This window comes from Aeromicrobium terrae, from assembly GCF_008039565.1.
Lineage (GTDB): Bacteria > Actinomycetota > Actinomycetes > Propionibacteriales > Nocardioidaceae > Aeromicrobium > Aeromicrobium terrae.
Genome location: NZ_VDUX01000006.1, coordinates 55,936 through 169,024, shown reverse-complemented (window position 1 = coordinate 169,024; position 113,089 = coordinate 55,936). Strand labels below are relative to the sequence as shown.

Sequence of the window (113,089 nt, the reverse complement as noted above, 5' to 3'; positions counted from 1 at the left end):
TCGGCGAACGTCTCGCCCGGCATCGTGCCGAAGCGGCCCTCGGCGACGAGCAGGTCGGGCACGGTGCTCGGCCAGTCGCCGGCCTGGACGCGTCCGACGGAGATCGGCCACGGCCGGTCCTCGAACGGGGCGGGCGGGTTCGCGTTGCGCCGGGCGTCGAGGTCGCGCAGCGCCATGCGCACGTGCTCGTAGAGGTCGACGGCGCTGATGCCGTAGCCGGCCATCGACCCGTGGGTGGCCTTGCCGCGCACCTCGAGCCGGAACGTCAGGGAGCCGGCGTTCGCGGAGACGATCTGGCCGGCGGTCGGCTCGGCGATCAGACACGCCTCGCCGGTGTGACCGCGCTTGAGCGTGCCGAACGTCCCGAGCCCGCCGTCCTCCTCGCCGATGACGGTGTGCACGGCGAACGGGCGCTCGAGCTGGTGACCCACCGCGCGCACGGCGGCCAGTATCGCCACGACCCCGCCCTTCATGTCGCAGACGCCGCGCCCGTACCAGCGGCCGCCGGACTCGTGCAGGTACCAGGGGTCGTGGCCGGTCCACCACTCGTGCTCGCCGGGCGGCACGACGTCGACGTGCCCGTTGAGGATCAGTCGCGGTGTGCCGTCTCCGGAGGTGCCGACGCAGCCCCACGCCTCCTCGCGCTCCACCTCTTCCCCGGGGTAGTCGGGGTCGGCGCGGAGCGCGTCGAGGTCGAACGGCCACAGGTCGACGTCGAGGCCGAGACCCTGCATGGTCGCAGCGCACCAGCGCTGCACGGCGGACTCCGCCTCGCTGCCGCCCACGCTGGCGTAGCTGACGATCTGCGCGAGGTCACGCCGCACGAGGTCGACGTCGATCGGGATGCCCACGCGGCCAGGATGCCAGCCGAGAAGGTCGCGCGGAACCAACCACTAGGATCGTCTCCTCATGCTCGACGACCTCCTGGCCCAGCCGGCGTTCGCACTCATCCGGGTGCGCGACGCCGACACGGTCACGCTCGTCGGCGGCCCGCGCACGGACGTCGAGTCCCTCGCGGACATCCCGCTTGTCAGCGGCACGGAGCAGCGGTGGGACCACCTCGTCCTCGTGCCGTACGCGCAGGTGCGCGAGCGGGGCTTCGAGGCACACCAGGACGGCACGCCGCTGAGCGTGATCGCGGCCGACGTGCAGCGCGAGGTGCCGCTGGCCGACCTGCTCGCCGAGCTCCCGGACGTCCCGATCGACCTCGTCGACCGCGGCGGCTTCGAGACGTCCGACGACGACTACGCCGAGATGGTGCGCCACGTCATCGACGAGGAGATCGGCTGCGGCGAGGGCGCGAATCTCGTCATCGGGCGGCACTACCGCGCGCAGGTCGCCGACTGGGGCCACGAGCGCGCGCTGTCCGTATTCCGCCGCCTGCTCGAGCGCGAGCGCGGCGCGTTCTGGACGTTCTGCATCTTCACCGGCGACCGCTACCTGATCGGCGCGAGCCCGGAGCGGCACGTCAGTGTCGAGGCCGGCCAGGTCCGCATGAACCCGATCAGCGGCACGTTCCGCATGCGCGGCCTCGACACCCACGTCGACCGCAAGCGCGCGCTGCTGGAGTTCCTCGCCGACGAGAAGGAGATCTACGAGCTCTTCATGGTCGTCGACGAGGAGCTCAAGATGATGTGCGACATCTGCCACGAGGGCGGCATGGTGCTCGGGCCGTACCTCAAGCCGATGAGCCACCTCGTGCACACCGAGTACCTGCTCGCCGGCCGCACGCACCGCGACGTCCGCGAGGTGCTGCGCGACTCGATGTTCGCCGCCACTGTCACTGGCAGCCCGGTGGAGAACGCCTGCCGGCTCATCAAGCAGTACGAGCCGCACGGCCGCGGCTACTACGCGTCGGTGGCCGCCCTCGTCGGCCGCGACGCCGACGGGATGCCGATGGCCGACGCGCCCATCCTCATCCGCACCGCCGACGTCGACCTCAACGGCAACGTGAAGGTCACCGCCGGCGCCACGCTCGTCCGCGACTCCGACCCCGCCTACGAGACCAAGGAGACCTGGGCCAAGGCGTCGGGCATCCTCAGCGCGTTCGGGCTCGTCGAGCAGGCGCCGCCGACTGAAGAGGCCGACGTCGACGCGTTCACCCGCGAGGACGACGTACTCATCGCCCTCGGCTCGCGCAACCAGCGGCTCAGCCAGTTCTGGCTCTCCGACCAGTCCGGCACGCCGCCGGTGCCGTCGCTCGTCGGCAAGCGGGTCGTCGTGCTCGACGGCGAGGACGACTTCGTCAACATGCTCGGCCACGTGTTCGGCGTGCTCGGCATGAGCACCGACTTCGTCCGCCACGATGCGTACAGCGACGGCGCCCTCGACGGCTATGACCTCGTCGTGGTCGGCCCCGGCCCGGGCGACCCGCGCGAGCTCGACGACCCCAAGATCCGCGTCGTCGACGGCGTCGTCGCCGAGCTGCTGGACGAGCAGCGCCCGTTCCTCGCCGTCTGCCTCGGCCACCAGGTGCTCAGCGGCCGTCTCGGGCTCGACCTCGCGTTCAAGGACATCGTCTTCCAGGGCACGCAGAGCCGGCTGCCCGTGCTGGGCCGTGAGGAGACCGTCGGGTTCTACAACACGTTCGTCGCCCGGGTGCCTGAGTCCGGCCTGCCGGACGGCCTCACCGTCGAGACCGACCCGAACGGCGACATCCACCTGCTCGCCGGCCCGCACTATCGCGGCGTGCAGTTCCACGCCGAGTCCATCCTGACCCAGAACGGCTACGCGATCCTGCGCGACCTGGTCACCGAGCTGATCGGCTGATGAAGACCCTCGGTCTCGTCGGCGGCATGAGCTGGGTGAGCACGGCCGAGTACTACCGCCTCGCCAACGAGCGGGTGGCCGAGCGCCTGGGCGGGCTGCACTCCGCTCCGATCCTCATGGAGTCCGTCGACTTCGCCGAGATCGAGGAGCTCAAGCGTGCCGACCGCTGGGACGAGGTCGGGGCCCGGCTCGCCGGCGCCGCCGTCCGCCTGGAGATCGCCGGCGCCGAGGTGCTGGTCCTCTGCACCAACACGATGCACCACGTCGCGGACGCCATCGAGGCGGTGACGACCGTGCCGTTCGTGCACCTCGCCGACACGACGGCCTACGCCGTCCGCGCCGCCGGGCTGCAGCGCGTCGGGCTGCTCGGCACGCTGTTCACGATGGAGCAGGCGTTCTACCGCGACCGGGTGGCGTCGCACGGCCTCGACGTGCTCGTGCCCGACGCCGACGACCGCGCCAAGGTCAGCGACATCATCTACGACGAGCTGTGCCACGACGTCGTCACCGACCCCTCGAAGGCCTATTACCTCGACGTGGTCGACCGCCTCGTCGCCGCGGGCGCCGAGGGCATCATCCTCGGCTGCACGGAGATCGAGCTGCTGATCGGCGCGGACGACCTGGACGTCCCGGCCTTCCCCACCACGCGACTGCACGTCGAGGCCGCCGTCGACCTCGCGCTCGGCTAGGTCCTGAGGTCGTCCCAGTTGAGCGACCGCAGCACCTCGAGCATCTCGCTGCGGCTGTCGGCACCGAGCCGGCGCCGGATGCGGGCCACGTGGTGCTCGACGGTCTTGGGCGAGATGAACAGCTTCTCGCCGATGTCGCGGTAGGACATGCCGTTGGCGACCAGCTGGGCGACCTCCGCCTCGCGGTCGGTCAGGTGCGGACGGAGTCCCGCCTCGTCCTCGGACGATCCGCGGGAGAACGTGGGTCGCTGCAGCGAGCGGGCCAGCTGCATGAGCGTGAGCATGTCGTCGCGGTCGGACGAGCGCGCGGCCGCCTGGGCGGCGAGGCGCGTGGCGTCCCAGGTGAGTCCGTGCCGGTCGAGGGCGGCAGCCGACGCCTGGACGTCCGCCGCCTGGAACCGCTCCTGCAACATCTCCAGCCAGACCTTCCCCGCTCCGGCGAGGATGCCGGCGAACGGACTGGTCCGGGCCGCGACGACCAGGGCCTGCGAGTGCGGCACCAGGCTCGCGGGCTCCTCGGCGAGGATCGCCGCCTGCACGCCGCACCAGTGGTACATCGCCGACCACAGCGGCGGCTGGCCGAGCGCGTCGAGCAGCCGGTCGGCCTCGTCGAGGTGGGCGCGCAGCCGGGGGGCGTCGCGGAGCCGGGCGGCGGCCACCCACAGCTCGCCGAGCGCCAGCAGGGAGTACAGGTCGATGCTGTGGCCGGTGATGGACTCCTGCGCCGCGACCCACGCCTGCGCGAGCGCCGGGACGTCGGACTCGCGCCGGGCCAGACCGACGGTGAGGGCCTGGACGAGGAGGATGTCGCGCATCTCCGGCTGGCCGGCCGCGGTCACGGCCTCGAGCCGCTCGCGCGCCGCCACGGTGTCGCCGCGGAGCATCGACGTCCAGGCCAGCAGCAGCTGATGACGCGCGCGGTACGACGGGCCGCACAGGTCGGCCTCCACCGCGGCGGTCAGGACGGCCTCGGCCGTGGAGAGCTCGCCGCAGTTGATGGCGACGAGGGCCGCGAGGGCGGCCGGGGACTCGGGGACGATGACGTCGCGGCTCGCCGTGCGCAGGGTGGTGGCCGACTGGACGAGCGTCGGGAGGGCGGCCTGGCCGGCGCCGTCGAGCGACTGCTCGAGCCCGCGGGCCACCAGGGCGAGGCTGCGGCCGACCGTCGTGGGCAGCGCGTGTCCGGCGACGTCGAGCATGCCGCGGGCGGCGTCGCGATCACCGGCGCCGAGGTGCGCCCAGGCACCGAACGCGGCGTCCATGCCGAGGGCGTCCGGGCCGAGGTAGTCGTAGAGCATCCGGGTGTGCTCGAGCGCGCCGCGATGGGCGTGGGACACGGCGGCGGCGCGCACGGCCATCGGCAGGTCCGCGCCACTCGGGTCGGAGAGGACCACGTCGCTGGTGCGCAGCGCCAGGTCGAAGTCGCCGGTGGCGGCCGCGACGTGCGCGCGGAGGGCGGCGATCTCGGTCGGGCTCGCACCGGCGCGCTGCGCCAGCTCGAAGGGCTCGTCGTCCCAGCCCTCGTCGCTCAGGACGGACTCCTGGGCCGCCGACAGCAACACGTCGACGAGGCGACGATCCCGGCAGCCGGACGCGACGAGACCGCGAGCCGTGGCGATCGACAGGCCGCCGGGGATCTGCGCGTCCAGGACCGCGTCGTGCAGCGACGCCAGCTCGGCGCGGGACGCGGTCCCGAGGACGGTGTCGCGGTGGGCCGGGTCAAGGCGGTCCTCCTCGAGGTCGACGATCCCGCGCTCGGCCGCCGCGCGGAGGTGGTCGCTGACGGCCGTGGGGTGCGCGTCGACCACGGCGGCCACGGTGTCGACGTCGGTGGTGCCGGTCACGGCCGCCGCGAGCAGGACCCGTTCGAGCTCGGGCTCGACGTCGTCGGGTCGCAGGTCAGGTCGGACGGTCATGCCGAGTCACGCCCTACTGCAGGAACAGGGCCGAGATCGTGCGTCGGCGCTTGGTCGGGGTCGCCGCCGGTGCCCCCTGGTCCGGGGCGTCGGCGTCCGACGTGGCGGTGGGCTTGGGCTCGGGCTCGACGGCGTCGCTGCGCCGCTTGCCCTGGGGTCGGACCACGGAGCTCGGGCGGACGGTGCCGTTGCTCGACGACCCGTTCTGGCCGGCCGGCGGCTCGTCGTCGTCGTTGCGACGCCGGGACCGGGGCTTCTTCTCCGGCTCGGGCTCGACGTCCTCGACGTCGCCGGCCTTCGCCGCCCGCTTGAGCGCCTTGCGCTCCTCGGCCTCGAGTCGGGCGGCCTCGCGCAGCATCGCCTTCTGCTCGGCGGCCTCGGCCTTGGCGGCGGCCTTCGCGGCGTCGCGCTCGGCCTTCTCGATCCGAGCGGCCTCGCGCATGGCCTGCTTGCGCTCGGCGGCCTCGGCCTTCGCGGCGGCCTTCGCCTCGCGGCGCTCGGCGGAGTCGGCGTCGGACAGCTCGCGCTCGGCGGCCTTGCGCTGTGCGGCCTCCTCGGCGCGGGCCTGCTTGGCGGCGCGGCGCTCGGCCTTCTCGATCGCGGCGGCCTCGCGCTCGGCCGCACGCTGCGCGGCCACCTCGGCCTTGTCGGCGTCCTCGAGGGCCTTGCGCTCCTCCGCCTCGATCTGGGCTGCCTCGCGCTCGATCTCCTTGCGCTGCGCGGCCTCGAGCTTCGCCGCGCGCTTGGCCTCCTTGCGCGCTTCCTTCTCGGCCCGGACGGCCTCGCGGGCGGCCTGCTTGCGCTCGGCGGCCTCGGCCTTGGCGGCGGCCTTGGCCTCCTGCTCCTGGCGCTTGCGGTCGTCGACCTCGGAGGTGTCCTCCTCCTGGGCGGCGGCCGCGTCGATCTCGGCGGCGACGCGCTCGAGACGCTTGCGCTCGGCGGCCTCGGCCTTCGTGGCGGCCTGGGCCTCGCGCTCGAGGCGCTTGCGCTCGGCGGCCTCGGCCTTGGTGGCGGCCTTCGCCTCGCGGGCCTGCTCGGCGGCACGGCGAGCGGTCTCGCGCTCGGCCTCCTCGCGAGCGTCGTCGTCCGACTGCTCGACGGCCTCGACCGGCGCGGCCTCGACCTGGACGTCCTCCTGCTCGGCCTGCTCCGCCTGGGCGGCGCGCTCGGCGGCCTTGCGGGCCTCGGCTTCCGCCTTGGCGGCGGCCCTGGCCTCGTCGCGCTGGGCCTTCTCGAGACGGGCGGCTTCGCGTTCGGCGTTCTTGCGGGCCTCGGCTTCTGCCTTGGCGGCGGCCTTGGCCTCGTCGCGCTGGGCCTTCTCGAGGCGGGCGGCTTCGCGTTCGGCGTTCTTGCGGGCCTCGGCTTCTCCCTTGGCAGCCTGACGCTCGTCGGCCTCGATCCGCGCGATCTCGCGCTCGATCTCCTTGGCCTCCGCCTTCTTGCGCGCGGCCTCGAGCTTCGCCTCCTTGCGGTGCTGGGACTCCAGCCGTGCCGCTTCGCGCTGGGCCGCCTTGCGCTCGGCCGCCTCGGCCTTGACCTGGCGCTTGGCAGCCTGGCGCTCCTCCGCCTCCCGCATCGCCGCCTCGCGCTTGGCCTGCTTGCGCTCGGCCGCGGCCGACCGCGCGGCGTGCTTGGCCTGCCGGCGCTCCTCCTCGGCGAGCCGGGCCGCCTCACGCTCGGCCTCCTTGCGCTCGGCCTCGGCGCGAGCGGCGTCCTCCTGGGCCTGCCACCGCTCGGCGGCGGCACGCTCCTCGGCCTCCCGCTCGGCTTCGCGCTGGAGCGCGGCAGCGAGCCTGGCCTGCTCGGCGGCCTCCTTCTCGGCGGCCCTGCGCTCCGCCTCGGCCTGCTCGGCGGCGAGGCGAGCCTGCCGCTCGGCCTCGGCCTGCTCGGCGGCCTCCTTCTCGGCGGCGCGGCGCTCGGCCAGGACGCTCTCGGCCTGGGTCCGGATGTGGGCCCGGTGCTCGGCCTCGGCCTGCTCGGCGGCGACGCGCGCGGCCTCGGCCTCGGCGGCCTCCTGCTCGGCGCGCTCGGCGGCCTCCTGCTCGGCGGCTGCGCGCTCGGCCGCCTCGCGCTCGGCGGCGAGACGCGCCTCCTCCGCGTCGGCGGCCTCCTGCTCGGCGGCGACGCGAGCCCTCTCGGCCTCTGCGGCCTCACGCTCGGCGGCTCGGCGCTCGGCGCGTCGCTGACGCCAGCCGGGGCGCGACGGCTCGTCGGCCGGGGGCTCGGACGGCGGACCGGAGTCCACGGGGGCCTGGATCACGGGCTCGGCGATGCGCGGTGCCTGACGGGTGGCGGCCGTTCCCTGGACGGCCTCGGCGTGCACCGGTGCCTCGACCGACACGGACTCCGCGCCGACGACCTCGCCGCCGGGCGCCTCCACCGACCGGCGCCGGTCGGCACGCCGCGTGGCGACGATCCGCGGCAGCACGGCGCTCGCGCTGAGCCGGGCGCCGCGCGCCACCGTCAGCGTCGGGTCCGGCTCGATGAGGACGGTGAGCCCGAGCTCGGCGGAGATGCGCTGCGCCACGATCGGGGTGCTCGCGAGACCGCCGATGGCGAGCACGGTGGTCGGGCTCATCCGGCTCGACTCGATGGTCGACTTCAGCATGGTGACGACGCGATGGGCCCACGGCTCGGCGATCTCGTCGAACTCGGCCCGCACGAGCCGGAGCCGGGCGTCGACGCCGGGGAGGTCGGGCTCGACCGTCATCGCGGAGTGCCGCGAGAGGTTCTCGCGGAGGCGCCGGCACTCGACGAGGAACTCGCGGACGGCGGCGACGACCGCGGGGTCGTCGTGGTCGAGCTCGAAGCCGTAGTCCCGGACGCTCGTCAGCAGGTGATGCATCACGAGGGCGTCGAGCTCGTCGCCACCGTCGTTGGAGAGGACACCCGCCGTGCCCGAGACCTCGGGGGCGGGGGTACGGCACTGGACGACCACGGCGGCGCTCGACGTGCTGGCTCCGAGGTCGAGGACGGCGGTGACGTCGTCGATCGGCAGGTCCGTCGCCCGGGCGCGGCGCACCGCGGCATGGGCGTCGGTGATGACGGCGACGTGGCGGCCGGCGATCTCGCGGATGGCGTCGCGGGTGACCGACGCGGCGCGAGCCGTCCACCAGGCAGGGACGGCGACGGCGACTCCGCGGCCGCCCTGGGCGACGGAGACCTCGCCGGCGAGCTCCATGAGGTCGGCCACGGCCGAGGCGTAGATCTCGTGGGCCAGCCGGTGCTGGATCGTGCCGTGCTCGTCGCGGTAGACGAGGGGCACCGGATCACCGACCCGCGGGATCGCCTGGGCGATCAGGCGGCGGCGCAGGGCATCGGTCGGCGGGGTCGCAGTGCGACCCTCTCCGTCGGACACCGAGTCGCCGTGGGCGCCGATGTCGAAGCCGATCCCCATCGTGCTGGGTTCCTCCCCCTTGTCGTGGTCCAGCTCAGGTGAGACTTGGGGGAGCCTAACTCCGCAGATCAGGGCACCGCAGGAAAATCCCCTAATCTCCGATCCCCCATGAATAGGGGATTCCCCGAGCCCGAGTCCCTGTCGTCATGGGCGGGAAGTTAGGGATCGCACCCCGATGCACGGGGGGTGGTCCGATTCCTACGGTGCTGTCAGCTGGCACATCAGTCAGCGAACGACGCAGGAGAAATCATGGACACCACCACATTGCTCAATTTTATTCTCGGGCTCCTGGGTGACGGCGCGAAGGCGGCCGCCTTCTCGGAGGATCCGGAAGGCGCGCTCGCTGCCGCTGGTCTTGGGGGCATCTCGTGTGCGGATGTCGACGCACTCGTTCCGGTCGTGGCGGACTACATCCCCGTCTCGCACAGCTTCGGGCACCACAGCCACCCCGGTCACTTCATCAAGGAGCTCGTCAGCGTGTTCCAGACGGGCGACGTCAACAACATCGCCCAGAACATCTGGACCGATGGCGGGGACCTGAACCAGGCTTTCGCCGATCACGGCGGCAACGCCATCATCGGTGACGACAACCAGGTCGCCGGCCGCGACGCCATCCACGGCGAGGACGAGGCCGTCATCGGTGGCGGCGACGTCACGGTGGCGCGCGACGACGCGATCATCGCGGGCGGCAACGCAGCGGACGACGACGCGATCGTCGCCGGCGGCAACGCTGCCGAGGACGACGCGATCGCCGCGGGCGGCAACGCTGCCGAGGACGACGCTCAGGCAGCCGGTGGCGACGCCACCGAGGACGACGCCCAGCACTCCGGCGGCGACGCTGCCGAGGACGGCGCCCAGATCGGCGACAACACCGACGATCACTCCGACGACGACGGCATCGACGCCGAGGGTGGCGCGCTCGTGGGCAACACGGACGACCACTCCGACGACGACGGCATCGACAACGAGGGTCAGGCCGGTGTCGGCAACTCGTACGAGGACAACGACACGGACTCGCACGACGACAACCGCCAGAACAACAGCACCAACGACTCCGGCAACGTCGTCCTGACGGACTCGGCCAACGACAACTCCACGCACATGGACATGTCGCAGGACAACGACACCACGACCGTCGACTCGCACGACGACAACGACGGCTACGACATGGAGGGTGGTTCCGGCCCGGCCGGCAACTCCTGGTCCGACGACGACACCGACTCGCACGACAACACGTCGATCGTCTCCACGGACACGCACACGGAGGACAACGACGGGTACGACCTCGAGGGTGGCGCCGGTGGAGCCAGCAACACCAACAGCAGCTCCACGACGGACTCGCACGACACCACCACCGTGGACGATCACTCCACCGTTGACAGCCACGACGTCGATCAGACGATCGTGACCGACAACGCGGTGATCATCCCGTAACAAGACGTGAGCAGCTCGGGCTGCCTCACCACCCAGCGCGTCCCCCAGATTCACGAAAGTGGGTCTGGGGGACGAGTTGTCATGTCACCATGGCGACGAAAGACTCCCACGAGGAAACGACGTTGCTGCATGACCGCCACACCCCTGAGCGTTCCTGAGCGCGCTGACCTGCTGCGACTCCTGGCCGACGCCGCTGCCGCGGCGTCGACCACGGATCGCGACGACCTGGTGGACAGCCTGAAGCAGCTGTCCCAGCGCGTCGAGGACCCGACCATCCGCGTCGTCGTCGTCGGCCAGTTCAAGCAGGGCAAGAGCGCCCTGGTCAACGCCATGGTCGACCAGTCCGTGTGCCCGATCGACGACGTGATCGGCACCGCCGTGCCCACCGTCGTGCAGTACGGCGAGACGCCGTCCGCGGTGATGTGGTCCGAGGTCGACGGCGTCGAGGGACTTCAGTCGCGGAGCATCCCGATCGACTCGCTGCGCCAGCACGTCACCGAGGCCGCGGAGAGCCAGGACGGCGTGCGCCCCGTGCGCGTGGACGTCTACCTCCCCAACCAGCTCCTGGCCCAGGGCATCTCGTTCATCGACACCCCGGGTGTCGGCGGCGTCACGAAGGCGCACGTCGCGAGCACGTTGTCGATGATCCCGGTGGCCGACGCGGTGTTCATGCTGTCGGACGCGAGCCAGGAGTACACGCAGCCCGAGCTCGCCTTCCTCAAGCAGGCGATGACCCTGTGCCCGACCGTCTCCTGCGTGCTCAGCAAGACCGACCTGCACGTCCAGTGGCGGACGATCGCCGAGGCCAACCGGGAGCACCTCGCCGCCGCCGGCCTGGACCTGCCGCTGATGCCCGCGTCCGCCGCCTCGCACCTGCGGGCCGTCGCCACGAACGACGCCGCGCTCGACCGCGAGTCCGGCATCCCGCAGCTGAAGGCCGACCTCACCGGCGACCTGCTCGACCGGGTGCTCACCGAGACCGGCCAGGCCGTCGGCCGCCAGGTGATCAGCGTCGTCGACCACCTGCGGCTGCCGATCGACTCCGAGCTGGCCACGCTCCGCGACCCCGGACGCAGCGGCGCCGTCGTGAAGTCGCTGAAGGAGTCGCAGGCCGCGGCCCAGGCGCTGAGCCAGAAGTCCGCCAAGTGGCAGCAGACCCTCAGCGACGGGTCGAACGACTGGATCTCCGACATGGAGTACGACCTGCGCGATCGCCTGCGCCGGGTCGGCCGCGAGTGCGAGATGCTCATCGACGACTGCGACCCGTCCGAGGTGTGGGAGGAGATCGGCGCCTGGCTGGCCGACTCCATCGCCCAGGCCGTCGCGGACAACTTCGTCTGGTCGCACCAGCGCGCGGAGTGGCTGGCGGCCCGCGTCGCCGACCACTTCAGCGTCGAGGGTGCCGTCGAGCTGCCGTCGCTGCGCTTCTCCGACACCGAGGGAGTGCTCAACCCGATCGCCGGCCTGGAGGCGCTGCCGTCGGGGCACATGTCGCTCCCGCAGAAGGTCATCCTCGGGATGCGGAACTCCTACGGCGGCATCCTGATGTTCGGCCTGCTCACCAGCCTGTCCGGCATGCCGCTGGTCAACCCGTTCTCCATCGGCGCCGGCATGCTCGTCGGCGGCTTCTCCTACCGGCAGGACGCCGCGGCCCGGCTCGAGCGTCGTCGCTCGATGGCCAAGGTCGCCGTCAGGCGGCTCATCGACGAGGCGATGTTCCAGGTCGGCAAGGAGCAGCGCGACCGCTTCCGCGAGGTCAAGAAGACGCTCCGCGACCACTTCGCCGACATGGCCGAGCACATGAAGCGCTCGCTGCAGGAGGCCATCGACTCGGCCAAGGCCGGCGCGAAGAGCAAGACGGAGGGCGGTCGCACCGACCGCATCTCCACCCTGCAGGCGCGGGAGGCCACGCTCGCCGAGCTGGCCGAGCGCGCGAGAAGGCTCCTGCCCCCGGGGGCGGCCAACGAGTCGGCGGTTCCCGCCGGCGACAGTGAGGCGGTCGTGGCATGAACGACATCCGAGAGAGCGCGGCGATGACGACCGCGCGAGACCTGCTGGACCTGGCGATCCGCGCCTACCGGCGCGAGCCGGAGATCCTGGAGACGCTCCAGGCGCACCGCGTCCGGCTCGACGAGCCGCTGCGCGTGGCGCTCGTCGGCTCGGTCAAGGCCGGCAAGTCGACGCTGCTCAACGCGCTGCTGGGTGAGCACCTCGCGCCCACGGACGCACGCGAGTGCACCCGCGTCGTCACCTGGTACCGGCACGGGTCCACCCCGCAGGTCGTCGCGAAGCCGGTGAACGGCTCGCCGGAGAACCTGCCGGTGCACCGCCAGCACGGCCGGCTCGAGCTCGACCTCGGCGACGCCACGGCGGACAGCCTCGAGCGCATCGACGTCACCTGGCCGGCCGACCCGCTGGCCGAGCTGATCCTCGTCGACACCCCCGGCACGGTCTCCATCTCCGAAAGCATCTCGAGCCGCACCCAGAAGTTCCTCGCGCCGCCGGACGGGGTCTCGGAGGCGGACGCGGTCATCTACATGCTCCGCTCCCTGCACCTCAGCGACGTCGAGTTCCTCCACGACGTGAAGAACCACCACGGTCGCGCCGACGGCTCGGCCCCACGCTCCATCGCCGTCCTCTCGCGGGCGGACGAGCTGGGCGGTGGTCGCCTCGACGCCATGGTGTCGGTCAACGCCGCGGCGGCCAAGCTCCGCACCGACCCCGCGCTCGACGGCGTCTGCGAGGCGCTGGTCCCCGTGGCCGGCCTGCTCGCCCTGGCCAGCACGACGCTCCGCCAGTCGGAGTTCTCCGCCTTCGTCGCGCTGGAGAAGCTGCCGCGCGACGAGCGCGAGGCGCTGCTGGCGTCGGTCGACCGGTTCATCACCGCCGAGGACGAGAACCTGCCGAGCCCGCGCGTGCGGGCGTCGCTCGTCGAGCGGTTCGGCGTCTACGGCATCCGGCTGGCCATCGCGGTCCTCCGCACGGGCATCAAGGACGCGCCGACGCTGTCCGCCGAGCTGGTCCGTCGCAGCGGCCTGGACGAGCTGCGTCGCGTGATCGACGTGCACTTCCAGCAGCGGCACGCCGAGCTCAAGGCCCACTCGGCCATCTCGGCGGTCTACCGGGTCCTGCAGGACAACCCGCGCGAGCACACGCAGGAGCTGCTCGAGGACGCGGAGGAGTTCCTCGCCAACGCCCACGCGTTCCGCGAGATGCGCCTGATCAGCCACGTGCGGTCGGTGAAGCTGGCCCTGGCGCCGGAGGAGCTCGAGGAGCTCATCCGCCTGACCGGCGGCAACGGCACCTCGCCCAAGCAGCGGCTCGGCCTCGACGAGGACGTCGACGACCTCACCGCGCACCGCGCCGCCTACGACGCGCTGTGGGCGTGGACCGAGCGGGCCGAGCACCCGCTGATCGACCGCGACACCGCCGCGGCCTGCCGCGTCGTGCGGCGCAGCTGCGAGGGCATCCTCGACGAGCTGTCGCAGGCCCACTTCGCGACGGTCTGAGCCACTACTCGGACGGTGAGCCGAACCCGTAGCTCGTCAAGGTGCGGGCGGCGATGGGCGGCTTCGCCTGGAGCCAGCGTTTCGTCGGGTGCACCGCCGCCATCGTGAACGTCAGGACCAGGAACAGCGCTTGAGCGGCGGTCCAGGCGAGGTCGGAGACGCCCCCGTCGCGGAACGCGGACGTCACGATCATCGCGGGCAGGTGGATGACGGTGAGGACCATCAGCATCGTGCGCGCGGACTGCTGGCGTCGCGCCAGGCTCCGTACTGCCGCGATCTCCAGGATCAGCAGCAGCAGGGCGATCAGCCCGACGCCGGCGAGCGCGACGTCGACGGCGTGGCGGATGTCCTCGGCGGAGTAGTCGTCAGCCTTGTCGCTGATGGACTTGCGCAGCGCCGACCGCAGCTCGTCGATCCGGGTGAGCGCCACGGCCGTCGGCACCAGGAACGCGATGGCGCTGGCGAAGATCGTGGCGTGGGCGAACCCGATGGTGCGGGGCGTCTGGAGCTCCTCGCGCTGCGGCAGCCCGCTGGCGAACGTGGGTCGTGCGGGCGCGGGTCGTTCGGCCCTCCCCGCGGTGTCGTCGGGGGCCTGGTCACCGGGCCGCGCGTCGTCGGACACGTTCACATCCTACGATTTGGCGGCTTGCTTGATGGCTCGTTTCAGCTCGTCGTTGCCCGGCATGACGACGTTGCCGTTGTCGCCGAACACCCGCAGGATCTGGTCGTTCACGACGATCGTCGGGGTGTGCTGGACGTCGGCCTCCTTGGCGAGGTTGACGCCCTCGGCGAGCCAGTCCTCGAACTTCTCGTCCTTGACGCACTTCGAGACCTTGGGCGCACCGGCGCGTTTCGCGAGCGCGATGAGCTTGGCGTCGCTGGGCCCGGCGGTGCCCTCCTTGGGCTGGATCTTGTAGAGGGAGTGGTGGAACTTCCGGTACGCGCGGATGCCGGCGGCGTCGGCGACGCAGGCGGCGGCATTGTGTGCGCGCTCGGTGTACCGGTTGGTGCTGGCGCCGACGAGGAACGGCACGGGCTTGTAGACCAGGGTGATCTTGCCCTTCTTGACCTGCTTGTCGAGGAACTTCTGGCTGCGCTTCTCGAAGATGCCGCAGGACGGGCAGAGGAAGTCCTCGTAGAGCTCGATGGTGACCTTGGGCTTCTTGGCCTTCTTGTCACCGGTGGCGACCGCGGGGGTGAGGACGAAGCCGTGGTCCTTGGAGTGCTTCGGGGCGTCGGCGCCGCTGGTGTCGTCGTCCTTCTGGGACTTGAAGTACGCGCCTGCGGAGATGATGGCGACGGCGGCGAGGACGATGACGATCGTCGCGATGATGCGTCCACGAGCGTCCGTCGACTGGTGCTTCTGCATCATCGCGTCCGCGAGCTCGGCGCGCTTCGGGCCGTCGGCCATGGGTTCCCCCTCTCCCGGTGTCGGGCGCGACGTTACCTGGCGAACCGCGTCCGCGTGGCCACACCTCTGAGGTTTTAGGAACTGCAGGTCAGGGCGTTGCGGGGACGGCGGCGCGCGGCTTGTAGCGCGTGACCGCGACGCCGAGGAGGCAGAGGCCGCCGCCGACGAACGCGAGGGCGGCCGGCACCTCGTCGAGGGCCACCCAGGAGATGAGGGTGGCGACCGCGGGGACGAGGTACGTGGTGGATGCGACCTGCCCGGCGCTGAGGCGCTTGAGGGCGTAGGACCAGGTGCTGAAGCCGATGGCCGTGGGGAAGACGCCGAGGTAGACGAGCCAGACGATGTCGCCGGCGGTGGCGTCGCCGAGCTCGTCGATCAGGCTGGGCGCGTAGGGCAGGCAGACGACCATGCCGACGAGGCACGCGATCCACACGGTGGTGGCGGGCGCGACCGTGCCGAGCGCAGGTTTCTGCGCGAGCACGCCGATGGCGTAGGTGACCGCGGCGACGAGGCAGAGCACGACGCCGGTGGTGCTGGCGGTGGCGACGCCGGAGTCGTCGTTGGTGCTGGCGGCGATGAGCGCGACGCCGGCGAACGCGACCGCGATGCCGACGAGCAGTGGCTTCGGGAAGCCTTCCTTCAGCAGGACCCCCGCGAGCAGCGCGATGAGGATGGGCCCGATGTTGACCACGAGCGCGGACGTGCCCGCGTCGAGGTGCTGCTCACCGGCGTTGAGCGCGACGTTGTAGACGCCGAACCAGAAGACGCCGGCGATGAGGAGGAAGTACAGCGGACGCCCGGTGGGCAGCCGCCGCTGCCACGGCCGCGCGATGATGGTGAGCGCCACGAGCCCGACCGCCAGCCGCCCGAGCGACAGCGGCCCCGGCTCGAACGACTCGCCTGCCGCCCGGATGCCCACGAACGCCGACGCCCACAGCAGCACCGTCACCGCCAGGGCAGGCATGGACAGATCGCGCTCGATGACGGGGGTGCTCACGAGTCAACGCTAGGGCTCAGCACTGACACTTCACGAGCGAAAATCGGACAGCGCAGCGCGGGATTCGGACGGTTTCGCGACATGTGACGCCCAGGGCGTTGTCGGACCCGAATGGCGCATCTGGCGTCACGAATCGATCAGCCGGCACCACGCCCGACGGCCAGGGCGGCGAGAATTGCCCTGCCACCGTCGAGCGTGCCTTCCACCGTTCGGGGATCGGCTTCGCCTCGGGGGTCGACCAGGCGCGCTTCGTCGATGAGGCGCGCGTCGCGGCAGCCGTAGTCGTCGATCACGACTCCCGCGCGCACGCGACCGTGCCGGTAGACGATCAGCCAGCGCGGTCCCAGGTCCAAGGTGCAGACGCGATCTCGTTCCGTCGGTCTCAGCTCCTTGAACGCGTCCCGGAGCTTCGGCAGGTCGGCGGCTCGCACGTGCTGGACCTCCCCGACGTGCTTCCACGCGGCGTCGGCGATGTCCTCGACGTCGCGGTCGGGGTCGAGCGAGCTGTACCCGCAGATCCACGCGTCCTCAGGCGCGGGGAGTGACGGCGCCTCGCGCGCGGGGTCGAAGGTCTCGAAGCCCTCTCCCATCTCGTCGCGCGGCAGCTCCTTCGGGCAGGGTGCTTCGCTCGTGTTGATGCTCTGCGTGGGTCGCACGCGCGGAGCGGGGGCCGTCGTCTCCTCCGACGTCGGAGCGTCGTCGCCGGAGGCCGAGACGAGCCACACAGCAACCAGCGCGACCACGGCCGCCACGGCGACCCCGATCGCGATTCGACGCCGCGCTGGACCCACGCTCGACACGGTAGGCGTTCGTCGGCATGAGCGGGCGGATCGGCCAAAGACAAGCGCCCCACCCGCGGCGTACGGGGTGGGGCGCTGAGTCGGGGGCGGTCTAGCTGCCCAGGTCTCCGCCGTCGGAGTCCAGGGTGACCTCGGCGGTCTTCTTCTGGCCGTCACGGGTGTAGGTGATCGTGATCTTCTCGCCGGGCTGGTAGCCGCGGATGGACGCTACGAGGGCGTTCGAGCTGACCACGGGGGAGTCGTTGACGGCGGTGATGATGTCGCCGGTCTTCAGGCCCGCCTTGTCGCCCGCGCTGCCCTTGTTGACCTCCTTGATCTCCGCGCCGACGCCGGTGATGTCGTCGCTGGAGACGGCCGGGGCGACGGTCACGCCGATGCGGGCGTGCTGCACCTTCTCGCCCTTCACCAGGTGCTTCGACACGTTCTTGGCGAGGTCGATCGGGATGGCGAAGCCGAGGCCGATGGAGCCGGCATCGCCGCTCGTGGTCGTACCCGCGCGGATCGCGGAGTTGATGCCGATGACGTTGCCCTCCATGTCCACCAGCGGGCCACCCGAGTTGCCGGGGTTGATGGCCGCGTCGGTCTGCACGGCGGGGAACACGGTCTGGTCGTTGTCGCCGGCGCCGCCGGAGGAGGCGACCGGGCGGTTCAGCGCGCTGATGATGCCGCTGGTCACCGTGCTGTCGAGGCCGTACGGCGAGCCGATGGCGACGACCTCCTGGCCGACCTCCAGGTTGTTCGACGAGCCGAGCGCGGCCGGGGTGAGGCCGCTCTTGCCGTCGGCCTTGATGACGGCGAGGTCGGTGACCGGGTCGCGACCCAGGATCTCGGCCTTCGCGTTGGTGGCGTCGTTGAACGAGACCGTGATCGAGCCACCGTCGGCCGCCGCCTCGACGACGTGGTTGTTGGTGAGGATCTGCCCGTCGCTGCTGATGATGATGCCGGTGCCGGAGCCGGCCTCCTGGCTGCCGCGGACGTTGATCTGCACCACCGACGGCAGCAGCTTCTGCGCGACCTTCTCGACGTCGCCGGTCGGAGCGCTCTTCGAGTCGTTGCCCGTGTTGAGCGAGCTGACCACGGGGCTGTTGTCGTCGCCGTTGATCGCGTCGTACGCGGCCGCGCCACCGACGCCTGCTGCTGCGGCGATCAGTGCCACCGCTGCGACGCCGGCGACCCGACGACGTCCGCGCTGGTCCGGCGACGGGGGCGTGCCGCCGATCGTGCCGCCGTCGTCGCCACCGTGCGAGCCGTCGTCGGGGTTCACGACAGGCTCGGCCACGGGCATGGTGACTGTCGGCTCGGGGCGGTCGGCCTCGCGCGTCGGGATCTGCTCGGTGGGCTCGGTGTCGGAAGGGGCGGCCGGCGGCGCGGCGGCCGGCGGCTGCTCCTCGGAGACGGGAGCCTGCTCCACCGGAGCCGTCACCTCGGTGTCGGCGGGCTCCGGGTCGTCGACCTTCGTCGGCGGGATGTAGGGCTGCGCGGCGAAGGGATCGTTCGAGTCGCTCATAGCTTCAGATTCTCCCTGATGACTGAGAACGCGCTGAGCGGGACGTGTGAGCCCCGAAAGAACTCAGCTCGGTGGGTCGGACGACGGGATGGTCATCGTGAACAGGCTGCCACCATCAGGAGGCGACGCCGCGGTGACCGTCCCGCCGTGCCGCTCGGCGGCGCGACGGACGATCGACAGGCCGAGCCCGGAGCCGGGCAGTGTGCGCGCCTCGCTGGAGCGGTAGAAGCGGTCGAAGACGTGCGGGAGGTCGTCCTCGGCGATGCCGGGGCCCTCGTCGCGCACGGTCAGCTCCCCGTTGGCCAGGCGCACGGTGACGGTGCCGCCTTCCGGGCTCCACTTCACCGCGTTGTCGAGCAGGTTCGTGACGGCACGCTCGAGGAGCGCCGGCTCGCCGAACACCGACCACGACTCGGCGTCGACGTCGATCTCCACACCGGTGGCGCGCGGGCGGACCCGGTCGACGGCGGACATCACCGCGTCGGCCAGGTCGAGCGGCTCGGGATCGCGGACCATGGGCTCGTCGCGGGCGAGCTCGACGAGGTCGCCGACCAGCGTCGTCAGCTCGAGCAGCTGGGCGCGGACGTCGTCCATGATCTCGGTGCGCTCGCCCGGCGACAGGGTGCGCTCGGGGTCCTCGGACGCCTGGCCGAGCAGCTCGATGTTCGTGCGCAGACTGGTGAGCGGCGTGCGCAGCTCGTGCCCCGCATCGGCCACCAGCTGGCGCTGCCGGTGCTGCGACGCGTCGAGCGCCAGGAGCATCTGGTTGAACGACGCGGTGAGGCGGGCCAGCTCGTCGTGGCCGGTGACCTCGATCGGTCGCAGCTCGTTGGTCCGCGCGACGCGCTCGGTGGCTGCGGTGAGGCGGCGCACCGGGCGCAGGCCGTTGGCGGCCACCACCCAGCCGGCGCCGCCGGCGAGCACGACGCCCGCCGCGCTGCACAGCCAGAGCATCAGGCGCAGCCGGTCGAGGGCCTGCTGGATCGACTCCATCGGCTGCGCGAGCACCAGCGCCGTGCCGGCACCTGCCTGCACGGCGACGACGCGGTACAGCTCGCCGTCGATCGTGGTGGAGCGGCGCGACGTCTTCGCCTGCCCGATCGACACCTCGATCTCGTGGTGGTTGAGCGGGAGCGTCGCGGTGTCGCCCTTGCGGTTGAACACCTGGCCGCCGCGCACGACGAAGATCTTGATGCCGACGACGTCGAGCTCCTCCGTGGTCGGCGTGTAGCCGGCGGAGACGGCGGCGTTGGCACGGCGGAGCATCGAGTCGTCGAGCGAGCTCTCGAACTCCGCGCGCACCGTGAAGAAGACGATGGCGCTGACGGCGGACAAGGTGACGGCGACGGCCGCCGTGGTCAGCAGCGCGACACGTAGTGCGAGCGACGCCCGGGCGGTGAGGGGGTGGATCAGCTCGCGGATCGTGCTCATGGGGGAGTCTCGCGCAGCACGTACCCGACGCCGCGGACCGTGTGCAGCAGGCGCTCCTCGCCCTCGGCCTCGAGCTTGCGCCGGACGTAGCCGACGTAGACCTCGAGCGAGTTGGCCGTGGTGGGGAAGTCGAAGCCCCACACCTCCTCGAGGATGAACGAACGCTCCAGCACGCGCTTCGGTCGGCGCATGAACAGCTCGAGCAGCGCGAACTCGGTGCGGGTGAGCGACAGGGCACGGTCGCCTCGGGTGACGTCGCGCGTGACCGGGTCGAGGGTCAGGTCGGAGAACGTGAGCGGGGCCTCGTCGGCCTCCAGCTCGGCCCGCCGCGCGGCGCGACGGTGCAGGGCACGGACGCGGGCCAGCAGCTCGTCCAGCGCGAAGGGCTTGGTGAGGTAGTCGTCGGCACCGGCGTCGAGACCGTCGACGCGGTCGTTGACGGCGTCGCGCGCGGTGAGCACGAGGATGGGGACGTCGTTGCCGGCGCTGCGCAGGGCTCGCGTGGCCTCGAGGCCGTCCAGCCGCGGCATCATCACGTCCATGACGATGACGTCGGGGTCGACCTGGGGCACCCGCACGAGCGCCTCCGCTCCGTCGGACGCGAGCTCGACGCTGTAGCCGTTGAACTCCAGGGAACGGCGCAGCGAGTCACGCACCGCCCGGTCGTCGTCGACCACGAGAATCCGCATGACCCCAGTGTGCCGGGTGCGGCTGAGTCCTCGCTGAGACGCCGGTCGACGTGGGCTCGCCTCCGTCCGAAGGTCGCTAGCGGCGGAGCCGCGGGAGGGAGCTCTGCGACCGAAGCGACGTCACCGTCAACTCCCACGGAAGGTCGCTTCGCTTCGCTCCCGGGCTTCGCCCTAGCGACCGCGGGCTGGCGTCGCGCCCGAAGACCGACGGTCGGGTCCTCGCTCGGCTCGCCTCCGTCCGACGGTCGCTAGCGGCGGAGCCGCGGGAGGGAGCTCTGCGACCGAAGCGACGTCACCGTCAACTCCCACGGAAGGTCGCTTCGCTTCGCTCCCGGGCTTCGCCCTAGCGACCGCGGGCTGCCGTCGCGCCCGCAGACCGACGGTCAGTCCTCGGACGGTCCGTCGAGCAGCGACTGGGCGGCCGCGGTGGCGCGGGCGCCGTACGTGCCGCCGAACAGCACGGCGTGCACGAGCAGCGGGTGCAGCTGGTGCAGGCCGACGCGCTCCTTCCAGCCCTCCGCGAGCGGCGCGGCCTCGTCGTAGGCGTCGAGCACGCGCTGCAGGTGCGGGAGGCCGAACAGCGCGAGCATCGCCAGGTCGGTCTCGCGGTGGCCGCCGTGGGCGGCGGGGTCGATCAGCCAGGCGTCGCCGTCGGTGCCCCACACGACGTTGCCCGACCACAGGTCACCGTGGATGCGGGCGGGCGGCTCGGCCTCGCCGGCGAAGTCGTGGATGCGACGCATCGCGGCCTCGATGGTGTTGGCCTGCTCGATGCTGAGGGCCTTGCGGTCGACGGCTGCCCGCACGTACGGCATCACCCGCCGCGACGCGTAGAACTCCGGCCAGGTAGGCAGCGGCCGGTTGGGCAGCGGTGCGAGACCGATGTAGCCGTCGACGTCGGCACCGAACTGCTCGGCGCCCGCGGCGTGCAGGGCGGCCAGCGACTGGCCGAGCCGCTCGGCCGCGTCGGTGGTGGGCTTCCCCGGCTCGACCCAGGCGACGATGATGCAGTCGTCGGCGACGGCGAGCAGCTCGGCCACGCGAGCGCCCTTGGCCTCGGCGAGCCACTTCAGGCCCTCGGCCTCGCGCGCGAAGAAACCCTCGGGCGGCTGCGGACGGGTCTTGATGATCGCGTTGCGCCCGTCGCTCAGGCGCAGGCGCGTGGAGGTGCAGATGTCGCCGCCGGCCACGGGCGTCGTCGAGATGACGCCGTGGCCGAGGAGCGCCTCGGCCCGCGCCGCGGTGCCCGACATCCGTGCCATGCCTGCGACGTTACCGGGAAAGCTGGGCACGTTGGCGAAGTCCCCGCGCCGCCCGGACGCCCCCGCATCCCGCCTGACATCGTTCTCGGCCCTCGCAAGACAACCCCGGTATGGCTTCGGACCTCGGCCTCGTCAGGCGGGCGCGGATGACGCCCGGATCGACTGCGCGGACTTCACCAACGCACCCCGGGCGCAAACTCCGGAAGTCGTTCGATGATCTCGTCGGCCGTGCGCTCCACCATCTCGAGCACCTCGGCGAAGCCTTCGGGCCCGCCGTACCAGGGATCGGGCACCTCGGCGTCGGGGCTCGGCGCCTCGGGGTCGAACGACCGGAACATGCGCACCTGCTGCTGCGCCTCGACGGTCGGGGCCTGCTCGATCATGTCGGCGTAGTTGCTCTGGTCCATGGCGAGCAGGAGGTCGTTCTCGGCGTACCAGTCGGGCGAGAACGTGCGGGCGACGTGCCGGGTCGCGTCATAGCCGGCGTCGGTGAGGGTGGTGGCGGCGCGCCGGTCCATCGGCTCGCCCCGGTGCCACCCGCCCGTGCCCGACGACGACACGACGACCTGGTCAGTGAGCCCGGCGCGGTCGATGCGGTCCTGGAGGACGACGTGGGCCATGGGGGACCGGCAGATGTTGCCGAGGCAGACGATCCCGATGCGGAACGGCTCGCTCACCGCTTCGCGAACCCCCCGAGGATCGCGTTGACGATCGAGATGACGATCGAGCCCAGCAGCGCCCAGCCGAAGCTCTCGACGTAGAAGGCGACGTCGAGCTCGCCGGTGATCTTGTCCGTCAGCATCAGGAGCAGCGCGTTGATGACGAGCAGTGCGAAGCCGAGCGTCACGATGATGAACGGCAGCGACAGCACCTTGACCACCGGACCGACGAACGAGTCGATGATCGTGAAGACGGCCGCCACCGCGGCGAGCGTGAGGAGCCGGTCGGACGTCGAGTCGGACTCCACGCCGATGCTCATGTGCGAGCCGAGGAGCCACGCGGCGACCGCGAGCGACGCGGCGCTGAGGATCCAGGACGTGATCAGTCGGGGCATGCGCCCAGCCTATGGGCTGGACCCGATCCGTCCTCCGCGCGACGCGGAAGTGCCTGCTCCTACCCGGGCCAAGAGGGGGCACCCTAGTGTTGCTGGGTGTTGACATCACACCCTGGCGGCGCGCCAGCGGTGCGAGTCCGAGCAGATGGAGCGGAGGTGGGCGCATGTCGGCGACGAGGCTCCTGGTACTCGGTGTCGTGCACCTCTCTGGCGGCGCGCACGGCTACCAGGTGCGGTCCGAGCTGCAGGGCTGGCGTGCGGAGATCTGGGCCAAGATCAAGCCCGGCTCGATCTATCACGCGCTGAAGAAGGCGGCCGCTGATGGCCTCCTCACCGAGCACGCCGAGCCGGGCAGCTCCGGCCCGGAACGCGTTCTGTACCGCGTGACAGCTCGGGGACGTGACGAGATGGTCGAGCTGGTCCGCGACGGGCTGCGGCGCACCCATGACCCCACCATGCTGAACGCGTCGATCGCCATGCTGCCCATGCTGACGAGGGCAGATGCCATCGCGCACGTCGACGAGCGGGTCGCGCGCCTGGAAGCGGAGCTCGTGGAGCAGACCACGTGGCGGGAGCACCCGAATCCCGACGTTCCCGAACACGTCCGCGATCAGGCCGAGCTGTGGGCGGGACATGCACGCACCGAGCTGGAGTGGGCGAAGAGCCTGAGCCAACGACTGGCTGAGGGCGCCTACACCATGGCCGATGATCCGGGGTCGTGGCGAACCGTCCACTAATCAACCTTGACTAGATGTTTCTCCTCGCCTACCGTGGACCAAGTAATCAAACTTGACTAGTCAGTCAAGCCCGGACATGGCAGGGAGAGCCGCATGAGCACCATCCTCAAGAACAGCTCGCAGACCGTCGCGCGCACGCCCAGGCGGGCGAGCAGCATCGGGGTCTGGATCCTGCACGTCGTGCTGGCGGCGATCATCGCCGGTGGCGGCATCTCGAAGCTCGCCGGCGACCCGGCGATGGTCGACATGTTCGCCGACATCGGGGCCGGCCAGTGGCTCCGGTACCTGGTCGGAGCGCTGGAGGTCGCGGGAGGGATCGGACTGCTGATCCCGGCTCTGGCGGGCCTGGCCGGTCTCGGGTTGGCGGCATTGCTGACCGGTGCTGTCATCACTGATCTGTTCGTGATCGAGCAGAGCCCTTGGCTGCCGCTCGCCCTTCTCGTCGTGGCGGCCGTGATCGCAAGGGCGCGGTGGTCGCGCACCGAGGCCGTCGTCGGCACACTGCTCAGGCGCTGAGACCAACCTCTCGAACGGAGATGTGAGATGAACGAGATGGCCTTCCGCGTGACATCACACGACGGCACCACCATCGCCTACGACCGGAAGGGAAGCGGCCCGGCTGTCGTCCTGGTGGGCGGCGCACAGGACGACGGAGCCGAGAACGCTTCCTTGGTCCCTGCTCTCGCCGAGCACTTCACGGTCTACAACTATGCCCGTCGGGGACGCGGCGCGAGCGGCTTCACCGAGCCCTACGCCGTGGAGCGGGAGATCGAGGACCTCGATGCGTTGGTCGCGGAGGCCGGCGGTTCGGCGCACCTGTTCGGGGCGTCCTCTGGGGGCGCTCTGGCGCTGGAGGCCGCCGCGGCCGGGTCAGCCATCGACCGGATCGCGGTGTGGGAGGTGCCGTACGCGGTCGGGGACGACCTACGTCCGCGATTCGAGGAGTACGTCGCGGACACGCGACGCGCCTTCGACGCCGGACGAGACGAGGAGGTTCTCGAGCTGTTCATGCGGATGACCGGCGCCTCCGACGACAACATCGCGGCCAGGAAAGCGGCAGGCAAGCAGACGGCGCATTGGGCGGAGTCGGTCGCCCTCGCGCCCACGCTGGTCCATGACAGCCTCTTCCTCAACCGCTACCAGCTGCCGGCCGATCGACTGGCAACGGTGACCCAACCGGTCCTGATCACCACCGGAGGACCGATCACGGTCCCCTACATGGCAGGCCTGCCCTCGGACTTCTTCGACCGCGCAGCCGACGAGCTTGCCGACCTCCTGCCCCACGCCCGACGGGAGACCCTCGAGGGGCCGGATCACGTCGTCGACCCACAGATCCTCGGCCCGCTGTTGCTGCAGTTCTTCAGCGAGCACTGAGGGGCCCGCGGGTGTCGCGGGAAGACCACGCGTCGTGTTCTACTGCGGCGGCGGGAGCGAGGGCTCGGGCTCGACGGCGCGGGCGGTCTGGGCCATGACGATGCCGCCGAGGACGGCCGCCATGCCGAGGAGCTGCACCGGCGTGAGGCTCTCGCGGAACCAGGCCCAGCCGACGGTGGCGGCGACGACCGGCTCGAGCATCGCGACGATGCTCACGACGGTCGCGCTCAACGTCCGCAGGGCGACGAGCAGCAGGAAGAACGGCGTCACCGTGCCGAGCAGGACGACGTAGATCATCGCCACCCACGCGGGCAGCGACGTCTCGGACAGCCGGCCCAGCATCGAGACGTCGTGGCCGAGGGCGTCGGCGGTCCAGGCCGGCTGGACGAGGTTCATCGCGACCGCCGCGACGGCGAACGACCAGAGGATCGTGCGCAGCGGGCCACCGCTCTCGACGGTGTGGCTGTGCTCGCCCATCAGGAAGTAGGCGGCGAAGCAGACAGCGGCGCCGAGGGCCATGGCGACGCCGAGGCCGTCGAGCGTCAGGCCGTCCCAGACCTGGCTCACCACCGCCAGGCCGCCGACCGCCAGTCCGAGCGCGGGCCACATGCGCGGGTGCACGGCCTCGCGCCGCACCACTCGCACCCACAGCACCACGAGCACCGGCCCGAGGTACTCCAGCAGCAGCGCGATGCTCAGCGGCAGCCGGTTGATCGCGACGTTGTACGTCCACTGCACGCCGGCGAACCCGACCAGCCCGAGACCGACGATCAGCAGCAGCTCGCGGCCCCGCGGCACGCGCAGCGCGGCCCGATCGAACAGCAGCGCGATCAGCACGAACGCCGCGAAGGCCGCCGTGATGCGGACCGTCGTGAACGTGTCCGTGGGCGTTCCGGTGCGCAGCGGGATGCGCGACACCCCGGCGTTCAGCCCGAACAGCGTCGCCGCGAGCACCACGAGCGCGTAGGCCAGCCGGTGCTCACGGGTCACGGGCTGATTGTGCACCGTGACGGGGATAGCCTCGCTGCATGCCCATCCCACCGGCCCGGAAGGTTCTCGACGGCATCCCGCCCTACAAGCCCGGGAGGCCCGCCGACAGCGACGACCTCAAGCTGTCGAGCAACGAGAACCCGTACCCGCCGCTCCCCGGCGTCATGAAGCGCGCCACCGAGGCGCTCGAGCGGATCAACCGCTACCCCGACGCCGGCATGACCGACCTGTACGACGCCCTCGGCAAGAAGTTCGACCTCCCGACGGAGCGGTTCGCCGCCGGCACCGGATCGGTCGCCGTGCTGTTCTCGCTGCTGTCGGCGTACTGCGAGGCCGGCGACGAGATCGTCTACGCCTGGCGCTCGTTCGAGGCGTACCCGATCGCCGCCGACATGACCGGCGCCACCTCGGTCCGTGTCCCGCTGCGGCCCGACGCCACGCACGACCTCATCGCGATGGCCGAGGCGGTCACCGAGCGCACCAAGGTCGTCCTCGTCTGCACCCCGAACAACCCCACCGGCCCGGCCGTCACGCAGGAGGTGCTCGAGTCGTTCCTCGACGTCGTGCCCGACCACGTGCTCGTGGTGGTCGACGAGGCGTACGTCGAGTTCGTCCGCAGCGAGGACGCCGCCAGCGGCCTGTCCTGCTTGCTCGACGGTCACGACAACGTCGTCGTCCTCCGCACGTTCTCCAAGGCCTACGGCCTGGCCGGCCTGCGCGTCGGCTACGCGATCGCCGACCCCGACGTCGCGGCGTCGATCCGCAAGGCGACGCCGCCGTTCACCGTCACCGACCTCGCCCAGGCGGCCGCCGTGGCGTCGCTGGAGTCGGAGGACGAGCTGATGGAGCGGGTCGAGTCGATCGTCGGCGAGCGCACCCGCGTGCGGCGCGCGCTCATCTCCCAGGGGTGGGAGGTCCCCGACTCCCAGGCCAACTTCGTCTGGCTGCCGCTGGGCGACGACGCGACCGCGTTCGCCGAGGCCTGCGCCCCTCTCTCGGTGCGTCCGTTCGCCGGCGACGGGGTGCGCGTCAGCATCGGCGATCCGGCGGCGAACGATCGCTTCCTGAAGGCCTCCGCGGCCTTCCGCGCCTGATACCCTTGCGCCAGATGTGACAGCGGTCACGTCCACCCGATTTCGAGTCCACCACCCATGCGGCCCGGCGTCGGGCCAGACTCGACACCGGTGCGGCAACCCCGTCAACCGGCCGAGATGAGGGGATCTCATGACCATTCCGGTGAGCGCATCCGTAGAGTCGGCGCCGGGCGCCGACCTCCCGCTCGTCCAGCTGCTCAGCCCTGAGGGCGAGCGCCTGCAGCACCCGGAGTTCCACTTCGACGGCGACGACGCCGCGATCCGCAGCCTCTACCGCGACCTCGTCATGTCGCGTCGCATCGACAACGAGGCCTTCGCGCTCCAGCGCCACGGTGAGCTCGGCCTCTGGCCGCAGGCCCTCGGCCAGGAGGCCGCCCAGGTCGGCTCCGCCCGCGCGCTCCGCAAGCAGGACTACGCGTTCCCCACGTACCGCGAGCACGGCGTGGCGTACTGCCTCGGCGTCGACCCCGCCCTCGCACTGTTCCGCGGCGTCTCCCTCGGCGGGTGGGTCCCGGCGGAGCACGGCTTCGCGCTCATCAGCATCATCATCGGCGCGCACACCCTGCACGCCACCGGCTACGCGCTCGGATTGTCGCTCGACGGCGTCGTCGGCACGGGCGACCCCGACCGCGACGCCGCCGTCATCGCCTACTTCGGCGACGGCGCGAGCAGCCAAGGCGACGTCAACGAGGCGTTCGACTTCGCGGCCGTCAACCACGCGCCCGTCGTCTTCTTCTGCCAGAACAACCAGTACGCGATCAGCGTGCCGGTGTCCCGCCAGATGACCGTCCCGGTCGCGCAGCGCGCGGCCGGCTTCGGCTTCCGGGGCGTCCGCGTCGACGGCAACGACGTCCTCGCCTGCCAGGCGGTCACCGCGGCGGCGCTCCAGCAGGCTCGCGACGGCGGCGGCCCGATGCTCATCGAGGCGGTCACCTACCGCATGGGTGCGCACACCACGTCCGACGACGCCTCCCGCTACCGCGACGCCGACGAGGTCGAGGAGTGGAAGGCCAAGGACCCGATAGCAAGAGTTGAAGCGTACTTGCGGTCGAACGGCACCATTGATCAGTTTTTCACCGACATCGCGGCCGAGGCCGAGCAGCTGGGCGAGGACATCCGCGCCGCCTGCCACGCCCTGCCCGAGCCCGACCTGGCGGCGCTGTTCGACCAGGTCTACACCGAGCAGACCGACGAGCTGAAGGAGCAGCAGGCGGCCTACGTCGCCTGGCGCAGCCAGTACGAGGGGGTCGAGTCATGAGCGACAAGCTGCCGATCGCGAAGGCCATCAACGCCGGGCTGCGCGCCGCGCTGGAGTCCGACGAGAAGGTGCTCGTCATGGGCGAGGACGTCGGCCCGCTGGGCGGCGTCTTCCGCGTCACCGACGGGCTCCAGAAGGACTTCGGCGAGAGCCGCGTCATGGACACCCCGCTGGCCGAGTCCGGCATCGTCGGCACCGCCATCGGTCTGGCGTTCCGCGGCTACCGGCCGATCGTCGAGATCCAGTTCGACGGCTTCGTCTACCCCGCGTACGACCAGATCGTCAGCCAGGTCGCCAAGCTGCACTTCCGCAGCAGCGGCGCCGTGCGCATGCCCATCGTCATCCGCATCCCCTACGGCGGCGGCATCGGCGCGGTCGAGCACCACTCCGAGAGCCCCGAGGCGCAGTTCGTCATGACCGCCGGCCTCAAGGTCCTCGCCCCGGCCACCGCCAACGACGCCTACTGGATGATCCAGCAGGCCGTGCAGACCGACGACCCGGTCGTCTTCATGGAGCCCAAGCGGCGCTACTGGGAGGCCGGCGAGGTCGACCTCGACTCGGAGCCGATGTCGCCCTGGCAGTCGCTGATCCGCCGCGACGGTTCCGACGCCACGCTCATCACGTACGGCCCGATGGTCACCACCTGCCTCGAGGCGGCGGAGGCCGCCAACGAGGACGGCGTCGACCTCGAGGTCATCGACCTTCGCACGCTGTCGCCGCTCGACCTGGCCCCGGTGCACGAGTCCGTGCGCCGCACCGGTCACGCGATCGTCGTGCACGAGGCGTCGCGCACGCTCGGCCTCGGCGCCGAGGTCGCCGCCCGCGTCACGGAGGAGTGCTTCTACTCCCTCGAGTCGCCGGTGCAGCGCGTCACCGGTTACGACACTCCCTACCCGCCCAGCCGTGTCGAGGACGACTTCCTGCCGGGGATCGACCGCATCCTCGACGCCGTCGACCACGCCCGCGCGTACTAGGAGCTGTTGCATGAGCGAGTTCAGGCTGCCCGACGTCGGTGAGGGACTCACCGAGGCCGAGATCGTCACCTGGCGTGTCGCCGTGGGCGACACCGTCAAGGTCAACGACGTCATCGTCGACATCGAGACCGCCAAGTCCATCGTGGAGCTGCCCAGCCCGTACGCCGGCGTCGTGACGGCGCTGCTCGTCGAGGAGGGCAACACGGTGCCGGTGGGCACGCCGATCATCGCCATCGGCGACCGCGAGGCCGCCGACGCGTTCTCCAGCACGGCCACCGCCGGCTCGATCGTCGAGGGCGAGACCGCCCCCGCGCCGACCGAGAAGGAGCCCGAGCGCCAGGCGGTGCTCGTCGGCTACGGTCCGCGGTCCGGTGCACCCGCACGCCGGCGCAAGGCCAACGTCGCGCCGCGCGACGTCGAGCAGACCTACCCCGCGCCCGCCCGCGCGCTGGCCAAGCCGCCCGTGCGGAAGCTGGCCAAGGACCTCGGCATCGACCTCGCCGAGGTGCCGTGCGACGGACCCGTCGTCACCCGCGCCGACGTCGAGGCCTACGCCGCGAACCGTGACGGCGGCAGCGAGGGGACGTTGAGCTTGTCGAAGCGTCCTTTCGCGCCCCCACCGCAGAGCGGCGGGAGGTACCCCCAGCTCAAGGACCACGATGGCGACGTCCGCATACCGATCAAGGGCGTGCGCAAGTGGACCGCCGACGCGATGGTGGCGTCCGCGTTCACCGCGCCGCACGTCACCGAGTGGATCACCGTCGACGTGAGCCGCACGATGGAGCTCGTCACCCGGCTGAAGGCCGACCGCGCGTTCTCCGACGTCAAGGTGTCGCCGACGCTGGTCGTCGCCAAGGCGGTCTGCCTCGCGATGCGCCGCACCCCGGAGCTGAACTCGCAGTGGGACGGCGACGCGCAGGAGATCGTGCTCAAGGGCTCGGTCAACCTCGGCATCGCCGCGGCCACCGACCGCGGCCTCGTCGTGCCCAACATCCCGGGCGCGCAGGACAAGTCGCTGCACGAGCTCGCCGAGGCACTCGACGAGCTCACCGCCACGGCTCGCGCGGGCAAGACGCAGCCGGCCCAGATGAGCGGCGGCACATTCACCATCACGAACATCGGCGTCTTCGGCGTCGACGCCGGCACGCCGATCATCAACCCGGGTGAGTCTGGGATCCTCAGCGTCGGGGCCATCGAGAAGCGGCCGTGGGTCGGCGACGACGACGAGATCGTCGCGCGCTGGGTCACCACGCTCGCGCTGAGCTTCGACCACCGGGTCGTCGACGGCGAGCAGGGCTCCCGCTTCCTGGCCGACGTCGCTGCGATCCTGCGCGACCCGGCCACCGCTCTCACGTACTGAGCAGCCCCGCGTAGCCGTCGAGCAGCCCGTCCAGGGCCAGCTCGAACATGGCGTCCGGCCGGTCCGCGGCGGCCGCGAACGCCGCGGCCGCCTGCGGGTGGGACTGGGTGATCGGGTCGTCCTCGCCGAGGCTGCCCGGGTCGACCGCGCTGCCGGTGGCGAGCACGGTGGTCCCGCGGACGAGCGACCAGGCCTGCTCGAGCGAGAAGCCGCTGCGCTGGAGGAGGTCGAGCACCGACTCGACGACGTCGAGCATCGAGGGCGTGACGGCGGGCCGGCTCATCACCAGCGGCAGCACGCCCGGGCGCTTCCGCAGCGCCTCCCGCAGCTCGGTGCCGTACGCGCGCAGCACAGGACGCCAGTCCGTGGTCGTGTCGATGGCCGGGACGGCGTCGCCCACCACGACCTCGACGATGCCGTCGAGCAGGGCCTCGCGGTTCGCGACGTAGTGGTACAGCGTCATCGCCTCGACGCCCAGGTCCGCGCCGAGGCGTCGCATCGTCAGGCGGTCCAGACCCTCTCGGTCGACGAGCGCGACGGCTGCGCGCAGCACCCGGTCGCGGCTCAGTCCGGCCCGCTGCACGGCCACGGGGTCTCCTTCGTTTGGCTTTCTTACAGTGTAAGGGTACCGTCTCTTACGTTGTAAGAGAATCGACACGCAAGGAGATCATCATGAATCGAACCCGAGGGTGGTTGCTGGCCGGCGCGCTCACCACCATCGCCCTGACCGTCGCGCCGCTGATCGACATGCAGAACGGCGACTCGATCGCCGCCCACGTCCGCGACGCCTACCCGGGCTGGAGCGCGTCGGACGTCGACGCCGACCGCACCGCCATCGGCGCCTACCTGGTCACCGTCGGCGCCCTCGGCGTCATCGGGTACCTGGTGTCGCTGTGGATCGCCCGCCGGCCCACCATGACGGCTCGCTGGACGACGGCCTCGCTGCTGGGGCTCGGCGTCGTCGTGGCCCTGACGAACCTCTCGATGGGCGGAGAGGCCTACGACCGGATCGTCCCGACGCCCTACGCCGTCGCCTGGCTGGTCCCGGTGCTGATCGGCGCGATGGCGGTGGTCTCGGTCTGGCGCGGCGACACCGCTAGGCGCTGAGACGTTCGCCGGCCTCCACCCGCACGCCCACGGTGTTGCCGGGTGGGGCCAGCGGGCAGCGCCAGCGGTCGTCGTACCGGCACGACGGGTGGTAGGTGAAGTTGAGGTCGAGCACGAGCTCGTCGCCGTCGGTGCCGAGCCACGCGCCCTTCGCGGTGTCCAGCAGGTACCGCCCGGCGCCGTAGCTCTCCTGGCCGGACGTGCCGTCCTTGATCGGCACGAACAGCCCGCCGGCGTACTGGTGCAGCCGCCAGACGTCGAGCGACCCGACGCCCGGGACGTCGAGTGCCCCGATGCGCACCATCGTCACGTTGCCGTCGTCGCCGCCGTCGACAGTACGTTCTGCCGCCCACGGCCCGGCACCCCCGCCGGGGCGGTCGTCGGGATCGGCCGGTCCGATCGGCGCCGAGAGGCGCCATGCCGGGTCGTACGGCCAGTAGGGCAGGCCGGTCTCCCGGAGCGGGTCGCGGGCCGGCAAGGGGGACTGCGGATGCGTGCGGAACAGGTCGTCGCGACCGGCGCGCCACGTCGCGTGGCCGCGCTCCGGGTCGTCGTCCGCGCACACCTCTGCGTAGAGGGCGCTCATCCTGGTCCGCCAGTCGACGAGCGTCACGGGGGAAGGCTGCACGTTCCTAGACTGGGCTGGTGACGACGCCGGAGCAAGCGAGAGGCGCTGTCACGATCTGGCTGGTGGCGCTCGCGGTCTACATGCTCGCGGTGTTCCACCGCTCGTCGCTGGCAGTGGCCGGACTGGCCGCCACCGAGCGGTTCGACATCACGGCCGCCCAGCTGTCGACGTTCGCGGTGCTGCAGCTGCTCGTCTACGCCGGGCTCCAGGTGCCGGTCGGCCTGATCCTCGACCGGTTCGGGTCGCGCCGGGTGATGCTCGTCGGGGTCCTGGTCCTGATCGCCGCGCAGACCGGGTTCGCCCTGGCCGACTCCTACGGCCTGGCCCTCGTGGCCCGCGCGTTCGTCGGCATGGGCGACGCCATGACGTTCGTCTGCGTCCTGCGCCTGGTGAACACCTGGTTCATCTCCCGCCGCATCCCGCTCGTCACGCAGCTGACCGGCGTGCTCGGGCAGCTCGGCGCGATCGCCGCGGCGGCGCCGATGACATGGTCGCTGCGCGAGCTCGGCTGGACCCGTTCGTACCTGATCGCCGCCTCGATCGGCGTCGTGCTGGCCGTCGCCCTCGTCGTGATCATCCGTGACAGCCCCGAGCAGCGCATCGTCTCCGGAGCGCCGCTGTCGCTCGCGACCGTGCGGCGCAGCCTGGCGGACTCGTGGGAGCACCCGGGCACGCGACTCGGCTTCTGGACGCACTTCTCCACGCAGTTCAGCGCAACGACGCTCGCGCTGCTGTGGGGCTACCCGTTCTTCGTGCAGGGCGAGCACCGCTCCGACGCCGAGGCGGGCCTGCTGCTCACGCTGCTGGTCGTCGCCGTCATGGCGGCCGGGCCCGTGCTCGGCTGGCTGATCACCCATCACCCGTGGCACCGCTCGACGCTCGTGATCGGCATCGTGGCGTCGATCGCCGTGGTGTGGACCGTCGTGCTCGTCTGGCCGGGCACGGCACCTTCGTGGCTGCTGGTGCTGCTCGTCCTGGTCGCGGGGGTCGGCGGTCCCGCGTCGATGATCGGGTTCGACTTCGGCCGCAGCTTCAACCCGGCGTCACGTCTCGGCGCCGCCACGGGAATCATCAACCAGGGCGGCTTCCTCGCCAGCCTGGTGCTCGTGCTCGGCATCGGCGTCGTGCTCGACTGGCGCACGCCTGGCGCGAGCACCGACTACTCGCCCGGGGCGTTCCGCTGGGCGATGTCGTGCCAGTACGTGTTCTGGGCGCTGGGCCTGACCCAGCTCGTCCGCTACCGCGTCCGGGCCCGGGCGCGGCTCAAGGCCGACGACCCCGAGGCCTGGGCGCGGATGTCCGGCCTGGGCTGATGCCGACGGGACTCAGGCCGCGTCGGGCTCACGGACGAACATGATGTTCGTCTTGCCGGCGTGCTCGAGCTCGCCGACCGGCTCGAAGCCGCGCTGCTCGTGGAACGCGAGGGACGCGTCGTTGGTCTCGTAGACCTCGAGCGCGACGGGCTTCTCGCCCTCGATCTCGTCGTACAGGCGCGACGCGACGCCGAGGCGGCGGTGCGTGTCGGCCACGACGATGCGGTCGAGGTAGACGTAGTCGTCCAGGCGCTTCTCGAACCACTCGTAGCGGCTCGACTCGTAGGTGGCGCCGGGCGGCAGCGTGATGACGAAGCCGGCGATGTCGCCGTCGTCGTCCACGACCAGGGCCTGGTCGGCCTGCTTCACGAGGAGCGCGAGGCCCTCGCGGTCCAGCGGGCCGACGCCCTCGAGCGCCGTCTGGTTGATGTCGACCACGGTGTCGAGGTCGTCGAACGTGATGTCTCGGACAGTCATGTCTGGGCTCATTGCGTTCGACGTTACGTCAACCTGGCGCCTCGATCGAGCCGAGGGCCCGATGCCATGAGGCATCTCACACTGGTCTCGATACGCCGGGCGGCTTCGCCGCAGCACACTCGACCTGCCGTCGGCGTTCGGCCGCAAGCGGCCTCAGCCGACGTCAAACGTGATCCCCGTCGCCTTCTCCGACGCGGACCACAGCTGAGCAGCCAGATCGGGGTCTCGGGCGATGCGCGTCATGCCCGCCCGCTTCGGTCGGCCGCGGTACCCGCCGGGCCCGTTGGGGCCGAAGTACTCGCCGCCCTCGAGGCCCGGCTCGGTGGCCGCGCGCAGGGCCGGCCACGCGCCGGCGGCCGGCGACTGCCCGATGATCTTGGAGACCTGGAAGACTCCGGTGGCGAACAGCTTGTTGCCCATGGCGAGGCCGGTCTTCTGCAGGTTGGTCGCCGAGTAGCCGGGGTGCGCGGCGACGCTCAGGACGTCGACGCCGGCCGCCTTCACCCGGCGGTCCAGCTCCTTGGCGAAGAGCAGGTTCGCGAGCTTGGTCTCGCCGTAGACCCGCCACTTCCCGTAGCGACGCGACGAGCCCTCGGGCGTGAGCGTGTCGAGGTCGATGCCGCGGGCCCAGGCGTGCGCGAGCGAGCTGATGGTCACGACGCGCGCGGAGCTGGACGTCAGCAGCGGCCAGAGCGTCGCCGTCCAGGCGAAGTGGCCGAGGTGGTTGGTGCCCATCTGCAGCTCGAACCCGTCGGCGGTGGTGGCCTTCGGCGTCGCCATGATGCCGGCGTTGTTGATGAGGATGTCGACGCGGTCGTAGCGCTGACGGACCTCCTCGGCGGCGGCGACGGTGCCGGCGAGCTCGGACAGGTCGAGGTCGACGACGTCGACGACGGCTCCCGGCACCTTGTCCTCGATGTCGGCGACGGTGGCCTTCGCCTTCTCGGCGTTGCGGGCGGTCACGACCAGCTCGGCGCCCTTGCGCGCGAGCTCGAGCGCCGTGTGGTGCCCGAGCCCGAAGCCGGTCACGCCGGTGATGACGGCGCGCTTGCCGGTGAGGTCGGGGATGTCGTCAGTCGTCCAGGTCACGGAGAGAACGGTACCTAGCGAGTCAGCGCCATGCCTCCCAGGACCGCGCGGCCGAGCTCCTCGTCGCCCTCGATCTCGACGTCGACGGCCTCGGGCCCGCGGCGGCCGGCGCCGAGCACGGTGAACGCCTCGGACGTGAGGACCAGCCGGGTGGTGGGATCCGTCGCGACGTCCCCGCTGGCCCGGCCGTCGTCACCCATCACGGCGCCGACCTCGAGCGGCACCCCGCCGGTGAGCGTCCAGACCACCGACGTGCCGGCCAGGGGCTTGACCCGCTTGCCGAGCACGAACGGCATGCCCGCGGCGAACGAGTGCGTGGTGACCTGCGCCCCGCCGGAGTCGAGGCTGCCGGGCCGGTCGACCGCGCGGCGGACGTCCTGCTCGTGCACCCAGAAGTCGATGGAGCGGTTGCTCAGCAGCGTCTGCCACGACCACGGGGCGTCGCCCGGCGTCTTGCCGGGCGTGCCGTCCGGGTCGGGCAGCTCGGTCAGGGCGTCGGACCGGATGCCGACGGCGCGCTCGAGCTCGTCCGCGAGCTCGGCCGGGGTGCGGTCGCGGCGGGCGTCGACGCCCGCCTGTGTGTAGGAGCTCGGCGGGACCGCGTCACCGCGCGGCCAGTCGTCCGCCTCCAGTCCGGCGAGGACCGACTCCAGGTGCGCGAGGTGCGCCACGACGTCGTGCACGGACCATCCGGGGCAGTCCGTGGGACGCACCCAGTCGTCGTCGGACAGTGTCGGGAGCAGGTCGAGGACGTCGCGGGTGGTGCCGCGCCACGCCTCCACGAAGGGCTCAAGCGGATGCATCGTCGGCCTCCTGCAGTCGTCGCCGGCGGTTGATGAACGTCCAGATGCCGAGGCCGATGCCGGCGACCGTGCCCAGGATGGCGATGCCGTTGCCGACGTTGGCGCGCTGGGAGAACCCGTCGACCGCGGAGACCGCGTAGCTGGCGTTGTCGGTGCGCTTGTCGCGCGGCGTGCAGGCGACGGTCATCCCGTCCTTGCCGTCCAGCACGAACCCGATGAGGTACCACTCGGTGCCGTCGTCGGCGATCGTCAGGTCGATGGGGGCGGGCTCGATCGCCTGCGGCTTGGCGCCCTTCTTCGCGGGCGCCACCGTGTAGCTGCAGGTGACCCGGCGTTCTGGCTGCACGACGTCGGTGAAGATCGCGACGCTCCGGTCGGCGGCGTCCACCGGCGCGGTGGACGAGCTCACGCCCGCGTCGCGCACGATGTCCCACGCCCCGGCGGCGACGACCGCGCCGATCACCCAGGCGCCGAGCGCCAGGAACAGCGCGGCGAGGTACCAGAGGGGGCTGCGGGGACGCACCGGACCACTGTGGCACAGCGCTGTCGCAGGTCAGGACGCCTGGCAGCGACGAGCGGAAAAAGTTCTCGAGAAAGTGCAAGACCTGAGCGGCTGGGGGCTCCTACCCACACGAAGACCACAGCAGCACCCCACCACCACCACTCAGGAGACCATCATGAACCGCACGATCATCCGCCTCGCCGTCGTCGCCCCGCTCGCCGCCTCCGCCGTCGCGTTCGGCGCCTCGACCGCCCACGCCGAGCTCAACCCCAACGGCCCCGTCGTCATCGGCACCCCCGAGGAGGACCCGCTGGACGGGCCCGACGACATCGCCGTCCCGAAGCCGAAGCCGAAGCCGAACCCCCAGGGCCCGAAGGATCTTGCCGCCCCGGCGCCCAAGCCGGTCGTCGATCCTCACGCCCCGCAGGGCAACGGTGGCGGCAGCGCTCCGGCCGCCGACACCAAGAAGGCGTCGACCGGTTCCGACGCCGACCAGGCCGAGGCCGCGTCGCACCGGGTCGTCGACCTGAACGCGGAGAGCCGCCTCGGTGGCACCACGCTCCCGGCCGCGGACGAGACCGTCGCCGCGCAGGAGGACGAGGGCGGCCTGAGCATCGTCTGGTTCCTCGCCGGCGGCGCGGTCGTCACCGCCACCGGTGTCGCCGCCCGCAAGTACGCGAAGCGCGCCTGACCCGCACCAGACGCAGAAGGCCCCACCCGGAATCGGGTGGGGCCTTCTCGCGTGCGTGGATCAGAACGCGGCTTCGTCGAGCTCCATGATCGAGTCGTCGACGTTCTCCGCCATCGTGCGCTGGGCCGACAGACCCGGCAGCACGTTGCGCGCGAAGAACTGGGCCGCGGCGACCTTGCCCTCGTAGAAGGCCTTGTCGGCAGCGGAGACGTCACCGGACAGCTTCTCCAGCGCGACCTCGGCGCTGCGGAGCAGCAGCCACGCGACGACCAGGTCGCCGAGCACGTACACCAGGCGGGTGGTGTTCAGGCCCACCTTGTAGATGTTCGTGATCTCGCCGCTCTCCTCGGCCGGGTTGGCCGACATGAGGTCCTGGAACACGGCACCGAGGATCGCCTGCGTGTCCTCCAGGCCGGTGGCGAGCAGCTCGCGCTCGACCTTGAGGCGGCCGTTGCCGGCGTCGCTCTGGGCGAACTCCTGGATCTCGTTGGCGAGGTGACCGATGGCGCGGCCCTTGTCCTTCACGATCTTGCGGAAGAACAGGTCCTGGCCCTGGATCGCCGTGGTGCCCTCGTAGAGGGTGTCGATCTTGGCGTCGCGGACGTACTGCTCGAGCGGGTAGTCCTGCAGGAAGCCCGAACCGCCGAACGTCTGCAGGGACTCGGTGCCCAGCAGCACCCACGAGCGCTCCGAGCCGTAGCCCTTCACGATCGGGAGCAGGAGGTCGTTGACGGCCTCCTCGAGGTCGGCGTCCTCGCCGGCGGCGCCCTTGATCATGATCTCGTCCTGCCAGGTGGCGGCGTAGATCATCAGGGAGCGCAAGCCCTCGGCGAACGCCTTCTGCGTCATCAGCGAGCGACGGACGTCGGGGTGGTGCGTGATCGTGACGCGCGGGGCGGTCTTGTCGGACGCCTGCGTCAGGTCGGCACCCTGCACGCGCTCCTTGGCGTACTCGAGGGCGTTCAGGTAGCCGGTGGACAGCGTTGCGATGGCCTTGGCGCCGACCATCATGCGCGCGTTCTCGATGACGCGGAACATCTGGTTGATGCCGTCGTGCACCTCGCCGAGCAGCCAGCCGCGGGCGGGCTCACCGCCACCGGTGGAGGAGTCGCCGAAGGTGACCTCGCACGTGGTGGACACCTTGATGCCCATCTTCTTCTCGACGTTGGTCACGTAGGCGCCGTTGCGCTCGCCGGTGAGCTCGCCGGTCTCGTGGTCGAAGTGGAACTTCGGCACGAGGAAGAGGCTCAGGCCCTTGGTGCCCGGGCCGCCGACGCCCTCGACGCCCTGGGGACGCGCGAGGACGAGATGCATGATGTTCTCGGCCATGTCGTGCTCGGCCGAGGTGATGAAGCGCTTGACGCCCTCGATGTTCCAGGAGCCGTCCTCGTTCGGGAAGGCCTTGGTGCGGCCGGCGCCGACGTCGGAGCCCGCGTCGGGCTCGGTGAGGACCATGGTGGCGCCCCACTGGCGGTCGACCATGTGCTGCGCGATCTTCTGGTCGCGCTCGATGCCGTTCTCGAAGACGATGCGCGCGAAGGCCGGGCCGCAGGCGAACATCCAGATCGGGGCGTTGGCGCCGAGGACGAACTCGGCGGAGCTCCACACGATCGAGGCCGGGGTGACCTGGCCGCCGAGCTCGGCGGGGGTCTGCAGGCGCCACCACTCGGCGTCCATCCAGGCGCGGTACGACTCGGCGAACTTCTCGTTCATGGTGACCGAGTGGGTCTCGGGGTCGTAGACCGGCGGGTTGCGGTCGGAGTCGTCGAAGGACGCGGCGAGGTCCTCGCGGGAGATGCGCTCGATCTCGCTCAGCATGCTCTTGGCGGTGTCGAGGTCGATCTCCTCGAACGGGCCGGAGCCGAGGATCTCGTCGCGCTTGAAGAGCTCGAAGAGATTGAACTCGACGTCGCGCAGGTTGCTGCGGTAGTGGCTCATGCCTGCCTCATCTGTGGGACGGTGCGGAACCAGGCCAGTTTACTGGCCGGTAACTTCGAGTATCCGTCCGGTATGGGTGCGCAGGCAAGCGGAAAGAGCGATGACGGGGTGTGATCCCCGTCATCGCTCGCGTGAGGCCTCGCTCAGGCCCTAGGACACGACTCCCCCGTACGGTCCGGGCCCACGCGGCGCCACATCTCGCCTGGCTGCGTTCTCGTCGGTCGCCGCACAACCCCGGTGCGCCTTCCTCCTCGGCCTTGCCAGACGAGCGCGGCACCACGCGTTCCTCGAACCGTTCGGGAGAGCCGCGTCCTAGCGCGTCGGCACGCGTCCGGGGCCGTCGTGGACGACGGTCTGGACGGTGCGGGCCACGCCGAGGACGGTCAGGGCGCTGATGGCGGTGATGAGGACGAACATGGGGTGCCTCCTTCGGCGTGTGTCTGTACCTCCATGGTCCGCCGTTCAACTGTCAAGCACAAGCGAACGGAACTGCACGTAACGTGTAGCATTGCTATATGGATGTGCGGAGACTCGGGATTCTCAGGGAATTGTCCGAGCGCGGCAGCGTCGGGGCCGTCGCGGCTGCGATGAAGGTCACACCCTCGGCGGTCTCCCAACAGCTGAAAGTCCTCGAACGGGAGGCCGGATACACCCTCGTCGAGCCCGCCGGCCGTGGCGTCGCGCTGACCGAGGCGGGCCGGGCGCTGGCCCGGACGGCCACTGAGATCGCCGTCGCAGTGGCGAAGGCGGAGGGCGCGTGGCGCGAGTTCATGGCGCAGCCCGCGGGCCGGGTCACGCTGGCCACGTTCCCGACCGCCGGCGAGATGCTCCTCCCCGGTCTGCTGACCCGCATGGCCGAGCGGCCGGACGTCGAGCTCGTGCTGAGCGACAACGACGGCACGATCGACTTCGCCGACCAGACCGCCGACTTCGACGTCGTGCTGGCCGACGGACCGACGACGTCGGAGACGTGGCACGAGCGCAACCTCCAGGTCGTGCCGCTGATGAGCGAGCCGCTCGACGTCGCGCTGCCGGAGGACCACCCGCTCGCCGCGAAGGAGAGCCTCGCGGCCAAGGACGTCGTCGGGGAGACCTGGATCGGGGTGCCGCACGACTACCCGTTCGACCAGGTGCTGGAGCGTGTGGTCGCCGTGACGGGCGAGCCCGTGCGGGTCGCCCAGCGGATCGCCGACAACGGGATCGTCGAGGCTCTGGTGGCCGGCGGACACGGGATCGCGATCCTCCCGCGGTTCACCACGCGCGAGCACGGCAACGGTCTCGTCACCCGGCCCCTGGTCGGCATCCGCGCCAAGCGAGAGATCTCCGCGCTGCTGCGTCCCGACCGCTACGAGCGGCCGTCGGTGCGCGCCGTCATCGACGCGCTCCGCGACGAGGCCAAGGCCGTGGCCCAGGCCCACTCGGCCGCCTGATGGTCACTCGTCGCGGCGGAAGCGCTCCATGTGGGCGCGGAACTGCTCGCTGCGCAGCGTCTCGGCCTGCGCGGCGGCCTCGACCGCGAGCGTCGTGGCGAGGTCGGTCGTCCTCGCGACCTCGATCGTGTGCTTGATGGAGCGCATGAGCGTGGGGTCGCGCTCGGCGTAGAGGGCTGCGAGCTCCTGGGCGCGCGCGAGCGGGTCGTCGACCAGCTCCTGGGCGATCCCGAGCCAGTAGCCGGCCTCGGCGTCGATCACGTCGCCGGAGTAGAGCGCGGCGGCCGCCTCCGCGGCCCCGATACGGCGGGTGAGCAGCCAGGTGCACCCGCCGCCGGGGTGGAGACCGATCTGGGAGAACGTCGGGCCGAACCGGGCGTGCGGGCCGGCGACGATCACGTCGCAGGCAAGCGCGATGTTGAGCCCGGCGCCGATGGCCGCGCCCTGCACGGCGGCGATCGTCGGGATGGCGAGCTCGTGGAGGCCGAGGAACGACGAGTACACCCGCATCAGGTGGTCGCGGAGCTCGTCGACCGGCCGCTCGACGTCGCCGAACAGGTCGTGGAGGTCGGCGCCGGCGCAGAACGCCTTGCCCGCTCCGGCGACCACGAGGACCCGCGCCGCGTCGTCCGCGGCGACGGACGCGATCGCGGCCGCCAGCTCCTCGAGCAGCGGCCAGTCGAGCGCGTTCCGGCGGTCCGGGGCGTCGAGCGTGATCGTGCGGACGTCGCCCTCGGACTCGAGCCGGACGAGCGTCATCGTGCCTGGAGGGCGTCGAGGCCGACGGCGGTGGCCAGCACGAGGCGGCGGTCCAGGACGTGCTGGGTGTCGGCCGTGAGGTCCATGTCGTAGATGTCGCGCCACTTCCAGCGACGCCGGCGGTGGGTGCCGATGATCTGCTCGCCGACGCGGAACTCGAAGTCGTAGGCGATCGGCAGGATGTCGGCGAAGTCGCCGACGTACGGCACGAGCCCGATGAGGCGGCGGAACAGCGCGGTGACCAGCTTCTTCTCGCGGACCGTCGCGACCTCGGTGCCGGTCGCGTCGAACAGCGTGTACGTGGACCGGAGGAGGGACTTCCCGAACACCTTCTGGATCTCGCCGATCTTCGTGCCGTCCGGCTCGGTGATGTCGTAGCGGGCGCGCGGGTCGAAGCGCTGCCGGGCGAGGATCTTCAGCACCTCGGTGCTCTTGGAGGTGTCGGTGAAGAACCGGATGTCCTCCTTGAACTTGAACCGCTTCTGCTCGACGAAGCAGAACGGCGTGCCGTCGCCAGTGGCGTCGGGCACGGAGAACTCGTACTGGTTGATGACCAGCTTCACGTGCTGGCGCAGGACGAACCGGTCGTGCTGGTTGGGATCGAGCAGCATCCGCTCATGCAACCACAGGTCAGGACTCCGGAGCCTCGACCTTCCGCGGCATGAGGAAGACGGCCGCGACCATCACGACCGCCGCGACGGCCCCGCCGACGAACACCTCGTGGATGGACGGGGCCAGGACGTGGGCGGACAGCTTCTCCAGCTCCGGGTGCTCGCCGCCCAGCCGACGGGTCACGGCCGCGTTGGCGATGGCGCCGAAGACGGCGATGCCGACGGCGCTGCCGACCGACCGGGCGAACATGTTGGTGCCGGTGACCACGCCGCGCGTGCTCCACGTGGACGCGTGCTGGGCGGCGACGAGGGAGGGAGCCGACGTGAGGCCGAGGCCCGCACCGATCACGAAGCAGGCGACGGCGAGGTGGACCGCGGTGTCACCGGCGTCGACGAACAGCAGCGCGACGCTGCCGGCGAGGATCAGGGCCGAGCCGACGAACGCGGTGGTGCGGAAGCCGTGGCGCAGGTAGAGGCGGCCGGACAGCGATGCGGCGATGGGCCAGCCGACCGTCATCGCCGCGACGGTGAAGCCGCCGACGAGGGCCGTGGTGCCGAAGACGCCCTGGGCGTACAGCGGCACGTAGGACGACAGGCCGATGAGCAGGACGCCGACGATGAGCGAGACGAGGCTGGTGCTCGCGAAGATGCGCCGGCCGAAGACCCACAGCGGAAGGATCGGCTCGGCGGCGCGGCTCTCGACGAATCCGAAGAGGACGAGCAGGACGCCCGCGCCGGCGAGGACGCCGATGCTCGTGGGGGAGTCCCAGTCCCAGGCGATGCCGCCCTCGATGAGCCCGAGCACGAGCAGCGAGCCGCCGACGGCGAGCAGCGTCGCGCCGAGGACGTCGATGCGGTGCTTCCTGCGGGTGACGTCCTCCTTGAAGCCGCGCGCCAGCATCACCGACGCCGCGATGGCGATGGGGATGTTGGCGAAGAAGATCCAGCGCCAGGACAGGTAGTCGGAGAACACGCCGCCGAGCGTCGGGCCGACGACCGAGGAGATGCCCCACACGCTGGCGACGTAGCCCTGGACGGTGGCGCGCTCGGAGAGTGAGTAGAGGTCGCCGATGATCGTCTGGCCCATCGGCAGGACCGCGCCGGCGCCGAGGCCCTGGAGGGCGCGGAACACGATCAGCGCGGGCATGCTCCAGGCGAGGCCGCACAGGATGGAACCGAGCAGGAACAGCGCGATGCCGATCTGCATCATCGGCTTGCGGCCGACCTGGTCGGCGAACTTGCCGTACAGGGGGACCGAGACGGCCTGGGCGAGCAGGTAGATCGAGAAGAGCCACGGGAACTGCGTGAAGCCGCCGAGGTCCTCGACGACGGACGGGACCGCGGTGGCGAGGATCGTCGCGTCGATGGCCACCAGCGAGGTGGACAGCATCACCGCCAGCAGGATCGGCCCGCGCTCCGAGCGGAGGCCGACGGCTGAGCGGGCGACGCGTTCGGGAGGCACGGAGGATGACAACCGCAACGGAGTGCCGCTGATTCCCGTTCCCGGGCCGGAGCTCAGTTCGCCTTGGTCGTCAGCGCCTCGAGAGCTGAGCCGGAGAGCTCGTGCTTGGGCACGAAGCCGAGCACGTGGGCCTCGGTCAGGCGGGAGCCGTAGTCGGCGGCGTCGCGGCTGGAGGTGAGGATGACGTCGGGGGCGTCGTCCAGGTCGTGGAGCCGGCGGGCCACCTCGAAGCCGTCCATGTCGGGCAGCTGGACGTCGAGCAGGACCAGGTCGGGCCGGAGCTCCTCGACCGCGCGGATCGCCGACTCGCCGTCCTCGCTCTCTCCGCGCACGTCGAAGCCGTCGGCGCTGAGCACCGACCGCGCGAACCCGCGGAACGGGGCATGGTCGTCGACGATCAGCAGGGTGGGTGCGGATCCGGCCATGCTTCATTCTTGTGGGTCGTCGCAGGTCGGGGCCTCAGTGCAGACACTGCTGTTTCCTTGTACGAGTGTCGCAACTAGGCGGTCGTCTCAGCGCTGACACGCAGCCGCGATTCGGTGTCCGCACCGGTGCGCCCACGGCGTGCGGACTGCCATCGTTCAGGCATCAGCGACGCCTGGCCGTCGCCGAGCAGGTGAGGTGACGCGTGGAGAGCCGAGTCGAGTCGTGGATGGTGGGCCTGCTCGCACGCCACGGCCGGGCCGGGGCGCTCTGGCGGCTGGTGGCGCTGCTGGTGCCCGTATCCGTCGGCGTCCCCGTCTTCGTCGGGCTCGGCCTGCAGACGCGGTACCTCGGCCTCTCGCTCGGGACCGCCCTCGTGTCCGCCGCCATCGTGACGAGCATCCTCGCCGTCGCCACCGCCTGGGGCCTGGTCGCGTTCCGTTCGGACGTGCGCGCGATCGACGCGGGTGATCCGGGCGCCGTGCTCCGGTTCCCCGAGCGGCTGGTGCGAGCCGTCCTGGGCCGGATCGTGCTCATGACGCTGCCCGCGCTGATGATCACGTACGCCGTCGCGGCCGACGACTGGTCGCTCGTCAGCCTCACGGAGACGGCGGTCGGCGCGGTCATCACGATCGTCACGGGCGCGATGGCCGGCTACGCGGCGGCGTCGACGATGGCCGGCGTCATCGCCCACGCCAGCGGGCTCACCGAGCTGCCCGCGCACACCGAGCTTGGCCTCTCGTCCCGCCTCGCCGTCTCGCTGGCCGTGCTCACCCTTTCCAGCGGCTCGGTCGTCGGCGCCCTGACGATCGAGCCGGGCGACCCGGGAGGTCTGATCCGCACGTACGCCCTGGCCGCCGGGGTGTCCGGCGTGTTCCTGCTCGCGGTGTCGGCGCCGATCACGATGTCCGTCCGCAACCCGGTGCGCCACCTGATCGCCGGCGCCCGGGCCGTGACCGCGGGCGACCTCGGCGCGCGCGTGCCGGTCACCTCGGCCGACGAGCTCGGCGAGCTGGCCGCCACGTTCAACGCGATGATCAGCACGCTCCAGATGACGTCGGAGGGTCTGAAGGCCTCACGGGCGCGCGTCGTCGTCGCGTCCGACCAGGCGCGGCGCCGCGTCGAGCGCGACCTCCATGACGGTGCCCAGCAGAGCCTGCTGCTGCTCAACCTCAAGCTCGGTGTCATCCAGCGCCAGATCGAGTCGGATCCGGCCCAGGCCGCCGGACTCCTGCGAGAGGCCCGCGCCGACCTGGCCGTCGCGCTCCAGGAGCTCCGCGACCTGGCCCACGGCGTGTACCCCGAGATCCTGGCGTCCGACGGCATCCCGGCGGCCCTCACGATCGTCGTCGGCGCGAAGTCGCCCGTCATCGAGACCCGGTCGTTCGGCCGTTACGCGACCGAGATCGAGGCGGCCATCTACTTCTGCTGCCTGGAGGCGATCCAGAACGCCTCCAAGTACGCGGGTGCGCAGGCCCAGGTGCGGGTCCTGCTGACCGAGGACCGCGGCGACGTCCGGTTCGAGGTCGTCGACGACGGCCACGGCTTCGACCCCGCGGCCGTGAAGCAGGACAGCTTCCAGAACATGATCGACCGCATCGGCGCCCTCGGCGGGACCATGCAGGTGGAGTCCGCTCCGGGCCGGGGGACCCGCATTGCTGGATCGGTTCCGGTCAGGATGGACGACACGTCCGCGCTGAACGGCTTCGCACGGAGCCGCTGACGGGATCCCTCGTCGGGCGGCTTCGCCGCGTCGATGGGGCCCCCTTCGATTCCCGTCACCGGGAACGGACGGCTGCGCCGTGGAGCCGATGACGGGATCCCTCGTCGGGCGGCTTCGCCGCGTCGATGGGGCCCCCTTCGATCCCCGTCATCGCCTGACGGAGCCCTTCGGGCTAGCGGAGCCGATGACGGGAATCGAACCCGCGTGTCTTGCTTGGGAAGCAAGCGCTCTGCCATTGAGCTACATCGGCGACGACGCAACTCTACCCAACGGGCTCGGTTCAGAGGCGGTCGATGCGGCGGTGGAAGCGGGTGCCGATCTTGCCGCCGATGAGGGCGGCGAGGAGGGTCGCGACGAGGGCGGCGCCGCCGGTGACCAGGGCGCCGGTGGTGAGGTCGTCGTCGGGCACCGGGATCTCCGGGAGGTCGATGCGCTGCAGCACGTCGTACTCGTCGCCGAAGACCAGGCCGACCGCCGTGGCGGCGCCGATGACCACCACGCCGACGAGCCACACGCCGAGGCCCTGGCGGAAGCCGTGGAACCGCGACATGCGGCCGGCGACGTAGCCGGCGACGGCGTACGCGATGGCGAGCAGCGCGACAGCCGTGATGGCGGCGGCCGTCGTCAGCTCGGGGCCGTTGCGCTGGAAGTCGTCCTGCGTGAAGTCGATGCGATCGCCGACGGCGGCAGCGACGGCGCCGACGATGCCGAGCAGGATCACGGCCAGGCCCACCCCGGACAGCCAGCCGAGGATGCAGGCGCCGAGGTGCAGGCCCCCGAACTCGTCCCGCTGCTCCTCGGTGGTGGCGACGACCGGCTCCGTGACCGGAGCATCGTCCTCCTCGGCGCGCTCGGCGACGTGGGTGCCGCGCACGCGGTCGTCGTCGCGGTGGACGCGCTCCTCGCGGATCTCGGGCTGGACGACGGTGTCGTCAGTGACGTCCTGGTCGGTGTCGTCGTCGGTCTTCGACTTGGTCAACCACATGGGAACCCCCCGGTACTCATGATTTCTACGACCGTACCGGTGATCGGCGTTTTCGCATCCGGATGACATGCTCTGAGTCATGACGAATCCGGACCTCGCGGTCATCGGTGGATCGGGCTTCTACACGTTCCTGGACGACGTCGAGACCGTCGAGGTCGAGACCCCGTACGGGGCTCCGTCGGCGCCGATCGCGATCGGCACGGTGGGCGGCCGCAGCGTCGCGTTCCTGCCCCGGCACGGCCCGGGCCACCGCTTCCCGGCCCACCAGGTGCCGTACCGGGCGAACCTGTGGGCCCTGCGCAGCCTCGGCGTCCGGCAGGTCCTCGCGCCGTGCGCCGTGGGCGGTCTGCAGGTGGAGCTCGGTCCCGGCACGTTCGTGGTGCCCGACCAGCTCGTCGACCGCACCACCAAGCGCATCCAGACGTACTATGACGAGAACGCCTGTCACGTCGCGTTCGCCGACCCGTTCTGCCCGCGCCTCCGCGGCCACCTGCAGAACGGCCTCGCCGGCCTCGAGCCGGTGGACGGCGGGACGCTCGTCGTCATCGACGGCCCGCGGTTCTCCACCCGTGCCGAGTCCAAGTGGTACGCCTCGCACGGCTGGTCGGTCATCGGCATGACCACCCACCCGGAGGCGATCCTCGCCCGCGAGCTGGCGCTCTGCTACGCCACCGTCTGCCTGGTCACCGACCACGACGCCGGCGTCGACGAGGCCAGCGCCGTCACCCAGGACGACGTCATGCGGGTGTTCGCGGAGCACATCGACTCCCTCAAGGGCGGGCTGGCCGAGGTCATCGCGGCGGTCGGCACCGACCGGGACTGCTCGTGCTCGCATGCCGTCGACGGGCTCGACCTGCCCATCGAGCTGCCGTGAAGGTCCTGCTCACGGGTGCTGCCGGGTTCATCGGCAGCCGGATCGCCCTCGCGGCCGCCGAGCGCGGTCACGACGTCGTGGGGCTGGACGCCCGCGGTGGCGACGGTGTCCACACGCTCGATCTCCGGACCGACCCGTTGGACGCCGTGCTCGGTGACGTCGACGTGGTCTGCCACCAGGCCGCGATGGTCGGCAACGGCGTCGACGCCCAGGACCTCCCGGGCTACGCCGCGCACAACGACGTCGGCACCGCCGAGCTGCTCGCCGCGATGGCGCGGGCCGGGGTGAAGGACCTGGTGCTCGCGTCGTCGATGGTGGTCTACGGCGACGGCCGCTACGACTGCCCGGAGCACGGTGACGTGCCGCCGGCGCCGCGCCGCGAGGACGACCTGGCCGCCGGGTGGTTCGACCCGCGCTGTCCGGTCTGCGGCGGCGACGTCACCTGGCGACGCATCGGCGAGGACACCCCGTTCCGGCCGCGCACCGGGTACGCCGCGTCGAAGGTCGCGCAGGAGCACTTCGCCGACGCGTGGTGCACGCTCGAGGGCGCCCGCACGATCGCGCTGAGGTACCACAACGTCTACGGCCCGGGGATGCCCGCGGACACCCCGTACTCCGGCGTCGCGGCGATCTTCCGCTCCGCGCTGGCGCGCGGCGAGGCACCGCGGGTGTTCGAGGACGGCGCGCAGGTGCGCGACTTCGTGCACGTCGACGACGTCGCGCAGGCCAACGTCCTGTCGATCGAGCAGGTGGCCGACCACCCGAGCGGCGTGACGCCGTACAACGTCGCGTCCGGTCACCCGTTCACGATCGGGCGCATGGCCGAGGTGCTGGCCGAGGCCGGCGGCGGGCCGGCGCCCGTCGTCACCGGCGACTACCGCGCCTTCGACGTGCGCCACGTGCTCGCGTCGCCCGACGCCGCCGCCGAACGCCTCGGCTTCCGAGCGTCCGTCCACCCCGAGGACGGCCTCGCCCGGCTCGCCACCGACCCCCTCCGCACGCGCTGGGAGTGACGTTTTCGCCCGAAATTTCGGGAAAAGTGGGCGAAAACGTCACGCTCAGCGAGAGGGCGAGGCCACGGGCAGGCGGACCTCGAAGCGGCAGCCGTCGTCGACGTTGCGGACGGCGATCGTGCCGTGCTGCGCGTCGACGAGGCCGTGGGCGATGGTCAGGCCCATCCCGGCGCCGGTGGGGTCGCCGGCCTGCTCGGTCTCGCGGGCCGTGGTGCCGCGGAACGCCGCCTCGAAGACGTGCGGGAGGTCGTCCTCGGGGATGCCGCCGCAGGTGTCCTCGACGCTGAGCCAGACCTCGCCGTCCGCCCGTCCGGCGGAGACGGCGACGACGCCGTCGGCGGGTGTGTGGCGGATGGCGTTGCCCAGCAGGTTCCGCACCACGCGGACGAGCGCCGGCCCCTCGCCGAGCGCCTGCGTCACGTCGGCCGGCACCTCTACCTCGAGGCGGACGCCACGACGATCGGCGGAGGCTCGCGACGCCTGCACGGCGTTCTTCAGCACGTCGGCCACCGCCACGGGCTCGAGCTCGAGCCGGAGGTCCCCGGCGTCGATGCGGGCCAGCTCGAAGAGGTCGTCGATCATCCCGGCCAGGCGGTTCGTCTCGTTGCGGATCAGGCCGGCGTACTCCCGGATCTCGTCCGGCTGGTCGACGACGCCGTCCTCCATGGCCTCGGCCATCGCCAGCACGCCGGAGACCGGGGTGCGGAGGTCGTGGCTCAGCCAGGCGAGCATCCGGCGGCGGGATGCCTCCGCCTGGCGCTCGCGCTCGCGGGCCTCACGCTCCCAGACGATCTCGTGGGCGAGGGCGCGGCCGAGCCAGACCGCGCTCGGGACGCAGACGACGGCGACGGACGCCCAGATCACCGCGCTGTGCGCGATCTCGGCGCTGAACATGAAGCCGCTCGCGACGACGATGCCGACGATGACCGCCGTCGTCGGGGTCAGCGTGAGCAGGAGGAGCGAGGCGACGAGCGTGCGGGCCCGCATCCTGCGCAGGCCCAGGATGCCGAGGCCCACCGCGGCGAGCGAGCAGGCGACGCCCAGGAGGACGTAGAAGATGTCGAGGGCGCTCATGACGACTCCTCCGCGAGGTCGTAGCGGTAGCCGAGGCCGTAGACCGTGACGATGCGTCGTGGCTCCGACGGGGTCGGCTCGATCTTGTGCCGCAGCCGCTTGACGTGGACGGTGACCGTCGAGTGGTCGCCGAAGTCCCAGCCCCACACCTGCGTCAGCAGATCGGCCCGGCTGTGCACCACGCCCGGGTGGCGCAGGAAGAAGACGAGCAGGTCGAGCTCGCGGCTCGTCAGCGGCAGCGGCTCGCCGTCGCGCCGGGCCGAGCGCGACGACGGGTCGACGACGAGGTCCCCGTCGGTCAGCGTCTCCTCGTCGGACGGCTCGGCCGACGCCCGGGAGCGACGCAGCACCGACTGGATGCGCAGGGTCAGCTCCTTGGCGCTGAACGGCTTGCCGACGTAGTCGTCGGCGCCGGACTCCAGGCCGGCGATGCGGTCGTCGGTGTCGTCGAGCGCCGTGAGCATGACGATCGGGACGTCCGAGCCGTCCACCTCGCGCAGGATGCGGCAGACCTCCAGGCCGCTGAGGCCGGGCAGCATCACGTCGAGGACCACGAGGTCCGGGTGGCCGCGCCGCGCGAGCTCGAGGCCCTCGGTCCCGTTGCCGGAGACCTGCACCGCGAGACCCTCGCGCTCGAGGTAGCGTCGCACCACGTCACGCACCTGTGGGTCGTCCTCGACCACCAGCACCTGGTCGCGTCGTTCCGTCATGGTCACCACCTCGTCACCAGGAAGATCTGGGAGAACAGGGCCACGCCGACCTGCGTCGAGAGCAGGGGCGCGCGCCAGCGAACGGGGAGCAGCGCGGGCGCCGCGACGACCCACACCGTGAACGGGAGCCAGATGCGCTCCACCTCGGCCTTGCTCATGGCGGACAGCGACGCCGCGACGATCGCGGTGAGCGCTGTGGAGGCGAGCACGGCCAGCGGGATGCGGTCTCGGAGCGAGCGGGCCAGCTGCGGGAACGCGGCCCACGTCGCGAGGCCGACGGTGAACGTCCACGCCGCGAGGTCCGCCCACACCCAGTAGGAGTACGGCCGCTCCGACGCGATGCCGGCGTAATAGCGCTCGCGCAGCACGGGGTAGGCCTCCCACCACGCGTAGCCGAGCGACCAGAACAGGACGGCCACCGTCGCGACGCCGGCCGCGGCCCAGGGCAGCATCCGCCACCCGCCGGTGAGCGCGAGCACCGCCAGGGCGAGGAGGCCGAACAGGACGAGTCCGTAGGACAGGAACAGGCAGAAGCCGAGGACGAGGCCCGCCGCGATCGCGACGGCGGGGAGGGAGTGCCGGCAGGCGCCGGCGAGCAGCAGGAGGCCCCAGGCCGCGACGGCGGCGTAGAGGCTCTCGCCCGCGCCGGCCCAGACAGCGAGCGGCGCGAGCGCGACCCACGGTGCCGCCTTGCGGGCGAGCTCGCGGGAGCCGAGGACGTCGAGGGTGAGCAGCACGGCGGCGACGGCGGTGGTGCCCAGCGTGAGGATGACGACGCCGACCCAGAACGGGTCGTCGATGCCGATGCGGTCGAGCAGGACGAAGGAGAGCAGAGCGCCGGGCGGGTGGCCGGAGACGTGGATGTGCCAGTGGTCCTCGGAGCCCCGCGGGATGCGGTCGATGAACGTGCTGAGCGCCTGTCCCACGTCGTCGACCCGCTTGGCGTCGAAGAGGTACTCGCCCTCGCGCTCGTAGATGCGGGCGAGGCCGTACCGGCCGTCGGTCAGCGCCAGCGACATCGCCCAGACCCAGGCGCCGGCCGTGCTGACCGCGACGGTGGCGCCCCAGGAGAGCCGGTCGGTGAGGCGCGGCAGGAGGTACCAGAGCGCGACGCCGACGAGGATCGCGACGACGAAGCGCCACCCGAACCGCGGGTCCCAGTCGGCGTGCAGCGGCGGCCAGTGGACGCGGACGTCGCGGTCGGAGATCCGCGGGACGACCATCGCGGCGACCACCAGCGCGATGCCTGCAGCGGCCGCGATCAGGGCCCTCCCGAGAGCGCTCGACCGCCGGACCTCCATGCCCGTCACAGTAGTGGCGCTCTCCCGGGTCGAGCGGGCTCGTGACGAGCGACGTCACGGGTCCGTCACCCGTCGGCCGTGGAGATTCGCGGTCGGCCGACCCTAGGTTCGAATCATGACCGAGGACGGGGTGGCGACGCGGTGTGACGTGGTCATCCCGTGTCGCGACGAGGCCGCGGCGCTGCCGCTCGTGCTGGGCGCGGTGCCGGACGGGTTCCGGGCGATCGTCGTGGACAACGGCTCGCGGGACGGCACCGCGGACGTCGCCCGGCAGCACGGCGCCACCGTCGTCGCGGAGCCGCGGCCCGGCTACGGAGCCGCAGTGCACGCGGGTGTCCTGGCCGCCGCCGCGCCCTACGTCGCGGTGATCGACGGGGACGACTCCATGGACCTCGCGGACCTGCCCCGCCTGCTCCACGCGGTCGTCGACGAGGACGTGACGATGGCGGTCGGTCGGCGGCGTCCGGTGGCTCGCGGGGTGTGGCCGTGGCACGCCCGGGTCGGCACGACGCTGCTGGCCGGCTGGATCCGCCGGTCGAGCGGGTTCGGCATCCACGACCTCGCGCCGATGCGCGTCTGCCGGCGCGACGACCTCCTCGCCCTCGACCTGCGCGACCGCCGCTTCGGCTATCCGCTCGAGCTGATGCTCAAGGCGGCGAAGGCCGGCTGGTCGGTCGCCGAGCTCGACGTCGACTACCGGCCGCGGGCGGCGGGCACCCGCTCGAAGGTGTCCGGCTCCGTGCGCGGCACCACGCAGGTGGCCCGTGACTTCGGCGCGGTCTGGAGGGCGGCCCGATGAGCGCACCGACCGTCCTCGTCGTCGCCAAGGCGCCCGTCCCCGGACTGGCGAAGACCCGGGTGGCCCGCACCGTCGGCGACGACTCCGCCGCCGACCTCGCCGCCGCGGCCCTGCTCGACACCCTGGACGCGGTCCGCGGCAGCGACCTTCCCGCCGTCGTCGCGCTCACCGGAGACCTGTCCGAAGCAGCCCGGTCCGAGGAGATCGTCGCGGCGCTGGACGCCGTCCGCGTCGTGCCGCAGGAGGGCGAGACGTTCGGCGACCGGCTCGCCCAGGCGCACCTCGACGCGGATGCCGGCCACGGCGTCGTGCAGATCGGCATGGACACGCCGCAGGTCACGGCGGACGACCTGCTCGAGGCGACCGCGCTCCTCGAGAGGTGGCCGAGCGTGCTCGGTCCCGCCGAGGACGGCGGCTGGTGGCTGCTGGGCGTCCGCAACGGCCGCGACGCGTCCGCGCTCACGTCCGTCCGGATGTCCACGTCGTTCACCGGGCAGCACACCCGCACCGTGCTCCCGCACCCCGTGGGGGAGCTGCGCAGGCTGTGCGACGTCGACACCTGGGCGGACGCGCAGGCGGTGGCGCGGCAGGCTCCCGCGAGCCGGTTCGCCGCCGCGGTGCGTGCCGCGGAGATCCTGGCATGAGCGCCGACTTCATCGCTCCGGTCCAGGCGATGGACGCCGCGTTCTCCGGCCGAGCCTGTCACCTCGTCGACGCCTCCGGGCGCGCGCGACCGATGCCCGTCCACCGCTGGACTGGCGCGCACGGCGCCGCCGACCATCGCCTCCTGCTCGCGCACTGCCGCGGCCGGACGATCGACGTCGGCTGTGGCCCGGGGCGGCTGGTGGAGGGCCTGGCGGACCGGGACGTCCCGGCGCTGGGCATCGACATCTCGCCGGAGGCGGTGCGCCTGACCCGCGACCGCGGCGGGCTCGCCCTCCTTCGCGACGTCTTCGGCACCGTCCCCGGCGAGGGACGCTGGGACGTGGCGCTGCTCGCCGACGGCAACATCGGCATCGGCGGCGACCCGGTCCGCCTGTTGCGCCGCGCCCACGAGCTGGTGCGTCCCGGCGGTCGCGTCGTGGTCGAGCTCGAGCCGGCCGGGACCGGGCTCCGCCACCACCGGATCCACCTGCGCGTCGGGCGGCGGATGACGCCAGCGTTCGACTGGGCCCGCGTGGGCCTCGACGCGATCGGCCGGATCGCCGAGGTCTCCGGGTTCTCCGTCGAGACGACCACGTCCGTCGGCGGCCGCCACGCCGCCGTGCTGATCCACGAGGGGGCTTGATGGCGCTGCCCGACCTCGTCGCCCAGGTGGAGCGACGACTGCCGCACCCGGACGACTTCACAAGCCCGGCCCGTGGCCCGCGCACCACCGCGCGGCTCGGCCTCGCGCTCGGCGTCGCGTTCGGGATCTGCTTCCTGACCGGGATGTGGAGCCACTACCAGTACTCGATGCCCGGCTGGCTGCCGATCGGGCCGAACCCGTCGTGGCTCTACCGCGTCACCCAGGGCGTCCACGTGATCAGCGGGACGGCCGCGATCCCGCTGCTGCTGGTGAAGCTGTGGTCGGTCTACCCACGACTGTTCCTGCGGCCCCCGCGTGAGATTCGCGCCCTGGCGCTCGACGGGCTGGAGCGCGCGTCCATCGCCGTGCTCGTCGCGTCCGGGATCTTCCAGCTCGCGACCGGGGTGCTGAACATCGCGCAGTGGTACCCCTGGGAGTTCAGCTTCCGCCGCACCCACGAGGCGGTCGCGTGGATCGCGATCGGCAGCATCCTCGTGCACGTCGCGGTGAAGCTGCCGGTGATCCGCGAGGCGCTCGTTGGCCGTGCGGACGACGGGGAGTCTGAGGCGTCGGACGGGCCGAGTCGACGGGCCGTGCTCCTCGGCGCCGGCGCCGCCTCGGGGCTCGCGGTGCTGCTGACGGCCGGTCAGACGGTGCCGTTCCTGCGGAAGGTGTCCGTGCTCGGCGTCCGCGACGGGGACGGACCGCAGGACCTGCCGGTCAACCGGACCGCGCGCGCCGCCGGGGCCCGTGAGGCGGCTCAGGACCCGTCGTTCGTCCTGGAGGTGCGGCACGGCGCCAAGGTCGTCAGCCTCACTCGCGCGCAGCTGGCCGAGCTGCCGCAGCGCACCCATCGCCTGCCGATCGCGTGCGTCGAGGGCTGGAGCCGGAACGCCACGTGGACCGGCGTCGCGATCCACGACCTGCTCGCGCTGGTCGACGCCCCGGCGGACTCGACGGTGAAGGTGCGGTCGATGCAGACCCGCGGCGCGTTCGGGACGTCGGAGCTCCCGGGTGACTTCGTGTCCGACCCGCGCACCCTGCTCGCGCTCGAGCTCAACGGCGAGGTGCTCGACCTCGACCACGGCTACCCGTGCCGGATCATCGCGCCGAACCGTCCCGGGGTGATGCAGACGAAGTGGGTCCGCAACCTGGAGGTCGTCGCGTGACCGGGCGGCTCGCGCTCGGTGCGGTCGGGGTCGCCGCCGCGGTGTGGGGCGTGGTGATGCTCAGCGACGACGGGACAAGCCGGCTGGTCAACGTGGCTGTCTGGCTCGTCGGGGGTGTGGTGCTGCACGACGCGGTCCTCGCGCCGACCGTCGTGCTGCTCGGCGTGGCCGCCGCGCACTGGCTGCCGAGGAGCCGGCGCTCGCTCGTCGCCGTCGCGTTCCTGATCTGGGGCACCGTCACCGTCGGGGCCGCGAACGTGCTGCTCGACGTCGGTGGCAAGCCGGACAACGACAGCCTGATGAACCGGCCCTACGTCGTCTCGTGGCTGGTGCTGACGGGGGTGCTGGTGGTCATGGTGCTGGTGGCTTCCGCGGTCGCGGCCAGACGCCGGACGGGTCGGAACGCATAGGTTACGTTTTCCCCGTGCTCCTCTCCGACCGCGACATCCTGGCCGAGCTCGACGCCGGTCGCGTGCAGCTCGACCCGCTCGCCCGCGAGATGATCCAGCCGTCGAGCATCGACGTCCGGCTCGACAAGTTCTTCCGGGTCTTCGACAACCACAAGTACCCGCACATCGACCCCGCGGCCGACCAGTCCGACCTCACGCGCCAGGTCGAGGTCACGCACGAGGAGGCGTTCGTGCTGCACCCGGGCGAGTTCGTGCTCGGGTCCACGTACGAGCTGGTGACGCTGCCCGACGACGTCGCCGCGCGACTGGAGGGCAAGTCGTCGCTCGGCCGTCTCGGGCTGATGACGCACTCCACCGCGGGCTTCATCGACCCCGGGTTCTCCGGACACGTCACGCTCGAGCTCGCCAACGTCGCGACCCTGCCGATCAAGCTCTACCCGGGCATGAAGATCGGCCAGCTCTGCTTCTTCCGGCTCAGCTCGCCGGCCGAGCACCCGTACGGCTCGGAGAAGTACGGCTCGCGCTACCAGGGCCAGCGCGGCCCGACGGCGTCGCGCTCGCACGCGAACTTCCACCGGACCCAGATCTGAGGTGCGGCTCTCCGTCGCACCCGACGTCGCCGACGCCTTGGCGTCCGGCCGCCCGGTCGTCGCGCTCGAGTCGACGATCATCTCCCACGGGCTCCCGCGCCCTGACAACCTCGCGGCCGCCCATCTGTTCGAGCAGCTGCTCGTCGACGCGGGCGTCGTGCCCGCCACGATCGCGGTGCTCGACGGTGAGCTCAAGGCCGGCCTCACGCCGGACGAGCTGGACCGCATCGCGAACGAGGACGTCCCGAAGCTGAGCGTCCGCGACCTGCCGGTCGCTCTCGCGCGCGGCGGCAGCGGCGCCACCACGGTGGCGGCCACGTCGTTCATCGCCGACCGCGCCGGCATCCGGGTGTTCGCCACCGGCGGGCTCGGTGGGGTGCACCGCGGCGCGGCCGAGACGTTCGACGAGTCCGCCGACCTCACCGTGTTGTCGGAGGTGCCGATCACCGTCGTCTCGGCCGGGGTGAAGTCGATCCTCGACATCGGCGCCACGCTCGAGCGGCTCGAGACGCTGAGTGTCACCGTGCTCGGCTACGGCACCGAGGAGTTCCCGAGCTTCTGGCTGCGGTCGTCGGGTCACCCGCTCGACTGGTCGGTGCCCGACGCGGCGGCCGTGGCGGCGGTGATGGCGTCGCGGGACGAGCTCGGTCAGTCGTCGGCGATCGTCGTCGCCAACCCGCTGCCCGTGGACGAGCAGCTCGACCCGGCCACGCACGACCGAGCCCTCGAGGAGGCGCTGCGGCGAGCGGAGGAGAAGCACGTCACCGGCAAGGAGGTCACGCCGTTCCTGCTGGAGACGATCGTCGAGATCACCGGCGGCGAGAGCCTGGCGGTGAACCTGAAGATCGCGGAGAACAACATCCGGGTAGCCGCCGAGATCGCGACGGCCTGGGCCCGGCGATGACGGTCCTGGTCGTCGGGGACGTCGTCGACGACATCAGCGTCCGCGCGCTCGGTGAGGTCACCCCGGCCAGCGACACCACGGCCGAGATCCGGCTGCGGCCCGGCGGCTCTGCGGCGAACGTCGCTGCGTGGCTCGGGCACCTCGGCGCCGACGTGACGTTCTGCGGACGAGTCGGAGCGGACGCCGTCGAGCGGCACACCACGGCGCTGGCCGGTCACGGCGTGAACGCCGTGCTGGCGGGCGACCCGGAGCGGACGACCGCGACGATCGTGCTCCAGCTCGACGGTGAGGGCGAGCGCACGATGTTCGTGGATCGTGGCGCGAACGCCGGCCTCGTCGCGTCCGACGTTCCCGAGGAGGCGTGGTCGGGCGTCACCTGGTTGCACCTGACCGGCTACTCGTTCTTCTGCGAGTCCGTGCGCCCGGTGGCACTGGGCCTGGTGGCCGAGGCGCGGGAGCGCGGTGCCCGCGTGAGCGTCGACCCGAGCTCCGTCGCGTACCTCCGCGAGATCGGCGCCGAGACGTTCCTCGACTGGGTGGCCGGCGCCGACGTGCTGCTGCCCAACCTCGACGAGGCGCGCGTGCTGTCCGGCTCGACCGGTCCGCAGATCGACCTCGAGGCCCTGGCCGCACGCTTCCCGCACGTCGTCGTGACCCTCGGCCGGATGGGTGCCGCGTACCTCGGCGGCGACCAGCGCGCCCAGGTGACCGCCCCGCACGTCGACGTCGTCGACACCACCGGCGCCGGCGACGCCTTCGCCGCCGGCTTCCTCGCCGCCCACCTCCGCGGCGCCGACCCCCAGGCCGCCCTCGACGCCGGGCGTTCCGCCGCCGAGACCTGCGTGACCCACCTCGGAGCCCGCCCGGCCTGACCCTTCCGTCATGCACGATCGTCCGCGTGAGGGAGAACCCGCTGGTCGAGCTGCGCCGTCGCAGGCGCATACGACGCATGCTGCGAACGATGGAACGCCTGGACCGAAAGCCGGTCCGGGCGCGGCGGGTGAGGTCGACGAGCCGGTTGCGGGCGGTGTCGGCGGTGGTCGTCCTCGTCGCCGGCCTCGGGGCGATGGGCTTCCGGCTGACTCATACGTCTGGCCCGCCGGGCTGGCCTCAGCGCCCGGCCGATGCGTCGGACTCACCACTGGGGCAGCCGCCCGACGTCACCACGACCGGGTCGTTCGAGTTCATCCAGACGCAGCCCGGCTCCGACGACCCGGTCACGTACGACCCCTGCGTGCCGATCCACGTCGTCGTGAACCACCGTCAGGACGTGCCGCACGCTGACCGCATTCTCGGCAGCGCCCTGGAGGAGGTGTCTCAGGCGACCGGCCTGCAGTTCGTCGTCGACGGCGAGTCCGACGAGTCGCCGACCTGGGACGGCGATGCAGGCACTGCCGACGGCTGGAATCCCGTGCTCGTCGCCTGGAGCGACCCGGACGAGGTCGTCGACCTCAAGGGCAACGTTGCCGGCGTGGGCGGAAGCACCTCTCGCGCCGTAGGTCGCCACCAGTGGTTCGTCACGGGAACCGTGGCCCTCGACGGACCGCGCGCACGGCGGATCCTGGCGCGTGACCCGGACGGCGAGGCGATGGTCAGAGCGATCGTCATGCACGAGCTAGGGCACCTGGTCGGTCTGGCGCACGTCGACGACGAGCGCGAGCTGATGCAGCCGCACGGCTCGCGCATGACCACCTGGGGCCCGGGCGACCGCGCAGGTCTCGCGGCACTCGGCTCCGGCGACTGCGTCGACTACTGACCGTCGCCGACGGGCGGAGTGACCACCACTCCGACACGATGGAGGGGTGAGACGTCGCGCCGAGCCACGGGGGCGGGCACGCCGGGCGGTCGCCGGGTTCGTGCTCGTGCTCGGCCTGTCGCTGCTTGCGCTGCAGCTCACGGAGGGGCGCGGCACCAAGGCGACGTTCCCCGACCGGCCGAACGACGCGATGGAGCAGCCCATCGGACAACCGCCCACGGTCCGGGACGAAGGCACGTACCAGTTCGTCCGCACCCAGCCGAAGGACGACAACGAGCCGGTCACCTACGACCCCTGTGCGCCGATCCACGTCGTCGTCAACGAGCGGACCGCGGTGCCGGGCGCGGACGGCATCGTCCGGCAAGCGGTCGACTCGGTCTCGGATGCCACCGGTCTCGCCTTCGTCCTCGACGGTCGCACCGACCGGCGACCGGACGACGAGCGGCAGACCACCGCCGACCCGCAGGGCGTCCGGTCGTGGCGGCCGGTGCTCATCTCCTGGAGCGATCCGGACGAGACCCCGGCGCTCAAGGGTCCGGTCGCGGGCGTCGGCGGCAGCACCGCGGTGCGGCGCGACGGGCACGAGTGGTTCGTCACCGGCGGCGTCACCCTCGACGGCCCGCAGCTCCGTCAGCTGCTGCGGTCCGAGGCCGGCCGCACGTCCGTCCGAGCCGTCGTGATGCACGAGCTCGGCCACCTCGTCGGGCTCGACCACGTGAAGGATCGCGGCGAGCTGATGTACGCCACCGGCTCGGAGGACGTCACCGAGTGGGGCCCCGGCGACCGTGCCGGACTCGCCGCCCTCGGTGGCGGCGAGTGCATCGACTACTAGTTGACCACCGGGAGCGTCAGCACCTGGCTCGTCGTGCCGGTCTGGATGCCGACCGTCTGCGGCGTGAGGCCGCCGCGGTAGTTGATCGAGCCGCCGGAGACGACCAGCCGGATCTTGTGACCCGGCGCGAACCGGTGCACGATCCCGGGCAGCGTGACCGTGAACGACTTCCGCACGTCGGGCACGCGCACCGGCATGTTCGTCGCGCGGATGTCCGACGCCTTGCCGTCCGGACCGACGTCCTGGACGCGGACGAACAGCACGAGCTGGCCGAGCGGCCCGGTGCGCTGCGACAGCACCGCCGTCGGCGCCTTGACCGTCAGCTTCAGTGTCGGGGAGCCGACGACGTCGACCTTGCTGGTGAGCGCCGGCGTCGTGAACTTGGCGAAGGTGCCGGGCACGTCGACCTCGGGGAGCGGGAGCTTCACGTAGCCGCCGAGCGCGTCGAGCTCGTTGAGCGTCGTCGGCAGGCCGCCGCCGGTGGTGAGGAACAGCTGGCCCTTGCGGTCGATGCCGAGCGGTGACGTCTGCAGGCCGGTGTTGCCGGAAAGGTAGTAGCGCTTCGCCGTGCCGACCGGGAACGTGCTCGACGTGGCGTACGCGGGTGCGGCGTTGCCCGTGTAGTCCACCCAGTCGCGGAAGTACGCGAAGTTCGGGCCGGTGCCGACCGGGCTGTCCTTGAGGTAGTGCTCGAACCAGTCGGAGATGCGGCCGGTCTCGTACTGCGACGCGGGATCGGGGTTGCCGAGGTCGAGCTCGCCGGGCGCCGGCGTGCTGCTCGAGTGGCCCCACGACTGCCAGACCATCTTCACCGGCGTGCCCTGGGCCTTCAGCGCGCGGTAGGTGGCCGCCGCCTCGTTCAGGTTGAACAGCGTGTCGGCCTGGCCCTGCATCAGCAGCGTCGGGATCTTGATCTTCGCCATGTACGTCGTCACCGACGCGTGCCGCAGCGACGCGGTGGACGCCGCGTTGAAGAAGCCGAGCGATCCGGCGGTGACGAGTGCCGGACACACGAACGTCGCGAAGTTCGGGCAGGGGAGCAGGCGCGAGGGGTCGGTCTGGCCGTTCGACAGGCCGTCCACCACGCCGAACGCCGAGAACAGCAGGCCCCACGCGAGCTTGATGCTGCCCGGCGTCTTGGTGGTGACGCCGGTGGCCGTGGCCTGGTCCGTGCCGTTCGGGCCGAGGGAGTAGGCGAGGTCGTTCCAGGTGATGATCGGGACGATGGTGTCGACGCGCGGATCGACACCGGCCGTGGCGAACTGGGCACCGCCGCCGTAGGAGCCGCCGACCATGCCGACGCGCGGGTCGTTGGTCGACGCGTGACCGGCGTGGTCGTGCGAGTCGCGGACGATGGCATCGAGCACCGGAGCGGGGTGCGTGTGCGCGTCGTCGGTGAACGCGATGCCGGCCTTGCCGCCGAGGTAGCTGACGAGCTGGCTGCCGGCCTTGCCGTCCCAGTCCGGGTCGTCGAGCGTGATCTTGCAGTCGGAGCCACCGAAGCCGAGGCCGGAGTACGAGAGCACCGCGTACCCGCGCTGCGAGAACGCCTTGCCGATGCCGGCCTGGTCGTCCTTCGAGCCGCCGAAGCCGTTGGTCGTGAGGATGGCCGGCACCGGGGACGACGCCGACGCGCCGGCCGGCAGGTACAGGTCGCCGACGACGTCGCACACCTTGTCGTTGTTCGGGCCGACGACGGTGCGGAAGTGCAGCGTGGTCACGGTGTACGGGTCTGCGGCGCTGGCCGTCGAGGCGGGCACGGCGAGGGTGCCGAGCGAGAGGCCGATGGCCGTGAGGCCGAGCAGGGGACGGGACAGGCGCATGGTGCTCCTCGCGCGGGCGATGTGAGTGCACCGTGCACCCACCGGAGCGTTAACGAGCGTGAGCGCCGTCACGTCACGCCATGCAATACACTAGTAAGTCACTAGAGATTGTCATGAAAGGCAGGCGCCATGCGTGTCCTCCTGGTGAGTCCGGCCTACAACGACGCCGGCCGCTTCGCGCTGCTGGAGCGTGTCGGCGCCGAGCACGACCTCACGCTCCTGACGCCAGAGGAGATCCGGACGCCCGCGTTCGGCACGATGTCCGCCCGCCCGACCTCGCCGGCGGTGACCGTGCTCGCCAACCGGCCGTGGCGGATCGGCAGTCGGCACCTCTACCGGCCCGACTGGCGCGAGTACCGCCGGGCCAGGCCCGACGTGGTGCACGTCGAGTACGACCCGTGGACCCCGGAGTTCTGGAGCGCGATGCTGCCGCTGCTCCTGCTGCACCCGCGCGCCCGCTGGGTGATCGGCACCCGCAAGAACACCCGGCACGTCCCGCGCGGTCCGCTCGGCTGGCCCGAGCGGGTGCTCACGCGGCTCGGCGTCGCGCGCAGCACGCTCGTGGTGGCGGTCAGTCGCGCCGCCGAGAATGTCTACCGTCGGCTCGGCTTCACCGACCAGCGCATCGAGGTGCTGCACAACGTGCCGATCGACAAGACGGTGTTCGACGGCCGTCGCGAGGAACCCACCGACGAGTTCCGGGTCGGGTACGTCGGGAGCCTGCTGCCGCACAAGGGCGTGGAGGTCCTGGTCGCCGCTGTCGCCGAGCTGCGCGAACGGGTCGGCGAGCACGTCCGGCTCGACCTCGTGGGCCGGGTCCACGACCCCGCGTTCGCCGAGCACGCGCAGCGGCACGACTGGACGACGTTCCACGGCACGCTCCCGAACCGCGAGCTGCCCGACTTCCTCGTGACGCTCGACGCGTTCGTGATGCCGTCGCTCGTGCTGCCCGACCACGAGGAGCACGACGGCGTCGCGCTGCTCGAGGCGATGGCCATGCGGGTGCCGAGCATCGGATCCCGGAGCGGGATCATCCCGGAGATCATCGAGGACGGCGAGAACGGCCTCCTCGTCGACGCCGGCGACGTCGGGCAGCTCGCCGACCGCCTGCAAGAGCTGCACGACGACCGCGAGCGCGCGGACAAGCTGGCCGACACCGCTCGCCACGACGCCCTCCGCCGCGCCGGGCTGTCCAGCCTGGTCGCCGGCTGGACCGACCTCTACCGGTCCGTCGCATGAGCGAGTACAAGGCGCTGACCGCCTACCAGGACGAGAGCGTCGTCGAGGAGTACGAGCGCCGACGCTTCAGCGGGCTCGTCGGCCGGTACGTCTGGCGTCGCGAGCAGCGTGCGGTGGGCCGGAACGTCGCGTCGGTCGGGTCGGCCGAGACGGTGCTCGACTGCCCGAGCGGGTTCGGGCGCTGGCTGCCGGTGATCGAGCGGCTGGACCCGATCGTCGTGCTGGAGAACGACGTCTCGCTCGAGATGCTCGAGCACGGCCGGAGCAGCTACAACGATCGCTGGCCCGGCGTGCGGACGAACGCCGAGCACCTGCCGTACCAGGACGCGTCGTTCGACCTCGTCTTCTGCCACGCCTTCACCAAGCACCTGCCGCACGAGACGCAGGTGGCCGTGCTGAAGGAGTTCTCCCGGGTCTCTCGGCGCCATGTCATCTGCTCGTTCACGATGCGTGCGGGCCTCGGCGGCGCCGTCCTGCGTCTGCGCGAGCGACTCCGCGGCAGCCGGTCCAACGCCGTGACCCGGGAGTGGCTGGAGCGCGCGGCGGCGGAGGCCGGGCTGCGGCTGGTGCGCGACCGACCGTGCACGTCGCACATCGGCGCCGAACGGTCGGTGCTCTTCGAGAGGGTGCTTGTTGCCGCCTGACGAGTCGTGGACACTTCGACCGTGATCCGAATCCGCATGGACGCCATGGACCTCGACGTGCCCCTGGAGGTCGAGGAGCTGCCGGACCCGGGCGAGCCGCAGGGCAACCAGGTCGTCGTCGAGGTGGAGGCGTGCGGCGTCTGCCACCGCGACCTCATCGACCGTGGCGGCGGGGTCCCGTTCATCACGCTGCCGATCACGCTCGGCCACGAGGCCGCCGGCCGCGTGACGGCAGTGGGCCCCGACGTCTCGATGTGGAAGGTCGGCGACCGTGTCGCCACCATCCATCGCGACTCGTGCGGGGAGTGCGAGGCGTGCCAGGCGGGTGAGGTCTCGATCTGCCAGAACGGCGCGCACGCGCTCGGCATCGTCGCCGACGGCGGCTACGCCACGCACCTGACGCTGCCCGAGCGCGGGCTGTACGCGATGCCGGACGACCTGTCCGCCAGCGAGGCGGCGATCCTCAACTGCACGTACGGCACGGCCTTCCGCGGGCTGCGGACGGGCGGCTGCGGGCCCGGCAAGACGGCGGTCATCACCGGCGCATCGGGCGGTGTGGGCAGCGCGGCGATCGAGCTGGCCACGCGCATGGGCGCCCGCGTCGTCGCGGTGATCCGGGACCCGAACCGCGAGGACTACGTGAAGGGCCTGGGTGCCGATGCGGTGGTCGTCGACGACGGCACCACGTTCCACAAGCACCCCGAGACGGCGAACGCCGACCTCGTCCTCGACAACGTCGGCACCCCGACGATGAACTCGTCGCTGCGCTGCCTGCGCCTGGGCGGCACCGTCGTCGTCATCGGCAACGTGGTGCCGACGCAGCGGCTCGAGGTCAACCTCGGCTTCGTCATCGTCCGGGCGCTGCGGGTCGTCGGGTCCAGCGGAGCGACGCCGAACGACATGGCCGACCTCCTCGAGCTGCGCGGTGGCCGGCCGTTCGCGATGACCGTCGAGGACGTCCCGCTCGCCGAGGCGGAAGCCGCACACCAGCGGCTGCGCCAGGGCGGGATCCCGGGCCGGCTGGTCCTTCGTCCCTAAGGGCCGTGCCGCAGGCGGGCGGTGATCTCGGCGGCGGTGGCGCGGACGGCGTCGGCGAGCTCGGGCAGGTCAGGGGCGCGACGGCTCTCCCAGGTGACGGCGACGCTCGCGTGGATCGTGCCGGCGGCCACCGCCGCGGCGACGGAGGCGAAGCCGGACGTCACCTCGCCGTCCTCGGTGGCGTGACCGCGGGCGCGGGTGTCGACGAGGAGCCGTCGGAGCTCGGTCGGTGACGTCGGCCCGAGGCCGGTGCGGCTGACGAACGCGTCCCGGTTCGGGTACAGCGCCCGCACCTGAGCGGCCGGCAGGCCGGCGAGGATCGCGCGGCCCGACGCGGTGAGGTGGGCGGGCAGGCGGACCCCGACGTCGGTGACGAGCGGCGGTCGCCCCGGCGCCCGTTCCTCGATGACGTAGAGGACGTCCGAGCCGAGCAGCACGACGAGGTGCGCCGACTCTCCGACCGCGTCGACCAGTCGGGCCAGCGGAACCCGGGCCAGCCGCGCGAGCGGCTCCTGCCGGGTGAAGCCGTGGCCGACCTCCCACGCCGCCAGGCCCATGCCCCAGGTGCGGTCCTCGGGGTAGTGGACGACGAAGTCCTCGTCGGCCATCACCGTGAGCAGGTGGTACGTCGTGGATCGCGGCAGCCCGAGCGCGTCGGCGATCCGCGCGGCCGGCATCGGGACCGGCTGCCCCGACAGCAGCCGCAGGACGCGGAGCGCGGCGGTGGCGGCGGGGACGGGTCGGGCCATGACTTCAGTGTCTCGTATCCGAGACAGAATGTGGCGCTTCGATCTGTCACACCGGTGGCCCCGAGGAGTCCCATGGAGTCATGACCGTGACCGTGGACGTCGGGCCGCTCTCGATGGACGACGTGGTGAGCGTCGCGCGCGGCGGTGCGCGCGTGGAGATCGGGGCCGAGGCACGCGAGGCGATCGTCCGGGCACGCAAGCACGTCGACGACCTGGCCGCGTCGGACACCCCGGTCTACGGCGTCTCCACCGGCTTCGGCGCGCTGGCGACGCGGCACATCGAGCCGGCGCAGCGGACCCAGCTGCAGAAGAGCCTGATCCGCTCGCACGCCGCCGGCACCGGACCGCGGGTGGAGGACGAGGTCGTGCGCGCGCTGATGCTGCTGCGGCTGTCGACGCTCTGCACCGGTCGCACCGGCGTGCGTCTGGAGACCGCCGAGGCTTACGCCGCGATGCTGAACGCCGGCATCGTCCCGGTCGTGCGCGAGCACGGGAGCCTCGGCTGCTCGGGCGACCTCGCCCCGCTGGCCCACTGCGCGCTGGCGATCATGGGCGAAGGGACCGTCGCCGACGGTGGTGTTGAACGGCCTGCCGCTGACGCGTTGCGCGACCACGGGCTCGAGCCGGTCGAGCTGGCCGAGAAGGAGGGCCTCGCCCTCATCAACGGCACCGACGGGATGCTCGGCATGCTCGTCCTCGCGATCCACGACCTGCGCCGGCTGCTCGACACCGCCGACCTCACCGCCGCGATGAGCATCGAGGGCCTGATGGGCACCGACCGGGTGCTCGCCGCCGACCTCCAGGCCCTGCGGCCGCACCCCGGCCAGGCCACGTCCGCCGCACGCATGGCGGCGCTGCTCGCCGGGTCGCCGATCGTCGCGAGCCACCGGTACGGCGACGGCCGCGTGCAGGACGCCTACTCGCTGCGGTGCGCGCCGCAGGTGCACGGTGCCGCGCGCGACACCGTCGACCACGCCGCGACGGTGGCCGAACGGGAGCTGGCGTCGGCGATCGACAACCCGTCGGTGCTCGACGACGGGCGCCTGGAGTCGCACGGCAACTTCCACGGCGCCCCGTTGGCGTACGTGCTCGACTTTCTCGCCATCGCGGTCGCCGACGTCGCCGGCATGAGCGAGCGACGCACCGACCGGTTCCTCGACGTCAGCCGGAACCACGGCCTGCCCGCGTTCCTCGCCGACGACCCGGGCGTCGACTCCGGCCTGATGATCGCGCAGTACACGCAGGCCGCGATCGTCAGCGAGCTCAAGCGGCTCGCGAACCCGGCGAGCGTCGACTCCATCCCGTCCAGCGCGATGCAGGAGGACCACGTCTCGATGGGCTGGTCCTCGGCCCGCAAGCTGCGCCGCGCGATCGACGGCCTGGCGCGGGTGCTCGCCGTCGAGCTCGTCACCGCGGCCCGCGGCATCGAGCTGCGCGCGCCCCTCGAGCCCGCCGCCGGCACCGGCGCCGCCATCGCCGCCCTGCGCGACCGCGTCCCCGGCCCCGGACCCGACCGCTTCCTCGCCCCCGACCTCGACGCCGCCACGGAGCTCGTGCTGTCCGGAGCCCTCGTCGAGACCACCGCCACCGCTGAGAGTGACCTTTTCGCCCAGAATTCAGCGAAAACTGGGCGAAAACGTCACGCTCAGCGAGAACAGGAGTCCACAGATGCCTGAGATCCACGCCCCGCGGGGCACGACGCTGACCGCCCGGTCGTGGCAGACCGAGGCGCCGCTGCGGATGCTGATGAACAACCTCGATCCCGAGGTGGCCGAGCACCCGGAGGAGCTCGTCGTCTACGGCGGGAGCGGCAAGGCGGCGCGTGACTGGCGGTCGTACGACGCCATCGTCCGCACGCTCACCGACCTGCGCGACGACGAGACGCTGCTCGTGCAGTCGGGCCGTCCGGTCGGCGTGATGCGCACGCACGAGTGGGCGCCGCGGGTGCTGATCGCCAACTCGAACCTCGTCGGCGACTGGGCCACGTGGCCGGAGTTCCGGCGGCTCGAGGAGGCCGGGCTGACGATGTACGGCCAGATGACCGCCGGGTCGTGGATCTACATCGGCACCCAGGGCATCCTCCAGGGCACGTACGAGACGTTCGGCGCCGTCGCGGCGAAGCGCTTCGGCGGGACGCTGGCCGGGACGATCACGCTCACCGCCGGTCTCGGCGGCATGGGCGGCGCGCAGCCGCTGGCCGTCACGATGAACGACGGCGTGTGCGTCTGCCTCGAGGTGGACCAGAGCCGCATCACCCGCCGCATCGAGCACCGCTATCTCGACGTCCAGGCCGACGACCTCGCTCACGCGATGCGATTGGCCGAGGAGGCGAAGGCCGAGCGACGCCCGCTGTCCATCGGCGTCCTCGGCAACGCCGCCGACCTGGTGCCCGAGCTGCTCGCGTCGGGAGCCCCGATCGACGTCGTCACCGACCAGACCAGCGCGCACGACCCGCTGTACTACCTGCCGAGTGGCGTGGACTTCGACGACTGGTCAGCGGAGCGGGAGAAGGACCCGGCCGGGTTCACCGAACGTGCGCGCGAGTCGATGGCACGTCACTGTGAAGGCATGGTCGGGTTCGCGGACGCGGGTGCCGAGGTGTTCGACTACGGCAACTCCCTGCGGGCCGAGGCGCGCGAGGGCGGCTACGAGCGCGCGTTCGACTACCCGGGCTTCGTGCCGGCGTACATCCGGCCGCTGTTCTGCGAGGGCAAGGGCCCGTTCCGCTGGGCGGCGCTGTCCGGCGACGCGGAGGACATCCGCGCCACCGACGAGGCGGTGCTCGACCTGTTCCCGGAGAACGAGCACCTCGAGCGCTGGATCCGCACCGCCCAGGACCGCGTCGCCTACCAAGGCCTGCCCGCCCGCATCTGCTGGCTCGGCTACGGCGAGCGAGAGAATGCCGGCCTCCGGTTCAACGACATGGTGGCGAGCGGGGAGGTCAGCGCACCGATCGTGATCGGCCGCGACCACCTCGACTGCGGCTCGGTCGCGTCGCCCTACCGCGAGACCGAGGCGATGCTCGACGGCTCCGACGCCATCGCCGACTGGCCGCTGCTGAACGCCATGGTCAACGTCGCATCCGGCGCCACCTGGGTCTCCATCCACCACGGCGGCGGTGTCGGCATCGGCCGTTCCATCCACGCCGGGCAGGTCTGCGTCGTCGACGGGACGCCGCTCGCCGGTCAGAAGGCCGAGCGGGTCCTCACCAACGACCCCGGCATGGGCGTCATCCGCCACGTCGACGCCGGCTACGACGAGGCCGCCGAGGTCGCCCGCGATCGCGGCGTGCGAGTCCCGATGTCGGAAGCTGACGATGTGTGATCTCGATACGCCCGCTCGCAGAGCTCGCAGGCACTCGATCACCGGTGGTCGAGTGCCCGGCGAGCGCCAGCGAGCTCGGGTGTATCGAGACCACAGGGGGATTCACTGATGCTTGACGCCATCGCCGGCATCGGCCGCCGGGCCGCGTCGGGCGGCTACCGCCGCTTCGCGTGGTCCGACGCCGACATGGAGCTGCGTGAGTGGTTCTGTGGCGAGGCCGAGTCCCGAGGGATGGAGGTCACGGAGGACGGGAACGGCAACCAGCTCGCCTGGACCCATTTCGGGTCCGACGCGCTGCTGCTCGGCTCGCACCTCGACTCGGTGCCCGACGGCGGCGCGTTCGACGGCCCGCTGGGCATCGTGTCGGCGTTCGCGGCGCTCGACCGTGTGCCCGACCGCGACCGTCCGGTCGTCGTCGCGAACTTCGCCGACGAGGAGGGCGCGCGGTTCGGCATCGCCTGCGTCGGTTCGCAGCTGGCGACGGGTGCGCTCGACCCGGCGAAGGCCCTCGGCCTGCGGGACCGCGACGGCCGCACGCTCGCCGAGCTGATGATCGTGCACGGCCGCGACCCCAAGGCGACCGGCCGCGCCGAGTGGCTCCAGCACGTCGGCACCGCGGTCGAGCTGCACGTCGAGCAGGGCCGGCACCTCGTGCACACCGGCGACGCGGTGGGCGTCGCCACCGCCATCTGGCCGCACGGACGCTGGCGGCTCGACTTCTGCGGGGAGGCGAACCACGCCGGGGCCACCGCGATGGGCGACCGCCGCGACCCGATGACCGCCTACGCCGCCACCGTCCTCGCGGCCCAGCGGCTGGCCGACGACGGCGACACCCGGGCGACGTTCGGTCGTCTCGAGGTGGAGCCCAACGGCACCAACGCCGTCCCGTCGCGGGTGACCGCCTGGCTCGACGCGCGCGCCGAGGACCAGGGCGAGCTCGAGCAGCTCGTCGAGCGCATCACCGCGGAGGCGCAGCGTGCGTCCGAGGGCGAGGAGACCACCGTCGAGCTGACGGCCGAGTCGGTGAGCCCGGCCGTCGAGTTCGACGTGCCACTTCGTGACCAGCTGGCGTCGCTCCTCGACGCCCCGGTGCTGCCCACTGCCGCGGGCCACGACGCCGGCGTGCTCAGCAAGCAGCTGCCCACGGCGATGCTGTTCGTCCGCAACCCCACCGGCGTCTCGCACTCCCCGGCCGAGCACGCCGAGGAGGACGACTGCGAGGCCGGAGTTGACGCACTGGCGCGGGTGATCCAGGAGCTGACGTGAAGACGTTCGCGAACTGCCACTCGCACGTCTTCCACCGCGCGCTGCGGGGCCGTTCCGGCGGCGACTCTGCCATCAGCCGCCCAGGGCCCGGCACCCCTGCCGATTTCTGGTCCTGGCGCGACGGCATGTACGCGCTCGCGGCGGTGCTCGACCCGGACCTGCTGCACCGCCTCGCCCGGGCCACCTACGCGGAGATGCGGCTGGCGGGCATCGACGCGGTCGGCGAGTTCCACTACCTGCACCACCATCCGAACGGCACGCCGTACGCCGACCCGAACGAGACGGGCGAGGTCCTGATCGCCGCCGCCCGCGACGTCGGCCTGCGGATCTGCCTGCTCGACACCTGCTACACGCGCGGCGGTCTCGACCGCTTCCGTGACGCCGACGCGGACGCCTGGGCGGCGCGGGTCGCCGCCCTCGACGCGCGGCACGCCGACGCCGACGACGTGGTGATCGGGGCGGCGATCCACTCGGTGCGGGGCGTCCCGCGCGGGCAGCTCGCCACGGTCGCGTCCGCGCTGCCTGATGCGCCCCTGCACGTGCACGTCTCGGAGCAGCCGGCGGAGAACGAGCAGTGCGTCGCGGAGACCGGGCTCACTCCGGTGGCGCTGCTCGCCGAGGCCGGCGTCTGGACCGAGCGCACGACGGCGGTCCACGCCACCCACCTGACCGACGACGACGTCGCCACGCTCGGCGCCGCCCGCTCCTTCGTCTGCTTCTGCCCGACCACCGAGGCCGAGCTCGCCGACGGCATCGGCCCGAGCGTCGCGCTGCGGAACGCCGGCGCCCGGCTGACACTCGGCTCGGACAGCAATACCGTCATCGACATGTTCGCCGAGGCCCGCGCCGTGGAGATGCACGAACGGCTCGCCTCCGGACGCCGCGGCGCGTGGACGGCCGCCCAGCTGTGGGACGCGGCGACGACCACTGGCTTCGCGTCGCTCGGCCTCCCCGACGGCGGCGAGCTCGAGGTCGCGCCGTCGGTCCGCACCGCCGGCTCCGACGACCTGCTGTGGTCAGCCACCGCGGCCGACGTCGTCTGCCCGGATCTCGATCCCGCCGAGGTCGCGCACGACCTCGCCGCCGCGATCGGCGCCTGCTGGAGCCGGGTATGACGTCGCTCCTGGTCACCGGCATCGGCGAGCTGGTGACCTGGGACGACGAGCAGCCCGTGCGGCGCGACGCCGCCCTGGTGGTCGAGCACGGGAAGGTCGCGTGGGTCGGCGACCGCGCGGCCGCCCCCACGGCCGACGCCGTCCGTGACGTCGCGGGCGCCGCCGTCATCCCCGGCTTCGTGGACTCGCACACGCACCTGGTGTTCGCCGGCGACCGGTCGGCGGAGTTCGAGGCCCGGATGTCCGGCCGCTCGTACGAGGCCGGTGGGATCCGCACCACCGTCGCCGCCACTCGCGCCGCCACCGACGAGCAGCTCACCGCGAACGTCGCGCGCCACGTCGCGGCGATGCGCGCGCAGGGCACCACGACCCTCGAGATCAAGAGCGGTTACGGATTGACCGTCCACGACGAGGCCCGCTCGCTGGCCATCGCGCAGCAGGCCACGCCGGAGACGACCTACCTCGGCGCGCACGTGGTGCCGGAGGGCTCGGAGGTTGCCGAGTACGTCGACCTGGTCACCGGCCCGATGCTCGAGGCGTGCGCTCCGCATGCCCGCTGGGTCGACGTCTTCTGCGAGGACGGGGCGTTCGGCGCCGACGAGGCGCGCGCCGTGCTGACCGCCGGCCAGACCGCTGGGCTCGTGCCTCGCGTGCACGCCAACCAGCTCGGCCACGGCCCGGGCGTGCAGGTCGCGGCAGAGGTGGGTGCCGCTGCCGCCGACCACTGCACCTACCTCGACGACGCCGACGTCGCCGCGCTCGCCGACGCCGGCGTGGTGGCCGGGCTCCTGCCGGGCGTGGAGTTCTCCACCCGATCGCCGTATCCCGACGCCCGCCGGCTCTTCGACGCCGGTGTGACGATCGCCCTGGCCACCGACTGCAACCCCGGCAGCTCATACACGTCGTCGATGCCGTTCTGCATCGCCCTGGCCGTCCGCGAGATGGGCATGACGCCGCTGGAGGCGCTGTGGTCGGCGACCCAGGGCGGCGCGATGTCGCTGCAGCGCACGGACGTGGGCCACCTCCGCGTGGGCGCGAAGGCGGACCTCGTCGTGCTGGACGCGCCGTCGCACGTCCACCTGGCCTACCGGCCCGGCGTGCCCCTGGTGGCCCAGGTGCTCTAGGCCTTGTCGTCCTCGTCGTCCTTGGTGAGGTCGGTGGCGGCCTCGCTGAGCTTGGCGCCCTCGCCGGTGGGGGGAGCGGCGTCCTCGACGACGGTCTCGTCCTTGACGTCCTCGACCGGCGTGATGGTGCCGGCCTCCTCGTCGCGGGCGTCCTCCTCGACGGGCTCGGACTCGTCCGGGACGTTGGTGACCTCCTCGGCCGGAGCCGCCTCCGCCTCGTCGGGCTCGTCCGCCGTCTCGTCGGCGCTCGGAGTGCCGGGCACGTCGGACGGGTCGGGCTCGGGGTCCGGCTGCGCGTCCGGCTCGGAGTCGGTGCTGCCGCCGCCCTGCAGGTCGGTGTTCACCGGCCCCACGTTGGCCCACGCGGCGTCCTCCTTCTCGGAGGCGGCACGGTCGTCGGTCTCGGCCTCGTTCTCGGGCTCGGTGTCACTCTGAGCCTCCGGCTCGGGGACCTCCTCGACGGCCGGGGCGTCCTCGCCCGCCGGCTCCTCGACGACCTCGTTGGTGTCGACCGCCTCGCCCTTGTCGTCCTCGACGACGTTGTGCTTGGCCGCGTCAGCCTGGTCGTCGGTCTCGACCTCGTCGTCCGACGATGCGCCGCTCTCCGCGGCGTCGGCGGCCGGAGCCGCGGCAGCGGTCGCACTGATCGAGTCGGGGTCGGCCTCGTCCTCGGCGGACGGCTCGGCCTCGGTCGCGGGATCGTCGTCACGCTTGACGGACGCCAGCAGCATCTGCGCGACGTCGAGCACCTCCACCTCCTCGCGCGCCTTGCCGTCGGCCTGCTGCGCGGTGAGTCCGTCGGACAGCATCACGCGGCAGAACGGGCAGCCCACGGCGATCTGGTCGGCGCCGGTGGCGACGGCCTCCTTGGTGCGGTTGATGTTGATGCGCGTGCCGAGGTCCTCCTCCATCCACATGCGGGCACCGCCGCCGCCGCAGCAGAACGACATCTCGGAGTTGCGCGGCATCTCCTTGAACTCGGTGTTCGGGATGACGCTGAGCAGCTCGCGCGGCGGCTCGTAGACCTTGTTGTGACGGCCCAGGAAGCACGGGTCGTGGTACGTGATGGTCTTGTTCTTGACCGTCGCCGTGGTGGGCGCGATCGGCTTGAGCTTCCCGTCGCGCACGAGGCGGTTCAGCAGCTGCGTGTGGTGCACGACCTCGAGCTCGACGCCGAACTCGGCGTACTCGTTCTTCAGCGTGTTGAAGCAGTGGGCGCAGGTGGAGACGACCTTCTTGGCCTTGGTCTCCTTGAGCACCTCGGCGTTCTCGGCCGCGAGCTGCATGAAGATGACCTCGTTGCCGGCGCGACGGGCGGGGTCGCCGGTGCAGGTCTCGCCGTCGCCCAGGACGGCGAAGTCGACGTCCGCCATGTGCAGCAGCTCGGCGACGGCCTGCGTCGTCTTCTTCTGCCGGTCCTCGAACGCGCCGGCGCAGCCGACCCAGAACAGCCAGTCGACCTCGTCGAGGCTCTCCACGTCGACGCCGACCTGCTTGACCTCGAAGTCCAGGCCCTTGGCCCAGTCCATGCGGCCCTTGGGATCCATGCCCCACGGGTTCCCCTTGCGCTCGAGGCCCTTGAAGATGTTGTTGAGCTCGCTCGGGAAGTTCGACTCGACGAGCACCTGGTAGCGGCGCATGTCGTCGATGTGGTCGATGTGCTCGATGTCGACCGGGCACTGCTCGACGCACGCGCCGCAGTTGACGCAGGACCACAGCACGTCGGGGTCGATGACGGCGCCGCCGGTCGGGTGCCACGCGTCGCCCTCGGTCTCACCGACGAGCGGGCGCTCGGCCTCGGCGAGCGCGGTGGCCGACACGTTGGCCTTGGCCTCCTCGCCGTCGGCGAGCAGGTACGGCGCCTTGGCGAACGCGTGGTCGCGCAGGCCCATGATCAGCAGCTTCGGGCTGAGCGGCTTCTCGGTGTTCCACGCCGGGCACTGGCTCTGGCAGCGGCCGCACTCGGTGCACGTCGAGAAGTCGAGCATGCCCTTCCAGGTGAAGTCCTCGACCTTGCCGACCCCGAGCTTCTCGAAGTCCTCCTCCTCGAGGTCCTCCATCGCCTCCATCGTCAGCGCGTTGCCATTGATGGTCAGCGGCTTGAGCGCGCCGAGCGCGTTGGGCCGGCGGCCGAACATCACGTTCAGCGGAGCCAGGAAGATGTGGAGGTGCTTGGAGTTCAGCACGAAGATCAGGAACACCAGCATGACGCCGATGTGGAGCAGCAGCCCCGCGCCGATGAGCCCGGTGCTGTCCGGCAGCACCTTGCCGAGCAGGTAGGAGACGAACGCCGCCTTGCCGTAGCCGTTGCCCTCGCCCTCGGCGATGTCGTGCGCCGCGACCGCGCCGCGGAAGAGGAACAGCGTCCAGATGACGTTGAAGATCATGAACAGCGTGATCCACGCGCCGGACAGGTGCGAGCCCTTGAAGCGGGACTTGCGGCCCAGGCGCTCCGGGGCGTTCTTGATGCGGATCAGCGTGAAGACGCCGAGCGAGATCAGGCAGAGAACGCTGATCAGGTCCTGGACGAAGCCGAGCACCGACCAGCTGTTGAAGATGAACCAGTGCCACTCCGGGTCGCGGGAGATGAGCACCGCGTAGGCCTCGAAGTAGACCGACGCCAGGATCAGGAAGGCCCAGAACACGAAGAAGTGCGCGGCGCCGGGCACCGACCACTTGAGCAGCTTCTTCTGGCCGAAGACCTCGGTGACCTGCGTCTTGATCGCCTCGGGCAGCCGCTCGCGGACGTGCTCGATGCGGTCGGGGGCCGGCTGGCCGCTCGTGATGAGGCGATACAGGAAGAGGACCCGCTTCGCGGCGATCGGCAGGACGATCGCGTTCAGGATCAATCCGAGGACCAGCGTCAGGATCATGGCGCAGAGACTACCCGTCACTCAGGGGTGTTGCCGGTGTCGCCCCCGACGTCGAACGGCGTGGTTACTCCCGCGTACATCAGGTGGGACACGAGTCCCTGGGTCGCGTGGGGCAGGTTGTGGCAGTGGTCCATCCACACGCCGGGGTTGTCCGCGACGAACGCGAGGTCCACCGTCTCGCCGTCCTCGACGTCGACGGAGTCCACCCAGATCGGGCTGCCGGTGGAGCGCTTGCCCTCCCGCGAGAGCAGCAGCGCGTGGTGGCCGTGCAGGTGCATCGGGTGCACGTCGCCGCTGTGGTTGTCGATGTGCACGCGCACGACGTCGCCCTCGCTCACGACGAACATCGGGATGTCCGGGTAGAGGTGGCCGTTGATGGTCCACCAGAGACCGGGCTTGCCGTCGAGGAAGCCGGGGCGCTTGCCGATGGAGTACTCGAAGCTCCGGTCCGGGTCCTGGCTCGCGATGGGGACGTTGGCGTGGGTGCCGTAGGTGAGGAAGTCGACGGCCTTCTTCGGCTGAGCGACGCGGTCCGGCACCGGGGCGTCGCGCGGCCCGACGACGAGCGCCGTGGCGAGCCCGACCTGGACGCGGACGGCGTCGGAGGTGGGCACGGTGACCTCGAGGTCGGCGCGCCCGCCGGCGGGGATCGGCACGTGCCGGCCGTCGACCGGGGTGGGGCCGACGAGGTCGGTGCCGTCGATCGCGAGCACCGTGTACGGCGCGCTCGCCCACGCCGACACCGTGCCGTTGTCGGTGTTCACCACGCGCACGCGGACGTGGTCGCCCGGCTCGGCGGCGACGCGCTGGACGCCCTCCTCGCCGTTGATCGTCCGGCGGCCCTTGTACGTGTGCGCGACCGCGACCTGGTCGACGTCCTGCGTGATCGGCCGGCGGGGCTCCACGACGAGCGCCCCGAGCAAGCCGCCGATCACCTGCTCGTGCGACACCTGGTGCGAGTGGTACCAGTACGTGCCGGGCCGCGTCACGACGAAGCGGTACGTGAACTCCTTGCCGACGCCGATCGCGTCCTGGGTGACGCCGGCGACCCCGTCCTGCGAGTTCGGCACGTCGACGCCGTGCCAGTGGACGGAGACGCCGTCGTCGACGGACGCATTCCGCACGTGCACCTCGACGAGCTGGCCCACCTGCGCGGTGATCGTCGGGCCCGGTGTCGAGCCGTTGATCGTGTAGCCGTCCTTCGTCTTGCGCGTGACCAGGTCGACACTGACGTCCGCCGGGCGATCAGGATCGGCCGTGAAGGTGGTGATGTCGGTCGCGCCGTCGTGGTGACCGTGCGCGTGGCCCTCCTTCGGCCCGCCGCCGTAGTCCATGTACCCCATGTCCATGACGGAGTACGTGTCGGGCAGGAGGCTCTGCTGCCAGAACCAGCCGAGCGGCCCGAGCACGACGGCAGCAGCCGCCACGCCGACGAGCACGCGGAGGCGGGTTCCCCTCACCGACCTAGGCCGGAGCGGTGACTGGTTGTGCCGCGCCTTCCGGCTTGGCCATCTTCGCCGCCTGCAGCGCCGCGCCGAACAGCACGAACGCGTTGAGTCCGTGGACCAGTCCGACCCACGGTGCGTCCGCGGCGATGATGCCGGCCGCGACCTGGATGATGATCGAGCCGAGGACCACGGCCGCGAGCATGGTGCCCTTGGGCACCGCGGCGAAGAACGACACGATCAGGAGCGCCAGGCCGAGCAGCGGGATCAGGAACTGGCCGTTCATCACGTGGACGAAGTGGCCGATGGCGCCCTGCCACGTGGGAGGGTCGTCCTCCCAGCCGTCGATGACGGACTGGTCGAGCGTCGCACCACCGTCGATCCAGTGGAACAGACCGGCGACGGCGAAGACGATCATCATGGCCTGGATGACGACCTCGATCGCGATGATGTCGGCAAGAATCCGGTAGGCCTTGCGCATGGCTCCTCCTCCATTCCCCTACGCGACAGGATGCCACTGCGCGGCCGTCTCGTGTGATTGATTTCTGCAACTTTGTCCCGGTCAGCCCCGGACCGGGATCAGGGGGATCGCGAGCAGCGGGAAGACGGCCACCGCGGCGAACGCGAACCCGTAGCCCTGCCCGGCGATCGTGGCGCCGACCAGCGGCGGGACGAGCGTGCTGGCGAGGTACTGCCCGGTGTTCTGGACGCCCATCGCCCGCCCGGACCAGTACGGACCACCGAGCTCGGCGACGGCGGTGAAGGCCAGGCCGTTGTCGGCCACGGTCACGACCGTCGCCACGACGATGACCACGACGGCGAGAGCGGTGTCCTCGACGAGGCCGAGCAGCAGCATCGTCGCGAGCGCGGCGACGGCCACGACGCGCATCGGCCCGAGCCGGCTGCCGGCCCGGTCGGACCACCACCCGACGGCGATGCGCCCGGCCGCACCGCCGAGCTGGGTGACCGCGACGAGCGCTCCGGCGGCTCCGGACGACCAGCCGCGCTCGTCGATCAGCCAGACGAGCATGTACGTCCAGACGGTGAACTGCGGCACCACGAGAAGCATCGAGGCGACGTGGATGCGGCCGAGCGTCAGGCTGCCGCGGTAGGGGTTGTCGAGCTGCCCGAGGTCGGCGGCCTCCTCGCGCGTCGGGCGCGGCGGGTCGACGACGAGGACGGCCGTCAGCACGGCGGCCACCGCGCAGATGATCGCCGGTACGACGAGGGCGGCGCGCAGGCCCGCGGCCTCGGCGGTCGTCGGGACGATCAGGGCCGCGAGGCCGACGCCGAGAGGCAGCGCCGTCTGGCGGATGCCCATCGCCACGCCGCGCCGGTTCGCCGGGAACCACCCGACCACGAGTCGGCCGCTGGCGGAGTTGGTGCTCGCCGCGCCGATGCCGCCGAGGAACCAGCAGACGCCGAGGCCGACGTACGAGCCGCTCGCGAGCACCGCAGCGAACCCGGCGACAGTCACGAGGACGAGCCCGATGGTCAGCGACAGCCGCTCACCGATCCGGTCGACGACCGCCCCCCACGCCACCAACGAGATCATCGTGCCCGCCAGCGGCGCCGCCGCCAGCACGCCCGCGTGCGCCAGGCTGAGCCCCCGCTCGAGGTGCAGGTACGGGATCAGGAAGATCGACGTGTTCGCGAGGATCGTCCCCGCGACCTGCGCCACCATCCCGACGCCGAGCATCACCCAAGGTCTCGGCGTCGTCATGCCGTCAGCATCCCCGCGCCGCCCAAGCGTCGCCAGCACCGATCCGCATTCCGGGCGCTTCGGTCGCAGAGCTCCCTCCCGGGCCTTCGGCCCTAGCGACCGAGGGTCGGGTCACGGTCGCTAGCGGCGGAGCCGCGGGAGGGAGCGCCAGCGACCGAAGCGACGTCAGACGACAGCGCCGAAGAGGGTCGTGTCGTCGTCGACGCCGACACCGGGGCCGTTGCTGATCAGTCGCTTCTTCTTGCTCCGCGTCAGGCCCTGGACCCGGTGCTCGCGCCAGAACGCCTCGGCGACTGTCGGGTACTCCTCGTAGTAGACGAGCCGGACCGGCCGCCGTCGCTTGGTGTACTCGGCACCTTCGCCGCGCTTGTGCTGGCGGAGCCGGTAGAGGAGGTCGCGCGTGCCGCCGACGTAGAACGTCTTGTCGGCGCAGATGAGGATGTACATGAAGCCCATCGGCGGAGCATGTCCGACGAGACGTGATCCTGCGTCGTCGTGTCCACAGACGTCGCTTCGGTCGCAGAGCTCCCTCCCGGGCCTCCGGCCCTAGCGACCGTGGGGTGTCAGCGGGGAAGGGCGCCGGACCAGGCGAGGGCCTGCTTGAGGAGGTGGCCGCGGCCGCCCTCCATGTCGTCGAGGACCTCGGGCTCCATGGCCTCGTCGGGGGTGAGCCAGGTGAGCTCGAGGGCGTCCTGGCGGGGGTCGCACTCGCCGGAGACCGGCACCACGTAGGCGAGGGCGACGGCGTGCTGGCGCGGGTCGTGCAGCGGGGCGACGCCGGGGAGCGGGAAGTACTCCGCGACGGTGAACGGGGTGAGGGAGGCCGGCAGCTGCGGGAACGCGGTGGGGCCCAGGTCCTTCTCGAGGTTGCGGAGCAGGGCCTCCCGCACCGACTCGTTGTGATAGACCCGCCCGGAGACGAGCGTGCGGGTCAGCTCGCCGCTCGACGAGCCGCGCAGCAGCACGCCGACGTGCTCGATCTGGCCGTACGTGTCGACCCGCACCGGCACCGCCTCGACGTAGAGGATCGGCACGCGCGAGCGCGTCTCGTCCAGCGCGATCTCGGAGAGCCAGCCGGGGTTCGGGTCAGGGGTGCGGACGGACGCCATGCGCGACATTCTCGCAGGACCTACAAGTACTTCTTCATGCCAACATGCGACGCCTCGAAGCCCAGTCGCTCGTAGAAGCGGTGGGCGTCGGCGCGCTTGCGGTTGGAGGTCAGCTGGAGGCGCGCGGCGCCGCGCCGACGGGCTTCGTCCTCCACGTGCTGCATCAGGGCAGCGCCGATGCCCTGGCTGCGAAGGTCGGCCGTCGTCCGCACCGCCTCGACCTGGCAGTACAGCCCGCCGTCGGCCGCGAGCATCCGCATCCAGGTGACCTGGGCGGTGGCCACGACGCGACCGTCCAGCTCGCCGACGAGGAGGTCCTGGTTCGGGTCCGCACTGATCTCCTCGAACGCCGATCGCTGGCGGTCGGTGACGTCGCCGGGCTCGTCGAAGTAGTGCATCGAGTCCTCGCGCTGGAGGGCGAGGACGGCGGGGAGGTCGGACGCCGTCGCGGCGCGAACGAGGAGCTCCATGGGGCCACGGTAGGCTGAGCCGAAAGACAGGGGAGCGCCTGGCAGAGGGCGCTGAGAGTGCGGAGAAGCCGCAGACCCTTGAACCTGCTCCGGTTAGCACCGGCGAAGGGAGTCATCATGAGTTCTGCCGTCACGTCCCGAGGTTTCGACATCCGGTACCGGACCATCGACCTCGTCTCACTCACCACGCTCGCGGTCGCCTTCGGCGTCGTGTTCTGGGCCTGGGGCAAGCTGTACGAGCCCCTGTCGAACCTCGCGGTGTTCTCCTACCCGCCGAGCTCGGCGCTGCTGGGCGGCGTCTGGCTGTCCGCCGGCGTCGTCGGCGGGCTGATCATCCGCAAGCCCGGTGCCGCGTTCGCCACGGAGTTCCTCGCCGCAGCCGTCTCGACGGTCATCGTCGGCGGCACGCAGTGGGGCTGGAGCGTCTTCGCGTCCGGCTTCTGGCAGGGCCTCGGCGCCGAGCTGATCTTCCTGCTGTTCTTCTACCGCCGGTTCGGGATCGTCACCGCGACGCTCGCCGGCGCCCTCGCCGGCGTCTTCGAGTCGCGGTACGAGTGGTCGGCCTACATCCCCGACTACTCGTTCGGCTCCAAGCTCGCCCACATGGGCTTCTTCGCCCTGTCCGGCGCCGTGATCGCCGGGATCGGCGGCTACTACCTCGTCCGCGCCCTCGCGGCCGCCGGCGTGCTCGACGCGTTCGGACCCGGACGCGAGCAGGTCTCCGAGGTCTAGTGCGGGGAGCGATCCGGCTCTCGGACTTCACCTGGCGCCCGCTGGGGCGCAAGGCCCCGGTCGTCGCCGGGCTCGACCTCGCCGTCGAGCCCGGCGAACGGGTGCTGCTCGTCGGCCCGAGCGGCGCGGGCAAGTCGACGATCTTGCACGGCCTGGCCGGGGCCCTCGGCACGACCCTCGCCGGCGAGCTGACCGGCACCGCCGAGGTCGACGGGCGGCTCGGGCTGCTCCTGCAGAACCCCGCTGACGCGATCGTCGCCGAGCACCTCGGGCGCGACGTCGCGTTCGGGCTGGAGAACGCGTCAGTTCCACGGTCGGAGATGTGGCCGCGCGTCGATGCCGCCCTCGACCGCGTCGGGCTCGGGGTCTACGGCCGCCACCACTTCACGGCCGCGCTGTCCGGCGGCGAGCAGCAGCGTCTGGCGCTGGCCGGCGTGCTGGTGCTCGAGCCCGACGTGCTGCTGCTCGACGAGCCGACGTCGATGCTCGACGACGCCACCGCCACCTCCGTCAGGCAGGCGATCCTCGACGCGGCCGGCGACCGCACGATGGTCGTCGTCGAGCACCGGATCGGGCCGTGGCTCGAGCACGTCGACCGCGTCGTCGTGCTGTCGTCCGATGGCGAGGTCGTCAGCGACGGCAGCGTCGCGTCGTTCCTCGCCGGTCCGGCTCCGGCCGGCGTCTGGATGCCCGGCCTGCCGACCCCGGAGCCGCTCGCCGTCCCGGCCGACCTGGTGCGCCCCGCCGACGCGCTCGGAGTGACGGCCGAGGACGTCGTCGCCGACCTCACCACGCGCACGCTCCGGGGCGTCCAGCGCACCCGCGCCCTCGACGGCTTCACCGCCGTGCTCGCCCCCGGCACCACGACCGCCCTCACCGGGCCGAGCGGGGCCGGGAAGTCCACGGCGCTCGCGGTCATCGGCGGCCTCCGGAAGCCGACGAACGGTCGCGTCACGCCCGACCTGGCGTCGCGCCGGACCCTCGAGCTGGCGACGTCCGTCGGGTGGGTGCCGCAGAACCCGGAGCACGGATTCCTGACGCTGAAGGTGGCCGACGAGGTCGCACGCACCGCAGGGCGCGTCGGGCGGTCCGTCGACGCCGCGGCGGTGCTCGACGTCTTCGGGCTCGGCGGCCTGGCCGACGCCCACCCGTACCGGCTGTCGGGAGGCGAGCAGCGCCGGCTCGCCCTGGCCGCGGCGCTGGCCCATCGTCCGTCGGTCGTGCTTCTCGACGAGCCGACGGTCGGCCAGGACCCCGGCACCTGGGCCGCGGTGACCGGCTGGGTCGCCGCCGCGCGCGACGCCGGCGCGACGGTCGCAGTCTCCACCCATGACCCGGACCTGCCGCGCGACGTCGAGCACCGGCTCGAGGCGGGCGTCTCGTCATGAGGTCGGCCGTCCTGCGGGCCAACCCGCTCGCCCAGCTGAGCATCGGCATGTTCTCGCTGCTCGGCTCGTTCTGGATCGACGACCTCGACGTCGCTCTCCTCGCGCTCGGCGTCTACGCGGTCGCCGCCGTCCTGTTCCTGCCGGGCTGGAAGTACCCGCTGGTCTGCCTCGGGTTCACGAGCATCGCGGCGGTCACGATCGTCTACTCCACCTGGCGGCTCGGCGGCCACGACGTCGAGGAGGCCTTCGCGAACGGCGTCCGCATCGTCGTGCTGGCCTGGCCGGGCTCGGTGATGGCCGGGTACGTCGACCCGACGCGGCTGGCTGACTACCTCGCGCAGAGCCTCCGCCTGCCGGCCAGGCTCGTGGCCGCGTTCGCCGCCGCGATGCAACGGTTCACCGGATTCGGCCTCGCCTGGGAGCAGCTCGACCAGGTGCGCCGGGTCCGCGGCGTCGGCCGCACCCGCAACCCGATCAGCAACGGCCGCTACGCCGCGAGCATGACGTTCGCCCTGCTGGTCCAGGCCATGCGCGGCGCCTCGCACGCCTCGATCGCGATGGACGCCCGGGGGTTCGCCACCGCTCATCGCCGCACCTGGGCCGAGCCCGCGGACTGGACGCGCCTGGACGTGATGACGGTCGTCCTCGCCGCCGCGCTCGGCGCCGTCGCGCCGTTGCTGACCGTCCTAGCCTGAGGCTCGCGCGGGCTGTCGCTGCCGATCGACCAGGGCGTCGACGGCCTCGGGGGACAGCACCTCGTCGAGCACCAGGGCGGCGGCACCGAGGATGCCGGCGCGGTCGCCGGTGGTGGCAGCCACGATGCGCAGTCGGCTCGTGGCCAGCGGCAGCGAGCGCTGGTAGACCACCTCACGCACGCCGGCGATCAGATACTCCCCGGCCAGCGAGAGCGAGCCGCCGATGACGATGACGGACGGGTTGAGCAGGCTCACGCACGTCGCGAGGACGGACCCGATGGAGCGGCCGGCCTCCCGAACCGCCTGCAGGGCGGCGACGTCGCCACGCAGCACGGAGTCGACGACGTCCTGCGGTGAGTCGATGTCGAGGCCCGCCGCGCGGAGTCGGGCCGCGACGGCCGGACCGGCGGCCAGCGCCTCGAGGCAGCCGACGTTGCCGCAGCGGCACACGACGCTGTCGTCGGCGTCGACGACCCGGACGTGGCCGAGGTCGCCGGCCGTGCCGAGCGCGCCGCGGGTCAGCCGGCGGTTGGTGATGATGCCGGCGCCGATGCCCGTGGCGACCTTCACGTAGAGCAGGTGGTCGACGCCCGACCACGACGTGACGTGCTCGCCGAGGGCCATCACGTTCACGTCGTTGTCGACCAGCACCGGCACGGGGAACGTGCGGGACAGGTGCGCCGGGATGTCGAACTCGTGCCAGCCCGGCATGATCGGCGGGTTCGCCGGCCGGCCGGTGGAGTGCTCGACGGGGCCGGGCACGCCGATCCCGATGCCGACGACCTGGTCGTCCGCCAACCCGATGCGCTGCAGCAGCTCGTGCGCGAGGTCGGTGACGCGGTCCAGCACGACGCTCGGACCGTCCGCGATGTCGGACGCCACTGACGTCTCCTCGAGCACCTTGCCGGCGAGGTCGACCGCGGCGACCGCGGCATGTGAGGCGCCGAGGTCGATGCCGAGGACCACGTGGCCTGCGCCGTTGAGGGCGAACCGCTGCGGAGGCCGTCCGCCGGTGGAGGCCGCCTCGCCGTACGGGGCGAGCAGGCCGGACGCGAGCAGCGCGTCGATGCGCAGGGTGATCGTGGAGCGGGCCAGCGAGCTCAGCTCGGCGAGCTCGGCCTTGGTGCGCGGCTTGCCGTCCCGGAGGTACTGGAACAGCTCGCCCGCGCCCGACGCGGCCGACGGGATCCCGGCATCGGAACCGGGTCTGGGACGCGCAGCCATGGCGAAAGTGAACCACGCTGACTTCTGGAGTCAAGTCCTGCACAAGCATGTCGAGACTCGACGGACTTTTGCTTGACACGTGTCATTACCCGTGACTACGGTCACACGCATGTCGGACCCGGCCGCCCCGCTGTTGGAGATGCGCGGCATCGTCAAGCAGTTCCCGGGCGTCCGCGCGCTCGACGGCGTCGACCTCACGGTCCGCGCGGGCGAGGTGCACTGCCTGCTCGGCCAGAACGGCGCCGGCAAGAGCACGCTGATCAAGGTCCTCGCGGGGGCTCACGACGTCGATGAGGGCACCATCCTGTGGGAGGGCGAGCCGATCTCGTTCGCCGACCCGCTGGCCGCCATCGCCACCGGCGTCGCGACGATCTACCAGGAGCTCGACCTCATCGACGGCCTGAGCGTCGCCGACAACATCTTCCTCGGCCACGAGCTGGCACGCGGCGGCATCACCCGCGACTCCGACATGAACAAGCGGGCGCGCCAGCTGCTCGCGCGGCTCGGCCACCCGGAGATCCGCCCCACCCGTGAGGTCGGCAGCCTGTCGGCGGCCGGCAAGCAGATCGTCTCCATGGCCCGCGCGCTGTCGCACGACGCGCGCGTGATCGTGATGGACGAGCCCTCCGCCGTGCTCGACCCCGACGAGGTGGACGGCCTGTTCCAGGTCGTCGACGACCTCCGCGCGTCGGGCACCGCCATCATCTACATCTCGCACCGGCTCGAGGAGATCCGTCGCATCGGCGACCGGCTCACGGTGCTCAAGGACGGTCGTACCGTCGCCACGGACCTCCCCGCGAAGGAGACCTCGACGGCCGACCTCGTCCAGCTGATGACCGGCCGCACGGTCTCGTCGGTCTTCCCCCGCCGGACCACCGAGCTGCCCGACGCGGCACCGCTCCTGACCGTCGACGGGATCAGCCGCGACCGGGAGTTCCACGACGTGTCGTTCGCGGTGCGCCCCGGAGAGATCGTCGGCATCGCCGGACTCGTCGGCGCGGGTCGCAGCGAGATCATCGAGACCATCTACGGGGCACGGCGCGCAACGCGCGGCTCCGTCACCGTCGAGGGCAAGCGGCTGCGCAACGGGTCGGTCGACGCGGCCGTCGCCGCCGGCGTCGGCCTCTGCCCCGAGGAGCGGAAGTCCCAGGGCCTGGTCCTCGACGACGCCGTCTACCGCAACATCTCGCTCGCCAGCCTCGAGCGCTTCTCCCGGTACGGGATCACCACCGAGGCGGCCGAGCGTCGCGCCGCCCGGCAGGTCGCGACGTCGGTCGACATCCGTCCGGACGCCCCGGACCGCATCGTCCGCACGCTGTCGGGCGGCAATCAGCAGAAGGTCGTCCTGGCCCGTTGGCTGCTCCGGTCGTGCAAGGTGCTGCTGCTCGACGAGCCCACCCGCGGCGTCGACGTCGGGGCGCGCGCCGAGATCTACACGCTCATCCGCGAGCTCGCCGACTCCGGCGTGGCACTGGTGATCGTGTCCAGCGACATCGACGAGGTGCTCGGCCTCTCGGACCGCGTGCTCGTGGTGGCCGACGGCCACGTCGTGCACGAGGGCCCCAGCGACGCGATCGACGCCTCGGGCGTGCTCGACCGCATCCTCGCGACCCACGACGACCAGCAGATGATCCAGGGAGACGGAGACGCCGCGTGAGCACCGTTCAGCAGGAAGAGTCCACCGAGGTGACCAAGACCCGCGGCGACAGTGGCGGGTCCCTCGGGGTGGTCCGCAACCTCGGGCTGGTCATCGCGCTCGTCATCCTGTGCGTGGTCGGGGTGATGACCTCGGGCGACCAGTTCGCCAGCAAGGACAACGTGATCACGATCCTGCGCCTGGCCTCGGTGGTCGGTGTCGTCTCGATCGGCATGACGTTCGTGATCACCGGCGGCGGCATCGACCTGTCCGTCGGCGCGATCCTGGCGCTCTCGTCCGTCTGGGCCACCACGACCGGCACCCAGTCCATGGCCGACGACTACGGCTGGATCGTCATGGTGCTCAGCGCCCTGCTGGTCGGCACGGCGTGCGGACTGATCAACGGCATCGTGATCGCCTACGGCAAGGTCGTCCCGTTCATCGCCACGCTGGCGATGCTCGCCTCGGCGCGCGGGCTCGCGGAGATCATCGCGGACCGCAAGACGCAGATCATCCGGAACCAGGGATTCACCGACTTCTTCGGCGCCGAGCCGCTCGGCATCCCGGTGATCGTCATCATGTTCGCGCTCGTGGTCGTCGGCGGCTGGTTCCTGCTCAACCGCACGACCTTCGGCCGCCGGACGTTCGCGGTCGGCGGCAACCCCGAGGCGGCCCGCCTGGCCGGCATCAAGGTGCAGCGCCACACCGTCTACCTGTACGCGCTGGCCGGGCTGACCTGCGGCATCGCCGCCGTGATGCTGATGTCGCGCACCACCACCGGGTCGTCGACCCACGGCACGCTGCTGGAGCTCGACGCCATCGCGGCCGTCGTCATCGGCGGCACGCTGCTCAGCGGGGGACGAGGGACGGTCGTCGGCACGCTCTTCGGCGTGCTGATCTTCACCACCCTCACCAACGTCTTCACGCTCAACAACCTCTCGACGTCGTCCCAGAACGTCGCGAAGGGCGTGATCATCGTGGTCGCTGTGCTCCTCCAGCAGCGGATCGCGAACCGCAAGACCTGATCGACCCGTCACCACCTCACAACAGGAGTTGCCCATGTCCACCATCCATCCCCGGAGGCGTCGAGCCTTCGCCCTCGTCGGTGCCTTCGCGGCGGCGACGCTGGTCCTCGGAGCCTGTACGAACGGCTCCGACGACGGCGACACCAGCTCCGCGATCGGCAAGAGCAACACCGACAACGACAAGTCCGGCAAGAAGGTCGTCATCGGCTTCTCCGCACCGGCCGCCGACCACGGCTGGATGGGCTCGATCACGAAGTCGGCCGTCGCCCAGGCGAAGAAGTACGACGACATCGAGCTGAAGGTCGCCGAGGGCACCAACGACGTCAACCTGCAGATCTCGCAGGTGGAGACGTTCATCAACGACAAGGTCGACGCGATCGTCCTGCTGCCGTTCGACGGCGCCGCGATGACCGCCGTGGCCCGCAAGGCCATGGACGCCGGCATCGTCGTCATCAACGTCGACCGCGAGTTCGACTCGCCGTTCGCCGCCCGCACCACGGTGCTCGGCGACAACTACGGCATGGGCGTCTCGGCCGGCACGTACGTGTGCGACCAGGCCAAGGGCGACAAGAACAAGGTCGTCGCCGAGATCGCGGGCATCGACTCGCTGCCGCTGACGCAGGACCGGTCGAAGGGCTTCGCGGACGCGCTCAAGAAGTGCGGCCTCAAGGTCAACAACCGCGTCGCCGCGGAGTTCACGGTGGAGTCGGGCGAGAAGGCCGCGTCCAACCTGCTCCAGGCCGCTCCGAAGATCGACTACCTGTGGAACCACGACGACGACCAGGGTGTCGGCGTCCTCGCCGCCATCAAGAACGCCAACCGTGACGAGTTCGTCATGATCGGCGGCGCCGGCTCGGCCAACGTCATGCGCGACATCAAGGCCGACAACACGGTGCTCAAGGCGACGGTCATCTACCCGTCGACCCAGGCCGCGGACGGCATCAAGCTGGCCCGACTGCTGGTGCAGGGCAAGTCGATGTCCGACCTCGCCGAGATCGAGGTGCCGCGCGAGGTCAAGCTGTCGGCCCCCGTGGTGACGAAGGACAACGTCGACACCTACCTGCCGTCGGCGTTCGAGTCCTGACCGACCGGGACCTGCGCACCGGCACTCGGGGCCGGTGCGCAGGTCCCCTCCACCATCCAGCTCGGAAAGCAGACGCAGATGACTGACGCACGAACCGATCTCCGGATCGGCATGGTCGGCTACGCCTTCATGGGAGCCGCGCACTCCCAGGCGTGGCGCACGGCCCCGGCCTTCTTCGACCTCCCGATGCACCCGCGCATGACCGCGGTCTGCGGGCGCGACAAGGAGGCGGCCACGAAGGTCGCCGAGCGCTTCGGCTGGGAGTCCGTCGAGACCGACTGGCGGGCCCTGCTCGAGCGCGACGACATCGACGTCATCGACATCTGCACGCCGGGAGACACGCACGCGGAGATCGCGATCGCGGCGCTCCGGGCCGGCAAGCACGTGCTGTGCGAGAAGCCGCTGGCCAACACCGTCGCCGAGGCGGAGGCGATGGCCGAGGCGGCCGCCGAGGCCGCGCAGCACGGCGTGCGGGCCATGGTCGGCTTCACCTACCGCCGCACGCCCGCCGTCGCCATGGCCCGGAAGCTCGCCGCCGACGGCTGGCTGGGCACCATCCGCCACGTCCGCGCCCAGTACTTGCAGGACTGGCTCAACGACGAGAACACCCCGCTCAGCTGGCGCCTCGACAAGGAGAAGGCCGGCTCGGGTGCCCTCGGCGACATCGGCGCCCACATCGTCGACATGGCGCAGTTCGTCACCGGCTCGCGGATCGCGTCGGTCAGCGGCCTGATGGAGACCTTCGTGACGACCCGACCCGTCGCCGGCGACCACGCGACCCTCGGTGGTTCGTCGAGCGGCGACGGCGAGCGCGGCCCGGTCACCGTCGACGACGCCGCCGTCTTCACGTCCCGCTTCGACGACGGCTCCGTCGGCGTCTTCGAGGCGACGCGCTTCGCCACCGGCCGCAAGAACGCGCTCCGCATCGAGGTCAACGGGTCCACGGGCTCGCTGGCGTTCGACTTCGAGGACATGAACGTCCTCCAGTACTTCGACGCGAACGAGGACCCCGCGACGGCCGGCTTCCGCCGGATCATCGTCACCGAGGCGACGCACCCGTACGTCGCCGCCTGGTGGCCGCCGGGACACGGCCTCGGGTACGAGCACGGCTTCACGCACCAGGTCGTCGACCTCGTCACCGCCATCGCGGACGGCACCGACCCCTCGCCGTCGTTCGCCGACGGCCTCGCCGTCCAGCGCGTGCTGGCCGCGGTCGAGGCGAGCTCGGCCGACGGCACCACCCACACGACAGGAGCTTGAGATGTCTCGACCGATCACGTTGTTCACCGGGCAATGGGCCGACCTGCCGTTCGAGGAGGTCGCGCGCCTCGCCGGCGAGTGGGGCTACGACGGTCTCGAGATCGCCTGCTGGGGCGACCACTTCGACCCCTGGCAGGCCGTCGAGGACCCGGCCTACGTGCAGTCGCGGCACGACATCCTGGAGAAGAACGGCCTCAAGGTCTACGCGATCTCCAACCACCTCACCGGCCAGGCGGTCTGCGACGACCCGATCGACGCCCGGCACGAGGGCATCCTGTCGTCGCGCATCTGGGGCGACGGCGACCCCGAGGGCGTCCGCCAGCGCGCCGCGGAGGAGCTGAAGAACACCGCGCGCGGTGCGAAGCTGCTCGGCGTCGACACGGTGATCGGCTTCACCGGCTCGTCGATCTGGAAGTACGTCGCGATGTTCCCGCCGGCGTCGGAGGAGATGGTGGCCGCCGGCTACCAGGACTTCGCCGACCGCTGGAACCCGATCCTCGACGTCTTCGACGAGGAGGGCGTGCGGTTCGCCCACGAGGTGCACCCCAGCGAGATCGCCTACGACTACTGGACCACCCACGCGGCGCTGGAGGCGATCGGCCACCGCGAGGCGTTCGGCCTGAACTGGGACCCGTCGCACTTCGTGTGGCAGGACCTCGACCCGCTCGGCTTCCTGTGGGACTTCCGCGACCGGATCTACCACGTCGACTGCAAGGACGCGAAGAAGCAGGTCGGCAACGGCCGGAACGGCCGGCTCGGCTCGCACCTGCCGTGGGCGGACCCGCGGCGCGGCTGGGACTTCGTGTCCACGGGTCGCGGCGACGTCCCGTGGGAGGCGTGCTTCCGCATGCTCAACACGATCGGCTACGACGGTCCCATCTCGATCGAGTGGGAGGACGCCGGCATGGACCGGCTGCTCGGGGCCCCGGAGGCGCTCGCGTTCGTGAAGGCGAACCTGTTCGACGCCCCCGAGGCGGCGTTCGACGCCGCCTTCTCCAGCGGCGACTGAAGGGCTAGGGTGCTGACTAAGCAAGCGCTTAGTACCCGACCGAGGGAGTCCCATGCCCCGCACGTTCGAGAGTCTCGAGGAGTTCCGAGCCGCCGCCGGGGAGGAGCTCGGCACCGGTGAGTGGCACACCGTCACCCAGGAGCAGATCAACACGTTCGCCGACGCGACCGGCGACCACCAGTGGATCCACGTCGACCCGGAGAAGTCGGCGAGCGGGCCGTTCGGCACGACGATCGCCCACGGCTACCTGACCCTGTCCCTGCTGCCGGTGCTCGCGCAGTCGATCTACGAGGTCAAGGGCCTGGCGATGGGCGTCAACTACGGCGCCAACAAGATCCGCTTCCCCAACGCCGTCCCCGTCGACTCGCGCATCCGTGCGACGGCGACGCTCAAGGACGTCGCGGACATCCCGATCGGCACGCAGGTCACCATCACCTTCGTGATCGAGCTCGAGGGTGCGGAGAAGCCGGCGTGCATCGCCGAGGTCGTCTACGTGATGGCGGCTGCGTGATGGACTTCGCCTACGACGACGAGACCAACGCGCTGCTGGAGCAGGTCGGTGCCTTCATGGACGCGGAGGTGTTCCCGAACGAGGGCCGCCTGCGCGAGGAGATCGACCAGCTGGCCGCCGACGACGCCTGGACGTTCCCGGCGGTGGTCGGCGAGGTGCGCGCCAAGGCCAAGGAGCAGGGCCTCTGGAACTTCTTCCTGCCCGGCTACGAGGGCCCGCACGGCCGCGGCCTGACCAACCTGCAGTACGCACCGATCGCCGAGCTGACCGGCCGCAGCATCCAGCTCGCGCCGAGCGCGTTCAACTGCGCCGCCCCGGACACCGGCAACATGGAGGTGCTGCACCTCTTCGGCACGCCCGAGCAGAAGGAGCAGTGGCTCGAGCCGCTGCTCGAGGGCACGATCCGGTCGTCGTTCGCGATGACGGAGCCGCAGGTCGCGTCGTCCGACGCCACCAACATCGAGCTGTCGATCGTCCGCGACGGCGGCGACTACGTGATCAACGGCCGCAAGTGGTGGATCACCGGCGCGATGAACCCGGACTCCGCGATCTTCATCGTGATGGGCAAGACCGACCCGGAGGCGGAGCGGCACCGCCAGCAGTCGATGATCCTCGTCCCACGCGACACCCCGGGTCTGGAGATCAAGCGCGGCATGCGGGTGTTCGGCTACGCCGACCGCGACCACGGCGGCCACGCCGAGCTCGCGTTCCACGACGTCCGCGTGCCCGCGTCGAACATCATCGGCGGCGAGGGCGAGGGCTTCGCCATCGCGCAGGCCCGGCTCGGGCCCGGCCGCATCCACCACTGCATGCGCTCGATCGGCCTGGCCGAGCGGGCTATCGAGATGATGTGCCAGCGCGCCGCGTCTCGCGTCGCGTTCGGCAAGACCATCGCCGAGCAGGGCGTCGTGCGCGACTGGATCGCGGAGTCCCGCGTGCGCCTCGAGCAGCTGCGGCTGCTGGTGCTCAAGGCCGCGTGGCTGATGGACACCCAGGGCAACAAGGCCGCGCACACCGAGATCCAGGCGATCAAGATCGCGACGCCGGCCACGGTGGAATGGATCCTCGACAAGGCCATCCAGGTGCACGGCGCCGGCGGCCTGAGCCAGGACTTCCCGCTCGCCGAGTGGTTCGCCGGCATGCGCACGCTGCGCTTCGCCGACGGCCCCGACGAGGTGCACAAGACCAGCCTCGCCCGGGCCGAGCTCCGCAAGCAGCTGCGATGAACCTCGAGGGATCGCGCGCGATCGTCACCGGCGCGGCCGGCGGCATCGGCGCCGCCATCGCCCGGCGACTGACCGAGCGCGGCGCCTCCGTGCTGCTCACCGACCTCGACGCCGACCGGCTCGCGTCGACGACCGCCGACCTGGACGGGAACGTCATCCAGCTCGCCGGCGACGTCGGCGACAGCGCTCACCTGGAAGCGCTCATCGCTGCGGCCGACGAGTCGTTCGGCGGCGTCGACCTGTTCGTCGCCAACGCCGGGGTCTTCCACGGCTTCGGCCTCGACGCCGACGAGCAGGACTGGGCCACGAGCTGGGACGTCAACGTGATGGCGCACGTGCGGGCCGCCCGCCTCCTGGTGCCGCGCTGGCTCGAGGGAGACGGTGGGTGCTTCGCCGTGACCGCGTCGGCCGCCGGTCTGCTCACCCAGCTCGGGTCCCCGACGTACTCGACCACCAAGCACGCCGCCGTCGGGTTCGCCGAGTGGCTGGCCGCCACCTACGGCGACCGGGGCGTCCAGGTCGCGGCGCTCTGCCCGATGGGCGTGCGGACGCAGATGATCGAGGCCGGCGAGGTCCACGAGGATCCCGACGCCCGACTCGGCCACGCCGCCGTCACCACCGCCGGCGCGACCCTGACGCCGGAGGAGGTCGCGGACTCGCTCCTCGACGCGATCGAGGCCGGCCGGTTCCTCGCGCTGCCGCACGCGTCCGTCGCCGAGATGTACGCCAAGAAGGCCGCCGACCCGGACCAGTGGCTCAGCGGCATGCAGTGGTTCCGGAACTCGCTGTCCTAGGCAGTGTCTGGTGGACCCGCGCAGTCGATCCGGGCGGCATTCGCGCCCGGCTGACGAGGCCGAGGTCCGAAGCCATACCGGGTGTTGTCTTGCGAGGGCCGAGAACGACGTCAGCCGGGATGCGAGGTCGTCCGGGTGGCGCGGGGGTCCGCCAGGCATTGCCTAGACAGATCGCCGACCCGATCGGGCGCATACTGGCTGTATCGAGCACATCTGCTCATCCGGGCTGATGGAACTCGCTCCCGAGCCCGGCGACTGGTGTGCTGGGTGCCAACCCGAGGGAGGCGCAGATGTTCGAGGACGGTCAGCTCTACTCACCCGTGTCCACGAAGGACGACGGCTCCGTCGAGGTGCACCTCGGCGAGAACCACCCGGGGTTCCGCGACGAGGCGTACCGCGCCCGCCGGAACGACATCGCCGAGATCGCCGTGGCCTGGTCGCCGGGCGCGCCGATCCCCACCGTCGACTACACCGAGGGCGAGCAGGACATCTGGCGCGAGGTCGCCCGCGAGCTCGCGCCCAAGCACGAGAAGCACGCGCACAGCGAGTACCTCCACGCCAAGGAGGCCCTCGGCCTCCCGTCGGACCACGTCCCCCAGCTCGGCGAGGTCGGCGAGCGGCTCGTCCCGCTGACCGGGTTCACCTACGTCCCGGCCCCGGGCCTCGTCCCGCTCCGCGAGTTCTACGAGTCCCTCGGCCGCCGCGAGTTCCACTCCACGCAGTACCTGCGCCACCCGTCGCAGCCGCTCTACACGCCGGAGCCGGACATCATCCACGAGGTGATGGGCCACGCGAACCAGCTCGCCAGCCCGCGGTTCGCGGCGCTCACCGAGGCGGCCGGCAAGGCCACCGCGCGGGCCGAGCTCGACGACACCGTGAAGTTCATCGCCGACGTCTTCTGGTTCACGCTCGAGTTCGGAGTCATGTGGGAGGACGGCGACCTCAAGGCCTACGGCGCCGGCATCCTCTCCAGCTACGGCGAGATGGACGAGTACGCGCACATGGAGATCCGGCCGCTCGACATCGCCGAGATGGGCACCATCAACTACGACATCACGGCGTACCAGCCGGTGCTGTTCGCCGCCGACTCGCTCGACCAGCTCGAGGACGTCGTCGGCACGTTCTTCGACACCTGCGACGACGAGACGCCGAGCCGGCTGAAGGCGACGGTCTGAGTCTTCGCGAAATGTGACGCTCAGGGCGTCATGGACGCCGGATGACGCCCTCAGCGTCACATGGTGCGGTCGATAGGGTGACGGCATGGCGATCGAGCTCCGCACCCCGCGTCAGGTCGAGGAGATGCGTCCTGCCGGGCGGTTCGTCGCCGAGGTGCTGACGAGGCTCGTCGAGGCGGCCGACGTCGGCGTGAACCTGCTCGAGCTCGACGCCCTCGCGCACGCCATGATCCGCGACCGCGGCGCCGAGTCCTGCTACATCGACTACCACCCGTCGTTCGGCGCGATGCCGTTCGGCAAGGTGCTCTGCACGTCGGTCAACGACGCGGTGCTGCACGGCCTGCCACACTCCTACAAGCTCGCCGACGGCGACCTGCTGAGCCTCGACTTCGCCGTCTCCGTCGACGGGTGGGTCGCCGACTCGGCCGTGAGCACGATCGTCGGCACGCCCAACCCCGACGACGTCCGGCTCATCGACACCACGCAGCAGGCGCTCGCCGCCGCCATCGCTGTCGCGCGGCCCGGCAACAAGCTCGGCGACATCTCCGCCGCCATCGGCGACGTCGCCCGCGACGCCGGCTACAGCGTCAACACCCAGTTCGGCGGGCACGGCGTCGGCCGCACCATGCACGGCGACCCGCACGTCCCCAACGACGGCCGCGCCGGCCGTGGCCTCCCGCTCAAGCCGGGCCTCGTCATCGCCATCGAGCCCTGGCTGCTCGCGTCCACCGACGAGATCGTCATGGACGCCGACGGCTGGACCATCCGCAGCGCCGACGGCTCCCGCGGCGCCCACTCCGAGCACACCATCGCCGTCACCGACGACGAGCCGATCGTCCTCACCGCCCGAGATTGACGCTACAGCTCCACCACTCGGTCGCTAGGGCGAAGCCCGGGAGCGAAGCGAAGCGACTCTTGCGTCTGTGTCGCTTCGGTCGCTGGCGCTCCCTCCCGCGGCTCCGCCGCTAGCGACCGCACAGGGTCGCTCAGGTCGCCGGGACGGCGATCGTCGTCGCCTCGGTGCGGCCGCGGAGGGTGACCTCGTCCTGGGCGCGCCAGTGCGACGCCTCGTCCTCGTGGGCGGCCTCGACCGCCGTCATCGACGCCGCGACCATGCCCTCGACGGTCTTGGCCTGCTCGCACAGCCGGGCGCCCTCGTTCACCGGGTCGCCGATGACCGTGTACTCGAACCGGCTCTCCGCACCGATGTTGCCGGCGACCGCGGGCCCGTAGGCGACGCCGATGCCGGCCTGGACGTCGCTGACCTCCTCGGTCAGGCGGGCCGACATCGACCGCGCGGCCGCGAGCGCCGCACCCGCGGCGTCGTCGAGCTCGCGCGGAGCACCGAAGACCGCGAGCGCGGCGTCGCCCTCGAACTTGTTGACGAAGCCGCCGTGGTCCTGCACCTCGGCGACCACCACGCCGAAGAACCGGTTGAGCACGTCCACGACCTCCTCCGGGGGTCTGGTGGCGGCGAGCTCCGTGGACCCCACGACGTCGACGAAGAGCACGGCGACCTCGCGCACCTCGCCGCCCAGCTCGATCTGCTGCGACATCGCGGCGCGGGCGACGTCCTCGCCGACGTGCCGGCCGAACAGGTCGCGGAGCTGCTCGCGCTCGCGGACGTCGTGGACCATGCGGTTGAAGCCGGACTGGAGCATGCCGAGCTCGGTGCCGTCGAAGACCAGCACCTCGGCGTCGAGGTCGCCCTTCTGGACTCGGGAGAGCGCACCGGTGACCGTGCGGATCGGCGCCATCATGGCGCGGGTGTTGAGCACCATCAGCAGCAGCCCGAACACCAGACCGATGCCGCCGAGGGCCAGGATGCAGATCGCGAGCCGGTCGGCGGTGACGTCCTTGCGGGCGAGCGCGAAGATCGCGACGACCATCAGGCCGATGACGGGGACGGCGCCGAGCAGCCAGATCAGCAGCGACCGCATCGTGATGCCGACGCCGCGCGCCCGCCGCATCGGCGCGCTCGTGAGAGCCCGGGCCGCGACCGGCCGCAGGGCGAACTCGCTGAGCAGGTACGTGTTGGCACAGACCACGACGCCGCCGGCGAACGTCGTGAAGCCGACCTTGGCGATCAGGTCGGCGCCGTGCAGGCCGTAGAGCAGCGTGAAGAGGCCGAACCCGCTGGCCCAGAGGACGGCCTGGACGAGGGTCAGCATCCAGGGCACGCGGAGGGTGGCGATGCGGTCCTTGCGGGTGGCCTCGCGGTCCTCGAGCGACCACTGCAACATGCGCAGGGCGCGGACCGTGCCCCACGTCGCGCCGACGACGAGGGCGAACAGGCAGTACGCGGGCACGACGACGAAGTTCACGACGAGCAGGTCGTCGGTGAGGACCGGGTCGCCCGGGAGCACCAGCGTCACCAGGGCGACGACCAGCACCATCCCGATGACGTTGGCGATGACGAGCGCCGCGGTGAGCAGGATCTGCACGCGGACCCGGAGGCGGCCGGTCTCCTCGTCGCCCGGGCCGAGCAGCCACGACCCGAGTGGCTGGGTCCGGCGCTGTCGACGCTCCGAGGGCACCCGCCGAGCGTACTCAGGTGGAGGGGGTCGGCGGGACGCGTTCGGTCCACGGGGCCGCCGCCTCCACCTGGGCGAGCAGGCTGAACAGGGGGCCGTCCTCGCCCGGGCGGCCGGCGAGCATGACGCCGATGGGCAGCCCCCCGTCAGTCCAGTGCAGCGGCAGGCTGGCCGCCGGGACGCCGGCCATGTTGTAGACCGCGGTGAACGGGGTGAACAGCAGCTCGCGGCGGTGGTCCTCGGCGGGGTCGCCGGACTCGGTGAACCAGGCGTGCGGCTGGGGCGGCAGCGCGAGCGTCGGGGTGAGCCAGACGTCGAAGTCCTGCATCCTTGTGACGACGTCGCGGCAGGTGGCCTCGAGGAACTGGATGGCGCGTGCGAGCTCGACGCCGGTGGCCTCCTTGCCGCGGGCGAACCAGTAGCGCGTGTTCTGCCGCAGCAGCGGCACGGCCTCCTCAGGCACCGGCGCGGCGGCCATCCCGCTCGACCAGACGACGTTGAACTGCGGCTCGAGCTCGGCGGGGAAGGGGTTGTCGACGTCGACGACCTCGTGGCCGAGCGACTCGAGCAGCCGGCTGGCGGACTCCCACGCGGCGAGCGACTCCGGCGACGTCTCGGCGAACGGCAGGTACGGGGTGGACCAGCGGGCGACGCGCAGCCGGCCGGGCTCGCGGCGGATCCAGTCGGTGAACGGGACGGGCGGGTCGGGCAGCGGCCGGAAGTCGCCGGGCATCGGGTGAGCCATGACGTCGAGCAGCGCGGCGGCGTCGCGCACGGTGCGGGCCAGCGGGCCGTCGCCGGCGAGACCGCTCCAGTCGCTGCCGAGCGGACCGGCGCTGACCCGGCCGCGGCTCGGCTTGAACCCGACGATCCCGCAGCAGCTGGCCGGGATGCGGATGGATCCGCCGCCGTCGCTGCCCTCGGCGAGCGGCACGAGGCGAGCGGCCACGGCTGCCGCCGCGCCACCGCTGGACCCGCCGGCGTTCCGGGTCAGGTCCCACGGGGTGGCGGTCGGGCCGATCACGTCGTTGTCGGTGTACGAGGAGAGCCCGAACTCCGGGGTGTTGGTCTTGCCGAGGCTGATGAACCCGGCCTGCTGCATGAGGGTGACGACGTACGCGTCGACGACCGGCACGTTCTCCCTCATGAGCGCCGAGCCCATCGTGGTGCGGACGCCGACGGTGGACGTGAGGTCCTTGAAGGCCGTGGGCACGCCGCAGAAGGTGGGAGCGTCGCCGGCGGCGAGCCGGGCGTCGGCCGCCTCGGCCCGCTCGAGCGCCTGCTCGGCCGTGACGGTGATGAACGCGCCGAGCGGCTCGGCGTACCGGTCGATGCGGTCGAGGTGGTGCCGGACGAGCTCGACCGACGACACCTCGCGGCGGCGCAGGAGCTCGGCCTGGCCGTGGGCGTCGAGGTCGTGGAGCTCGGTCACGAGGACAGCATCTCGCGCGCCAGCTTCTTGGGCGCGACGGTGATCCAGGCGTCGGTGATGATCTCCTCCAGCTCGTCGCGGCTGATCTCGCCGAGCCGCGACTGCTGCACCAGCACCGCGTTGTAGCCGTTGAAGTGCGGGATGGTGAAGAACGGGCCGTCGTCCTCGACGAGCGCCTGCTTGGCTCCGGCGTCGGGCACGCGGATGACCAGCAGGTCGTCGTACATCTCCCCGGTCTCCGGGTCGACGGCGGTCTTGTGCGGGTGCCGCTCGAGCACGAAGCCCTTGCCCTTGTCGCCCTCCGGGACCTTCCACGTGGGCCGGTCGCCCCAGCTGATGCCCTTCTCGGTGTGCGGCAGGGCAGCGGCGATCGCGTCGACGTCCTCGGGTCGTGCGGCTGGCATGGTTCCAGTCTCCCTGCCAGCACGGACACAGGTCGACCTGCGCGGGCAGATAGTTGCGACTAGAAACGAACGGTGGCTAGATTCCTCGTTCTCCTCCTGCTCGCCCTCTTCCTGCTCCTCACCGGTGTCGCGGCCGCGGTGGGGTCGTGGGCGTGGCTCGCCCTCGCCGTTCTCGTGGCTGCGCTGCTCGTGCTCGGCGTCTGGGACCTGCTCCAGTCGAAGCACTCGGTGCTGCGCAACTACCCCGTCATCGGCCACCTCCGCTACCTGCTGGAGTCGATCCGCCCGGAGCTCCAGCAGTACTTCGTCGAGCGCAACATCGAGGGCCGGCCGTTCGACCGGTACGACCGCTCGCTGATCTACCAGCGGGCCAAGGGCGTGCGCAGCGAGACGTCGTTCGGCACCGAGCTCGACGTCAACGAGGTCGGCTACGAGTTCCTCCAGCACTCCACCGCGCCGCGGGACACCCCGCAGGAGCCGCACCGCGTGCACGTGGGCGGTCCGGACTGCACGCAGCCGTACGACATGTCCCTGCTCAACGTCTCCGCGATGAGCTTCGGCGCCTTGTCCGGCCGCGCGATCCAGGCGATGAACGGCGGGGCGGCACTCGGCGGCTTCGCGCAGGACACCGGCGAGGGCGGACTGACCGAGCACCACCTGTCCCACGGCGGCGACCTCGTCTGGGAGCTCGGCACCGCCTACTTCGGCGCCCGGACGAAGGACGGGCTGTTCGACGCCGACGAGTTCGCGGAGAAGTCGGCCCACCCGGCGGTGAAGTGCGTCGAGCTCAAGCTCAGCCAAGGTGCCAAGCCGGGCCTCGGCGGCGTGCTGCCGGCCGCGAAGGTGGACGCCGACCTCGCGCGCGCCCGCGACGTGAAGCCGGGCGAGGCCGTGGTCAGTCCCGCGTATCACCGGATGTTCTCCACGCCCCGCGGGCTCATCGAGTTCCTCGCCCGCATGCGCGAGCTGGCAGGCGGCAAGCCGGTCGGGATGAAGCTGTGCGTCGGATCGCGGCACGAGGTGCTCGCGATGTGCAAGGCGATGCTCGCCGAGGGCACGGCACCCGACTTCATCGTCGTCGACGGGGCCGAGGGCGGCACCGGAGCCGGCCCGCTGGAGTTCCAGAACCGCGTCGGCACGCCGCTCACCGAGGGCCTCGTGACGATGCACAACGCGCTGGTCGGCACGGGCCTGCGCGACCGCGTGCGGATCGGCGCGTCGGGCAAGGTCGCGACCGGCGCGCACATCGTCATGCGCCTCATCCAGGGCGCCGACTACACCAACGCCGCCCGGGCGATGATGATGGCGACCGGCTGCATCCAGTCCCAGCTGTGCCACACCAACACCTGCCCCGTCGGCGTCGCTACGCAGGACCCCCTCCGCATCCGCGCCCTCGACGTCGAGGACAAGCGGCACCGTGTTCACCGGTACCACCGCGACACCGTCGAGGAAGCGGTCCAGATCATCGCGTCGATGGGTCTCGGGGGTCCCGAGGAGCTGCGCCCGTCGATGCTGAGGCGTGTCATCGCCCCGTTGCGGGTACAGGGATATGACGAGCTGTACGACTGGCTGCAGCCCGGTGAGCTGCTCAGCCAGGTCCCGGAGTCGTGGGCCGCCGACTGGCTCGCCGCCGACCCGGACACGTTCTCCCGAGCCCAGGAGGTCTCCCGATGAGCACCACCGTCGCCCGCATGATCACGACCGCGCTCGCCGACCTGGGGGTGAAAAACGTCTGGGGCGTCGTCGGTGACGCCCTCAACCCGGTGACGGACGCGATCCGCACCGAGGACCGGCTGGAGTGGATCGGCGTCCGTCACGAGGAGGCGGGCGCGTTCGCCGCATCGGCGCAGGCGCAGCTGACCGGGACGCTCGCCGTGTGCATGGGCACCGTCGGCCCGGGCTCGCTGCACCTGCTGAACGGCCTCTACGACGCGAAGAAGTCGCACGCGCCGGTGCTCGCGATCTGCGGCCAGGTGCCGCTGTCCGAGCTCGGCAGCGACTTCTTCCAGGAGGTCGACAACGACGCGGTGTTCCGCGACGTCGCCGTGTACTCACGGACGATCACGTCGCCGGAGCAGGCGCCGTACCTGCTCGAGCAGGCGGTCAACGCGGCGTTCGCGCACCAGGGCGTCGCGGTGCTGACGCTGCCCGGCGACGTCGGCGGGCTCGACCTGCCGCCGTCGGCTCCGGCCCCGACGTTCGTCGACGCCCACCCGCAGACCATGCCGACGGTGGACGACCTGGGGAAGGCCGCGACCATCCTCAACGGCGCGGAGAAGGTGACGATGCTGGTGGGCCAGGGCTCCCGGGAGGCGCGCGACGTCGCGCTCCAGGTGGCGGACGCGCTTGCGGCCCCGATGGTGCTGACTCTGAAGGCCAAGGAGGGTCTCGAGCACGACAACCCGTACGAGGTCGGCCAGTCCGGCCTCATCGGCAACCGTGCCGCTCAGACGGCGTTCGAGAAGTGCGACGCGCTCCTCATGGTCGGCACCGACTTCCCGTACCGGGACTGGTACCCGGAGGGGAAGCGGGTGATCCAGATCGACGCCAAGGGCCAGCACATCGGGCGGCGCACCCACGTGGAGCTCGGGCTGGTCGGCCACGCCCGTCCGACCCTGGAGGCTCTGCTGCCGATGCTGGAGAACAAGACCGACCGCGGCCATCTCGAGGAGACCCGCGACGAGTACCGGGACTGGCACGAGGGACAACAGCGCCTCGCGGACCCCGAGTACGACCACGAGCACCTCGGCGTCGTGCGGAAGATGTTCGACAACCCCGAGCACGCCATTCGGCCCGAGGCCGTGGCGGCCGCTCTGGACCGGCATGCGGCGGAGGACGCGATCTTCACCGCCGACACCGGCATGTCCACGGTCTGGCTGTCCCGCTTCGTGCGCATGCGCGGGTCGCGGCGGCTGATCGGCTCGTTCAACCTCGGCTCCATGGCGAACGCGATGCCGCAGGCGCTGGGCGCGTCGGCACTCGACCGGGACCGTCAGGTGGTCGCGTTCTGCGGCGACGGCGGGCTGACGATGCTGATGGGCGACCTGATCACCGCCGTCACCTATCAGCTGCCCGTGGTGTTGGTGGTCTTCGACAACCGGAGCCTCGGCATGGTGAAGCTCGAGCAGGAGCAGGGCGGCCTGCCGTACTTCGGCACCGACCTCGCGAATCCCGACCTCGCGGAGGTGGCGCGCGCCTGCGGGCTGCACGGCGTACGTGTCGAGGACCCGCACGAGCTCGACGGCGCGGTTGCCGCGGCACTCGCGCACGGTGGTCCCGTGCTGCTCGACGTCGTCACGAACCCGGACGAGATCTCGGTTCCCGGCCGAGTCTCCATCGGCGACGCGTGGGGCTTCGCGATCGCCAAGGTCCAGGAGACGGTCCGCTCGGCGCGAACCTGACGGTGCCCGGCGGTTGAATGGGCTCGTGCAGCTCATCGACCTCGTCGCGACGTTCGACGCCGTCCGCGCCACGCGCTCGCGCAAGGCCAAGATCGCGGCGGTCGCCGAGGCGCTGCGGGCCGCCGGCGACGACGAGGTGCTCGTGGTCGCCACGTACCTGGGCGGCTCGCTGACCCAGCGGCGCACGGGCATCGGCTGGCGGTCGCTGAGCGAGCTGCCGCCGCCCGCGCCGGAGCCCACCCTCGGGGTGCTGGAGGTGGACGCGGCGTTCGAGCGGATCGCTGCGATCGGCGGCGCCGGGTCGCAGGCCGAGCGCCGGCAGCAACTGGGGGCGCTGTTCGGCGCCGCGACGGAGGACGAGCAGCGGCTGCTGGCCGGGCTGGTCACGGGTGAGGTCCGCACGGGCGCTCTTGAGGGCATCCTCGTCGAGGCGATCGCGGCGGCGTTCGACGTGCCCGGTCCGGTCGTCCGTCGCGCGGTGATGCTGAGCGGGTCGGCACCGTTCGCCGCTCACGCCGCGGCCACGGGCGGCGAGGAGGCGCTGGCCGCGTTCGGGCTCGAGGTCGGCCGCCCGGTGAAGCCGATGCTGGCCGGCAGCGCACCCGACCTGGCCGTCGCGCTCGAGACCGTCGGTCTGCCCTGTCTCGTCGACGGGAAGCTCGACGGCATCCGCATCCAGGTGCACCGGCGCGGCCAGGACGTCGGCATCTACTCGCGCAGCCTCGACGACCTCACCGAGCGCTTCCCGGCCATCGCCGATCTGGCTCGCTCGCTGCCGGCGGAGTCCTTCGTCCTCGACGGCGAGGCGCTGCTCGTCGACGACGCGGGCCGCCCGGCGATGTTTCAGGACACCGCGTCGTCGGCCGAGCTCTCGCCGTTCTTCTTCGACGTGCTCCACGTCGACGGCCGCGACCTACTCGACGCGCCGGCCACCGAGCGGGCTGACGCGCTGGCCGACTTGGTGCCGGACGAGCACCTGGTGCCGCGGCTGCTGGCTGAGGACGCCGACACGGCTGCCGACTTCCAGGCCCAGGTCCTCGCCGACGGCCACGAGGGCGTCGTCGTGAAGGCGGCCGACACCCCGTGGGAGGCCGGTCGTCGTGGCTCCGGTTGGGTGAAGGTCAAGCCGCGGCACACGCTCGACCTCGTCGTCCTCGCCGTCGAGTGGGGCAGTGGCCGCCGCAAGGGCTGGCTGTCGAACATCCACATCGGCGCTCGTGATGGCGACGGCTTCGTGATGCTCGGCAAGACGTTCAAGGGCATGACCGACGAGATGCTCGAGTGGCAGACGAAGCGGTTCCTCGAGCTGGAGACCTCCCGGGAGGGCCACGTCGTGCACGTCCGCCCGGAGCAGGTCGTCGAGATCGCCTTCGACGGACTCCAGCGCAGCACCCGCTACCCCGGCGGCCTCGCCCTCCGCTTCGCCCGCGTCATCCGGTACCGCGACGACAAGACCGCGGCCGAAGCGGACACGCTTGCCAGAGTTCGCGCCATCTCCTGAGCGGCCCCTGGACTCGGCCGCGCGGCCGGCGCAGGGTGGAGCCATGAGCATGATCGGGGAGATCCAGGACGCGGCCGCCGCCCACCAGGCGCTGAACGAGGCGTTGATCGCGCAGGACGAGGCCGCGCTGCGGCGCATCGTCGGCGAGCGGTGCCGGATCGTCGGGCCGAAGGGCTTCCACATCGACAAGGAGGAATGGATCCGGCCGCACGTGGACCACGTGTTCGAGATGGTGACGCTGCGGAAGGTGGAGCGGGTCGTCGAGGAGTACCGCGACACGGCCGTGGTCGTGGAGCTCCAGGAGTCGGAGTGCATCTTCGAGGGTGAGCGCATCGACGGAGCGTTCCGCGTGACCAGTGTCTGGAATCGCGACGACGGCCCGTGGCAGCTCGTCGCGCTGCAGTACACGGCGGTCGCGCCGGAGGCCCAGACCTGACCGCTGTGGACAGATGACGGTGCTCGGAACGGTCTGTCGGTGGGCACCCCTAGGTTGAAGGTATGACCAGGTCAGGCGCGGTTTCGGAGGGTCGGATGACCGACCTCGCGCGCGCCGCGGCGCGGGCCGAGTTCGCGTTGTGGTCGGGTCAGCTGGAGTACTCGATCGCAGAGGAAGCAGCGATCGACGCCGCCGACCTGTCGCCGCTGGCCAAGCAGGCGCGCATCGCGATGATCGCGATGGAGATCGGCACCTCCACGGGCCTGTCCGAGGGGCAGGTGCGCCGTCGGCTCAGCATCGCGCGCGACGTCCGCGAGCGGGCGCCCCAGACCTGGCTGGCGTTCCGGAAGGGCCGGATCGACGCCGCGCGAGTGACCGTGATCTCCGACGGCATGGACAAGCTGAAGCGCGACGAGTCCGTGATGCGGCTCGACCAACGCGTCGTCGCGTACGCGGAGACCCACACCACCGCCGAGCTCCGACAGTGGGTCCGGCGGTTCGTCGCCCGCGTCGAGGCCGACCTCGTCAAGGAACGCGCCGAGGATGAGCGGGCCAAGCGCGCCGTCCACGTCGAGCACGTCGATGACGGCATGGCCTGGCTGAACATCTACACGACGTCACTCGTGGCCGCCGCCGTCGACAAGCGACTCAACCGCGAGGCCAAGGCGTTCGGCGCCGACGACGAGCGCACCGCCCAGCAGCGTCGCGCCGACCTGGCTGCTGCGTGGCTCACGACCAACGAGGCAGGCGAGGCCGCGATCGGCGCCGACGTCGCCGTCACCATCAGCGCCGACGCTCTGGCCGGGGTGAACGACGACCCGATCGTCGCCGCCGACGGCTCCTGGACCGGGCCCGCGGGATGGATCAAGGACCTCGCAGGGTCGAACACTCTCTGGCACCGGATCATCACCGACGCCGCGGGCAAGACGCTCGACCACACGTACCTGGGCCGGTTCGCTCCTGAGGTCGTCACCAAGGCCATCGCGTTCCGCGACGGCGTCTGCCAGGCGCCCGGCTGTACGAGACCCTCCGCCGAGTGCGACATCGACCACCGGGTCCCACACCCGGCCGGTCTCACGAGCGGTCGGAATCTGTGGCCGCTGTGCCGAAGACACCACCAGCTGAAGGGCCATGAGGTCCTGCACTGGATGCTGCCGTCCGGACGAGTCGTCCCCGCCGAACGAGTGGCCCACTCGCCACCGATCGCCGATGCATCGCACGCCGAGCACGAGCTCGCGACCTTCCTGGTTGACTGACGTCGCTCCGACGTGCGGCGATGCGCGACCGGCCGTATCACTGACTCATGAGTCAGAGCCCTGAGATCGGCCGGATCACCACTGACATCCCCGCCCGCATGGACCGCCTCCCCTGGGCGCGCTGGCACTGGATGATCGTCATCGGACTCGGCACCGTGTGGATCCTCGACGGCCTCGAGGTCACGATCGTCGGCAACCTGTCCGACGTCCTCAAGGACGACAAGACCGGGCTCGGGCTCAGCAGCAGCGACGTCGGCATGGCCGGTGCGATCTACGTCGCCGGCGCCTGTCTCGGCGCGTTGTTCTTCGGGCAGCTCACCGACCGGTTCGGCCGGAAGAAGCTGTTCATCCTCACCCTCCTCGTCTACCTCGTCGGCACGGTCCTGACCGCGTTCGCGATGAACCCGATGTTCTACTTCGTCTGCCGCTTCATCACCGGCACCGGCATCGGTGGTGAGTACGCGGCCATCAACTCCGCCATCGACGAGCTCATCCCGGCCAAGTACCGAGGCCGCATCGACATCACCATCAACGGCTCGTTCTGGGTCGGCGCCGCGATCGGGTCGCTGCTGACGATCCCGCTGACCGACCCGACGGTGGTCGACCCCGAGGTCGGCTGGCGGTTCTGCTTCGCGCTCGGCGCGATCCTCGGCGTCGGCGTCCTGTTCGTGCGCAAGAACGTGCCGGAGAGCCCGCGCTGGCTGTTCATCCACGGCAAGGAGGACGAGGGCGAGCGCATCGTCCGCGGCATCGAGGAACGCGTCGAGAGGGAGGACGACGTCACCCTCGAGGACGTCGACGACACCATCACCATCCGGCAGCGCCGCACGATCAGCATGGCCGAGATCGCGCACACCGTCTTCACGCTCTACCCCAAGCGGACGATCCTGTGCCTCTCGCTCTTCGCCGGCCAGGCGTTCCTCTACAACGCCTTCTTCTTCACCTACGGCGACACCCTCACGACGTTCCTCGACGTGAAGCAGAGCGGCTGGTACATCGCGATCTTCGCGGTGAGCAACTTCGTCGGTGCTCTCGCGCTCGGCCCACTGTTCGACCGAGTCGGTCGCATCCCGATGATCTCCGGCACGTACATCGTGTCCGGCGTCCTGCTGGCGGTCGCGGGCGTCATGCTGGGCGACCTCACCGCCACGACGCTGACGATCTTCGGCGCGGTCGTGTTCTTCTTCGCCTCCGCGGGCGCGAGCTCGGCGTACCTCACCGCGAGCGAGGTGTTCCCGATGGAGACGCGCGCGCTGTGCATCGCGTTCTTCTACGCCGTCGGCACCGCGATCGGTGGCATCGCCGGACCGCTGCTGTTCGGTCGCCTCATCGACGACGCCACCGACGCGAAGGACATCACTCAGATCGCCGTCGGCTACTTCATCGGCGCGGCATTGATGATCGGCGCCGGGATCGTCGCGATCTTCCTTGGCGTGCGGGCCGAGGGGGAGACCCTGGAGGACATCGCCAAGCCGCTCACGGCGGTCGACGCCTGAATCCTTCTCAACCAAACGGTTGACAAGTCCGGCGAGTCGGACCTACGTTGTATTCAACCAACCAGTTGAGGAACAACGACGATGCCCGATCAGCTCTCGCAGGTCTTCGCAGCCCTGGCCGACCCGACCCGACGTGACATGGTCGCGCGGCTCACCGTCGCCGACGCCACCGTCGGCGAGCTCGCCGAGCCGTACGACGTCAGCGTCCAGGCGGTGTCGAAGCACCTCAAGGTGCTCGAGTCCGCCGGTCTGGTGAGTCGTTCGCGCGAGGCGCAGAAGCGTCCCGTGCACCTCGAGGCGGAGGTGTTCGACCTGATGACGAAGTGGATCGAGCGCTACCGCCGGCAGGCCGAGGAGCGCTACCAGCGCCTCGACGCGGTGCTGGCGGAGCTCACCGAGACAGCCGACGACACGACAGACGAAGGGAAAGCATCATGACCACGATTTCCGAGGCCACCATCGAGGCCGACGAGAAGGTCCCGGTCATCCGCATCACGCGGGACTTCAACGCGACCCCCGCGCAGGTGCTGCGGGCTCACACGGACCCGGAGCTCTACGCGCGCTGGGTCGGGCCCCACGGCTCGGTCACGAAGATCGACCACTGGGACGCCCGCACCGGCGGCAGCTGGCGCTTCGTCGGCGTCAACGAGGGCGGCGACGAGTTCGGCTTCCGCGGCTGCTTCCACGAGGTGAGCGAGCACCGCATCGTGCAGACGTTCACCTGGGAGGGTCAGCCCGAGGGCGTCTCGCTCGAGACCCTCACGTTCGAGGACCTCGGCGACGGCCGCACCCGCCTGCACGCCCAGTCGCTCTGCGACAGCTTCGAGGAGCGCGACGCCTGGCTGCGCAGCGGCATGGAGGTCGGCGTCAACGACGGCTACGCCAAGCTCGACCAGATGCTGGCCGATGGCTCTGTCTGAGGCTCCGGCCGAGCGGCACCGCGAGGTGGCCGGCGTCTTCGCGGAGCGGGTGCGAGGTGCCCGCGACTGGGAGGCGCCGGCGCCCGTCGAGGGTTGGACGGCGCGTGACGTCGTCCGGCACCTCGTCGAGTGGTTCCCGTCGTTCCTGCGGGACGGCGGGGTGGAGCTCGGCGCGGTCCCGTCCGTCGACGACGACCCGGTGGCGGCGTGGGACGCGCACGCCGCTGCCGTCCAAGCCCTGCTCTACGCCTCGGACGCGGACCGGCCGTTCACCCACCCGCGCGCCGGCAGTCACCGGCTGAGCGCGGCGATCGACGCCTTCTACACGTCGGACGTGTTCATGCACACCTGGGACCTGGCGCGGGCCACTGGCCAGGACGAGACTCTCGACGCCGACGAGGCGGAGCGGATGCTGGCCGGCATGCAGCCGATCGACGAGATGCTCAGGGCCTCCGGGCAGTACGGGGCGAAGGTGCCGGTGCCCGACGACGCCCCTGCTCACGAGCGGCTGGTCGGCTTCATCGGCCGGGACCCGGCCTGGAGACCATGAGTCGGGTTACGATCTCCACTCTCTGCAAAAAGGTCCGTCACCTGCTCAGACAGGTCTAACTTTCGCCTCATGAGCCCGCAGTGGTACGAGTACCCCTCGTTGATCCTGCAGACGGGGAGTCTCGCGAGGCTGCGGGCGGAGCTTCGCGACAAGAACCTCTTCGAGGCGCCGAAGATGCGACCCAAGACGGACGGCGCGAAGCCCACCGAGGAGGTCCTCCGGGCGCGCACGCCGGACGGCACCTGGAACGACCTCGACGACCCGATGATCGGCGCCAGCGGGACTGGGTTCGGGCGGAACGTGCCGCTGCACCTGACCAAGCCGGACCGCCGGCGGCTGCTCGAGCCGAACCCCCGGCTGATCAGCGAGCGGCTGATGGCGCGCGACGAGTTCAAGCCGGCCGGCATCATCAACGCCCTCGCCGCCGCCTGGCTCCAGTTCGAGAACCACAACTGGTTCTTCCACGGCAACGGACTTCCGGACGACGTCATCGAGGTGCCGGTGCGCGACGGCGACGACTGGCCGGAGCGCCCGATGCGCATCCGCACGACGCAGCCGCTGGCCGGCTCGCCGCCGAACCCGCGCGACCGCGCGCCGCTGTACGCGAACACCGAGACGCACTGGTGGGACGCGTCGCAGATCTACGGCAGTGGCCCGGACCGGCAGAGCGAGGTGCGGACGTTCGTCGACGGCAAGGTCAAGATCAACGACGACGGGCGGCTGCCCCCGAGCATGAACCCGGACGAGGCGGGCCTCGACATCACCGGCATGCGCGAGAACTGGTGGGTCGGGATGGGCCTGCTGCACACGCTGTTCGCGCGCGAGCACAACGCCGTCTGCGACGAGCTGAAGAAGAACTACCCCAGCTTCGACGACCAGCGGCTGTTCGAGGTCGCCTGGCTGGTCATCGCCGCCCTGATCGCGAAGATCCACACCGTCGAGTGGACCACCTGCGTGCTCCGCCACCCGGCGCTGCAGATCGGCATGAACGCCAACTGGTACGGCGCGCTCGGCGAGACGTTCCGCGACCGCGTCGGCCGCGTCGGCGACAGCGAGGCGCTGAGCGGCATCGTCGGCTCGACGAAGGACCACCACTCGGCGCCGTTCTCGCTCACCGAGGAGTTCGTCTCCGTCTACCGCATGCACCCGTTGATCCCCGACGAGTGGGAGTTCCACTCGCTCGAGTCCGGTGAGCTGCTCGAGACGTTCGACTTCACCGACATCCAGGGCCGCAGCACGCGCGACGTCATGGACCGGCACCAGATGGGCGACCTCTGGTACTCGTTCGGCCTCGCGAGCGCCGGCGCCGTGTGCCTGCACAACTACCCGAACGCGCTGCGGAAGCTCACGCGGATCGACGGGCAGGTCACCGACCTCGCGACGCTCGACATCGTCCGCGACCGCGAGCGCGGCGTCCCCCGCTACAACGACTTCCGCGAGGCGCTGCGGATGCCACGGCGCAAGACGTTCGACCAGCTGACGCCCAATCCCACCTGGGCACGGGAGATCTACGAGGTCTACAACGGCGACGTCGACGCGGTGGACCTGCAGGTCGGCATGTACGCGGAGAAGCCGCCGAAGGGCTTCGGGTTCTCCGACACCGCGTTCCGCATCTTCATCCTGATGGCGTCGCGGCGGCTCAAGAGCGACCGGTTCTTCACCACCGACTTCCGCCCGGAGGTCTACACGAAGGTCGGCTTCGACTGGGTGAACAACACCTCGATGAAGGACGTGCTGCTGCGCCACTACCCGGAGCTGCAGCCGGTGATCGGTGACGTCGAGCGGGTGTTCGCGCCGTGGCCGAAGCTCGGCAGCCCTGCGCCGGGCGGGAAGAACCCAGTGGTCCGTGTCGCGGACACGGTCAAGGCGTACATGCCGTGGTAGCCGAGTATCGGCACGCGTCGGTCGTCGAGGGGGTGCGGTTCACCGCCCAGGTCGGCCTGCCGAACGTCGTGCAGGGACTGTTCAAGAAGCGCGAGCTGCCGACCAAGGTCGCGGCGATCGCGAAGGCCGAGGCGCAGGGGTACGCGCTGGTGGCGGGGCTGGTGGAGCGGCTCGGGACCGACCCGTTCTACGTCCGCGTCGCCACTGACGAGGCGCTCCTGCTCACCGACCCGGCCGACATCGAGCACGTGCTGGGCGGCTCGCCGGACCCGTTCGCGTCCGACCCCGAGGCCAAGCGCAAGGGCATGGCCGCGTTCCAGCCCGACGCCCTGACGATCTCCCGCGGCGACCTGTGGCGGACGCGGCGTGCGTTCGCCGAGCACGTCCTCGCGACAGGTGCGCCGCTGCACCCGCTGGGCCCGGTCTTCCTCGACGTGGTGACCGACGCGGTGGCCGGGCTGGTCGCGCTGGAGGAGGTGGGCTGGGAGGACGTCAACGACGCCTTCGCCCGGGTCACCCGACGCGTCGTCCTCGGCGACGACGCCGCCGGAGATCTCGGGCTGACCCGTCAGCTCGGCGAGCTGATGGCCGCCGGCAACAAGCAGCCCGGCAAGCCTGCGGCGGGGTACGACGACTTCGTCGCGCACCTGCGCACCTACGTGGAGGCGGGCGACCCGAAGAGCCTCGCCGGTCTGGTCGCGGACGCGCCGGGCGACGTCGATGCGGCCGGCCAGGTCATCCACTGGCTGTTCGCGATGGGCGACACCCTCGCGCTCAACCTGTTCCGCACGCTCGCGCTGCTGGCCACGCACCCCGAGCAGCTGCACGAGGCGCGAGCCGAGGTCGGACGCGTGGACACGAGGGATGCGGGCTACGTCGCGGGTCTCGACTACGTCGCCGGGTGCCTGCTCGACACCATGCGCCTGTGGCCGACCACCGCGCTGTTCGGCCGGGTCACCACGCGCGACGTCGAGATGCCCGGTGGTCAGGTCGTCCCCGAAGGGACGCAGGTCCTCATCTACAACGTCTTCAACCACCGCAACCGCGACCGGGTGCCTTTCGCCGACCGGTTCGCCCCGGGCGAGTGGTCCGGAGGCGACGCCGGCGAGAGCTGGCTGTTCAACTTCTTCAGCCACGGCCCCCAGGGCTGCCCGGGCGCCGGCCTGTCCGTCTTCCTCGGTCAGGCGTTCCTCGCGAGCGTCGTGGACAAGAGGACCCCGGAGCTGGTGGGGGCGACGCTCGACGAGTCCCAGCCGCTCCCGTACGGCCTCGACGCGTTCGGCTTCCGGATCCACTTCCTTCCTCGCTGACGTCGACTGACGCAGGTGTCGATCGCTACGAACCGCCGTACCCGCCGAGGCGTCGTTGCATCTCCGCGTTGAGGCGGGAGAGGGCGGCGGCGATGCAGCCGGCGACGAAGTCGCTGAGCCGGTGCCGGAAGGACGTCGCGATGTCGGGCTCGGCCTCCGTGAGGTCGGCCTCGACCCGTTGCGCGCCGCCGTCGCGGGAGACGACGATCGTGTCGCCGTCGAGCCGCACGCTGACGAGGATCTGGGTGACGACCGGACGCACCGACCGGGACGCCGCCTCGACGACCACGTCGGCCTCCCCGTCGTCCTCGGCGAGCTCGATCCGGATGTCGAACTCGTGCGCGATGGGCTTGGAGATCTGGTCGACCGCGAGCTCGATCAGCTCCGCCCGCACCCGTCGTACCACCGCGTCGCTCATGCCGGCAGTCTTCCAAAATTCGCCCTGCCAGGGGGAATGACGACCCCGTGGATGAAGTTGATACGATTAGACTCAAGTCATCTGACTCAGAGTCCTCAAGATCCCACACCCTGCAATTCCAGGAGGAATACCCATGGCACGTGCCGTCGGAATCGACCTCGGCACGACGAACTCCGTCGTCGCCGTGCTCGAAGGTGGAGAACCCACCGTCATCGCCAACGCCGAGGGCGCCCGCACCACCCCGTCGGTCGTCGCCTTCGCCAAGGACGGCGAGGTCCTGGCCGGCGAGGTCGCCAAGCGCCAGGGCGTCACGAACGTCGATCGCACCGTCCGCTCCGTCAAGCGCCACATGGGCACCGACTGGAGCGTCGAGATCGACGGCAAGACGTTCAACCCCCAGCAGATCTCCGCGTTCATCCTGCAGAAGCTCAAGCGCGACGCCGAGGCGTACCTCGGTGAGTCGGTCACGGACGCCGTCATCACGGTGCCCGCGTACTTCAACGACCACCAGCGCCAGGCCACCAAGGAGGCCGGCGAGATCGCGGGCCTCAACGTCAGCCGCATCATCAACGAGCCGACTGCTGCGGCCCTGGCCTACGGCCTCGACAAGGGCGACGACCAGACGATCCTCGTCTTCGACCTCGGCGGCGGCACGTTCGACGTGTCCCTCCTCGAGATCGGCGAGGGCGTCATCGAGGTGAAGGCCACCAGCGGCGACAACCACCTCGGCGGCGACGACTGGGACGAGAAGATCGTCGACTGGATCGTCACCCGCTTCAAGGGCAGCACGGGCCTCGACCTCACCAAGGACAAGATGGCCATGCCGCGCGTCCGTGAGGCCGCCGAGCGCGCCAAGATCGAGCTGTCGTCGAGCTCCTCGACGTCGATCAACCTGCCGTACATCACCGTCGACGCCGAGAAGAACCCCGTGTTCCTCGACGAGACGCTGACGCGTGCGGAGTTCGAGAAGATCACCGCCGACCTGCTCGAGCGCACCAAGGCGCCGTTCAACAACGTCATCAAGGACGCCGGCATCGACGTCTCGTCCATCGACCACGTCGTGCTCGTGGGTGGTTCCACCCGCATGCCCGCCGTCTCCGAGCTCGTGAAGCAGCTCACCGGCGGCAAGGAGCCCAACAAGGGCGTCAACCCCGACGAGGTCGTCGCCATCGGCGCCAGCCTGCAGGCCGGCGTGCTGAAGGGCGAGGTCAAGGACGTGCTCCTGCTCGACGTCACTCCGCTCAGCCTCGGCATCGAGACCAAGGGCGGCGTGATGACCAAGCTCATCGAGCGCAACACCACGATCCCGACCAAGCGGTCCGAGGTCTTCACCACGGCCGACGACAACCAGCCGTCCGTGGCGATCCAGGTCTACCAGGGCGAGCGCGAGATGGCCGCCGGCAACCAGCTGCTGGCCACGTTCGAGCTCACCGGCCTGCCGCCGGCGCCGCGTGGTGTGCCGCAGATCGAGGTCACCTTCGACATCGACGCCAACGGCATCGTCAACGTCTCCGCCAAGGACCGGGGCACCGGCAAGGAGCAGTCGATGACCATCACCGGCGGCTCGGCGCTGTCCAAGGAAGAGATCGACAAGATGGTCAAGGACGCCGAGCAGTACGCCGAGGAGGACCGCAAGCGCCGCGAGGCCGTCGAGACGCGGAACCAGGCCGAGACGCTCGCGCACACCACCGAGAAGTTCCTCGCCGAGAACGGCGACAAGGTGGGCGACGACGTCAAGACCGAGGTGCAGGCCGACCTCGATGCGCTGAACGAGGCGCTGAAGGGCGACGACGCCGACGCCGTGCAGGCCGCAGTGACCAAGCTCGGTGAGTCCAGCTCCAAGATGGGCGAGGCGATGTACGCCGCCGCTGCCGCGGAGCAGGCCGCTGCCGGTGACGCCGCTGGTGGAGCCGGTGACAGCGACGTTGCCGACGACGGGGACGTCGTGGATGCTGAGATCGTCGACGACGAGGACGAGTCCAAGTGACCCAGCCCTCCGAGTCGAACGAGGAGGCCCCTCCGACGCCTGAAGAGGCGCCGGAGGAGGCCCCGTCGGACGAGCCCGTCGAGGCGTCCGACGACACCAGCACGGAGCCGACCCTCGAGGAGCAGCTGGCCGAGCGCACCGCCGACCTGCAGCGGCTCCAGGCCGAGTACGTCAACTACCGCCGGCGCGTCGAGCGCGACCGTGCGGCGGCGCGCGGCCAGGGCGAGATCGCGGTCCTGCGCTCGCTGCTGACCGTGCTCGACGACATCGGCCGTGCCGAGGAGCACGGCGAGCTCGAGGGCGGCTTCAAGGCCGTGGCCGACGCGCTGCACCAGGCGCTGAAGTCGCACCACCTGGAGTCCTTCGGGGCCAAGGGCGACCCGTTCGACCCGCGGCTCCACGAGGCGCTCTTCCACGCGGGGGAGTCCGCCGACGTCGAGGTCACCACCATCGACTCGGTGGTGCGCACCGGCTACCGGGTGGGCGACGAGGTCGTCCGCCACGCGCAGGTCGGCGTCGTCGACCCGGCCTCCGCGGAACCGGTCG

The 113,089-nt window shown here is 71.3% G+C and carries 106 protein-coding genes, 1 tRNA gene and 1 riboswitch (2 of these 108 running past the window's edge); of the genes, 63 read left to right on the top strand and 44 right to left on the bottom strand.

Annotation, left to right across the window (positions count from 1 at the left end; all coding sequences use genetic code 11):
• Positions 1-851, bottom strand: the 5' portion of a protein-coding gene (locus FHP06_RS13105) for an ArgE/DapE family deacylase (RefSeq protein WP_187271927.1). Its footprint begins 358 nt before the window's first position; only the first 851 of its 1,209 coding nucleotides appear in the window; its start codon is at positions 849-851; its stop codon lies beyond the left edge, outside the window.
• Between the two features lie 58 nt (positions 852-909).
• Here FHP06_RS13105 and FHP06_RS13100 point away from each other — a divergent pair, with 58 nt between their 5' ends.
• Both FHP06_RS13100 and FHP06_RS13095 read left to right on the top strand, forming a co-directional pair.
• Positions 910-2,769: a chorismate-binding protein gene (locus FHP06_RS13100; protein ID WP_147687234.1), complete on the top strand. Its 1,860-nt coding sequence runs from the start codon at positions 910-912 to the stop codon at positions 2,767-2,769.
• Complete coding sequence (locus tag FHP06_RS13095) at positions 2,769-3,458, top strand: aspartate/glutamate racemase family protein (RefSeq protein WP_147687233.1); 690 nt, start codon at positions 2,769-2,771, stop codon at positions 3,456-3,458. Before FHP06_RS13100 ends, FHP06_RS13095 begins: the two co-directional genes overlap by 1 nt.
• Here the strand turns inward: FHP06_RS13095 and FHP06_RS13090 are convergent.
• On the bottom strand, positions 3,455-5,374 hold the full coding sequence (locus FHP06_RS13090) for a helix-turn-helix transcriptional regulator (protein WP_147687232.1): 1,920 nt from the start codon (positions 5,372-5,374) through the stop codon (positions 3,455-3,457). The genes FHP06_RS13095 and FHP06_RS13090 overlap by 4 nt on opposite strands.
• A 13-nt stretch (positions 5,375-5,387) precedes the next feature.
• Positions 5,388-8,771 (bottom strand): Hsp70 family protein, encoded by a 3,384-nt coding sequence (locus tag FHP06_RS13085; RefSeq protein WP_147687231.1) that lies wholly within the window; start codon positions 8,769-8,771, stop codon positions 5,388-5,390.
• Between the two features lie 249 nt (positions 8,772-9,020).
• Between FHP06_RS13085 and FHP06_RS13080 the strand changes: the two genes are divergently transcribed.
• The 3 genes from FHP06_RS13080 (at position 9,021) to FHP06_RS13070 (ending at position 13,714) form a co-directional block, all read left to right on the top strand.
• Complete coding sequence (locus tag FHP06_RS13080) at positions 9,021-10,205, top strand: IniB N-terminal domain-containing protein (RefSeq protein WP_147687230.1); 1,185 nt, start codon at positions 9,021-9,023, stop codon at positions 10,203-10,205.
• Positions 10,206-10,334: 129 nt separating this feature from the next.
• Complete coding sequence (locus FHP06_RS13075; protein WP_187271926.1) at positions 10,335-12,215, top strand: dynamin family protein; 1,881 nt, start codon at positions 10,335-10,337, stop codon at positions 12,213-12,215.
• Complete coding sequence (locus FHP06_RS13070; RefSeq protein ID WP_222706479.1) at positions 12,212-13,714, top strand: dynamin family protein; 1,503 nt, start codon at positions 12,212-12,214, stop codon at positions 13,712-13,714. Before FHP06_RS13075 ends, FHP06_RS13070 begins: the two co-directional genes overlap by 4 nt.
• 4 nt (positions 13,715-13,718) lie before the next feature.
• Here the strand turns inward: FHP06_RS13070 and FHP06_RS13065 are convergent, their stop codons facing one another.
• The 10 genes from FHP06_RS13065 to FHP06_RS13020 form a co-directional block, all read right to left on the bottom strand.
• Entirely contained in the window at positions 13,719-14,336 is a 618-nt protein-coding gene (locus FHP06_RS13065; RefSeq protein ID WP_147687228.1) for a hypothetical protein, read from the bottom strand.
• Positions 14,337-14,345: 9 nt separating this feature from the next.
• Entirely contained in the window at positions 14,346-15,125 is a 780-nt protein-coding gene (locus tag FHP06_RS13060; RefSeq protein WP_147687227.1) for a DsbA family protein, read from the bottom strand.
• An 88-nt stretch (positions 15,126-15,213) separates the two neighbouring features.
• Complete coding sequence (locus tag FHP06_RS13055; protein ID WP_230973515.1) at positions 15,214-16,122, bottom strand: DMT family transporter; 909 nt, start codon at positions 16,120-16,122, stop codon at positions 15,214-15,216.
• A 137-nt stretch (positions 16,123-16,259) separates the two neighbouring features.
• Positions 16,260-16,913, bottom strand: a complete 654-nt coding sequence (locus tag FHP06_RS13050) for a hypothetical protein (protein ID WP_147687226.1) — start codon at positions 16,911-16,913, stop codon at positions 16,260-16,262.
• A gap of 100 nt (positions 16,914-17,013) precedes the next feature.
• Positions 17,014-18,429 (bottom strand): S1C family serine protease, encoded by a 1,416-nt coding sequence (locus FHP06_RS13045; RefSeq protein WP_230973514.1) that lies wholly within the window; start codon positions 18,427-18,429, stop codon positions 17,014-17,016.
• Between the two features lie 63 nt (positions 18,430-18,492).
• On the bottom strand, positions 18,493-19,860 hold the full coding sequence (locus FHP06_RS13040) for a sensor histidine kinase (RefSeq protein WP_147687225.1): 1,368 nt from the start codon (positions 19,858-19,860) through the stop codon (positions 18,493-18,495).
• Positions 19,857-20,549, bottom strand: a complete 693-nt coding sequence (locus FHP06_RS13035) for a response regulator transcription factor (protein WP_147687224.1) — start codon at positions 20,547-20,549, stop codon at positions 19,857-19,859. The genes FHP06_RS13040 and FHP06_RS13035 overlap by 4 nt, the downstream gene beginning before the upstream one ends.
• A 383-nt stretch (positions 20,550-20,932) precedes the next feature.
• Entirely contained in the window at positions 20,933-21,811 is an 879-nt protein-coding gene (locus FHP06_RS13030; RefSeq protein WP_147687223.1) for a fructosamine kinase family protein, read from the bottom strand.
• 173 nt (positions 21,812-21,984) lie between these two features.
• Positions 21,985-22,488, bottom strand: coding sequence for a low molecular weight protein-tyrosine-phosphatase (locus FHP06_RS13025; RefSeq protein WP_230973513.1), 504 nt, complete (start codon positions 22,486-22,488; stop codon positions 21,985-21,987).
• Complete coding sequence (locus tag FHP06_RS13020; RefSeq protein WP_147687222.1) at positions 22,485-22,865, bottom strand: phage holin family protein; 381 nt, start codon at positions 22,863-22,865, stop codon at positions 22,485-22,487. Before FHP06_RS13020 ends, FHP06_RS13025 begins: the two co-directional genes overlap by 4 nt.
• 11 nt (positions 22,866-22,876) lie before the next feature.
• Here FHP06_RS13020 and FHP06_RS13015 point away from each other — a divergent pair, with 11 nt between their 5' ends.
• The 3 genes from FHP06_RS13015 to FHP06_RS13005 all read left to right on the top strand — a co-directional run bounded on the left by FHP06_RS13015 (position 22,877) and on the right by FHP06_RS13005 (position 24,976).
• Entirely contained in the window at positions 22,877-23,602 is a 726-nt protein-coding gene (locus FHP06_RS13015; protein WP_456236638.1) for a PadR family transcriptional regulator, read from the top strand.
• A gap of 93 nt (positions 23,603-23,695) precedes the next feature.
• The gene (locus FHP06_RS13010; protein WP_147687220.1) at positions 23,696-24,118 is read left to right on the top strand and encodes a DoxX family protein; all 423 of its coding nucleotides are present in this window, start codon (positions 23,696-23,698) and stop codon (positions 24,116-24,118) included.
• 27 nt (positions 24,119-24,145) lie between these two features.
• Complete coding sequence (locus FHP06_RS13005; protein WP_147687219.1) at positions 24,146-24,976, top strand: alpha/beta fold hydrolase; 831 nt, start codon at positions 24,146-24,148, stop codon at positions 24,974-24,976.
• Between the two features lie 39 nt (positions 24,977-25,015).
• Here the strand turns inward: FHP06_RS13005 and FHP06_RS13000 are convergent, their stop codons facing one another.
• Positions 25,016-25,966, bottom strand: a complete 951-nt coding sequence (locus FHP06_RS13000) for an EamA family transporter (protein ID WP_187271925.1) — start codon at positions 25,964-25,966, stop codon at positions 25,016-25,018.
• A gap of 38 nt (positions 25,967-26,004) precedes the next feature.
• On the opposite strand from FHP06_RS13000, the gene hisC reads away from it, so the two are divergent.
• The 4 genes from hisC to FHP06_RS12980 all read left to right on the top strand — a co-directional run bounded on the left by hisC (position 26,005) and on the right by FHP06_RS12980 (position 30,652).
• Positions 26,005-27,060 carry a histidinol-phosphate transaminase gene (hisC, locus tag FHP06_RS12995; RefSeq protein ID WP_147687217.1) on the top strand — a complete coding sequence of 352 codons (1,056 nt, stop codon included), beginning with the start codon at positions 26,005-26,007 and terminating at the stop codon, positions 27,058-27,060.
• Between the two features lie 130 nt (positions 27,061-27,190).
• Positions 27,191-28,318, top strand: a complete 1,128-nt coding sequence (pdhA, locus tag FHP06_RS12990; RefSeq protein ID WP_147687216.1) for a pyruvate dehydrogenase (acetyl-transferring) E1 component subunit alpha — start codon at positions 27,191-27,193, stop codon at positions 28,316-28,318.
• Positions 28,315-29,292: an alpha-ketoacid dehydrogenase subunit beta gene (locus FHP06_RS12985; protein WP_147687215.1), complete on the top strand. Its 978-nt coding sequence runs from the start codon at positions 28,315-28,317 to the stop codon at positions 29,290-29,292. Before pdhA ends, FHP06_RS12985 begins: the two co-directional genes overlap by 4 nt.
• Before the next feature lie 10 nt (positions 29,293-29,302).
• Complete coding sequence (locus FHP06_RS12980; RefSeq protein WP_147687214.1) at positions 29,303-30,652, top strand: dihydrolipoamide acetyltransferase family protein; 1,350 nt, start codon at positions 29,303-29,305, stop codon at positions 30,650-30,652.
• Here FHP06_RS12980 and FHP06_RS12975 read toward each other — a convergent pair.
• Positions 30,642-31,241 carry a TetR/AcrR family transcriptional regulator gene (locus FHP06_RS12975; RefSeq protein ID WP_187271924.1) on the bottom strand — a complete coding sequence of 200 codons (600 nt, stop codon included), beginning with the start codon at positions 31,239-31,241 and terminating at the stop codon, positions 30,642-30,644. The genes FHP06_RS12980 and FHP06_RS12975 overlap by 11 nt on opposite strands.
• An 83-nt stretch (positions 31,242-31,324) precedes the next feature.
• On the opposite strand from FHP06_RS12975, the gene FHP06_RS12970 reads away from it, so the two are divergent.
• Positions 31,325-31,759, top strand: a complete 435-nt coding sequence (locus tag FHP06_RS12970; RefSeq protein WP_147687212.1) for a hypothetical protein — start codon at positions 31,325-31,327, stop codon at positions 31,757-31,759.
• On the opposite strand, the gene FHP06_RS12965 is transcribed toward FHP06_RS12970, so the two are convergent.
• A complete protein-coding gene (locus FHP06_RS12965; RefSeq protein WP_222706478.1) occupies positions 31,749-32,372 on the bottom strand; it encodes a DUF1684 domain-containing protein in 624 nt (207 codons plus the stop codon). The two genes, FHP06_RS12970 and FHP06_RS12965, sit on opposite strands and share 11 nt — an antisense overlap.
• 32 nt (positions 32,373-32,404) lie before the next feature.
• On the opposite strand from FHP06_RS12965, the gene FHP06_RS12960 reads away from it, so the two are divergent.
• On the top strand, positions 32,405-33,700 hold the full coding sequence (locus FHP06_RS12960) for an MFS transporter (RefSeq protein WP_230973511.1): 1,296 nt from the start codon (positions 32,405-32,407) through the stop codon (positions 33,698-33,700).
• Positions 33,701-33,712: 12 nt separating this feature from the next.
• On the opposite strand, the gene FHP06_RS12955 is transcribed toward FHP06_RS12960, so the two are convergent.
• The 4 genes from FHP06_RS12955 to FHP06_RS12940 all read right to left on the bottom strand — a co-directional run bounded on the left by FHP06_RS12955 (position 33,713) and on the right by FHP06_RS12940 (position 36,592).
• Positions 33,713-34,177, bottom strand: a complete 465-nt coding sequence (locus FHP06_RS12955) for a GNAT family N-acetyltransferase (RefSeq protein ID WP_187271923.1) — start codon at positions 34,175-34,177, stop codon at positions 33,713-33,715.
• A gap of 153 nt (positions 34,178-34,330) precedes the next feature.
• Positions 34,331-35,266, bottom strand: coding sequence for an oxidoreductase (locus FHP06_RS12950; protein WP_147687210.1), 936 nt, complete (start codon positions 35,264-35,266; stop codon positions 34,331-34,333).
• Between the two features lie 14 nt (positions 35,267-35,280).
• On the bottom strand, positions 35,281-36,069 hold the full coding sequence (locus FHP06_RS12945; protein ID WP_147687209.1) for a maleylpyruvate isomerase family mycothiol-dependent enzyme: 789 nt from the start codon (positions 36,067-36,069) through the stop codon (positions 35,281-35,283).
• On the bottom strand, positions 36,056-36,592 hold the full coding sequence (locus FHP06_RS12940; protein ID WP_147687208.1) for a hypothetical protein: 537 nt from the start codon (positions 36,590-36,592) through the stop codon (positions 36,056-36,058). The genes FHP06_RS12945 and FHP06_RS12940 overlap by 14 nt, the downstream gene beginning before the upstream one ends.
• A gap of 154 nt (positions 36,593-36,746) precedes the next feature.
• Between FHP06_RS12940 and FHP06_RS12935 the strand changes: the two genes are divergently transcribed.
• Entirely contained in the window at positions 36,747-37,262 is a 516-nt protein-coding gene (locus tag FHP06_RS12935; RefSeq protein WP_147687207.1) for a hypothetical protein, read from the top strand.
• A 60-nt stretch (positions 37,263-37,322) separates the two neighbouring features.
• Here FHP06_RS12935 and FHP06_RS12930 read toward each other — a convergent pair whose 3' ends face one another.
• The gene (locus tag FHP06_RS12930) at positions 37,323-39,200 is read right to left on the bottom strand and encodes an acyl-CoA dehydrogenase (RefSeq protein ID WP_147687206.1); all 1,878 of its coding nucleotides are present in this window, start codon (positions 39,198-39,200) and stop codon (positions 37,323-37,325) included.
• A gap of 515 nt (positions 39,201-39,715) precedes the next feature.
• On the opposite strand from FHP06_RS12930, the gene FHP06_RS12925 reads away from it, so the two are divergent.
• Positions 39,716-40,630 carry a LysR family transcriptional regulator gene (locus FHP06_RS12925; RefSeq protein WP_147687205.1) on the top strand — a complete coding sequence of 305 codons (915 nt, stop codon included), beginning with the start codon at positions 39,716-39,718 and terminating at the stop codon, positions 40,628-40,630.
• 3 nt (positions 40,631-40,633) lie between these two features.
• Here the strand turns inward: FHP06_RS12925 and FHP06_RS12920 are convergent, their stop codons facing one another.
• The 4 genes from FHP06_RS12920 to FHP06_RS12905 are packed head-to-tail and all read right to left on the bottom strand — an operon-like array spanning position 40,634 to position 43,887.
• Complete coding sequence (locus tag FHP06_RS12920) at positions 40,634-41,389, bottom strand: enoyl-CoA hydratase (RefSeq protein ID WP_147687204.1); 756 nt, start codon at positions 41,387-41,389, stop codon at positions 40,634-40,636.
• Complete coding sequence (locus tag FHP06_RS12915; RefSeq protein ID WP_147687203.1) at positions 41,386-42,000, bottom strand: LURP-one-related/scramblase family protein; 615 nt, start codon at positions 41,998-42,000, stop codon at positions 41,386-41,388. The genes FHP06_RS12920 and FHP06_RS12915 overlap by 4 nt, the downstream gene beginning before the upstream one ends.
• Positions 42,001-42,019: 19 nt before the next feature.
• Positions 42,020-43,462, bottom strand: coding sequence for an MDR family MFS transporter (locus FHP06_RS12910; protein ID WP_230973510.1), 1,443 nt, complete (start codon positions 43,460-43,462; stop codon positions 42,020-42,022).
• Positions 43,463-43,515: 53 nt separating this feature from the next.
• A complete protein-coding gene (locus FHP06_RS12905; protein WP_147687202.1) occupies positions 43,516-43,887 on the bottom strand; it encodes a response regulator in 372 nt (123 codons plus the stop codon).
• A 203-nt stretch (positions 43,888-44,090) separates the two neighbouring features.
• Between FHP06_RS12905 and FHP06_RS12900 the strand changes: the two genes are divergently transcribed.
• On the top strand, positions 44,091-45,608 hold the full coding sequence (locus FHP06_RS12900) for a HAMP domain-containing sensor histidine kinase (RefSeq protein ID WP_147687201.1): 1,518 nt from the start codon (positions 44,091-44,093) through the stop codon (positions 45,606-45,608).
• 179 nt (positions 45,609-45,787) lie between these two features.
• Here FHP06_RS12900 and FHP06_RS12895 read toward each other — a convergent pair.
• Both FHP06_RS12895 and FHP06_RS12890 read right to left on the bottom strand, forming a co-directional pair.
• Positions 45,788-45,858: transfer RNA gene (locus FHP06_RS12895), tRNA-Gly, on the bottom strand.
• A 30-nt stretch (positions 45,859-45,888) separates the two neighbouring features.
• Entirely contained in the window at positions 45,889-46,593 is a 705-nt protein-coding gene (locus tag FHP06_RS12890) for a hypothetical protein (protein WP_147687200.1), read from the bottom strand.
• A gap of 79 nt (positions 46,594-46,672) precedes the next feature.
• Here FHP06_RS12890 and FHP06_RS12885 point away from each other — a divergent pair, with 79 nt between their 5' ends.
• The gene (locus FHP06_RS12885; protein WP_147687199.1) at positions 46,673-47,467 is read left to right on the top strand and encodes an S-methyl-5'-thioadenosine phosphorylase; all 795 of its coding nucleotides are present in this window, start codon (positions 46,673-46,675) and stop codon (positions 47,465-47,467) included.
• Positions 47,464-48,480, top strand: a complete 1,017-nt coding sequence (locus FHP06_RS12880; protein WP_147687198.1) for an NAD-dependent epimerase/dehydratase family protein — start codon at positions 47,464-47,466, stop codon at positions 48,478-48,480. The genes FHP06_RS12885 and FHP06_RS12880 overlap by 4 nt, the downstream gene beginning before the upstream one ends.
• 45 nt (positions 48,481-48,525) lie before the next feature.
• On the opposite strand, the gene FHP06_RS12875 is transcribed toward FHP06_RS12880, so the two are convergent.
• The 3 genes from FHP06_RS12875 to FHP06_RS12865 are packed head-to-tail and all read right to left on the bottom strand — an operon-like array spanning position 48,526 to position 51,565.
• Positions 48,526-49,554: a sensor histidine kinase gene (locus FHP06_RS12875; RefSeq protein WP_147687197.1), complete on the bottom strand. Its 1,029-nt coding sequence runs from the start codon at positions 49,552-49,554 to the stop codon at positions 48,526-48,528.
• The gene (locus tag FHP06_RS12870) at positions 49,551-50,264 is read right to left on the bottom strand and encodes a response regulator transcription factor (RefSeq protein WP_147687196.1); all 714 of its coding nucleotides are present in this window, start codon (positions 50,262-50,264) and stop codon (positions 49,551-49,553) included. Before FHP06_RS12870 ends, FHP06_RS12875 begins: the two co-directional genes overlap by 4 nt.
• A gap of 2 nt (positions 50,265-50,266) precedes the next feature.
• Positions 50,267-51,565, bottom strand: coding sequence for a hypothetical protein (locus FHP06_RS12865; protein ID WP_230973509.1), 1,299 nt, complete (start codon positions 51,563-51,565; stop codon positions 50,267-50,269).
• Positions 51,566-51,680: 115 nt separating this feature from the next.
• Between FHP06_RS12865 and FHP06_RS12860 the strand changes: the two genes are divergently transcribed.
• The 10 genes from FHP06_RS12860 (at position 51,681) to FHP06_RS12815 (ending at position 59,313) form a co-directional block, all read left to right on the top strand.
• Positions 51,681-52,364, top strand: a complete 684-nt coding sequence (locus FHP06_RS12860; protein ID WP_147687195.1) for a glycosyltransferase family 2 protein — start codon at positions 51,681-51,683, stop codon at positions 52,362-52,364.
• Entirely contained in the window at positions 52,361-53,008 is a 648-nt protein-coding gene (locus tag FHP06_RS12855) for a TIGR04282 family arsenosugar biosynthesis glycosyltransferase (protein WP_147687194.1), read from the top strand. The genes FHP06_RS12860 and FHP06_RS12855 overlap by 4 nt, the downstream gene beginning before the upstream one ends.
• Positions 53,005-53,652, top strand: coding sequence for a methyltransferase (locus tag FHP06_RS12850; RefSeq protein ID WP_147687193.1), 648 nt, complete (start codon positions 53,005-53,007; stop codon positions 53,650-53,652). Before FHP06_RS12855 ends, FHP06_RS12850 begins: the two co-directional genes overlap by 4 nt.
• Positions 53,652-54,821 (top strand): molybdopterin-dependent oxidoreductase, encoded by a 1,170-nt coding sequence (locus tag FHP06_RS12845; RefSeq protein ID WP_147687192.1) that lies wholly within the window; start codon positions 53,652-53,654, stop codon positions 54,819-54,821. Before FHP06_RS12850 ends, FHP06_RS12845 begins: the two co-directional genes overlap by 1 nt.
• A complete protein-coding gene (locus tag FHP06_RS12840) occupies positions 54,818-55,231 on the top strand; it encodes a hypothetical protein (protein ID WP_147687191.1) in 414 nt (137 codons plus the stop codon). Before FHP06_RS12845 ends, FHP06_RS12840 begins: the two co-directional genes overlap by 4 nt.
• A gap of 14 nt (positions 55,232-55,245) precedes the next feature.
• Positions 55,246-55,821, top strand: a complete 576-nt coding sequence (gene dcd / locus FHP06_RS12835) for a dCTP deaminase (RefSeq protein ID WP_147687190.1) — start codon at positions 55,246-55,248, stop codon at positions 55,819-55,821.
• 1 nt (position 55,822) lies between these two features.
• Complete coding sequence (locus FHP06_RS12830) at positions 55,823-56,725, top strand: pseudouridine-5'-phosphate glycosidase (RefSeq protein ID WP_147687189.1); 903 nt, start codon at positions 55,823-55,825, stop codon at positions 56,723-56,725.
• Positions 56,722-57,597, top strand: a complete 876-nt coding sequence (locus tag FHP06_RS12825) for a carbohydrate kinase family protein (RefSeq protein ID WP_147687188.1) — start codon at positions 56,722-56,724, stop codon at positions 57,595-57,597. Before FHP06_RS12830 ends, FHP06_RS12825 begins: the two co-directional genes overlap by 4 nt.
• An 89-nt stretch (positions 57,598-57,686) precedes the next feature.
• Positions 57,687-58,481: a matrixin family metalloprotease gene (locus tag FHP06_RS12820; RefSeq protein ID WP_187271922.1), complete on the top strand. Its 795-nt coding sequence runs from the start codon at positions 57,687-57,689 to the stop codon at positions 58,479-58,481.
• 46 nt (positions 58,482-58,527) lie between these two features.
• Complete coding sequence (locus tag FHP06_RS12815) at positions 58,528-59,313, top strand: matrixin family metalloprotease (RefSeq protein WP_147687186.1); 786 nt, start codon at positions 58,528-58,530, stop codon at positions 59,311-59,313.
• On the opposite strand, the gene FHP06_RS12810 is transcribed toward FHP06_RS12815, so the two are convergent.
• The gene (locus FHP06_RS12810) at positions 59,310-61,136 is read right to left on the bottom strand and encodes a S15 peptidase family protein (RefSeq protein ID WP_147687185.1); all 1,827 of its coding nucleotides are present in this window, start codon (positions 61,134-61,136) and stop codon (positions 59,310-59,312) included. The two genes, FHP06_RS12815 and FHP06_RS12810, sit on opposite strands and share 4 nt — an antisense overlap.
• A gap of 129 nt (positions 61,137-61,265) precedes the next feature.
• Between FHP06_RS12810 and FHP06_RS12805 the strand changes: the two genes are divergently transcribed.
• From FHP06_RS12805 to FHP06_RS12795, 3 genes are read left to right on the top strand one after another with little or no spacing between them, the layout of a single operon-like run.
• The gene (locus tag FHP06_RS12805; RefSeq protein ID WP_147687184.1) at positions 61,266-62,375 is read left to right on the top strand and encodes a glycosyltransferase family 4 protein; all 1,110 of its coding nucleotides are present in this window, start codon (positions 61,266-61,268) and stop codon (positions 62,373-62,375) included.
• Positions 62,372-63,019, top strand: coding sequence for a class I SAM-dependent methyltransferase (locus FHP06_RS12800; RefSeq protein WP_147687183.1), 648 nt, complete (start codon positions 62,372-62,374; stop codon positions 63,017-63,019). The genes FHP06_RS12805 and FHP06_RS12800 overlap by 4 nt, the downstream gene beginning before the upstream one ends.
• 21 nt (positions 63,020-63,040) lie before the next feature.
• On the top strand, positions 63,041-64,057 hold the full coding sequence (locus tag FHP06_RS12795) for an alcohol dehydrogenase catalytic domain-containing protein (RefSeq protein WP_147687182.1): 1,017 nt from the start codon (positions 63,041-63,043) through the stop codon (positions 64,055-64,057).
• Here the strand turns inward: FHP06_RS12795 and FHP06_RS12790 are convergent.
• The gene (locus tag FHP06_RS12790; protein WP_147687181.1) at positions 64,054-64,806 is read right to left on the bottom strand and encodes an IclR family transcriptional regulator; all 753 of its coding nucleotides are present in this window, start codon (positions 64,804-64,806) and stop codon (positions 64,054-64,056) included. The genes FHP06_RS12795 and FHP06_RS12790 overlap by 4 nt on opposite strands.
• 80 nt (positions 64,807-64,886) lie before the next feature.
• Between FHP06_RS12790 and hutH the strand changes: the two genes are divergently transcribed.
• The 5 genes from hutH to hutI all read left to right on the top strand — a co-directional run bounded on the left by hutH (position 64,887) and on the right by hutI (position 71,635).
• Complete coding sequence (gene hutH, locus FHP06_RS12785) at positions 64,887-66,482, top strand: histidine ammonia-lyase (RefSeq protein WP_147687180.1); 1,596 nt, start codon at positions 64,887-64,889, stop codon at positions 66,480-66,482.
• Positions 66,475-68,130, top strand: a complete 1,656-nt coding sequence (gene hutU, locus FHP06_RS12780; protein WP_147687179.1) for a urocanate hydratase — start codon at positions 66,475-66,477, stop codon at positions 68,128-68,130. The genes hutH and hutU overlap by 8 nt, the downstream gene beginning before the upstream one ends.
• Before the next feature lie 108 nt (positions 68,131-68,238).
• A complete protein-coding gene (locus tag FHP06_RS12775) occupies positions 68,239-69,396 on the top strand; it encodes an allantoate amidohydrolase (protein ID WP_147687178.1) in 1,158 nt (385 codons plus the stop codon).
• Positions 69,393-70,511: a formimidoylglutamate deiminase gene (locus tag FHP06_RS12770; protein WP_147687177.1), complete on the top strand. Its 1,119-nt coding sequence runs from the start codon at positions 69,393-69,395 to the stop codon at positions 70,509-70,511. Before FHP06_RS12775 ends, FHP06_RS12770 begins: the two co-directional genes overlap by 4 nt.
• Positions 70,508-71,635 (top strand): imidazolonepropionase, encoded by a 1,128-nt coding sequence (gene hutI / locus FHP06_RS12765; protein ID WP_147687176.1) that lies wholly within the window; start codon positions 70,508-70,510, stop codon positions 71,633-71,635. The genes FHP06_RS12770 and hutI overlap by 4 nt, the downstream gene beginning before the upstream one ends.
• Here hutI and FHP06_RS12760 read toward each other — a convergent pair.
• From FHP06_RS12760 to FHP06_RS12730, 7 genes are all read right to left on the bottom strand, one after another.
• Positions 71,632-74,508, bottom strand: a complete 2,877-nt coding sequence (locus tag FHP06_RS12760) for a heterodisulfide reductase-related iron-sulfur binding cluster (protein ID WP_147687175.1) — start codon at positions 74,506-74,508, stop codon at positions 71,632-71,634. The genes hutI and FHP06_RS12760 overlap by 4 nt on opposite strands.
• A gap of 17 nt (positions 74,509-74,525) precedes the next feature.
• Complete coding sequence (locus FHP06_RS12755) at positions 74,526-75,968, bottom strand: multicopper oxidase family protein (protein ID WP_147687174.1); 1,443 nt, start codon at positions 75,966-75,968, stop codon at positions 74,526-74,528.
• 4 nt (positions 75,969-75,972) lie between these two features.
• Positions 75,973-76,434, bottom strand: a complete 462-nt coding sequence (locus FHP06_RS12750; protein ID WP_147687173.1) for a hypothetical protein — start codon at positions 76,432-76,434, stop codon at positions 75,973-75,975.
• Between the two features lie 81 nt (positions 76,435-76,515).
• Entirely contained in the window at positions 76,516-77,676 is a 1,161-nt protein-coding gene (locus FHP06_RS12745) for an MFS transporter (protein WP_147687172.1), read from the bottom strand.
• A 165-nt stretch (positions 77,677-77,841) separates the two neighbouring features.
• Positions 77,842-78,132 (bottom strand): GIY-YIG nuclease family protein, encoded by a 291-nt coding sequence (locus FHP06_RS12740; RefSeq protein ID WP_147687171.1) that lies wholly within the window; start codon positions 78,130-78,132, stop codon positions 77,842-77,844.
• Between the two features lie 107 nt (positions 78,133-78,239).
• Entirely contained in the window at positions 78,240-78,785 is a 546-nt protein-coding gene (locus FHP06_RS12735) for an NUDIX hydrolase family protein (protein ID WP_147687170.1), read from the bottom strand.
• Positions 78,786-78,805: 20 nt separating this feature from the next.
• Positions 78,806-79,255: a GNAT family N-acetyltransferase gene (locus FHP06_RS12730; protein WP_147687169.1), complete on the bottom strand. Its 450-nt coding sequence runs from the start codon at positions 79,253-79,255 to the stop codon at positions 78,806-78,808.
• A gap of 18 nt (positions 79,256-79,273) precedes the next feature.
• Positions 79,274-79,383, top strand: a riboswitch (TPP riboswitch).
• Between FHP06_RS12730 and FHP06_RS12725 the strand changes: the two genes are divergently transcribed.
• From FHP06_RS12725 to FHP06_RS12715, 3 genes are all read left to right on the top strand, one after another.
• The gene (locus tag FHP06_RS12725; RefSeq protein ID WP_147687168.1) at positions 79,373-79,987 is read left to right on the top strand and encodes an ECF transporter S component; all 615 of its coding nucleotides are present in this window, start codon (positions 79,373-79,375) and stop codon (positions 79,985-79,987) included. (Overlaps the previous riboswitch by 11 nt.)
• Positions 79,987-81,375 carry an ABC transporter ATP-binding protein gene (locus FHP06_RS12720; protein WP_222706477.1) on the top strand — a complete coding sequence of 463 codons (1,389 nt, stop codon included), beginning with the start codon at positions 79,987-79,989 and terminating at the stop codon, positions 81,373-81,375. Before FHP06_RS12725 ends, FHP06_RS12720 begins: the two co-directional genes overlap by 1 nt.
• Positions 81,372-82,070 carry a hypothetical protein gene (locus FHP06_RS12715; RefSeq protein ID WP_147687167.1) on the top strand — a complete coding sequence of 233 codons (699 nt, stop codon included), beginning with the start codon at positions 81,372-81,374 and terminating at the stop codon, positions 82,068-82,070. Before FHP06_RS12720 ends, FHP06_RS12715 begins: the two co-directional genes overlap by 4 nt.
• On the opposite strand, the gene FHP06_RS12710 is transcribed toward FHP06_RS12715, so the two are convergent.
• Positions 82,062-83,294 (bottom strand): ROK family protein, encoded by a 1,233-nt coding sequence (locus FHP06_RS12710; protein WP_147687166.1) that lies wholly within the window; start codon positions 83,292-83,294, stop codon positions 82,062-82,064. The genes FHP06_RS12715 and FHP06_RS12710 overlap by 9 nt on opposite strands.
• A gap of 109 nt (positions 83,295-83,403) precedes the next feature.
• On the opposite strand from FHP06_RS12710, the gene FHP06_RS12705 reads away from it, so the two are divergent.
• The 10 genes from FHP06_RS12705 (at position 83,404) to map (ending at position 93,870) form a co-directional block, all read left to right on the top strand.
• Complete coding sequence (locus tag FHP06_RS12705; protein WP_222706476.1) at positions 83,404-84,951, top strand: sugar ABC transporter ATP-binding protein; 1,548 nt, start codon at positions 83,404-83,406, stop codon at positions 84,949-84,951.
• A complete protein-coding gene (locus FHP06_RS12700; RefSeq protein WP_230973508.1) occupies positions 84,948-85,955 on the top strand; it encodes an ABC transporter permease in 1,008 nt (335 codons plus the stop codon). Before FHP06_RS12705 ends, FHP06_RS12700 begins: the two co-directional genes overlap by 4 nt.
• A 34-nt stretch (positions 85,956-85,989) precedes the next feature.
• Positions 85,990-87,039, top strand: coding sequence for a substrate-binding domain-containing protein (locus FHP06_RS12695; protein ID WP_147687165.1), 1,050 nt, complete (start codon positions 85,990-85,992; stop codon positions 87,037-87,039).
• 78 nt (positions 87,040-87,117) lie between these two features.
• Positions 87,118-88,299, top strand: a complete 1,182-nt coding sequence (locus FHP06_RS12690) for a Gfo/Idh/MocA family protein (RefSeq protein ID WP_147687164.1) — start codon at positions 87,118-87,120, stop codon at positions 88,297-88,299.
• A gap of 1 nt (position 88,300) precedes the next feature.
• Complete coding sequence (locus tag FHP06_RS12685; RefSeq protein ID WP_147687163.1) at positions 88,301-89,308, top strand: sugar phosphate isomerase/epimerase family protein; 1,008 nt, start codon at positions 88,301-88,303, stop codon at positions 89,306-89,308.
• 52 nt (positions 89,309-89,360) lie between these two features.
• Positions 89,361-89,819 (top strand): MaoC family dehydratase, encoded by a 459-nt coding sequence (locus FHP06_RS12680; protein ID WP_147687162.1) that lies wholly within the window; start codon positions 89,361-89,363, stop codon positions 89,817-89,819.
• Entirely contained in the window at positions 89,819-91,045 is a 1,227-nt protein-coding gene (locus tag FHP06_RS12675; RefSeq protein WP_147687161.1) for an acyl-CoA dehydrogenase family protein, read from the top strand. Before FHP06_RS12680 ends, FHP06_RS12675 begins: the two co-directional genes overlap by 1 nt.
• Positions 91,042-91,839 (top strand): SDR family oxidoreductase, encoded by a 798-nt coding sequence (locus FHP06_RS12670; protein ID WP_147687160.1) that lies wholly within the window; start codon positions 91,042-91,044, stop codon positions 91,837-91,839. The genes FHP06_RS12675 and FHP06_RS12670 overlap by 4 nt, the downstream gene beginning before the upstream one ends.
• A gap of 290 nt (positions 91,840-92,129) precedes the next feature.
• On the top strand, positions 92,130-93,014 hold the full coding sequence (locus FHP06_RS12665; protein WP_147687159.1) for a phenylalanine 4-monooxygenase: 885 nt from the start codon (positions 92,130-92,132) through the stop codon (positions 93,012-93,014).
• A gap of 85 nt (positions 93,015-93,099) precedes the next feature.
• Entirely contained in the window at positions 93,100-93,870 is a 771-nt protein-coding gene (map, locus tag FHP06_RS12660; protein ID WP_147687158.1) for a type I methionyl aminopeptidase, read from the top strand.
• Between the two features lie 130 nt (positions 93,871-94,000).
• Here map and FHP06_RS12655 read toward each other — a convergent pair whose 3' ends face one another.
• Genes FHP06_RS12655 through FHP06_RS12645 form a run of 3 tightly spaced genes read right to left on the bottom strand, consistent with a single transcriptional unit; the run spans position 94,001 to position 97,384 of the window.
• Positions 94,001-95,551, bottom strand: coding sequence for an adenylate/guanylate cyclase domain-containing protein (locus FHP06_RS12655; RefSeq protein ID WP_147687157.1), 1,551 nt, complete (start codon positions 95,549-95,551; stop codon positions 94,001-94,003).
• 13 nt (positions 95,552-95,564) lie between these two features.
• Positions 95,565-96,980, bottom strand: coding sequence for an amidase (locus tag FHP06_RS12650; RefSeq protein ID WP_147687156.1), 1,416 nt, complete (start codon positions 96,978-96,980; stop codon positions 95,565-95,567).
• Complete coding sequence (locus FHP06_RS12645; RefSeq protein WP_147687155.1) at positions 96,977-97,384, bottom strand: MmcQ/YjbR family DNA-binding protein; 408 nt, start codon at positions 97,382-97,384, stop codon at positions 96,977-96,979. The genes FHP06_RS12650 and FHP06_RS12645 overlap by 4 nt, the downstream gene beginning before the upstream one ends.
• Before the next feature lie 72 nt (positions 97,385-97,456).
• Here FHP06_RS12645 and FHP06_RS12640 point away from each other — a divergent pair, with 72 nt between their 5' ends.
• The 11 genes from FHP06_RS12640 (at position 97,457) to FHP06_RS12590 (ending at position 110,138) form a co-directional block, all read left to right on the top strand.
• Positions 97,457-99,058, top strand: a complete 1,602-nt coding sequence (locus tag FHP06_RS12640; RefSeq protein WP_147687154.1) for an FMN-binding glutamate synthase family protein — start codon at positions 97,457-97,459, stop codon at positions 99,056-99,058.
• Positions 99,055-100,785, top strand: coding sequence for a thiamine pyrophosphate-dependent enzyme (locus tag FHP06_RS12635; RefSeq protein WP_147687153.1), 1,731 nt, complete (start codon positions 99,055-99,057; stop codon positions 100,783-100,785). Before FHP06_RS12640 ends, FHP06_RS12635 begins: the two co-directional genes overlap by 4 nt.
• A gap of 25 nt (positions 100,786-100,810) precedes the next feature.
• Positions 100,811-102,286, top strand: coding sequence for an ATP-dependent DNA ligase (locus FHP06_RS12630; protein WP_147687152.1), 1,476 nt, complete (start codon positions 100,811-100,813; stop codon positions 102,284-102,286).
• A 43-nt stretch (positions 102,287-102,329) separates the two neighbouring features.
• The gene (locus FHP06_RS12625) at positions 102,330-102,722 is read left to right on the top strand and encodes a nuclear transport factor 2 family protein (protein ID WP_147687151.1); all 393 of its coding nucleotides are present in this window, start codon (positions 102,330-102,332) and stop codon (positions 102,720-102,722) included.
• A gap of 95 nt (positions 102,723-102,817) precedes the next feature.
• The gene (locus FHP06_RS12620; protein WP_187271921.1) at positions 102,818-103,978 is read left to right on the top strand and encodes an HNH endonuclease signature motif containing protein; all 1,161 of its coding nucleotides are present in this window, start codon (positions 102,818-102,820) and stop codon (positions 103,976-103,978) included.
• 47 nt (positions 103,979-104,025) lie between these two features.
• A complete protein-coding gene (locus tag FHP06_RS12615) occupies positions 104,026-105,474 on the top strand; it encodes an MFS transporter (RefSeq protein ID WP_147687149.1) in 1,449 nt (482 codons plus the stop codon).
• A gap of 81 nt (positions 105,475-105,555) precedes the next feature.
• A complete protein-coding gene (locus FHP06_RS12610) occupies positions 105,556-105,912 on the top strand; it encodes an ArsR/SmtB family transcription factor (protein ID WP_147687148.1) in 357 nt (118 codons plus the stop codon).
• Positions 105,909-106,394: an SRPBCC family protein gene (locus FHP06_RS12605; RefSeq protein ID WP_147687147.1), complete on the top strand. Its 486-nt coding sequence runs from the start codon at positions 105,909-105,911 to the stop codon at positions 106,392-106,394. Before FHP06_RS12610 ends, FHP06_RS12605 begins: the two co-directional genes overlap by 4 nt.
• Positions 106,381-106,944, top strand: coding sequence for a TIGR03086 family metal-binding protein (locus FHP06_RS12600; RefSeq protein WP_147687146.1), 564 nt, complete (start codon positions 106,381-106,383; stop codon positions 106,942-106,944). Before FHP06_RS12605 ends, FHP06_RS12600 begins: the two co-directional genes overlap by 14 nt.
• A 69-nt stretch (positions 106,945-107,013) precedes the next feature.
• Positions 107,014-108,828: a peroxidase family protein gene (locus tag FHP06_RS12595; protein ID WP_147687145.1), complete on the top strand. Its 1,815-nt coding sequence runs from the start codon at positions 107,014-107,016 to the stop codon at positions 108,826-108,828.
• On the top strand, positions 108,822-110,138 hold the full coding sequence (locus tag FHP06_RS12590) for a cytochrome P450 (RefSeq protein ID WP_147687144.1): 1,317 nt from the start codon (positions 108,822-108,824) through the stop codon (positions 110,136-110,138). The genes FHP06_RS12595 and FHP06_RS12590 overlap by 7 nt, the downstream gene beginning before the upstream one ends.
• Before the next feature lie 25 nt (positions 110,139-110,163).
• On the opposite strand, the gene FHP06_RS12585 is transcribed toward FHP06_RS12590, so the two are convergent.
• Entirely contained in the window at positions 110,164-110,556 is a 393-nt protein-coding gene (locus FHP06_RS12585; RefSeq protein WP_147687143.1) for a hypothetical protein, read from the bottom strand.
• Positions 110,557-110,689: 133 nt separating this feature from the next.
• On the opposite strand from FHP06_RS12585, the gene dnaK reads away from it, so the two are divergent.
• The gene (gene dnaK / locus FHP06_RS12580) at positions 110,690-112,543 is read left to right on the top strand and encodes a molecular chaperone DnaK (RefSeq protein WP_147687142.1); all 1,854 of its coding nucleotides are present in this window, start codon (positions 110,690-110,692) and stop codon (positions 112,541-112,543) included.
• Positions 112,540-113,089, top strand: the 5' portion of a protein-coding gene (gene grpE, locus FHP06_RS12575) for a nucleotide exchange factor GrpE (RefSeq protein ID WP_147687141.1). It continues 32 nt past the right edge of the window; 550 of the gene's 582 nt are visible here — the first part of the coding sequence; it begins with the start codon at positions 112,540-112,542; its stop codon lies beyond the right edge, outside the window. Before dnaK ends, grpE begins: the two co-directional genes overlap by 4 nt.

What these genes read in the sequence shown, in the direction of transcription:
- hutI (WP_147687176.1), top strand. Translation starts at nt 70,508, where the DNA reads ATGACGTCGCTCCTGGTCACCGGCATCGGCGAGCTGGTGACCTGGGAC.
- FHP06_RS12710 (WP_147687166.1), bottom strand. Translation starts at nt 83,294, where the DNA reads ATGGCTGCGCGTCCCAGACCCGGTTCCGATGCCGGGATCCCGTCGGCC.
- hutH (WP_147687180.1), top strand. Translation starts at nt 64,887, where the DNA reads ATGACCGTGACCGTGGACGTCGGGCCGCTCTCGATGGACGACGTGGTG.
- FHP06_RS12675 (WP_147687161.1), top strand. Translation starts at nt 89,819, where the DNA reads ATGGACTTCGCCTACGACGACGAGACCAACGCGCTGCTGGAGCAGGTC.
- dnaK (WP_147687142.1), top strand. Translation starts at nt 110,690, where the DNA reads ATGGCACGTGCCGTCGGAATCGACCTCGGCACGACGAACTCCGTCGTC.
- FHP06_RS12685 (WP_147687163.1), top strand. Translation starts at nt 88,301, where the DNA reads ATGTCTCGACCGATCACGTTGTTCACCGGGCAATGGGCCGACCTGCCG.
- FHP06_RS12930 (WP_147687206.1), bottom strand. Translation starts at nt 39,200, where the DNA reads ATGAGCCACTACCGCAGCAACCTGCGCGACGTCGAGTTCAATCTCTTC.
- FHP06_RS12885 (WP_147687199.1), top strand. Translation starts at nt 46,673, where the DNA reads ATGACGAATCCGGACCTCGCGGTCATCGGTGGATCGGGCTTCTACACG.
- FHP06_RS12740 (WP_147687171.1), bottom strand. Translation starts at nt 78,132, where the DNA reads ATGGGCTTCATGTACATCCTCATCTGCGCCGACAAGACGTTCTACGTC.
- FHP06_RS13005 (WP_147687219.1), top strand. Translation starts at nt 24,146, where the DNA reads ATGAACGAGATGGCCTTCCGCGTGACATCACACGACGGCACCACCATC.
- FHP06_RS12865 (WP_230973509.1), bottom strand. Translation starts at nt 51,565, where the DNA reads ATGGAGGTCCGGCGGTCGAGCGCTCTCGGGAGGGCCCTGATCGCGGCC.
- FHP06_RS12915 (WP_147687203.1), bottom strand. Translation starts at nt 42,000, where the DNA reads ATGCTGCTCGATCCCAACCAGCACGACCGGTTCGTCCTGCGCCAGCAC.
- FHP06_RS12605 (WP_147687147.1), top strand. Translation starts at nt 105,909, where the DNA reads ATGACCACGATTTCCGAGGCCACCATCGAGGCCGACGAGAAGGTCCCG.
- FHP06_RS12645 (WP_147687155.1), bottom strand. Translation starts at nt 97,384, where the DNA reads ATGCCAGCCGCACGACCCGAGGACGTCGACGCGATCGCCGCTGCCCTG.
- FHP06_RS12800 (WP_147687183.1), top strand. Translation starts at nt 62,372, where the DNA reads ATGAGCGAGTACAAGGCGCTGACCGCCTACCAGGACGAGAGCGTCGTC.
- FHP06_RS12805 (WP_147687184.1), top strand. Translation starts at nt 61,266, where the DNA reads ATGCGTGTCCTCCTGGTGAGTCCGGCCTACAACGACGCCGGCCGCTTC.
- FHP06_RS13040 (WP_147687225.1), bottom strand. Translation starts at nt 19,860, where the DNA reads ATGAGCACGATCCGCGAGCTGATCCACCCCCTCACCGCCCGGGCGTCG.
- FHP06_RS13085 (WP_147687231.1), bottom strand. Translation starts at nt 8,771, where the DNA reads ATGGGGATCGGCTTCGACATCGGCGCCCACGGCGACTCGGTGTCCGAC.
- FHP06_RS12870 (WP_147687196.1), bottom strand. Translation starts at nt 50,264, where the DNA reads ATGACGGAACGACGCGACCAGGTGCTGGTGGTCGAGGACGACCCACAG.
- FHP06_RS12905 (WP_147687202.1), bottom strand. Translation starts at nt 43,887, where the DNA reads ATGGCCGGATCCGCACCCACCCTGCTGATCGTCGACGACCATGCCCCG.
- FHP06_RS12715 (WP_147687167.1), top strand. Translation starts at nt 81,372, where the DNA reads ATGAGGTCGGCCGTCCTGCGGGCCAACCCGCTCGCCCAGCTGAGCATC.
- FHP06_RS12850 (WP_147687193.1), top strand. Translation starts at nt 53,005, where the DNA reads ATGAGCGCCGACTTCATCGCTCCGGTCCAGGCGATGGACGCCGCGTTC.
- hisC (WP_147687217.1), top strand. Translation starts at nt 26,005, where the DNA reads ATGCCCATCCCACCGGCCCGGAAGGTTCTCGACGGCATCCCGCCCTAC.
- FHP06_RS12725 (WP_147687168.1), top strand. Translation starts at nt 79,373, where the DNA reads ATGAGTTCTGCCGTCACGTCCCGAGGTTTCGACATCCGGTACCGGACC.
- FHP06_RS12845 (WP_147687192.1), top strand. Translation starts at nt 53,652, where the DNA reads ATGGCGCTGCCCGACCTCGTCGCCCAGGTGGAGCGACGACTGCCGCAC.
- FHP06_RS13080 (WP_147687230.1), top strand. Translation starts at nt 9,021, where the DNA reads ATGGACACCACCACATTGCTCAATTTTATTCTCGGGCTCCTGGGTGAC.
- FHP06_RS12935 (WP_147687207.1), top strand. Translation starts at nt 36,747, where the DNA reads ATGAACCGCACGATCATCCGCCTCGCCGTCGTCGCCCCGCTCGCCGCC.
- FHP06_RS12920 (WP_147687204.1), bottom strand. Translation starts at nt 41,389, where the DNA reads ATGACGCTCGTCCGGCTCGAGTCCGAGGGCGACGTCCGCACGATCACG.
- hutU (WP_147687179.1), top strand. Translation starts at nt 66,475, where the DNA reads ATGCCTGAGATCCACGCCCCGCGGGGCACGACGCTGACCGCCCGGTCG.
- FHP06_RS12820 (WP_187271922.1), top strand. Translation starts at nt 57,687, where the DNA reads ATGGAACGCCTGGACCGAAAGCCGGTCCGGGCGCGGCGGGTGAGGTCG.
- FHP06_RS13095 (WP_147687233.1), top strand. Translation starts at nt 2,769, where the DNA reads ATGAAGACCCTCGGTCTCGTCGGCGGCATGAGCTGGGTGAGCACGGCC.
- FHP06_RS12670 (WP_147687160.1), top strand. Translation starts at nt 91,042, where the DNA reads ATGAACCTCGAGGGATCGCGCGCGATCGTCACCGGCGCGGCCGGCGGC.
- FHP06_RS12705 (WP_222706476.1), top strand. Translation starts at nt 83,404, where the DNA reads ATGTCGGACCCGGCCGCCCCGCTGTTGGAGATGCGCGGCATCGTCAAG.
- FHP06_RS12775 (WP_147687178.1), top strand. Translation starts at nt 68,239, where the DNA reads ATGCTTGACGCCATCGCCGGCATCGGCCGCCGGGCCGCGTCGGGCGGC.
- FHP06_RS12760 (WP_147687175.1), bottom strand. Translation starts at nt 74,508, where the DNA reads ATGATCCTGACGCTGGTCCTCGGATTGATCCTGAACGCGATCGTCCTG.
- FHP06_RS13090 (WP_147687232.1), bottom strand. Translation starts at nt 5,374, where the DNA reads ATGACCGTCCGACCTGACCTGCGACCCGACGACGTCGAGCCCGAGCTC.
- FHP06_RS12600 (WP_147687146.1), top strand. Translation starts at nt 106,381, where the DNA reads ATGGCTCTGTCTGAGGCTCCGGCCGAGCGGCACCGCGAGGTGGCCGGC.
- map (WP_147687158.1), top strand. Translation starts at nt 93,100, where the DNA reads ATGGCGATCGAGCTCCGCACCCCGCGTCAGGTCGAGGAGATGCGTCCT.
- FHP06_RS13015 (WP_456236638.1), top strand. Translation starts at nt 22,877, where the DNA reads ATGGGCTGGACCCGATCCGTCCTCCGCGCGACGCGGAAGTGCCTGCTC.
- FHP06_RS12890 (WP_147687200.1), bottom strand. Translation starts at nt 46,593, where the DNA reads ATGTGGTTGACCAAGTCGAAGACCGACGACGACACCGACCAGGACGTC.
- FHP06_RS12955 (WP_187271923.1), bottom strand. Translation starts at nt 34,177, where the DNA reads ATGACTGTCCGAGACATCACGTTCGACGACCTCGACACCGTGGTCGAC.
- FHP06_RS12620 (WP_187271921.1), top strand. Translation starts at nt 102,818, where the DNA reads ATGACCGACCTCGCGCGCGCCGCGGCGCGGGCCGAGTTCGCGTTGTGG.
- FHP06_RS12945 (WP_147687209.1), bottom strand. Translation starts at nt 36,069, where the DNA reads ATGCATCCGCTTGAGCCCTTCGTGGAGGCGTGGCGCGGCACCACCCGC.
- FHP06_RS12735 (WP_147687170.1), bottom strand. Translation starts at nt 78,785, where the DNA reads ATGGCGTCCGTCCGCACCCCTGACCCGAACCCCGGCTGGCTCTCCGAG.
- FHP06_RS12690 (WP_147687164.1), top strand. Translation starts at nt 87,118, where the DNA reads ATGACTGACGCACGAACCGATCTCCGGATCGGCATGGTCGGCTACGCC.
- FHP06_RS13010 (WP_147687220.1), top strand. Translation starts at nt 23,696, where the DNA reads ATGAGCACCATCCTCAAGAACAGCTCGCAGACCGTCGCGCGCACGCCC.
- FHP06_RS12625 (WP_147687151.1), top strand. Translation starts at nt 102,330, where the DNA reads ATGAGCATGATCGGGGAGATCCAGGACGCGGCCGCCGCCCACCAGGCG.
- FHP06_RS12790 (WP_147687181.1), bottom strand. Translation starts at nt 64,806, where the DNA reads ATGGCCCGACCCGTCCCCGCCGCCACCGCCGCGCTCCGCGTCCTGCGG.
- FHP06_RS12585 (WP_147687143.1), bottom strand. Translation starts at nt 110,556, where the DNA reads ATGAGCGACGCGGTGGTACGACGGGTGCGGGCGGAGCTGATCGAGCTC.
- FHP06_RS12985 (WP_147687215.1), top strand. Translation starts at nt 28,315, where the DNA reads ATGAGCGACAAGCTGCCGATCGCGAAGGCCATCAACGCCGGGCTGCGC.
- FHP06_RS12925 (WP_147687205.1), top strand. Translation starts at nt 39,716, where the DNA reads ATGGATGTGCGGAGACTCGGGATTCTCAGGGAATTGTCCGAGCGCGGC.
- FHP06_RS12695 (WP_147687165.1), top strand. Translation starts at nt 85,990, where the DNA reads ATGTCCACCATCCATCCCCGGAGGCGTCGAGCCTTCGCCCTCGTCGGT.
- FHP06_RS12980 (WP_147687214.1), top strand. Translation starts at nt 29,303, where the DNA reads ATGAGCGAGTTCAGGCTGCCCGACGTCGGTGAGGGACTCACCGAGGCC.
- FHP06_RS12970 (WP_147687212.1), top strand. Translation starts at nt 31,325, where the DNA reads ATGAATCGAACCCGAGGGTGGTTGCTGGCCGGCGCGCTCACCACCATC.
- FHP06_RS13020 (WP_147687222.1), bottom strand. Translation starts at nt 22,865, where the DNA reads ATGCCCCGACTGATCACGTCCTGGATCCTCAGCGCCGCGTCGCTCGCG.
- FHP06_RS12615 (WP_147687149.1), top strand. Translation starts at nt 104,026, where the DNA reads ATGAGTCAGAGCCCTGAGATCGGCCGGATCACCACTGACATCCCCGCC.
- pdhA (WP_147687216.1), top strand. Translation starts at nt 27,191, where the DNA reads ATGACCATTCCGGTGAGCGCATCCGTAGAGTCGGCGCCGGGCGCCGAC.
- FHP06_RS13035 (WP_147687224.1), bottom strand. Translation starts at nt 20,549, where the DNA reads ATGCGGATTCTCGTGGTCGACGACGACCGGGCGGTGCGTGACTCGCTG.
- FHP06_RS12730 (WP_147687169.1), bottom strand. Translation starts at nt 79,255, where the DNA reads ATGGAGCTCCTCGTTCGCGCCGCGACGGCGTCCGACCTCCCCGCCGTC.
- FHP06_RS12810 (WP_147687185.1), bottom strand. Translation starts at nt 61,136, where the DNA reads ATGCGCCTGTCCCGTCCCCTGCTCGGCCTCACGGCCATCGGCCTCTCG.
- FHP06_RS13045 (WP_230973514.1), bottom strand. Translation starts at nt 18,429, where the DNA reads ATGAGCGACTCGAACGATCCCTTCGCCGCGCAGCCCTACATCCCGCCG.
- FHP06_RS13030 (WP_147687223.1), bottom strand. Translation starts at nt 21,811, where the DNA reads ATGGCACGGATGTCGGGCACCGCGGCGCGGGCCGAGGCGCTCCTCGGC.
- FHP06_RS12635 (WP_147687153.1), top strand. Translation starts at nt 99,055, where the DNA reads ATGAGCACCACCGTCGCCCGCATGATCACGACCGCGCTCGCCGACCTG.
- FHP06_RS12750 (WP_147687173.1), bottom strand. Translation starts at nt 76,434, where the DNA reads ATGCGCAAGGCCTACCGGATTCTTGCCGACATCATCGCGATCGAGGTC.
- FHP06_RS12855 (WP_147687194.1), top strand. Translation starts at nt 52,361, where the DNA reads ATGAGCGCACCGACCGTCCTCGTCGTCGCCAAGGCGCCCGTCCCCGGA.
- FHP06_RS13075 (WP_187271926.1), top strand. Translation starts at nt 10,335, where the DNA reads ATGACCGCCACACCCCTGAGCGTTCCTGAGCGCGCTGACCTGCTGCGA.
- FHP06_RS12665 (WP_147687159.1), top strand. Translation starts at nt 92,130, where the DNA reads ATGTTCGAGGACGGTCAGCTCTACTCACCCGTGTCCACGAAGGACGAC.
- FHP06_RS12745 (WP_147687172.1), bottom strand. Translation starts at nt 77,676, where the DNA reads ATGACGACGCCGAGACCTTGGGTGATGCTCGGCGTCGGGATGGTGGCG.
- FHP06_RS12680 (WP_147687162.1), top strand. Translation starts at nt 89,361, where the DNA reads ATGCCCCGCACGTTCGAGAGTCTCGAGGAGTTCCGAGCCGCCGCCGGG.
- FHP06_RS12610 (WP_147687148.1), top strand. Translation starts at nt 105,556, where the DNA reads ATGCCCGATCAGCTCTCGCAGGTCTTCGCAGCCCTGGCCGACCCGACC.
- FHP06_RS12595 (WP_147687145.1), top strand. Translation starts at nt 107,014, where the DNA reads ATGAGCCCGCAGTGGTACGAGTACCCCTCGTTGATCCTGCAGACGGGG.
- FHP06_RS12860 (WP_147687195.1), top strand. Translation starts at nt 51,681, where the DNA reads ATGACCGAGGACGGGGTGGCGACGCGGTGTGACGTGGTCATCCCGTGT.
- FHP06_RS13100 (WP_147687234.1), top strand. Translation starts at nt 910, where the DNA reads ATGCTCGACGACCTCCTGGCCCAGCCGGCGTTCGCACTCATCCGGGTG.
- FHP06_RS12825 (WP_147687188.1), top strand. Translation starts at nt 56,722, where the DNA reads ATGACGGTCCTGGTCGTCGGGGACGTCGTCGACGACATCAGCGTCCGC.
- FHP06_RS12875 (WP_147687197.1), bottom strand. Translation starts at nt 49,554, where the DNA reads ATGAGCGCCCTCGACATCTTCTACGTCCTCCTGGGCGTCGCCTGCTCG.
- FHP06_RS13060 (WP_147687227.1), bottom strand. Translation starts at nt 15,125, where the DNA reads ATGGCCGACGGCCCGAAGCGCGCCGAGCTCGCGGACGCGATGATGCAG.
- FHP06_RS13070 (WP_222706479.1), top strand. Translation starts at nt 12,212, where the DNA reads ATGAACGACATCCGAGAGAGCGCGGCGATGACGACCGCGCGAGACCTG.